Below are 86,973 nucleotides of genomic sequence, written 5' to 3' on the forward strand. Positions count from 1 at the left end.
TCCGGGAGGCCACCAGCAGCCCCAGGGATTCACCGAGTGTGACAACGCTCATCGTTTGACCCCCAGGTCGGTCTCGGCCTGGAGCGCGGCTGCTTCCCGGGCGGCCTGGGCGACAGCCTCGACCCCCGCGGTGACACGGGCGGGTGCTGCAATCCACGAGCCGCTGGCCGCGAACACCGCTGGGTGCGCCAGATACTCTCCCAGATTCGCGGCGCTTACCCCTCCGCTGGGCATGAAGCTCACACCGGGGAAGACCGGTGCCAGCGCGCTGATCAGTCCAAGCCCGCCCGCGACGCCGGCGGGGAAGAGCTTGAGGTGGTCAAGGCCGAGGCGGATGCCACGTTGAATGTCGCTCGGCGTCATCACCCCCGGCAGAACCGGAACACCCGCGGCCAGGGCGGCTTCGACAATCTCCTCGTCGAGTCCGGGCGCGACGATGAACGTGGCACCGAGGTCGATCGCCCGCCGCAGTTGCTCGCGGTCGAGCACAGTTCCGGCACCGACAAGCACGTCGCCACGTGCGGCGATGCGCTCGATCGCGGCCATTCCGTACCGGTTACGCAACGCGACCTCGAGCACCGGCAGGCCGCCGGCGACAAGGCCGTCGGCGAGCACATCGGCAGCCCGGGCGTCGTCGATGGTCGCTAGCGGGACAACCCCGCTCAACTCGAGCGTCATCGTGCCATCCATCCGCCGTCAACCGGCAGGGTAACGCCCGTGACGTAGGCGGCCGACGGGCTCGCAAGGAACACCGTTGCGCCCTTCAGGTCCTCGGCGCTGCCCCAACGGCCTGTCGGGATGCGGTCGAGGATGGCCTGCGAGCGCTCCTCGTCCGCGCGCAGCGCCGCGGTGTTATCGGTGGCAATGTAGCCGGGTGCGATCGCGTTCACCGTGACACCGCGTGCTGACCACTCGTTGCTCAGCGCCTTCACGAGGCCGGCAATGCCCGACTTCGCTGCGGTGTACCCCGGCACGTTGATGCCGCCCTGGAAGCTGAGCAGGCTTGCCGTGAAGACGATGCGGCCGTAGCCGCGCTCAAGCATGCCGGCTGCTACGGCCTGCGTGAGTACGAACTGGTTGCGCAGATTCACATCCAGTACTTCATCCCACCACTCAAGGGGATGCTCGGCCGCCGGCGATCGGCGGATGGTCCCTGCGTTGTTAACCAGGATGTCGGCGCGATCCCGTACGGCCGCCCCGAACGCGGTGATGGCATCGCGGTCACGGAAATCAACCGCGTGACCTTCGAAGGATCGTCCCAGCTCGCGAACGCGGGCTCCGATTGCGCCCCCGTCCGCCTCCTGGCTGGCGGACACTGCGATGATGTCAGCCCCCGCCTGTGCGAGTCCCTCTGCCATCGCGAAGCCGATACCGCGGCGGGCGCCGGTGACGACGGCCGTGGTGCCTGTGAGATCGAATGAGACGCTCATGCCTTGACCCCCTGAACGTCTACCAGAATCTTCATGGCGGACGCTGCGAGCAGTGCATCGAACGCTTCCGCGGTGCTCTCGAGGGGCACGATGCGGGTGATCAGGGCGTCTGCCGGAACGGTTCCGGAGGCGATGAGATCGATGGCGCGCTCGAAATCCTCGCGCTCGTAGACGCGGGCGCCAAGCACCTCGAGCTCGCGCCAAAAGATGCGGTGGAGATCCACGGGCACCGGCTCGGGGTGGATCGCGACGAATACCACGCGGCCGCGGGTGCGGGCGTGCCGAGTGGCGTCGAGCGCGGTACCGCGAGTGCCGGCGACTTCAAAGACGACGTCGGCTCCGGCGCCGCCGGTGTGCTCATCGACGACGGCGGCGAGATCGCCCTCGATGGGATCCACGACGATCGCGCCCTGCTTTGCGGCGAAGGCGCGGCGGTCGCCGTCGGGCTCCGCCAGAATGACCTCGGCGCCTGCAGCGCGGGCCACGATCGCAATGAGCTGGCCGATAGGCCCGCCGCCAATGACGACGGCGGTCTCGCCCTGCACGAGTCGCGAGCGCCGCACATCGTGCACTGCGACGGCCAGTGGCTCGACGAGCGCGGCGTGTTCGAGCGAGACGCCAACAGGTAGCGGAACCACGAGGGATGCGGGCACCGTCCACTGCTCCTGGAGGGCGCCCGGCGAGTCGATGCCCACGAAGTCGAGGTGCTGGCAGATGTGCTGGTGGCCGGCGAGGCAGGACGCGCACTTCCCGCACCAGCGCAGCGGCATGACCGTGATCGGCTGCTCCAGCTCCAGCGTGTCCACGTCCGGGCCGACCGCACTGATGACCCCGCTCATCTCGTGGCCGATCACCGCCGGCATGGCCACCCGGGCATCCATATGGCCCAGCACGATGTGCAGGTCTGTGCCGCATATTCCGTTGTACGCCACTCGGATGGTTACTTCGCCGGCCGCAGGGGGCTTGGCCTCAACGCCGGCCACCTCGATCTTTTGACCGCCAATGTATCTAGCTGCTCGCACTTGCGTCTCCTTCGTCGCGCCGAATAAATGATTATGGAACCATGTTCCACTTAAAGTTCCATCTGGTGCAACTAAGTTCTATTTGGTTATAGTAGTCTTCGATCACCCCGGTGGTGCAAGTCACACACCACTCACATTTACTCAACGAGGAGAAAACCATGCAGGGAAGAAGGATGCTCGCCGTTCTGGGCGCAGCCGCAATGACGGCATTGTCACTGGCTTCATGCTCGAGTGCCTCAGGACAAGGCGGCGGAACCGTCCTCCGTGTTGCCTTCAACCAGGACGCCAACCACCCTCAGGCGAAGGCGCTGCAGGAGATGTCGGATGAACTCAAGGCCCAGACCGACGGCCGGTATTCGCTCCAGCTGTACACGGACGCGACCCTTGGCGACCAGGCCGCCACGATCGAACAGGTCCAGTCCGGCACCATCGACTTCGCCGTCGTCGCCGGCAGCCTACTTGAAAACTTCGAATCAGACTTCTCCGTAGTCAACCTGCCGTACCTGTATGAATCGCCTGAGCACCAGATGAAGGTCCTTAACGACCCCGGGGTCACAGCACCGCTCTACGACACGCTGAAGGACGACAACCTGAAGGTGCTGACCGCGTACCACGGCGGCGTCCGCAACGTTTATTCAACCGTCGGCCCGGTCAACAAGCCGGCCGACCTCAACGGCCAGAAAGTCCGCGTCATTGGTTCGGACACCAACGTCCGCATGATGGAGCGGATGGGCGGCGTCGGAACGCCGATGGCGCAGGGCGAGGTTTACACCGCAATCCAGTCCGGCGTGCTTGACGGGGCGGAGAACAACGAGCTCATCTACTCGTCGCTCTCGCATGACGAAATCGCACCCTTTTACTCCCGCACTGAACACCTGATGATGCCCGACTACCTGGTGACAAGCCCGTCCGTGTGGGACCGCATTTCTGAAGAGGACCGCAAGACCTTCGAGAAGCTGTTCTCCACCTCGGTTGACACCGAACTCAAGCTGTTCGGCACCGCCGTCGATGAAGCGGTCACCGCCGCCGAGAAGGCCGGCGCAAAGTTCAGCGACGCCGACGTCACGGCTTTCCGTGAAGCCGCGCTTCCGCTGCATAAAGACCTGGTCAAGTCCGATCTCGCACAGAAGGTTTACGACGCGATCGAGGCGGCTCGCGGCTGATGACCCGAATGAACATGACTACGGCCCGGGCGCGGCTTGACGGCACGCTCCGCGCGGTCTGCGTCGCCCTGTCTGCACTGCTCGTGCTGCTGGTTACCTGGCAGGTCTTTACCCGCCTGGTCCTCGGGGCGCCCAGTGCCTGGTCCGAGGAGGCCGCCCGGCAAACCTTCGTGTGGGTAAGCCTGATCGGAATCGCCATTGCCGTCGGCGAGAAGGCCGACGTCATCATGGACTTCCTGGTCGCCAAGCTGCCCGTGCCGGCTCAGCGCATCACCGACATCATCGCGTACCTCGCGACGCTCGCGTTCGTGCTGTACGTCATGGTGTTCGGCGGGATCCAGCAGTCCATGCTCGCGTGGGGGCAGCGGAATCCGCTGCTGCCCCTCACGCAGGGTCAGCTCTACCTGGCCCTGCCCATTTCGGGTGCGCTGCTGACCATCTACTTGATCATCCACATCGTCGGTACCTTCTCGAGCCGCTATGCCGGCCACGTGGAAAACGACGAGGACCTTGAGGCGGCAGCACTGTGATCGATCCCGGCACCATCAGCTTTATCCTCATCGGTGGCCTCGCGCTGCTGCTCGCGGTCGGCGCTCCCGTTTCCATCGCCATCGGGCTTCCGTCCGCCCTGTGCATGCTGCTCATCGTGGACTTCCAGCGCGGCGCCATCACCGCCGCACAGCAGATGATCGGCGGCACCAACTCGTTCGCCCTGCTGGCCATCCCGTTCTTCGTTCTCGCCGGCGTCATCATGAACAACGGCGGCATCGCCGAGCGGCTGATCAACCTCGCACGGGTGCTCGTGGGCCGCACGCCGGCGCCACTGGTGCAAACCAACGTGATAGCGAACGCGATCTTCGGCTCTGTGTCCGGTTCCGCCGTCGCCAGCGCCGCCGCGGTGGGTTCCACCATGGCTCCGATGCAGCGCCGGGCGGGCTATGACCGCGCCTTCAGCGCTGCGGCGAACATCGCCTCGGCCCCGGCAGGCATGCTGATCCCCCCGAGCAATACGCTCATCGTCTACTCGCTCGCTGCCGGCGGCACGTCGCTTGGCGCGTTGTTCGTCGCCGGGTACGTCCCGGGCATTCTGTGGGCCCTGGCCTGTGCCGCGGTCGGTTTCGGCTACGCCCGGCGGCACCCCGAACTGCGGGGCGAGCCCTGGCCGAAGTTCTCGGTCTTCCTGGTCACACTTGGCCGAGCGGTACCGTCGCTGGGCCTGATCATCGTGGCGATCGGCGGTATTGTCGCCGGTTTCTTCACGCCGACCGAGGGTTCCGCCGTCGCCGTCATCTACTCGCTGCTTCTCTCTTTCTTCTACCGCACCATTTCGTTCAAAGACCTGCCGAAGGTCCTGTTCGACGCCACACGCACCAGCGCGATCGTCATCTTCCTGATCGCGGTGTCGACCATCATGTCCTACGTCATGACCTATGCACGCCTGCCGCAGTTGATCGCCGATTCGCTGTTCGGGTGGACCGATTCGAAGATTGTTGTGCTGCTGATCATGATGCTGGTGCTGCTGTTGATCGGCATCCCGCTCGACCCCACGCCGGCGATCCTGATCTTCACGCCGATCTTCCTGCCCATCGCCGTCTCCTACGGCATCGACCCGGTCCACTTCGGCATCGTGATGGTCTTCAACCTCTCGATTGCGGTGATCTCCCCGCCCTCCGCGCCCGTATTGTTCGTCGGAACCCAGGTCGCGAAGGTCAAACTGGAACCCGTGATCGTCAAACTGGTGCCGTTCCTTGTGGTGCTCATCGCGCTGCTGTTCGTCATCGTCTTCGTCCCCCAGCTTTCCCTGTGGCTCCCCGGCCTCATGGGTCTGCTCTAACCACTTCCGAAGGAACACCATGACCGCCGTCTACGGCCCAACATCCCCCGAGCAGATCCCCGGCGCCACCCAGCAGCAGCTGCGCGACCGATACCTCATCGAAGATCTGTTCGTTCCCGGCAGCGTACGAACCGTTGTCACCCACTACGATCGCGTGGTGGCGGTCGGCGCCGTGCCGACCGATTCTCCCCTCGGGCTCGAGGCCGTGCCGGAAATCCGCAGCGAGCAGTTCCTCGATCATCGCGAGATCGGGATCGTCAACATCGGGGCGGCGGGTGCCGTGCACGCCGACGGTGAGCGTCACGTTATGCCCACCGGCGCGTGCCTGTACCTGGGCCGCGGGGTGAAGGACGTGGTGTTCGAGTCGGACGACGCCGGGACCCCCGCCCGCTTCTACGGCTTCTCAGCCCCGGCGCACGCCACCTACCCCACGGCACTGGTCGAACCCGGGCAGGGCACCGTCCGCGAGCTCGGGGATCCGCTGACTTCCAATCGCAGGACCATTAACCAGTACATTCACGAAGACGGCGTGCGCAGCTGCCAGGTGGTCATGGGCGTCACGCAATTGCACCCCGGCAGCATGTGGAACACCATGCCGGCGCACACCCACGACCGCCGCACAGAGTTCTACGTCTACTTCGATGTACCCGAGGAAGCTCGAGTCGTTCACCTCATGGGGGAACCGTCCGAGACCCGACATATGCTTGTTGCCGACGGGGGTCTGGTGCTTTCACCGTCCTGGTCGATCCATTCGGGCGTGGGAACGTCGAACTACTCATTCGTGTGGGCGATGGCCGGGGAGAACCAGGCCTTCGACGATATGGATGGCGTCGCGATTGCTGAAGTGAGATGAGATGATGCGGGTCATGACCAGGGAACCCACGGAGCTCGATACGAGCCCGGCGCCGTCTATGGGCGCGAGTGAGAAGACGTTGCGGGTGCTGGAAGCCGCAATCCTCTACGACCGCTTCACTGACATCGTCGAGGAGACCCGGCTGCCCAAGGCGACCGTGCACCGCATTCTCGCGACGCTGGCAGAGTTGAAGTTCCTCGCCGGCGACAGCGACCGCGGGTACCACCCCGGCTCCCGCCTCCTCGGCATTGCCGGCCGGGCCATCTCCCGGCTCGACATCTCCTTCATTGCCGAACCGATCGTCGAGAAGCTGGTACGGGACGTTGACTGCACGGTTCACGTCGGCGTAGCCAACGATTTCGAGATGGTGTACGTCATCCGCAAAGACTCGTCAAAGCCCTACCGGATGGCTTCGCGCGTAGGGCTGGCCATGCCGATGCACTGCTCGGGTATGGGGAAGGCGGTCATCGCGAGCTGGACGCCCGAGCAGGTGGACCGGTTGATAGCCGAGGTCGGCCTGCCGGCCCGCACCGATAAGACCATCACTGATCCCGAGCAGCTGCGCACGGAGCTCGCCGCCGTGCGTCAGCGCGGTTATGCGCTCGATCTCGGTGAGAATGAGCGCGGTACGGTGTGCGTCTCGACTCCGATCCGGGACCACCTCGGCCGGGTGATGTATGGCTTGTCCATCTCCTCGCTTGAGCTTGAGTATCCCGGTTCCAGCATTGAGCAGTTTGCGCCGCAGGCAATCGCCGCCGCGGAGGAGATCTCTCGGGCCCTGGGGTCCCCGGTGGGCCGCGCCGGCGCCTAGTGCCGTAGGGGCGAATACCTTGACTTTGACTCAGATCCGCACCGCCGCCACGAAGACAGGCGTCGGCCAACGGGGCTCAATGGCTTTTGTTATGGAGAGCAGCGGATGGTCCATAGCCACGCTCGGTGCGGCTATGGACCATCTGGTTGGGGTTGGTGCTCTTATTGGCCGATGCCGGTGACACCAACCATGATCGGTACAAGGCTGATGATCAGAATGGCGCCGAGAATATCGAACGTGAAACCGGTGCGGACCATGCGGGTGATTGGGACTGCTCCGGAGCCGTAGACGATCGCGTTCTGCGGTGTCGACACGGGCAGCATGAACCCGAACGATGCTGCGAAGGTCGCTGCCAGCGCGGGCACGATGGGGTCCACGCCCATGGCTACACAAAGTGGAATAACAATCGGAACAACGACGGCGGCAGAGGCAGTATTGCTCGTAGTTTCCGAGATAAGGATGGCCAGGATTGCCGAGAATGCGGTGATGGCAACAACGCTCGTGACACCCAAGTTCGCTGCGGCAGCCTTGCCGATTGATTCCGCCAGACCGGTTGACGCCAACAGGGCTCCGAAGATGATGCCTGTACCGAAGAGGATGATCGTTCCCCAGTCGATCTTCGCGGCATCGGACCAGGTCAGGGTCGCGCGGCGTTCTTTCCAGTTGGTCGGCAGGATGAACAGCAGGGAGGCGCCTATGACCGCAACAATGCCTTCGTCCAGGCGATCATCGAGGAAGGCATAAAGTTCCGAGTCGGTGCCGGTCATAAGGCTGGCAATCGCCGGGAGGAGCCACAGCGTAACGGTCAGTCCGAAGGCGATCAGGGTGTTGATCTCCGCCCGGGACATCCTGCCTTGCTGGGCCTTCTGCTCGGCGATGAACTCCTCCACCCCTTCAATGCGGCGGATTTCCGGCTTGTTGAGCAGGAACATGATGAGTGCAAGCACACCGAACATAGCCGCACAGACAGGAGCGACCGTGGCGGTCCATTGGACGAATGAAATCTCAACGCCGGTTGCTTCCTCTATGAGGCCGCGGCCAATCAGGTTTGGGGGCGCTCCCACCGGTGTCAGGAGGCCGCCCACGCTGGCGCTGTAGGCAAGCATCAGCATCAGTGCTGCACCCACGCGGAGTCGGAGGGGGTCAAAATCTGCTTTGACGATTCCGCGGTCCTGCATCAGTTTTGCGATCACAGCCAGGATGCCGAGAGCCGTGGGCATGAGCATCGCGACGGTGGCGGTGTTCGAGACGAACGCCGACAGGACGCATGTGATGACGCCGAAGGCGATAACTATGCGGTAGGTGGATTTCGCAACGCCGGGGACGGACAGAACCGCGAAGGCAAGCCGTTGGGCTATGCCGTGTTTGAGCATGGCCGCGGCAAGGATGAACGCACCAATAAAGGTGAAGATGGTGGTCGAACCGAAGGGCCTCAGCACCTCGTTGGCCGGTGCCACGCCGAGCAGGACGATGGCGGCCACCCCGATCAGGCCGCCGACCGGGATAGGCACCGGTTCGCAGATCCACAGGATGATGACACCCAGCAAGACCGCCGCCAGCAGTTGCTGGGTGTGATCCATCCCGGTCGGAAGCAGCGCAAAGACTATTGCGACCGCCGGCGCAAGGAAGAATCCAAGTGTCTGGCGCGCCCGTTCGAAGTTCTCTTCCCGGGGAGAGAGCTTCTGCTCGCTCAGACTCCTGAACGTTTTGCCGCCCAATAAGGCGGCGCGAACATCCGTCCGCTGAGGTGATTCGGTGATTACAGAGGATGCCGTTAGCTTGCTGGACATCTTCGTCCTTTCGTCATACGTCATGAGGATTGAACCCACTGTGCCCTCGTGACGAGCATCACGTCCAAGACCGGTTTCCTACTGGCCTGATAGGAAAATCCGATCGTGTGCATGATGTGGCTACCTTCACTGATTCCAAGTCTTGACCTTTACCAGAGATCCGTTCCGGGCCGATACTGCTCTATCGTCGTTCCCATGAAAGCTCCGCTTCAGGGGCGTCCAAGACCTAGAGGCAATACCTCTGATAGGCATAACCTATCGGCATCTGGCCGCTCGTAGTGGCAGCACGACTGCTGTCCTTAAGCTACTAATCAGGTAAGGAAAGCTAAGTGGATACGCGTAAGTTGAAGTATTTTTTGGCCGTGGTCGATCACGAGGGGTTCAACCGCGCCGCTGAGCACCTGCTGATCGCGCAGCCCTCCCTGTCACAGACCATCGCCAGCCTCGAGAAGGACCTCGGCGTGCCCTTGTTCCACCGCATCGGCCGCCGAGCCGTCCTCAGCGAGGCGGGCAAGGAGCTGGTCGGTCCGGCCAGGCTGGTGATGCGTGATCTGGATGCGGCGCAGTCGGCAGTTCAATCGTTGCGCGGAATCCGCAGCGGACGTCTGGACATCATCACCATGCCCTCCCCCGGCATTGAACCGCTGACCTCGATGATCGCCGGTTTTACCCGCCTGCACCCTTCTGTCCGGCTGAACGTCAGCGCCGCTTTCACCCCGGAGGAAGTGATCGACTCCGTACGGTCGGGCAGCACGGAAATCGGCCTGGCCGGCTCCCCCACACCTGTTCGCGTGCCTGGTATTCAAGTCCTCGACCTGGAACGTCAGCCCTTGATCCTCATCGTCAACCCCTACGCGGACACCTTCGACGCCGGGACAGCAATACAACGCGAAGACCTTGGCGGCCACCGTCTGATCGCTAGCCAGCGCGGATCCTTGATGCGCTGGCTCGTCGATGACGCGTTGGCCCATGGAGTCAACACGGAGATCGTTGCCGAAGTCGCCCACCGGACATCCATCCTGCCGCTCGTGCTGGCGGGCGTGGGACACGCCGTCATGCCCTCGTCCTGGGCGCCCACGGCACATAAAGCCGGCCTCCGCACCCTGCTGATCGAGCCGGTCTCACATCTGGACGTGGCAATACTGAGCCGAAAACAGGACTTGACCCCAGCCGCCCGCGCCTTCCTGAAAGTCGCGGAACTCCACGTCGCCGCGGGGGCTGCACCTGACCAATAGGCCATGCCTATCTAGCGAATTGGATCTTGGTCTTGGACGCGTTCCGCGGCTGTGGCCTCTACTTGAAGAGGAAGAACAGTGTGACCCCGCCAACAGGCTCACTGCTAACAAACTCAATGAGGAGGATGGCACATGAGCGCCACCAAGAAATTCAGCATCGCATCCATCCCCGCCGACGGCGTGGGTAAGGAAGTTGTCGCCGCGGGCCGTCGCGTTCTAGATGCCCTGGCAGAGAACTCCAACGGCAAGTTCGCTTTCGAATGGACCGAGTTCCCCTGGGGCTCGGAGTACTACGCTCGGACCGGCCAGATGATGGACCCCAAGGGCCTGGACGCCCTCAAAGACTTCGATGCCATCTACTTCGGCGCTGTCGGCTGGGAAAACGTCCCCGACCACATCAGCCTCTGGGGCCTGCGCCTGAACATCACCCAGAACTTCGACCAGTGGGCTAATATCCGTCCCGTGAAGTTCCTCCCCGGCGTGCAGTCCCCGTTGCGCAAGGCCGACAACACCGAGCTGGACTGGGTGGTTGTCCGCGAAAACAGTGAGGGCGAATACGCCGGTCTGGGCGGACGCAACCTCAGCGGCCGCGGCCCCGGCAACGAGGTCGCCCTGCAGACCGCGCTGTTCACGGAAAAGGGCTGCGAACGGATCATGCGCTTTGCCTTCGACCTGGCCCGCACCCGCACGGTCAAGAAGGTGTCCTCGGTGACGAAGTCCAATGCTCAGCAGTACGGCATGGTCCTCTGGGACGAGGTCTTCAACCGCGTGGCGCTTGACTACCCCGACGTTCAGACCGAAAGCGTTCTGGTCGACGCAATGAGCGCTAAGTTCATTCTCAAGCCAGAGGACCTCTCTGTTGTGGTGGCCTCCAACCTGAACGCGGACATCCTCTCCGACCTCGGCTCCGCCCTCGCAGGCAGCCTCGGCCTCGCCGCCAGCGCAAACCTGAACCCGGAGCGCCGCTTCCCGTCGATGTTCGAACCGGTCCACGGCTCCGCACCGGACATTGCCGGCAAGGGCATCAGCAACCCCATCGGCGCCATCGCCAGTGCCGCGCTGATGCTGGACCACTTTGGCCTGCACGACGAGGCCCGCAAGGTTGAAGCCGCCATCGAACAGACCACCGGTGCCGGCTTCCTCACCCGCGATATCGGGGGCGACGCCAACACCGAGGACGTCACCGAGGCCCTCATCAACGCCCTGACCAACAAGCTCGCGGCCGTCTAACCGTTCCGCCTGCACCACAACAGTTACGACGGCGGCCCGCCGGCCGCCGTCGTACTCATGTCCACCGTTTATCAGTACTCCAGCGGCATTCCAACAATGAGGTAGGAATTATGGAACACATCACAACCGGCCACGCGTCGCCGGCCACCAAGACGCGCTGGTACCGGCAGCTCTATTTCTGGGTCCTGACCGCGATCGTTGCCGGCATCCTCGTAGGCTGGCTGGCGCCGAACGTGGGCATCGCGATGGAACCCATCGGCACCACTTTCGTTGACGCGATGAAAATGCTCATCGGCCCCATCGTCTTCCTGACCATCGTCGGTGGCATCGCCAGCGTCGCGGACCTGAAGAAGGTGGGCATGACGGGCCTGAAGGCCCTTACCTACTTCCAGGTCGGCACGATCTGCGCGATGGTCTTCGGCCTGGTGGCCATCAACCTCTTCCGCCTCGGCGACGGCGTCAACGCCGATGCCAGCAAGATCGAAACCTCCGAATCCGCTGCAAAGCTGATCGACGCCGGCCAGCACCAGGAGTGGTGGCAGTTCCTGACCCACATCATCCCGGAAAGCATGGCGGCCCCCTTCGTTGAGGGCAACATCCTGCAGATCATTTTCATTGCAGTGGTGTTCGGCATCGCACTGAACGCCATGGGTAAGGTCGGCGCTCCCGTGCTCGAGGGCGTGCAGCGCCTCACCGGGGTGATGTTCAAGATCCTGAGCTTCATCATGAAGGCCGCACCGGTGGGTGCCTTCGGCGCCATGGCCTACGCGGTGGGCAAGTTCGGCGTGTCGTCGCTGACCAGCATGGGCGGCCTGATCGCGCTGTTCTACATCACCTCCATCCTTTTCGTCGTGGTGGTCCTCGGCTCCGTCATGGCCTTCCTGAAGCTGAACATCTTCAAGATGATCCGCCACCTTAAAGAGGAATACATGCTCATCCTGGGCACCTCCACCGCCGAACCGGCCCTACCGGGCCTGATGCGCAAGCTGGAGCACGCCGGAGTGAAGAAGGAAACCGTGGGCCTCGTGGTCCCCACCGGCTACAGCTTCAATCTCGACGGTGCGGCGATCTATCTCTCCCTGGCCGCCCTCTACATCGCCCAGGCCACCAACACCGACCTGAGCATCGGCCAGCAGCTCGGACTGCTCGCAGTCATGCTCCTGACCTCCAAGGGCGCAGCGGGCGTCGCCGGCGGCGGCTTCATCGCCCTCACGGCCACGCTCACCACCCTGGGCACCATCCCGGCCGCCGGCATCATGCTCATCTTCGGCATCGACAAGTTCATGTCGGAATGTCGCGCCATCGTGAACTTCACCGGCAACGCCGTGGCCACTCTCTTCATCGCCTGGTGGGACCGCACCCTCGACGCCGACCGTGTCCGCCGGGTCTTCAATGGCGAATCCGTGGAGCCGCTGCCCATCGAGACCCCCAGTGACCTGGACGAGGTCACCGGCACCGACAATCACCTGATTGACTACGGCTACGACCGCCCGGTGCACCCGGCTCCGGTGGAACCGGCATCTAGGCATGCCTCCGACGTCGAACCAGCCCAACCTTCTGATCGCCGCCCCGCCTACTCGGAAATCGTCTGACATGCCAAGCGCCATCGCCCCGAAAACCGTCCGGACCTTGATCGCGCCCGACAAGTTCAAAGGCAGCCTCACCGCCGCCGAAGTTGCCGACGCTTTGGCCGCCGGGCTTCGTTCAACAGCAAATGCCGGGACGGTGCACTGCGAGCTACTTCCACTCGCGGACGGAGGTGACGGCAGCGTCGACGCCGCCGTCGCCTCCGGCTTCAGCCGCCACAGCTGCACCGTTGCCGGACCCACCGCCGAGCCCGTCGAGGCCGACATCGCGTTCGACGGCACCACTGCAGTTATAGAGGTCGCCAACACCTGCGGACTGGCACTCCTGCCCGGCGCCAAACTCGAACCGATGAAGGCGTCCAGCCGCGGCTTCGGTGAAGCCATCCTCTTCGCACTCGGCCTCAAACCGACAAGAATCGTCCTGGCATTGGGCGGCAGCGCCAGCACCGATGGGGGCATGGGAATGCTCACCGTCCTCGGATACCGCTTTCTCGATGCTTCAGGCCGCGAGCTCCACGGCAACGGACTGACCCTGGCGCAGGTTCACTCGGTCCGCGGCAGCGCCCTTCCCACTCTGAAGAGCACGGAGATCATTGTTGCCAGCGACGTACACAACCCGCTGCTTGGAGAGAACGGCGCCCCCGCAGTCTTCGGACCTCAAAAGGGTACGGGACCCGGTGAGGTAACAGCCCTCGAACAAGGCCTGAGCAACCTCGTGACAAAAATGGAAGAAGCCGGATTTACCAACTCCGCGGCGCTGGCCGAGCACGAAGGTGCCGGAAGCGCCGGCGGCATCGGCTATGCGTGCCTGCTCCTCGGCGCAAAGCAGGTCTCCGGGGCCGACTTCTTCCTTGACCTGCTGGACTTCAACAGCCGCAAAGACACGTGCGACGTCGTCATCACCGGCGAAGGCAGCATTGACGAGCAAACCCTCGCCGGAAAACTGCCCGCAGCCGTCGCAAGGCGGTCCGGCGCGCGGCCCATCATCGCCGTCGCCGGCCGGTCCCTCCTCCCCAAAGAGCGTTGGACCGAAATGGCACTGACCCGGGTCTACGCCCTGGCCGACTACACCGAGCAGGACTCCTCCAAAGACCCCGACCTTTCCGCCTCACTGCTGCGGCAGATCGGTCAAGATATCGCAACGAGCCTTCTCTAGGCCCCCTCCACAAACAGCATCGCCCGTCCGGGAGCCCTCGGTTTTCATTGGGCCGAAAGCTCAGCACAGCGACACCGCTCGCTGGCTTGCCGATCAGCAGGACAACCACGTCGTCACCCGCCAGAAGCTGCGTCAATCGCGGTTGGAGTTCGCGAGGGCGGGGGTGGGCGTCGAGAACCCAATGTTGAAATCATGAAGCCTGTGGGCAACGACGGCGGCGGCCGTCGTCGCCCGCCGGGGCGCCTGGCCGCCTGCCGCATCGTCGGAAGCCAAAACTTCATCACGGGCAGAGGACGGAACCGCGTCCACCTTTGAGTCCGACGACGCGTCGACGATCCGACCGACAACCTGTCGGGCGCACCAAGTGACCTAACGTCACACAACGCGACGGCCGCCGGATCCGGGCAGGCCGCGTCCTACCCTTGACTGGTGACTTTGACTCAGATCCGCACCGCCGCCGCGGGCTCCCTCGCCGCCGGTCTCCTGTTTGCCCTCGCCGGCTGTTCCACGCCCGCCGCCACCCAGCCCACAACCTCCGCGCCGGGTTCATCCCCGGCAGCTTCATCCAGTGCCGCCGCCGAATCCAGCGCCGCCGCCGGGCCCTGTGCCGGGGTAAAGGTCATCGTCGACTCGGGCGCCCTGCAGCAGGCTGCCGCCGACACCTCCGTCTGCGTGGACGTGGACGGGCCGACCCCCGCCGCCAAGGTGCTGGACGAGGCCAAGGTGAAGACCGAGGGCACGGCCGAGTACCCCACCGAACTGGTGTGCCGGGTGAACGGTGTGCCCGCCGCGGACCTCGACATCACCCACCAGGGCGGCACCTACCGGGAGGACTGCAGCAAGATGCCAGCCGCCTTCGCTTACTGGTCGCTCTGGGTCAAGCCGGCCGCCGGCGACTGGGCGTACGCGCAGGAGGGCCTCGCCACCCTGCAGGTGGGCCCGGGCGAAAGCCTGGAACTGCTCTACACCGTCGACGGCGCACCGGCCGGGCCCGCAGCGTGACCTTCCGGCCCGCGCCGTTACGCGCCGCGGCGGTCCTCGCCGCCGTGTTCATCGCGGCGCGGGTCATGTACCGCATCCTCTTCAACGGGGCGGCCACCGGCGCGCCGGTTCTGCTCGACCTGCCGGCGTTCCGGCTGCCTGCCCCGTACGCCCATGTGGTCCTCCTCGGCCCGGTCACGGCGCCCGGGCTATGGGCGGCGGTCCTGTCCGCCCTGCCCATCGCCGGGATGTTCCTCGCGTTCGGGCTGCTTAACGCCTGGGTGGATGTATCCCGCGGCTTTGCGCATCTGGCCCGCCGCGGCCCCGCGCAGGGCATCGCCCGGATGCTGGTGGTGGCCTGGGCCGCGCTTCCCGCCCTGTCCGACGCCGTCACCTCCGTCCGCCTGGCGTTCCGGCTGCGCGGCGAACGTTTCGGACCCCGCGCCCTGGTGCCCGTGCTGGAACGCACCCTGGAGCACGCCGGCCGGGTGGCCGCGGCCCTCGAGCTGCGCGGCTTCGGCAGCCGGGCAACGCACCGGCCAACTGCCGGCGCCGCTGCCCCGGTCGTCATCCGCGACGCCCAGTTCCGCATCGGCGGCACCCGGATCCGCGTCCCCGGGTTCACTCCGCCCCGCGGGTCCCTTACGGTCATCACCGGGCCGACCGGTTCCGGCAAGTCCACCATCCTGCGGGGCATCGCCGGGCTCCTCTCGCACGTGGACGGCGGCGACGTCTCCGGCACGGTGCTCATCGCCGGGACGGACCGCGCCGCCACACCGCCGCGCGACACCGCCGGCTTCATCGGCGTCGTCCTGCAAAACCCCCGCGCCGCCTTCGCCACCACCCGGGTCCGGGACGAAATCGGACTCGCCCTCGAGCTGCGCGGCACGGCGCCCGCTGCTGCGAGGGCCCGGGTGCTGGACGTCGCGGAGCGGATCGGGGTGGCGGCCCTGCTGGACCGGAACATCAGCACCCTCTCCGCGGGCGAGGCAACGCTCGTGGCCATCGCCGCCGCGGTGGTGGAGAGCCCGGCCCTGCTCCTGGTGGACGAGCCCTTGGCCGATCTGGACACCGCAGCACGCGGGCGCGTCATTGGGGTGCTCACCGCCCTCGCCCGCGACGCGGACGTCTGCGTCGTCGTGGCGGAGCACCGGGCGGAACCGCTGGTCCCCGTCGCCGATGCCTGGTGGACGCTCGACGGCGGCGCCCTGGTTCCGGGGGCCGCACCGTCCGCGCCGGTCCCGGCTGCGCACTCGACGCCCACTCCGAAGCCGGAACAAGCACCCGTGCTGGCGGCGACTAACCTCGCGGTGCACCGCAAGGGCCGGCCGCTGGTGCGCGACGCCTCCCTGACCCTGCACCGCGGTGAGGTGGTGGCCCTGGTGGGGCCGAACGGCGCCGGGAAGTCCTCCCTCCTGGTGGCGCTCGCCCTCGGTGAAGGAACCCGCGGTAAAGGAAGCCGCGGTAAAGGAACGGAGAACAGCGGGACGGTCGACGGCGGCCGGGTCGCCCTCGTGCCGGACGCGTCGGACGATCTCTTCACCCGGGACACCGTCGCCGCGGAGCTCCGTGCGGCAGACCGGCGTCGGGCTCGGGGTAAAAACGGCGGGCAGCCCGGGCCCGGGTCAGCAGCCGCACGCCTGGCCCGGCTGCGCGGGGACGCCCGGATGCCCGGTGGGCACGAGCATCCCCGGGACCTCTCGGCCGGGGAGCGCCGGATCCTTGCTATGGCACTGCAGACCGCGGATGACCCGCAGGTGCTCCTGATCGATGAGCCCACCCGCGGGCTCGATCCTGGGGCGCGTTCAGCGGTCGCGGCGGCGCTGCGGGCCGCAGCGGAGGACGGCGCGGCGGTGCTGATCGCCACCCACGACCTCGATTTTGCCCGCAGCTTGGGCGCCCGGATCCTTCCAATGCGCGACGGCGTCGCCCCCTCGGCCGGTTCGGACGCCGCCCCGGAGGCTTCCGCTGCTGTCCCCGCGGCACCGCCGTTCACACCACTTTCAGTTCGAGCCCCGTCCGTCACAGCCCCTGTGTTCGCCGAGCGCCACCCGGAGCTTCCGGCCGCCACAAAAATACCCCGGCTCCGGATGCCGCGGGGCGCCGAGCTCGCGGTTCTCGCAGCCGCCAACCTCCTGGCCCTCGCCGCATTCTGCTGGCCGCTGCTCGCTGCGGCGTTCCCGACGGATGCCGCGGCGGCGCTCCCCTACGCGGCGCTGGCCATGGCACCGGTGGCCGCGGTCGCCGTCGTGCTGTCCATGGACGGTTCGGTGCGTTCGGCGCACACGGTGGCGCTGCTTGGCGTGCTGGCCGCCGTCGGGTCGGCGGTGCGGGTGGCGAGCACCGGCGTCGGGGGTGTGGAGGCGGTCTTTATCCTGCTGATCCTGGCTGGCCGCGCCTTCGGTGCCCGCTTCGGCCTGCTCCTCGGCGCCGCCACGATTGCCCTGTCCAGCGCTGTGTGGGGCGGCGTCGGGCCGTGGACGCCGTTCCAGATTTTCGCCTGCGCGTGGGTGGGTGCCGGGGCCGGGCTGCTCCCCCGCAGGGTGCGGGGCAAGGCCGAGCTGTGGATGCTGTGCGGCTACGGCGCCGTGGCGTCCTACGCGTTCGGCCTGCTGACCAACCTGTGGTTCTGGCCGTTCGCGGTGGGCACGGGCACCGGCATCTCCTACGTGCCCGGCGCGCCGCTGGCCACCAACCTGAGCAGCTTCCTGCTCTACTCGCTCCTGACGTCGACGGCGGGCTGGGACACCCTGCGTGCCGTCACCACCATCATCGGCATCGCCGTCGTGGGCCGGGCCATTCTCGCCGCCCTCCGGCGGGTAAAGCCGGTCTCCGCCGCCGGAAGCTCCGGCGGGCAGGCCGCGGAGGCCAGGCCCGCCCCGGATAGGGACCGGCTGGAACTCGGCGTCTGACGACACCGCTGGAACACTTCTTTAACGATGTCCCCGACCTATTCGGCCACCCCCTAAGGCGCTACTCGCGGACCTCGACGTCGGGGTGGTTCTCTATGACCCACTTGGCCATACGCTGCCCCCGTTTCGCGATGAAGTCGAGCACGTTCTCCCGATACTCCACGTACTCCTCCGTCGTGGCTGGTGTCCCGCGACGCTGGAAGTTGTCGAAGGGCAGGAAAAACCGTACGACGTCGTAATCGGGCGTCACCAGGTCCTGATAGTGGAAGAAGTCCACAAACTCTGTGAAACCGTCGAAGAGCGCGAAAAAGTCCGCGTAGGCGTTGATGACATCGGCCAGCGGGCTCTCCGGTTCTCCCGCGTAGTGGCGCCGGATGCACTCAAGGGTCAGGTCAATCCGGTCAGAGATCCGCGGCCGGGTCCCTCGCGCCTGGTTTATGGTGGGACGGTCCTTCGACCTGACGGGCCAAATCATCGCACTGCCGATCGTGTACGGCGGGTCGAGGTAGCGCGCCCGCTGCCCGTAGCTAAGCCCAGCGATGGCATCGACCAGTGGCCTCGGACGTAGCCAACTCGTGTAGGAGGCGGTGATGGCATCGCTGCCGTACCAATGCCTCCCCCCGGAGGCGTCGGTGAAGATGAGGTATCCATCCCCTCGCCTCGGCGGCCCAGCCGGAGCGAACAGAACGCCGGAATTCAGCTTTTTGGTCCACAGCAGCTCATGGTCCAACCGGAGCCTAGGGCTGTCCCGATCAGCGTCGGGTTTGGTCTTCCGGGGCCTGTCAATCTTGTAGTCGAATGAGGTATCAAAGATGCGCATGGTGGCAGTGTATGCGCAGGTCAAGCCATTTTGGCCGTTTCGAATCGCGACTCACACCTTGAAGTACTTCGCCTCCGGGTGGTGGAACACGAATGCGTCCGTGGACTGCTCGGGGTGGAGCATCAGCTCGTCGCTGAGGACCACGCCCATCCGCTCGGGCTTCAGCAGTTCCGTCACCTTGCGGCGGTCCTCCATGTCCGGGCACGCGGGGTAGCCCAGCGAGAACCGGGCACCGCGGTAGTCCAGCTTGAAATACCCGGCCGTGTCCTTCGGCTCCTCGGCCCCGAAACCCAGTTCCTTGCGGATCCGCGCATGCCAGAACTCCGCGAGCGCCTCCGTCAGCTGCATCACCAGACCGTTGAGCTCGTAGTAGTCGCGGTACTGGTTGGCGGCGAACATCTTGGACGTGAACTCCTCGATCTTCGATCCGGCGGTGACCAGCTGCACCGGCAGGACGTCCACCTGCCCCGACTCGCGGGACTTCACGAAGTCGGCCAGGCACAGGTGCCGGTCGCGGCGCTGGCGCGGGAAGTCGAACCGCAGCCGGTCGGTGCCGACCGGGCCGCCCGATCCGCCGTCGGGGGCCAGCAGGCCCGCGGCGCCCAGGACGCCGTCGGGATCCTCCCCGTGGTGCAGCACCACCACCTGTTCCCCTTCGGAGACCACCGGGAAGTAGCCGTACGCCACGGAGGCATCCAGCATGCCCTCGGCCAGGATGCGGTCCAGCCAGTACCGCAGCCGCGGCCGGCCCTCGCTCTCCACCAGCTCCTCGTAGGAGGCGCCGTCCTCGCCGCGGCCGGGCTTGAGCCCCCATTGGCCCATGAACGTGGCGCGCTCGTCGAGGAACGCGGCGTAGTCGTGGAGCGAGACGCCGCGCACAATGCGCGTGCCCCAGAACGGCGGGGCTGGCACGGGATTGTCCGCGGCGACGTCGGACCGGCCGGGCATTGCCTCCGGCTCGGTCACCGTGAACTTCGCACCGCCCTTGTGGAGGCGCTTCTTCAGCGGCGGCAGGCCGACGTCGTCCGGGGACGCGCCGCGGGCCACGCGGACCAGCGGTTCCATGAGGGCGAGGCCCTCGAAGGCGTCCTTGGCGTACCGGACCACGCCGTCAAACTGCTCGGCCAGGTCCTGTTCCACGTAGGCGCGGGTAAGGGCTGCGCCGCCCAGGATGACGGGCCACTTCTTTGCCAGGCCGCGGGACTGCAGCTCGGCCAGGTTTTCCTTCATCACTACCGTGGATTTCACCAGCAGCCCGGACATGCCGATCACGTCCGCGTTGTGTTCCTCCGCTGCGGCCATGATCTCGGCGATGCCCTGCTTGATGCCGATGTTGACCACTTTGTAGCCGTTGTTGGTGAGGATGATGTCCACCAGGTTTTTGCCGATGTCGTGCACGTCCCCGCGCACGGTGGCGATCACCATGGTGCCCTTGCCGGAGGAGTCGGATTTCTCCATGTGCGGCTCCAGCAGGGCGACGGCGTTCTTCATCACCTCGGCGGACTGCAGCACGAACGGCAGCTGCATCTCGCCGGCGCCGAAGCGCTCGCCCACCACCTTCATGCCCTCGAGCAGGTGGTCGTTGATGATGCCGAGCGGGGTCATGCCCTCGCTGCGCGCCAGGTCCAGGTCCTCTTCCAGGCCCTTGCCCTCGCCGTCGATGATCCGCCGCTCCAGGCGTGCGCCCGTGGGCAGCGCGGCGAGTTCCGCGGCGCGCTGGTCCTTGAGCGCGGCGGTGTCGACGCCGGCGAACATGTCCAGCATGATGGCCAGCGGATCGTACGTGGTGTTGCCGTCGGTGTCGTACTCGCGGCGGTCCCAGACGAGGTCCAGGGCCACCTTGCGCTGCTCCTCCGGCAGGGACGCGAGCGGCACGATCTTGGCGGCGTCGATGATGCCGCTGGAGAGCCCCGCCTCCACGGCCTCGTGCAGGAACACCGAGTTCAGGACGATGCGCGCCGCCGGGTTCAGGCCGAAGGACACGTTGGAGACGCCGAGGGTGGTGTGGATGCCGGGGTATTTCGCGGTGATCTGGCGGATGGCCTCGATGGTTTCGATGCCGTCCCGCCGGGTTTCCTCCTGGCCGGTGGCGATGGGGAAGGTGAGGGCGTCCACAATGATGTCCTCGACGCGCATGCCCCATTCGCCCACCAGGGCGTCGATGAGGCGGGAGGCGATGGCCACCTTGCCCTCGGTGGTGCGGGCCTGGCCCTGTTCGTCGATAGTCAGGGCGATCACGGCGGTGCCATGCTCCTTCACCAGCGGCATGATGCGCGCGAAGCGGCTGTCCGGGCCGTCGCCGTCCTCGTAATTGACGGAGTTGATCACCGGGCGGCCGCCGATGAGCTCGAGGCCGGCCTGCAGCACAGGAGGTTCGGTGGAGTCGATCACCAGCGGGAGGGTGGAGGCCGACGCGAACCGCGAGACCACCTCCTTGATGTCCGCGACGCCGTCACGCCCCACGTAGTCGATGCAGACGTCCAGCAGGTGCGCGCCGACGCGGATCTGCTCGCGGGCGATGTCCACGCAGTCGTCCCAGCGTTCCTCGAGCATGGCCTGGCGGAACGCCTTGGACCCGTTCGCGTTGGTGCGCTCACCGATGGCCAGGTACGCGGACTCCTGGTCGAAATTCACGTGCTGGTAGAGGGAGGCGATGCCGGCTTCGCGTTCGGTGGGGACGCGGGCGGGCGTTGTCTCTTTTGCGCTGCTGGTGACCACAGCTTTGGTGCGGAAGGGGGCAAGACGTTCGACGACGGCGGCCAGGTGCGCCGGCGTCGTGCCGCAGCAGCCGCCCACCAGGCCGAGGCCGAACTCGCGGACGAACTGTTCGTGCGCGGTGGCGAGCTCGGTGGGCGAGAGCGGGTAGTGCGCGCCGTTGGCGCCGAGGATGGGCAGGCCGGCGTTCGGCATGCAGGCGATGGCGACCGAGGACTGTTTGGAGAGGTGGCGGAGGTGCTCGCTCATCTCGTCCGGGCCGGTGGCGCAGTTCAGGCCGATGGCGTCGACGCCGAGCGGTTCCAGCGCGGTGAGTGCGGCGCCGATTTCGGAGCCCATGAGCATGGTGCCGGTGGTCTCGACCGTCACCTCGACGAAGATGGGGAGCCGGACGCCGCGGGCCACGATGGCCTGCTTGCAGCCGTTGACGGCGGCTTTGGTCTGCAGGAGGTCCTGGCTGGTCTCGATGAGGAAGGCGTCCGCTCCCCCGTCGATGAGGCCGGCGGCCTGCAGGGCGAAGGTCTGCTTGAGGTAGTCGTAGCTGGTGTGGCCCAGGCTGGGGAGCTTGGTGCCCGGGCCCATGGAGCCGAGGACCCAGCGCATGCGGCCGTCTGTTGTTTCTGCCGCTTCGGCGCGGTCGCGGGCGATCCGTGCGCCCTTGCGGGCGAGCTCTTCGATCCGGTCGTCGATGCCGTAGTCGGAGAGGTTGGACCAGTTCGCGCCGAAGGTGTTGGTTTCGACAGCGTCGATCCCCACGGCGAAGTACGCGTCGTGGATGTCCCCGATGACGTCGGGGCGGGTGTCGTTGAGGATCTCGTTGCAGCCCTCCAGGTTCTGGAAGTCGACCTCGAGCGACAGTTCCCGGTCCTGCAGCATGGTGCCCATGGCCCCGTCCGCAATGACCACCCGCTGGTTCACCGCATCCAGCAGGGCCTGGGCGCGGGCGGGGCGGGGGACGGAGTCGATATCAAGCGCAAAACGAGGCATCTGACCAGCCTACGGGCGGGGGCCTCCGCGGTGCGCTGTGTTTCGTCTGTACTACGACGGCGGAGATGACTTCCAAGATCCTCCATGCTCTCATTGGCGGATGACGACCCTGCAGAATCGGCCGAGGCTTCCGCAACTTCACCAACTAAAGACTCAGATGCCTACTTGCTGCCAGCGGCCACCACCCCTATCGATTCAAAAGACCAACCAGGCCCAAAAGTGTAGGGCCGGGAAGACGGCGGCTGGCGGTCCAGCCGCCGCCTTTCCGGTCCATACGAGCAATTTATGCAGCCTTTCGACCTTTCTTTTTCGGAGGTCTGATACCACTCATCAGAGCGACGTCGCCTTCCACCCATCGCAGTACCAAGGACAGAGCGTCGGGGTGACCGGCGAAAACCGCATTCAGGTCGCTACGAAGTGTCACTTCTTCTGCGTTATCGAACCTTGCTGCAACCAGAGCACTTAAGCTACCGAACGGGGTCCGCGCGCGGGCGCGGGTTCGGAGTTCCAGCAGCGGTAGCGCCAACAACATACGAACGCTAACCCACTTCTTAGATTCTCGGCCGCTCTTTTCCAATGCGAGCGACGCAACGTCGTAGTCCACCCTCCATCTCAGCCAAGGAGTAGTTTGCTTTGGCAATTCCCTGAGCAAATCATTGGAGATAGCGTCCATTCGCGACCTGCTGACCATACCAACCAGTCCCCGGTAGCCTCCGTCCCCGGTCATACGAATAAATCTGTAAACAAAGGGAGGGCTGTCGTCATGCCCGTCAATGCGGAAGTCATAGAGACTACTCACCCCATGCAGTTTGAACAACTCGTTCAGGGAAATAACACCGGATTCATATTCCAGGAGCGCAACCCAATAAAAACGACCGCGATTGGCCGCAAGCACCTCCTTATAGATTTGCACATTCGCTTCTGCCCACTCGGTCCATCGGATGCGCCTACTAAGGAGGCCTTCTTGCATAAAGGCTAGACTTAGCAATCGTTCGGGGACAATATCAGCGGCGAATTCCGATGTGAGTGACTCGCGCAGTGCGGCCTCCACCCTGGACCGATTTTCTGTCGAGCATGCAAAGAGACTCTCAATCGCATCAAATGCATCGCGGTCTCCGGGTGTAGTCTGCTGCAGATAAAAGCGTACAGCTTGAGTACAGATATCTTTGAGGACTTGAGGCCTTGGTACAACGAAACTCAATGCCCTTGCGGCGAATGACAGTCCGTTGCCATCTTGATCGGTCTGGCCTTGCGAGTCCTTGGTCACCAAGTCAAGGAAGTCATCCGCGCCATCCTCGGCGCTTCTACCCAGTATTTGGACTGCCAACTGAGCTACGACATCTGACTTACCAGCCCGAATATCATCTCGCAATCGACCGTACAGTCGGTCGGCCGACGTATGAAGTCGAGCCAGCTGGCTGGCAGCGAAGTATTCCAAAAATGTTCGATGGGTAAAACCGTAGGTCTCAGCACCAATGTCGGTCAAAACCCAAGCCCTACCCTTGCAGAAATCGAGAAACTCCACCGCCGCGCTTTCTGCGTCCTCATCTGAGTCAAAGCGCTTATCTCTGAGATACTTTGTGAAGAAACCAATCAGGTCTTGTCGACCTATTCCCTCCGTTAGCGGTTTGGTGGACTCTTCGAGTTCTTCTGGCCTCGAGGATTCAATTTCAAACACATGCAGTGCTAGGGCGCGCAGTGCAGACTGAACATGAGCATCAAATGAGAGATCGGGTACGATGCCTCTTTGCTTATCCCATCGTTCAAATAAAAGAAGAGCACACTTTTCATAAACATCTGGTCGGTTGCGGGGTATATAGTTCTCGCTGGCATATATTCCGCACATCAATGAAAGCATCAAAGGGTTGACACGCAAGTCGGCAACAAACTGGCTATCAACCATAAAAGACGCCGCAAGTTGGACTTGGCGCGATTCTTCCACGCTCTCGTCCAAAGTGAACCACTTTGTTACGTATGATTCTACTTGTCGCGACGAGAATTCACCCAGGGTTGCGCGCGTGAATAGACTGTCATTGAGAGCCGCTTCAAAATATCCGACTCTACGTGAAGTGACTAGCATGGGGCACGTTGGAAATAGCAAGGCAAAGCCCTCTACAGCCTGGACTACGTCACGTCGGAGGGAGACATCGAGCAATTCATCCAGTCCGTCGAGGATGACGACGGCCCGGTTGTTGAGAAGCAGATATTCGATCGCCCCCTCAGGCGCCTCCAGATTATAGGGCGCCCGGCATAATCCCTCCAGATACTCGATCAGCGTCTGCTTGGAGCGCCCACGAACTGATGTGGCGTAGTCACGTAGCTCCACGTAAAATGGCACCCTGCCTAAGAGACTCTCTTGACGATCGGCAGCTATGTCAAAGGTTAGTTTCCTAGAAAGCGTCGATTTTCCGCCGCCAGGATCTCCTAGAAGGATTGTCCGGACCGTGACCCCAAGCAACTTTTCAATTGGGATCCGAGAGGGCGGCTCGTCGAGGACCTCATCGACGCTAACGAGAACTCGCGGTTCCACAAAGAGATGATCATAAGGGACCTGTCGGGTCGTTCCGGCGTGTGGGAGCCTCATTGTGCCGTGAATTCCGGCCGCCAGAGTTTTGAGTTCCGACTCAAACTCCTTAATCTCCCGCAAATCCTCAATCCTCTTAAGCAGGGCGGCATTTCGTGTGCTGGCTGCTGAAAGACTCCCCGCTGTCGCGACGAGTTGAGCTTCAACGGTGGACGGAAGTGCGCCACGACCCAGCAAGGGTGATACCTGCTGCACAACGCATTCAAGGATCGAGTCATACACTGCATCGACAATAAGTTCATTGAATGGCTCGCCCATCCATAGGATAAGGGAGGCTCTGAGCTCTTCTTTGATAGTGGTAAAGAACTTATCTGCGGCCCTGCCTGATCCTTCAATGAGGTGCGCACTGCAAAGCGAAGTCGCTATTTTTTCCAGCTCTAGCGATTCACAGAATGTTGTCAACAGAGACAAGTCAATCTCGCTAAGACCTTCCAAAGCCTCTATCTGCGGAGCTCTAGCTTTACTATGCACCAGTGCACGAATTTTCCGGCGCCGTTTACCTGCTACGAGAGACTTGACCCCCCAACCCGCGACTCGTGCGGCTCCAGTTCCTGCCGCCTTAGCGATCGCCGGACCTACAAGTGCCTCAATACCCGTCATTTCTTACCGCACCTTTCCCCCTGGTTTCTTGCCATGGTAACGGGGAGGCCGTAGAAAACCTTTCTGCAAAGTCGCGTGCCGCCGACTGCTTTGGCCTACAGGGTTGTCTTGTCCATGGGGAGCATTGAGTGGAGCCGTTGATTTTGCATTACGATGTGCCCGAGCGTGGGTCGTCGCCCGGTTTGGTGTGATGTGAGGCGAGTCTGTAAACGCCCGTAGACGAGTTCAAATCTCAACCCCCAAAGCAGAGGCTTCAACCGTGAAAAATTCCTTAACCTCGGGCATCAGCATGTCAACTGCAATAGCGGACTGCTCGAAAACCAAATTTGGGCGCTACTACACCTCCGCCACCGGGCGGCGAACTGGGCCTCGCACAGCGCTGCATACGCCTCGCCAGCCTCCAGCAGCGACGCGTGCGTGCCCTGCTCCACAATCTGGCCTGCTTCCATCACCAGGATGAGGTCGGCGTCGCGGATCGTGGTGAGCCGGTGCGCGATGACAAACGACGTCCGGTTGGACCGCAGCGCGCTCATCGCCCTCTGCACCAGCACCTCGGTCCGGGTGTCCACACCCGTCCACGTACGTCGCCTTCGCCGCCTCCAGGATCTCCGCCTCCGACGCGTCGGGTCGGCCGTACGCGATGTTGTCCCGGATGGTCCCGCCGAACAGCCAGGTGTCCTGCAGCACCACCCCCATCCGCGAGCGCAGCTCGTGCCGGGACATCAGCGCCACGTCCACCCCGTCCAGCGTGATCCGCCCGGCGTCGAGTTCGTAGAAGCGCATCATCAGGTTCACCAGCGTGGTCTTGCCCGCGCCCGCGGGTCCCACGATCGCCACCGTCTGCCCCGGCTCCCGCCACCAAAAGGAGGACCCCGCCGGCGCGACGGGGTCCTCCGGTAGTGCACACTCAGGGCCCGTCAGGCCGATACATGCCCTAGGGGATTTTGCTTTGAGCGTTTTCCTTGAGGAGCTGTCGCGCGTCGTAGCCGGTCAGGAATGCCTGGTCCTCAAGTTCCCGCACGCTGCCCTTCACTGCTTTCACGTAGTCCCCGTGGTCCCCGTACAGGCCGTCGATCACGGCCTGCGGGAGGGGCCGCTCGTATCCGGCGATGAAGCAGAAGGATGCGCCGGTCGCGGTGCCGTACCAGGTGCTCGTGGGGGCGTCGAGGAAGGGTGAGCGCAGGCCGCCCTGGACGTTGCCGAACTCGTCCAGCACCGGCGCGCCGTCACGGACGAGGATCGGCTCCGCCCGCGGCGGGGCGATGCCTTCCCGGACCCAGAGGTCGAGGTTCCGCAGCGCGGCATTGAAGAAGATGGAGCTGGGGAACCTGCTGCGCGGCCCCTCATTGCAGGACGCGGGCGGCACGGCCCGGCCGGCGGCGATGATGTCCCCCGACGAGGCCGAGAAGATGAGCTCATCCGGTGTGGCGTGGCCGGCTCCGGCCATTTCGTAGTGGCGGTACTGGTCTCCGGGGGCGTCACTGTCGGCGCGGCGGGATCCGATGCCCAGTAGGTAGTCGGACTGCGACATGATCCGCATGATGGGGACACCGACGTCCTTGAACTGGCGGCGCACGTCGGTGGCGGGCGGGGAGGGCTCGCACTGGTTCATAGGGTAGGCGCCGGCGAACGCACCGCCGGCCACGGCGACGATGTACGCGTCATAGATGGGTTCGCCGTCGGACTCGACGACGAGCGGGTGCACACCGTTGATGTAGTTGACCAGGAAGCCGCCAGTCTGGGAGTAGCCGAAGCCGTAGGCGTGCTCCACGCGGGTGGCCGGTGATCCATAGCGCAGCGGGTTGGTCGGATCATCGCTCTTGAGCCAGGCACCGACCTGGGAGTAGATGTCCCAGATCAGGCCGTTCTCCGTGGTCCGGGATGAGTCGGCGGCCACCGTTGCGCAGTTGCGCGGGTCGGTGAGGGCCAGCGGATTCGCGAAGGACAGGGACGCGTACCGCTCCGCATCGAAATTCTTCAGCGCCTGCACGGCGATCGGTTTGGCGGTGATACCCACCCAGGCGTCCCCGTTGGCGGTGATCTGCTCGTGGGCCATTGCCCAGCCGATGTTGAGGTCGAACAGGTTGCTGGGGTTGAGCATCTCGACGACGACGTTGCCGCTGAACTTCTGGCCCTTGGCGGGCTTACGGACCAGGACGCGGGTGGTGTACGGTGCGTCGGGGGTGCGGATCTGGGCTGGGCCAGCGGCAGGCCACGTGTAGACGTTCGAGGTGCCGCTGACCAGGTACTCCTCCTCAACGTAGCCAAGCTTCGAGAGATCCTGCGGGACCTCCTGATGGTTGGCCGCACCGAACGGGTACGACTCGGCCGTCGAGGCGAGGGGGCCCTGCACGGTGGGGATCGGCGTCGTCCCGTCGGGTGTTGCAGCCTGCGCGGGCGAGGGCTTGGCCACGGCGGCGGCCGGCACGGCGGACAAGCTGAGTCCAGTGAGGGCGAGGGACAGCGTCAGCAGGATGGATGTTCGGGAACAGGGTCTCATGAATGCTCCTTCTCGGGACCGGGCTGCGCTGCCCGGCAGGCTCCGCGGCACAGGCCTCGGTGCCGTGTGCCTTGCCGCGGGACCGGTGCCTGTTCAGACGTGACGACCGCCAAGCTGCGAAGCACCTTGACAGTAGGTAGGGCGGATCGCAGGGGTCAAGGGTGAGGCGTGAAAGTGCACTAATGTGCAGCCCAACGAGGCATCTGACCGGCTACGGTTCGCCGAGTTTGGGGTTTGCCCTTCTTCCGATCCGGTAGCCGGCCCAGAACGCCAGGACGAGCAGCCCGGCGGTGGCTACTGCCAGGCCCATCTGCGTCCCCTGACTTACAAAGGCGGTGCCGTTCCCGGTAAAGACCTCATTGCTCAGCGGCGCGTAGGCAAACCAGCCCATCGTCTCCGTATTCGCGTTGCTCCACGCGATGAAGCACCCTCCAAGCACCGCGACCACTCCCGCCACGGGCAGGACGGCAGCAGAGAGTCGTGCCCGCTTCGGCCGTTTTTGTTCCCCGGATGTGTTGTCTTCCCCCATGCCGGGGAGTCTAGCCGGGGTTTTCCGACCCCGGGCGCCCGCGGTGCCGGAAAGGTTTTACATTCCGGAAACGCAGAAGTCTTCCCGCAAGCAAAATTGCAGAGTATGTTTAACGCAATCCCACTTGCAGAGTGATCTGCGTTACAGAACGGTCCCCTGTGAACAGCAATACCGCCCCCAACGATGTCCGTACCGAAGACATCAGCGAGCGCCCGGTCGGATCCTACGCCTGGGTCGGAGACGCCCTGCCGGACCTTCCGCTGACCAAAGCCCAGAGCCGGGTGGTGGAGGTCATCACCCGCAATCCGCAGCTTTCTTCCTACGCGGACATCGCCGAGATCGCCCAGCGCGCTGACGTAAACAGTTCCTCCGTGGTTCGTACAGCGCAGCACCTCGGGTACAGAGGCTGGCCGGATCTGCAGCGCGAACTGCGTTCCCGGTACCTGGTGATGATCTCCACCGAGGACACCCTCACCGTGCACGGCGAAACCCGCAGCCCGCTTCACGAGGCCATCACCCACGACATCGACAACCTCCGCCTGACACTGGACTCCAACACCCCGGAGGAAGCCGAAGCGGCGATCGCCGCGCTGGCAGCAGCCAAGTCCATCACCGTCGTCGGCATCGGCTCCTTCGCCGGTCCCGCCGGCGTCATGGCCCACCTGGGCTCCACCATGGGCTATCCCATCACCCTGGAAAACCGCGCCGGCCCGCACCTTGCTTCGAGCACCAACAGCCTGGGACCCGGCGACGTCATGGTGGTCATCAACATGTGGCGCTCGGTGAAGCAGATCATCGTCGCGGCCGAGGCCGCCAAGCAAGCGGGCGCCACCGTGATCGCCATCAGCGACCTGCGGCGCGGCCGCCTGGCCACCGCAGCGGACCACCTGTTGGTGGTGGCGTCCGAAGGCATTTCCTTTTTCCAGTCCGTCACCGCCGCGAACTCCCTCGTCTACGGTCTGCTGGCCGGCATGGAAGCCGCACACCCGGAGCGAAGCCGGGCCACCATCCGCCGCACCCAGCAGCTCTGGAAAGACCTCGACATCTACCTCGACTGATTGCCGCAGAACTCCCAACACACCCACGCAGCACCACCACCAAGGCCCCAGGAGTACAACTATGAACGAGCCAAAAAGCCGCCGCGTTGCCGTGATCGGCCTCGGCGCCATGGGCGGCGCCATGGCCGCCACCCTGCACAGGGCGGGCTGGAGCGTCACCGGTTTCGACCCGTCCGAAGCCGCGAGAAAAGCTGCCGAGGGAACCGGCATCACCACCACCGACAGCCTGGCCGCCGTCGCCGGCACCCCCTATGCGGTCCTGTCCCTGCCCGCGGCCAGCATCGTCGAAACCACAGTGCCGCAGCTGCTGGCGGACCCCGGAACCGTGGCCATCATTGACACCACCACCTCCGAACCGGCCACCAGCCAGCACATGGCCCGGCTCGCGGAAAGCAGCGGCGCCGCCTTCGTCGATGCCCCCGTCTCCGGCGGCCGCGACGGCGCCGCCACGGGAACCCTCAGCGCCTTCGTCGGCGCCACGGAGGCCGCCCTGAAAGCCGCCGAACCGGTGCTGCTGGCGCTCACCGCCGGGAACTACAGCCACATCGGCGGTCCGGGCAGCGGCAACGTGGTCAAGCTCCTCAACAACGTCCTGGCCGCGGCCAACCTCGCTTCCGTGGGCGAGGCCCTGGGCGTAGCGAAGGCGTACGGCATCGATCCCGCCACCGCAGCGGCGAGCATCAGCGGCGCTTCCGGCGGCAGCAAGGTCTCAGCCAACATGTACCCCAACTGGGTGTTGAGCGGCACCCACGATTCCGGCTTCTCCATGGGCCTGATGGCCCGCGACGCCGCCCTCGCCGTGGACGTCGCAGAACAGATCGGCGAAAAGCCGGAACTCCTGGCCGCCGTCGCCAGCCAGTGGCAGGATGCCTTGGCAGCGCTCGGGCCGACCGCCGATTTCACCGAGATCGCCCGCACCGTGGCCCCCGCCATCACCCCCGCCGGCGCCCCCGCCTCCAATCCCGCAGCCTGAACGCCCGGCAGCCTGACGCCCCCAAAGGAACCACCATCTTGAGTATCACCACAGCACCAACATCGTCCTCCGCAGCCACCGCCAAGTCAGTCCTGGACGCCGCCTTCCCGGCCGGTCTCGGCGCCTTCGTCGACGGCCGCGTCGCCACCGGCGGCGGGGACAGCATCACCCTCACTGCCGCCGCAACCGGCGAACCTTTCGCCACCTACGCGGACCCCGGCGCTGAGGGCGCCGACGCCATCCTGCAAAGCGCGACGGCGGGAGCCGCCGCCTGGGGACGGCTGAACGGCTTCGAGCGGGCCGCCATCCTCCGCAACGTCAGCCGCGCCGTCGAGCGGCACGCCGAGGAACTCGCCATCCTCGAATCCGCCACCACCGGAAAGCCCATCCGGGATGCGCGGGCGGAAGCCGCCAAGGTAGCGGAAATGTTCGGCTACTACGCCGGCTGGGCGGACAAGCTCACCGGCCAGACCATCCCCGTCCCCGGCAACTGGCATACCTACACCGAACGCGTGCCGTGGGGCGTCGTCGTCGCCATCACCCCGTGGAATGCTCCCCTGTTCACCGCCGGCTGGAACTCCGCCGCCCCGCTTGCCGCGGGCAACGCCGTGATCATCAAGCCGAGCGAGTTCACGCCGGCCTCCTCGGTCCGGCTTGCGCAGATCGCCCACGAGGCGGGCCTGCCGGCAGGGGTGTTCAATGTGGCCGCAGGTCTGGGCCAGACGGTGGGTGCGGCGCTGACCACGGACCCCCGCGTCGGGAAAGTCAGCTTCATCGGCTCCGTCCCCACCGGCCGCCGCGTCGCGGTCGCTGCGGCCCAGGCCGGCATCCCGGCCCTGCTGGAGCTCGGCGGCAAGAGCGCCAACATCGTGTTCGCCGACGCGGACCTGGAGCGTGCCGCAGAAGGCGCCATCTCCGCCATCTTCTCCGGGGCAGGGCAGTCCTGCGTGGCCGGCTCCAGGCTCCTGGTGGAGCGCAGCGTGCACGCGGAATTCGTGCAGATGGTGGCCGCCAAGGCGGCCCGGCTGCGGGTGGGCGATCCCCTGGACGCAGACACCGAGGTGGGCCCGATCATCACGCCGCAGCAGTTCGCCACCGTCAGCGGCCTGATCGAAGCAGGCATGTCCGACGGCGGCCGCCGCCTCACGGAAGCCGCGTTGCCGGAAACACTGAGCGGCTCAGCCTTGAAAGGCGGCCATTGGGTGATGCCCACCCTCCTGGACGGCGTCAGCCCGGACAACCGCCTGGAAACCACAGAAGTTTTCGGCCCGGTGGTGGGTGCGGACGCGTTCGATACCGAAGCGGAGGCGATCGCCCGCGCCAACAACACCAGCTTCGGCCTGGCCGGGGCAGTGTGGACCTCGGATGTGTCCCGCGCCCATCACGTGGCCCGCGAGGTCAAGGCCGGCACGTTCTGGATCAATGCGTACAAAACCATCCACGTGGCGGTCCCTTTCGGCGGCTTCGGGGACTCCGGCCACGGCCGCTCTTCCGGCCCCGGCGTCCTGGACGAGTACACACAAACCAAGGCCGTGTGGGTGCCCACCCGCGCCGCCGGCTCCCCCTTCCCCTCGCTGTCCTACTAGGAGATTCATGCATACGACTGACACAACCACAGCGGCAGATGAGCTGCGCGCTGCCCTGGCGGACGGCGTCGAACGCTGGAAGCCGCGGGTGGAGGCGCTGGCCAAGGACATCCACGGGTTCAAGGAGGTCTCCTTCGAGGAGGTCCTGTCCGCGGAGGCCATCACCGCCCTCCTGGCGGAGGCCGGCTTCGAAGTGGAGCGCGGCACCGGCGGCCTGCCCACCGCCTTCACCGCCTCGGCAGGAAGCGGCGATCTGACGGTCGCACTGTGCGTGGAGTACGACGCGCTGCCGGGGATCGGGCACGCCTGCGGGCACAACCTGATTGCCGGCGCGTCCGTCGCCGCCGCCCTGGCCCTGCAGCCGTACGTGGACCAGCTGGGCATCACCCTCAAGGCCATCGGCACCCCCGCGGAGGAGCACGGCGGCGGCAAGGCCCTGATGCTGGAGCGGGGGGCGTTCGACGGCGTGGGGCTGGCTTTGATGGTGCACCCGGTGCAGGACGGCGTCACCTACAACCCGGCCGGCACCAGCGCCCAGGCCGTGGGCCGGTACAAGGCCACCTTCACCGGGAAGGCAGCCCACGCCGCGGCGGCGCCGCACCTGGGCGTGAATGCTGCGGACGCCGCGGTGCTCAGCCAGGTGGCGATCGGCCTGTTGCGCCAGCAGATCCCGTCCGACCACCGGATCGCCTGCTATGTGGCCGAGGCCGGGCACGTCACCAACATCATCCCGGAGAAGGCCGTGGTTGAGTTCGAATGCCGGGCCTTCACAATGCCTGAGTTCGAGGCACTGCTGGAGCGGGTGCGGCGCTGCTTCGAAGGTGCGGCGACCGCCACCGGAACCACGCTGGCGTTCGAGGACACCGAGCCGCTGTACGAGCCGCTGATCCAGGACGACGACCTGGCCGCGCACTGGACCGCGGCCATGGACGCGTTTGGCAAGGACACGTCGCCGGCGGCCGGCCTCAGCGGCGGTTCCACGGACATGGGCAATATTTCCCAGGTCATCCCGTCGCTGCATCCGTGGCTGAGCATCCCCGGCGCGGACGTGCCCATCCATTCGCACGCGTTCGCTGTCCTGGCGGACACTCCCCCGGCGTACGGGGTGATGTTCGAGGCAGGCACCGCGCTGGCCTGGACCGTCGCCGCGGCCGCCACAACCCCCACCCAACGTCAACGCTTCACCCACGCGGCGTACCGCCGTCGTACTCTCACCCAGGAAGGCGCGTCATGAGCACTGTCACCACAGCCCGGACCGACACGGCCGGCACCCGGCTGACCATCCCCATTGCCGCTTTGGCGTTCGTGATCGCCCTCGCCGTGCAGTTCATTGGCCAGGCCAAAATTGACCTGGGCATCGGCGCCATCATCATCTTCCCCATGGTGTGGGGCCTGATCCTGGGCCTGCTGGTGTCAGTCCAGAAGTTCAAGCCGCTGGGCATCGACCTGCAGCGTGTTGCCGCCGCCCTGGTGGGAGTGGCCGTGCTGCTGCTGGTGGCGCGGCTGGCGTTCAACATCGGCCCCAGCCTCCCCACACTGCTGAAGGCCGGCCCCGCGCTGCTGCTGCAGGAGGTGGGCCACCTGCTGGGCACCATCATGCTGGCGCTGCCCCTGGCCGTTCTCCTGCGGATGGGCAAGGCCACCGTGGGCGCCACATTCTCGCTGGACCGTGAACCGTCCTTCGCCATGGTGTCCGAGAAGTACGGGCCGGACTCGGACCAGTACCGCGGCGTGCTGGCCATGTACGTGTTCGGCACGCTCTTCGGCGCTGTGTTCATCACGCTGCTGACCTCGCTGGTGGCCAACTGGAAGATTTTCGATCCGCTGGCGCTGGCCATGGGCGCCGGCGTGGGGTCAGGGTCCATGATGGCCGCGTCCGCCGCGAGCATCATCGCCGCCTACCCGGAGGATCAGGAAGCGATCCTGGGCATGGCCGCCGTATCCAACCTGATCACCACTGTTTTGGGCGTCTACGTCGGCATCTACCTGGCGCTGCCGCTGGCAGACAAGTTCTACAAGTTCCTGACCCGTAAGCAGGAGAGCCGCGAGCTGGTTGCAGCCGGGGCCGCCGGGTCAACCCGCAGTGCGGCCGACGTGGAGCGCGAGGCGGCGCAGGAGGAGGAAAACCGGCGGTTCCGTGAGCGGGTGGCCGAGTCCTCCGCCGAGATCAAGCTGCCGCTGTGGCTGTCCCTGTCCGTCCTCACCGTCCTGGGGATCGGCACCGCCGCGGTGGCGGCGAAGGGGCTCAGCCTGTCCATCGTGGTGGGGTACGTCATCCTGCTGGCCCTGGTCCTGGTCAGCATCGGCCTGGCCAAGGTCACCAGGAAGATCTCCGCCATCGTGTTCATCACCACCATCGGCGCGTACATCTCCAGCCCGTGGTTCTTCGGCGCGGGTGCTCTGACTGCCGCGGTCAAGACCGTGGACTTCCTCTCGATCGCCACGGTGATGCTGACCCTGGCCGGCCTGTCGCTGGGCAAGGATATCCCGCTGCTGAAGAACATCGGCTGGAAGATCATCCCGGTAGGGCTGGTGGCCATCACGGCCTCGTTCCTGCTCTCCACGGTGATCGCGGAGTTCGCGCTGGGGTTCTGGAACTGAGTTAGGTTGCGGGCCGCCTTGCTGGCGGTCTGGGCGGAGCGGACGACGGCGGGTGGGTTCCTGCCGTCGTCCGCTTTCGTTCTGTGGAAAAAGCGCGACGAGGTATGCAATGCCAAGCCACGCAAGTGAATGCCCCATACGAAGTCGGTGTGTATGGCCAGGTCCACGTTCCTACGTCCGTTGACCGAATTTGTCGCCATGTCAGCCCCTACTGACAACCAAAAGAGAATAAAGCCCACAGCTACGGGGCAAGGGGCCCCCGACGCTGCAATGCGAGTCGATGGGTCGGCACGATACAGCAAGAAAGTTCCACCGTCCCAATGGGGAGCATGTCAGTCGCGCGTGGCAGACTATTCTCGCTTGTGCTTGCAATCTGTGCGAGCACTGTCAGAATATGGTCTTAAATTTGGGGGTAACAGGGTCGTGCTTAGTGCTAATTCCATACCATCGACGGGTTCGCCAATTGGGGCTCGTTGGTTTCGGGCCGCCCTGCAGGTGAATCCGTATGAGTACTATGGCAATCCAGCGCCTTCAAGGGCCTACCCTGATGAAGCGTCGTATAACGATGCTCTTCTCGATGAGTGCGAAACTCAAGGCATTAGTTTGATTGCCATAACCGATCACTGGCGGGCTACGTCCGCGGTTGGATTGATCGAGGCAGCTAAACTTCGAGGCATCACGGCACTGCCAGGCTTTGAAGCTAACACCTCTGAGGGCATCCATCTGTTGGTTATATTCGAGACCGGGACCAATATTGAAGACATCACGCTTGCAATCGGTGCGAGTGGGCTGACCCCCGGTGATCCGCATGCTGTGGCGACCAAATCGTTCGCAGAGATCGTCACCGAAATGACGAATCGCGGCGCACTTGTCATTCCGGCCCATGTCAACGTCGCCAATTCCGGCCTGTTGTGCAGAGTAATGGGCAAGCCGCTGGAAGCGCTGATCAAGATGAAGCAAATAAATGCGCTCGGTGTTACCCCTAGTGCAGCCAATGTCGGCGCTCAGGATCAGATTCTCAAAAACAAGGCACCCTTCAAGCGCAGACACGCGCTAGTCCGAATTCATGCCGACGACATTAGCGCTCCCGCCGCCCTCGCGACCGAAGGCGGGAGCACTTGGTTCAAGATGTGCGAACCAGGGCTGACCGGGCTCAAGCATGCCATCCGCACCCCCGAGACACGTGTCAGCCTCGTTGACCCGGCTAGTAGTTCACGAGTGCTACTCCGTGAGATCTCATGGGTAGGAGGCTTTCTCAATGGTCAGAATCTTCCGCTCACGGAAGATCTGACTGCTCTCATTGGTGGTCGAGGAACAGGCAAGTCCACTGTTATCGAAAGCCTTAGATACGTTCTCGATATTGCGCCGATTGGTGACGCCGCACGAAAGGATCATGACAGCGTCATCAAAAACGTCGTGCGGACCGCCACAACTATTTCGCTGACCGTCGATGTCACTTCACCCGAACCTGCTCGCTACACCGTGGAGCGTACTGTTCCGGATCCTGCCCTAGTGAAGGACTCGAGCGGGACGGTGACGAGTCTTCATCCCCGCGACATCGTTGGAAATCTCGAGATTTTCGGTCAGCATGAGCTGGCCGAGCTCGCGCAGGACAAAACGCTAATGGCCCAAATGGTTAGCAGAGTGGCGGGAAAGCCGGTGGCGGCAAAGGAACGGCCCGGAATTCTGCAGTCGCTCGCCGAGAACCGAGAAGGTCTCAGGAAGGTTGAACAAGACGACGACAACCTTGAAGCCGAGCTTGCCGATATCCCTCGACTCACGGAGCGTGCAAAGAAGTTCAGTGAAAGCAACCTTGGAACAAAACTTGAACAACAAACCATTTTGAAGTCCGAGGAAGGAATTTTCAGCGAAGTCCATGAGCGACTGCGAGCTGTCCAGGATGAGCTCACTGACACGGATCTCGACGTTCTCGCCAAACAGCTCCGCGCGCCGCTGCAGGGGATCGACAGCAGCCCCAGAGTCGTCCATCTCAAGCCAGCGCACAATGCTCTCGAGCTAGCAGCGAGGGCCGTAGAATCAGCTCAAGAAGCCCTTACAAAGGCCTTCGAAGAGGCTCGTACCGCGACGGACACGGCAAAGGCTGCGTGGGGCGCGACAGTCAAGCCGATCAAGGAAACAAACGCAAAGGTGTTTCGTCAGCTTATCGAGGATGGGTATAACCCGGACGAGTACATCCAGACGAAGGCGCAATTGGACAGGCTCACAAAGCGTGCGGAGCAGCGTGAGGTACACGCATCACGGAAGAGGAAGCTACTCGGCGAGCGAGCTAGCTTGCTAGAACAGCTGGAGACCAACGACACAGCGATTGCGAAGGAACTCAACGACGCTATCGCTCAGGCCAACAGTGCAACGACTAGCGCGGTAGTAGTAAAGCCGGTACCTGATCCTGATCGCAGCCTGCTCAAAGCAATTGTGGACAAGCACTTCACGACCCCGCGAACCCAAGTAGTCGCGGCGACTCAGAAGGATGACTTCTCAAGCCGAGCATTTGTGGATGCCGCACGTAGTGGCGCGAAAGCGCTTGAGCCTTACGGAATCACTGGAGCTCAGCTTAAAAACTTCTTGGAGCTCGGCGAGCCTCTATTCCGTGAGCTCGAAGAACAATCTATCGGGCGCGCAGTTGACGTACAACTGAATGTGGCGCAGAAAGGCAACCGCGCTGACTTGCGTCGGCTTGAGGACCTTTCCAAGGGGCAGCGCGCAACTGCGCTATTGCTTCTTCTTCTAGGAGCGTCATCAAGTCCGCTCGTTATTGATCAGCCAGAAGACGATCTCGACAATCGCTTTATCTACGACGGGATCGTGACTCGTCTCCGTGATCTAAAGGGTTCGAGGCAGATCATCGTTAGCACGCACAATGCCAACGTCCCCGTACTAGGCGACGCGGATCTAGTCATTGCCCTCGAGGGGGATGGTCGCAACGGTTGGTTGGCACCCGGCGGCATCGGATCACTCGACGCACACGCCGTTCGGGAGTACGCAGAAGACCTGCTAGAGGGGGGACGTGACGCGTTTAGAGCTCGTCAACATCTCTACGACTTCTAGCTTGTGCCTGCGACCCGTCAGATTGGAAAGCCGCCAAGAAGAATGATTATCGGTGGCGCATCCGTACGAGATGGCCGGGGCCGCACCCCGCGGCGGCCACTATGTTTGGGATTCCCGGGACACAACGGGTCTGAAAAGGAGTTCGGATATATATTCCGCCGTCTTTTACCCGGTGCATCAACTCCACCGACTGACAACACTCAAGCCACAAGATGAATCCGCCCGAGCGCCTTACCAACGGCTCGACTGGGACTTTCAGTCGAGCCGTTGGACCATCCTGCCTAGACCTCCGCCGCCGGAGCCGCGAACTGCGCCGCGTACAGCGCGGCATAGGCCCCGCCGGCCTCCAAGAGTGACGTGTGCGTCCCCTGCTCCACGATCTGCCCGGCCTCCATCACCAGGATGAGGTCGGCGTCGCGGATGGTGGAGAGCCGGTGGGCAATCACAAACGATGTCCGGTCGGACCGCAGCGCGCTCATCGCCTTCTGCACCAGCACCTCGGTCCGGGTGTCCACCGAGCTCGTCGCCTCGTCCAGAATCAGCACCGAGGGCCGGGCCAAGAATGCCCGGGCGATGGTCAGCAACTGTTTCTCCCCCGCCGAGACGTTGCCGCCCTCGTCGTCGAGCACGGTGTCGTAGCCGGCCGGCAGGGACCGGACGAACCGGTCCACGTACGTCGCCTTCGCCGCCTCAAGGATCTCCGCCTCCGACGCGCCGGGCCTGCCGTAGGCGATGTTGTCCCGGATGGTCCCACCAAAGAGCCAGGTGTCCTGCAGTACCATGCCCATCCGCGAGCGCAGCTCGTGCCGGGACATCTGCGCCACATCCACGCCGTCCAGCGTGATCCGCCCGGCGTCGAGTTCGTAGAAGCGCATCATCAGGTTCACCAGCGTGGTCTTCCCCGCCCCGGTGGGCCCCACGATCGCCACCGTCTGCCCCGGCTCCGCCACCAGCGACAGGTCAGTGATCAGCGGCTTGTCCGGCGAGTACGCAAAGGACACATCCTCGAACACCAGCCGCCCCCGCGTGGTCTCGGGCTTCAGCGGAACGTCCGGGTCGGTCAGCTGCTCCTCGGTGTCCAGCAGCTCGAACACCCGCTCCGCCGACGCCACCCCGGACTGCAACAGGTTCGCCATCGAGCCCAGCTGGGCCAGCGGCTGGGTGAACTGCCGCGAGTACTGGATAAACGCCTGCACATCGCCCAGCTGCATCGCCCCGGACGCCACCTGCAGCCCGCCCACCACGGCGATCCCCACGTACACCAGATTCCCGATGAACGTCATGGCCGGCATGATCAGCCCGGAAATGAACTGCGCGCCGAAGCTGGCCCGGTACAGCTCCGCGTTCTTCTGCCGGAACGTCTCCTCCACCTCGGGCTGCCGGCCGAACACCTTCACCAGCGCGTGCCCGGTATAGGTCTCCTCGATCTGGCCGTTCAGCTCGCCGGTGGTCTTCCACTGCGCCACAAACAGCTTCTGCGAGCGCTTGGCGATCACCGCCGTCGTCACCAGGGTCAGCGGAATGGTCACCAGCGCAATGATGGCCAGCGTGGGCGAGAGGATCAGCATCATCACCAGCACCCCGGCCACGGTCAGCACCGAGGTGACCGCCTGGCTGATGGACTGCTGCAGGCTCTGGGAGATGTTGTCGACGTCGTTCGTCACCCGGCTGAGCAGCTCGCCGCGCTGCACAGTGTCGAAGTAGCGCAGCGGCAGCCGGTTGATCTTCGCCTCGATCCGCTCGCGCAGCCGGAACACCGTCCGCTGCACCACGCCGTTGAGGATGTACGCCTGCATCCAGCCGAACGCCGACGCCAGCACATACAGCACCAGCGCCCACAGCAGCACACTGGCCAGCGCGGCGAAGTCGATCCCGGCGCCGGGCGTCAGCGTCATGGCGCTGAGCATGTCCGCCTTCTGGTTCTCCCCCGCGGCGCGCAGCTGCGCGATCAGCTGGTCCTGGCTCGCCCCGGCGGGCAGCTCCTTGGACACGACGCCGGCGAAGATCAGGTTGGTGCCCTCCCCCAGCAGCCGGGGTCCGATCACCGAGAACGTCACGCTCACGACGGCGAGCATCAGTACCAGCGTCAGCCACAGCCGCTCGGGGCGCAGCTCGCCCAGCAGCCGTTTCGCGGACGGGCCGAAGTTCATCGCCTTTTCCGCGGGGATGTTCATCCCGGCGAACGGGCCGCCGTGGCCGGGGCCGCCGCGCGGGCGGGGAATCCGCAGCGGGGCGTCGCTGCCGGTGCCCGCGCCGGCACCGCCCGCGCCCGGACCACCGGCACCGCCGGCACCCGGGGCTCCCCCGCCGCCGCCCGCTGGCCGCTGGGATTCGACCTTGCTCATGCCGCCTCCTCCGCCGCCAGCTGGGAGTTCACGATCTCGTTGTACGTCTCCGAGGTCTCCAGCAGCTCCCGGTGCGTGCCGTGCGCGACGATCCTGCCGTCGTCGAGCACCAGGATCTGGTCCGCGTCCACAATGCTGGAGACCCGCTGGGCGATGATCACCAGGGTGGCGCCGGCGGTGTGCTGCTTCAGCGCCTGCCGCAGCCGGGCGTCCGTGGCGGTGTCCAGCGAGGAGAAGGAGTCGTCAAAGATGTACAGCTCGGGCCGTTTCACCAGCGCCCGGGCGATCGCGATCCGCTGCCGCTGCCCGCCGGAGACGTTGGTGCCGCCCTGCGAGACGGGCGCGTCCAGCCCGCCCTCCATCTCCCGGACAAAATCCTCCGCCTGCGCGATAGACAGCGCGCGCCAGAGCTCGTCCTCGGTGGCGTCGGGTTTGCCGTAGAGCAGGTTGCTGCGGACCGTGCCGGAGAACAGGTAGGGCTTCTGCGGCACCAGGCCGATGTGCCCCCAGAGCAGGTCCGGGTGCAGCTCGCGGACGTCCACGCCGTCGATCCGCACCGAGCCGGAGGTGGCGTCGAAGAGCCGCGGCATGAGGTTCACCAGGGTGGTCTTGCCGGACCCGGTGGCGCCGATGATCGCCGTCGTCTGCCCGGCGCGGGCGGTGAAGCTGACATCGGAGAGGACCGGCGCCTCGGCACCCGGGTAGGCGAATCCGACGTCGCGCATTTCCAGCTCGCCGCGGGCGGCGCCGGAGAGGCTGACCGGCTGCGCGGGCGGCCGGACGCTGGACTCGGTGCCCAGCACCGCGCCGATCCGGTCCGCGGAGACGGCGGCGCGCGGGATCATGATGGCCATAAACGTGGCCATCATGACGGACATGAGGATCTGCATGAGGTAGCTCAGGAACGCGATCATGGTGCCCACCTGCATGGACCCGTCCTCGATCCGGAACGCGCCGAACCAGATCACGGCCACGGAGGAGACGTTGAGCACCAGCATCACGGTGGGGAACGCGAGCGCCATCAGCCGGCCGGCGCGCAGCGCGGTGTCCGTGACGTCCTCGTTGGCGCGGCCGAACCGGGCGGTCTCGATGTCCTCGCGGACGAACGCGCGGACCACGCGGATGCCGGTGAGCTGTTCGCGGAGTACCCGGTTGACCGTGTCGATCCGGGTCTGCATCAGCCGGAACAGCGGCACCATCCGCGAGATGATCAGCCACACCGCCAGCATCAGCACCGGCACGCTGACGGCGATCAGCCAGGACAGCTGCAGGTCCTGCCGGACGGCCATGATGACGCCGCCGATGCTGAGCATGGGCGCGGTGACCATGAGCGTGGCAGACATCAGCACCAGCTGCTGGATCTGCTGGACGTCGTTCGTGGAGCGGGTGATCAGGCTGGGCGCGCCGAACCGGGACACTTCCTGCTCGGAGAACTCCGCCACGCGGCTGAACACCGCCCCGCGCACGTCCCGGCCCATCGCCGTCGCAGCGTTCGCGCCGAAGTACACGGCGGCGATGGTGCAGGCGATCTGCAGCAGCGTGACCAGCAGCATCACCCCGCCGGTGCGCAGGATGTAGTCCGTGTCCCCCTGCGCCACGCCCTGGTCGATGATGTCCGCGTTCAGCGTGGGCAGGTACAGCGAGGCGATGGACGCCGCCAGCTGAAAAACGACGACGGCGAGCAGCAGCCCGCGCTGCGGCCGCAGGTATTCGACGAGCAGTTTCCAGAGCATCCGTACTCCCAGCCACGGGTACCGCCGAGTGGTCCGAAGGTCAGTTTACGTCCGGGGGCCGGGATGGGAACGGGTTCCTCTGAGGGCGGAGGCGGGTGGTTGCTGCCCGGGCTGCTGGTGCCGGGAGCGGGCCCGGAGGCGCGGCAGGTTACTGCCGCCCGCCCTTCCGGGACTCAGGCTTCTGCAGCCCCAGGATGAGAAACGTGATGCCCATGGAGAAGAAAGCGATCCACGCGGTGGTGCCCAGGAACATCATGACGACCGCGACGGCGAGGAAGACGATCCCGATGGGCAGGAAGGCCCCCGCCCCGCTTCCCTTCGACCGGCCGCCTGGCTCTGACCCGGATTTTCCTTCAGCACTCATGCTGCCGAGGCTACGTCTGCGGACGGATCCCGGCAAACGCGCCGCGCAGGGGACCCGCGGTACTTCGCTAGAGGTTGGCCGTTCCGTAGGCAGTCCGGGCCGGTAGTCGTCAACGATAACGCTGCCTATGGCCGGCGTGTGGCCCCACTGCTGACTGCTGATTTCATACAGCTGGTTTCGACGCGGTCGACGTCGGCTGCTGGAGCTAGGCCTCGGCGGTCATCCGAACTTCGTCCACTGCCCTTCGGAGACCACCTCGACGGAGCCGTTAACCACCTTGATGGCTGTCTGCTCGTCGATGGCGTAGGAAGGAACACCAATATCGGCTGCCCACCGCTCTGCTTGGGCCAGCGTGTTGGTTGGAAACGCGTCCAGATGCGGGAAGATCGAGAAGTCCACCACCCCCAGGGTGCGGTCGTCCGGTGCGGCCGGCCACGCGACGAAGTTCTGCCCGATCCTGGGCGTCATCACCATGCTTCCGGCACTCACTCCCACCCACACCGTGTCGGACAGCGACGGCAAAAAGTCGGCCAGCCCGGACTCCCGCATCCAGTGAGACAGGTACGTCGCGTCGCCGCCGTCGACCAGGAGCACGTCGGCCTCCTGCACCCAGGGGACCCACCGCTCCGCGCCGATGGTGGGCAGCGCGGTGAGCTCGAGGACGCCGAGTGAGGCCCAGCCCAGGCCGGACAGGTGGCGGGAGTCTGGCCCGCCGGCAAGGAGGCCCCGCACCGATGCCGGTCCGCACATCGGGTGGCCCCACTGGGCTGTCGGAATGACCAGTGCGCGGCACTGGTCGATCGGCTTGTCGAGAAGCTGGACCAGCGCGGAACGGATGCTCGGGTTCGTCACGCCGCCTGATGTCAGCAAGAGCTTCACAGGTACCCCCAAAGGTTCGTGGACGGATGGTCGATGTAGCTGAAGACGCGGAGCCGGAAGTCGCCGGCCGATCCAAGGAGCTAAGGCGTCCCTGACGCGGTGGGTTGCACTGCTGTCGGGTGGGCGGCTGCCATCAGCGCGAAGTAGCCCGGCACCCGCTGGGGGTGACCGGCGGGGCCCATGGGGACCACCTCGATGTTGACCGGCCCGTCGGCGATGACGCGCCAGTCCGTTTCGGGGAAGACTCCCAGCCGTTCCCGGGCGCCGAAGCGTCCCGGGCGGGGCAGGTTTTCCAGCGCCCGCTGAAGCTGGCCGGGCACGTGGTTGCTGGTCGCACCAAGTTTCGCGAGGTACTCCAGGCTGTTTCCGGGGAAATTTGTTTCTGCCAGAAACACGCGGCCCGTCTTTCCGGCTACCGTCTTGAGGTTTTCCACCATCGCGGCCTGTTTGTTTGGCTTCAGGACGTGAAACACTCCGCGGACGAAGACGTTCGCGGGTCCCCACTCATCCAGCAGGAGGTCCCCGGCGCCCTCCTGCGTGGCGTCCAGCACCGTGAAGGAGCAATTGGGGGTGTGGCGGGCTTCCCGCGTGGCCCTGGCAATGGCGCCGGCGGAGACGTCGACGCCGATCACCTTCGGGAAGAGAGTGGCAAGCCACCGGGTGTAGGTGCCGTTGCCGCAGCCGACGTCGATGACGGGCAGGGCCGGATCAAAGTGCGCAAGGACCAGGTCTGTGTACTGTTGGCGCTCGGCCGGGGAATCTGAGTCCCAGAGGACGTCCCCGTTGAGACCGGTGGTTTGTATGCCGGTCCAGTATTGTTCCCAGGCGGTATGCGGGTTCCGCGGGGCGCGGGAGGCCAGGCGTACAACCGTAGGGACGAGCAGCATCCGGTCCCAGAGTTTCGACATGAAACCACCTTACATTTGAGGCTACGAAGGGCTGATTCGAGGAAGTATCTCCGCGGCGGGAACGGGGCGTCCGTAGTAGTAGCCCTGCCCGTACAGGCAGCCCATTGCCTGCAGCGCGGCGGCTTGTCCGGCGGTTTCGATGCCTTCGACGATTGCTTCGAGTTCCGCTGCCGATATGAGCTGGAGAATGGCAGCGACGAATTTCTGTTGGCGGAGGTCGGTTTCGAGGTTTTTGATCAGGGACCGGTCGACTTTGACAGTGTCCGCGGGGAGTTCACGAAGATAGCTGATGGATGAGTAGCCGGTGCCGAAGTCGTCGATCTGCAGTCCGACGCCGAGGGCGCGGAGCTTCTCCAGCACCTGTTGTTCCACCGATTTTCGGGACATCAGGACACTCTCGGTAATTTCCAGGACCAGCCGGGAGGGTTCAATCTCGTTGGTGGTCAGGCTTTCCGTGACGTCGGCGACCAGATCGCTGCGAAGCAGTTCGGCTGCCGAGAGGTTGATGTGCAGGCGGAAATCCGTCAACTGCGGGGCCTGCTGCTTCCACCGGCACAGTTGGGCTACCCCCTCGTGCAGCACCCACCGTCCCAGTTCCAGGATCAGGCCGGTCTCTTCCGCGATGCTGATGAAGTTGTCCGGCATGATGGTCCCGTGGACCGGGTGGTGCCACCGGATGAGGGCTTCGACGCCGGTGACCCGTCCTGAGGCCAGCTCAATGACGGGTTGATAGAGCAACGCCAGTTGGCCGCTGGCGGCTGCCGTTCGCAATTCGGTGGTGATGCGGGATCGCTCCTGAACGGCGTCAAGCATGTCCGGGTGGAAAAGTTGGACCTTGTTCCTGCCCTGGGCTTTGGCCTGGTACATGGCAATATCGGCATCCCGCATGAGTTCCTCTGCCGAGTAGCTACCGTCGCTGAGGGAAATTCCGATGCTGGCTGTGGGCCACACCGATTCCGTTCCGATACCGATGCGTTCCTGAATGGCTTCCCACGCGCGGTGAGCAATAAGCAGAACTTCGTCCGCGTTCGCTCCGGTGATGAGCGCCGCGAATTCATCACCTCCAAGCCGGGCTACAGTGTCCGAGGCCCGGACGACGGAGCGGAGGCGGCGGGAGATTTCGATGAGAACGGCATCGCCGGCGCTGTGGCCCAGTGTGTCGTTGATGGCTTTGAAGGAATCAAGATCCAAGACAAGCACGGCCGGTGCGCCACCGCTGTCAGTGCCGGTCCGGATGGCCTCCTGAATCCGCTCATTGAGCAGGGTCCTGTTGGCCAGGCCGGTTAAAGCGTCGGTCTTCGCCATTTGCTCCAGCTCCACCTGCGTCCGGCGCAGCATGGCCGTCCGGGCGGCCACGCGCTCCTCCAGCTCCGTGTAGATATGCCCGAGCTCCTCTGCCAGGAGGTTGACCCCGGTAATGACCGCGTCAATGGCGTCGCCCTTTTCCGAGGGCTCGATGCGCGCATCCAGCTCCCCGGCGGCAAGCCGGACAATGCCGTCAACCAGGTGCTCCAGGCGGGGGTCCTCAGCGCCGTCTGCCGGATTCATGCGTCCCGCAACGCGGGCTGGCGCGGAAGGAATCGGCGTGGATTATCGCGTTTACCGGACGGCATTGAGCCAGTCCGTTGCCTCGCTGCGGGAAGTGAAGAACCGGGTGGGGCAGGGAGGTATGTGGACGCCGAGAAAGAAGTTCGCCAGCACCCGGTCTACGGGGGATCGCCCCAGCAGGGCGATGCGGGAGGCATCGCAGGGAATGGACCAGATGCTCCTGGCTTCCCGGCTGACGGAAGCGACGGACGCCATATCGACCAGCATCGGATGTGGCACGCCCTGGCATACCTCGTTGACTTTCGCCATTGCAGCCCTGGCGTCCTCAACCTCAATGTTGATCCCGGACAACCACCGCAAGTGGACGAAGCCGTCGTCGCGCAGTTCGACGCTGCCTTTGCCGCCGTCCACGGTCTCCGGTGCTACGGCCATGTCGCCTCCTGAATGGGCTGCCGACCTGTTCGGCAACGTCTCAACGGTACCCCCGGATTCCGCGCGGACTGTTGAACCGGAAGACCGCGAGGGGTGTCATGCGGCAGACGGATATCCTGTGCGGGCTTTACGATGCGGAAGGCATCCGGGAGCAGCGGTCGTAACAGCGGTTGTCAGCTGCCCTGATTCTCAGTTGAGCCTCGGTGCACCTCTGGCAGGGTCGCCACGAGGACGTCGGCAGCGTCGGTCTCATCCAGCGCTTCTTTTCGCGTCGCATCGAGGTAGCCGACGTGTCGCTGGAAGGCCGCCTGCGCGCCCTGCGCATCGCCTGCGGCGATTGCCAGGTAAATGGCCTCGTGCTGGTCGGTCACGGCTTTGCGGTCCAGGAACGAGACGAACACCGAATTCGTCGCAGGCCGGGCCAGGTGCACGGCGGTCATGGCGAGCTCCAGGATCTTATTCTTCGCGGCTTTCGTGATGGCCGTGTGGAACAACAGATCGAGGTCCAGCCAGCTGGCCATGTCGATACTGAGGTCCCTCGATGCCTCCACCGGGCGGCGGATAGCTTCAAGGTCATCTTCGGTTCGGCGCCGGGCCGCCAGGTCCACGCAGTGCATTTCAAGAACCCAGCGGGCTTCATCGACGTCCTGGACCGTCACGTTTCCGGCGCGGTACCAGAGTTGGATCGCGTCACTGAGCTGTTCGGCCACCTCTTCGGCGTCCGGCACAGCGACGAAAGTTCCGCCGTTGCTGCCCCGCGCCGACACCACGAGGCCTGTCGCAGACAGGAGCTTCAGCCCTTCGCGCGCCGTTGCGCGGGCAACGTCGAAGGTGTCGGCAAGTTCCTGTTCGGTCGGCAGGCGTTCGCCGGGCTGCCAGACCCCCTGCGAAATCGCGTTCCTCAGCTGCCGGGCGATTTGCCCGGACGCATCCTTACGCCCGAGTTGCACGGGCTCGAATCCGGACATGTCGCCCCCTTCTTCCCATCAATGGAAACACAGCCTTTACATCGGACAAACCCGAAGGTAATAATTCGTATGTTGAATGTTAGACAATGAAATTCGTCACCGGAGATCAATGACCACAAAGGGCGCTGGAGACCCGCTGAACCACGGCTGACACCCCGCCCCTTCCCTGCACACCGCTAGAAAAGGAACAGTGAACCCATGGCCATCGAACGCCCCATCGAAGAGCTGACCGTCGCCCAAGCCCACGCGGCCTTCCTCAGTGGTGAATTCACCGCCGAGGATCTGGTGACGGCCTATCTGGACCGCATCGAACGAATCGACCGGTCCGGACCGGAACTCAACTCCCTGATTTCCGTCTCGCAAACAGCAGTGGACGAAGCCCGCCGGCTCGACAAGGAACTCGCCGAAAGCGGCCGGCTCGCGGGACCGCTTCACGGTGTCCCGGTCGTGGTCAAAGACCAGATCGAAACCGCCGGCCTGCCCACGACGTTCGGCAGCATAGCCTCCGGCGACTACCAGCCGGAGCAGGACGCAACCGCCATCGCCAAGCTCCGTGACGCCGGTGCCATCATTCTGGGAAAGACCACGCTCCCGGACTTCGCGACGTCCTGGTTCTCGACCTCCTCGCGCAGTGGGGTAACGAAGAACCCCTACGACCTCTCCCGTGATCCGGGAGGATCCTCCTCCGGAACCGCCGCTGCCGTCGCTGCGAATCTCTCCCTCGTGGGAATCGGTGAGGACACCGGAGGCTCGATCCGCCTGCCCGCGTCCTTCTGCGGCCTCGTGGGGCTCCGCGTCACCCCCGGCCTGATCAGCCGCGCCGGAATGTCCTCTCTGGTCAAGCCCCAAGACACTGCGGGGCCGATGACCCGGACCGTCGAAGACGCTGCCCGGATCCTCGACGTTATGGTCGGCTTCGACGAAGCCGATGATTACACCGCCGCCGCTGTCATTGCGGGTCAAGGCGGGCCCTACGCGGACGCGCTCCGCGACGCGACCCTGACCGGAAAACGGATTGGGGTCCTTCGCCAGGCATTCGGGGACAACTCCGACCCCGACGGGGCCGCCGTCAACAGCGCTATCGAACACGCGCTGTCGTCCCTGCGCGCCGCCGGCGCCGAACTCGTCGACATCACAATCGACAACCTCGAGGACCAGGTGGGCTTCACTTCGCTCTACACCACGCGGTCGCAGTCCGACATGAACGACTTCGTGAGCGCCCGCCCCTCGGTGGGGATTCCCTCCATGCGGCACCTGATCGAGACAAAGCAGTATCACGAGAAGCTGGATCTCCTGGAGGCAATCGTGGCTGGCACGGAGCAGCCCACCGACGATCCCCACTACGTGGAGCGCCTCCTCGCCCAGACCGCGTTCCAGCGACAGGTCATCGGCATCATGGCAACGAGCAAGTTGGACGCCATTGCCTTCCCGGACGCCAAACTTCCGGCACCCACACGCGAGGACATATTTGCGGACCGCTGGACCTGCCTGACGTACCCCACCAACACCGTGATCGCATCCCAGCTTCTCTTCCCCGCGATCACCATCCCGGCCGGGCAGACAGCTGAGGGGCTGCCCGTCGGCCTGGAGTTCATGGCCGTCCCGTTCGGGGAGCGGGCGCTTCTGGCACTCGCCGCGGCCTCCGAGGCGGCCCTGCAGGGCCGCAAGGCGCCGGCGGTCTAGGACATGACTAGCACCATCACCATCAACTCAGATCTCGGTGAAGACGTCGGGATCCACTCGTTCGGCAACGATGAGGAGATTCTTAGAATCGTCGACACCGTCAACGTCGCCTGTGGCATGCACGCCGGGGATCCGGGCACCATGGACCGCACTGTCCAGGCGGCAGCGGCCGCCGGCGTCACGGTCGGCGCCCACCCCGGGTTGCCGGACATCACCGGCTTCGGCCGCAGGAAGATGGCGATCACCCCCGACGAAGCCCGCGATCTGGTGCGCTACCAGGTCGGCGCGCTTGTGGGCTTCCTCGCGGCCCACGGCACGCCTCTGGATCACATCAAACCCCACGGGGCACTCTTCGGTATGGCTGCCACCGACGAAGACCTGATGCGGTCAATCTGTGAGGTCGCCGGACAGTACGGTGTCCCCGTCTACGGGCTGGCAGGAACAGCACACGAGGCGGCCGCCGCCGCCTGCGGGGTCGCGTTCGTGCCCGAGTTCTACGTCGACCTCGACTACGGCAACGACGGAAACCTCATCGTCCAACGGAGACCCAAGGAACGCACCCTGGAGTCTGTGCGCTCCCGGACACTCCAGGCCCTGCTGGAAGGGACCGTCACGACGGTGGATGGCACACTCCTGCCCGTCTCAGTCCAGTCCATCTGCGTGCACTCCGACCTCGCGCAGGCACCGGCCGTGGCCAGGACCGTCCGGGAAGCCCTCGAGGTCGCAGGACTCGGCAGCGTCTAACGGGGTGAGGCCAGCCCCTCTTTGGGGCTGGCCTCGTTTGGATCGAAGCTCCCACGTCCGGCGGGGCTAGTCCGGCCTGGGACCGTCGGCAAGGTGCCGGCCCCGCGCCTCGATCAGGCTTTTCAGGTAACGGGCCAGCACAAGCTTTTCGGCCAGACGTCCTATCGGGCCGAACGGTGCCGTGAACTCAATCCTGTCAATCATCGTGGAGCCCGCCGCATTGTCATTAAATTCGTGCCGGTGCCGGAACCGCCGAAATGGTCCTTTGACCTGCTCATCCACGAAGTAGTCGGGTGATTGCATTTCCGTGATGCGGCTGGTCATGTGCAGCGGAAGGCCAAAATGCCAGGCCCTCCACGTGACTTCCTCGCCCAAGGAGATAAGGCCAGCTGTCACGCCGGCAACCGCTTGCTCATGCGATTTCGCCATGGAGTCTTTATGGGCGTCGATGCTGCGGGCGAGGTCGAACAACTCTGATTTGGGGAGACTTGTGTGCGTTGTGCACTCAAAGGAGACGGCCATCGTCTGAGTATTGCAGGTCCGGCTGGTGAACCCAGGACCTCGGCGCTGGCTCCCCCGACTCACGTGCATGTCCGCCGCTCCGTCGGCGCTTCAACACCCGGGCAGGTTCCGGCGAAACGAAGAACATTCCGCCGGAACCTGAATACCGCGGGCTCACCGTGCATTATCGGCACGGCGAGAGTCGCACGCCGATGCTGCCCGCTGGCCCTAACCCGGCCTGCAAGTTCTTATTGCGCGACGGACCACATCTGTTCGAAGTTGTCCCGGTACTGCAGGTAGACGTCCCGGTCTGAGGTTTCGACGATGGCCTCGTCGTTGCGGTGCAGCGAGGTTGCGTTGTAGTTGTGGCTGCCTGTCATGACCAGGTTGCGGCCGGAATTCGTTCCGGTCGCGTCTTCCACGATCAGGTACTTCGAGTGGATTCGGCCCGGCAGTGTGCTGGAGTCGAGCTCGCGGAGGTCGATTCCGGGCTGGGCGCTGAGCCGCTGGAGGATGGAGTCGTCCATGGGGCCGTGGACGATCTGTACCGTGCAGCCGGCCTGGGCCATTTCCACGAGTCGGTCTGCGATGCCGCCCCTGGTGTCGTCCCATTCGGACATGCCGATCCGGATCTCGGTGTTTCCGGTGTTTTTGCAGCCGAGCTGGGAGAGCCGTTCGACGATAGGGTCCACGGTGGCGCTGGGGAAGAAGTGGGCGGTCACCTTTCCGCCGCGCATCCCGGCGGTGACGGTCCGGTAGTAGTCCGGCTGCTGGATCTCGGCGACGAGGTCGTCGAAGTACCCGGCGTAGCCCTCGTACAGTTTGTGGTTGTCGGTGATGGTCAGGGCGTTGTTCCAGTAGGTTTTGGAGTTGACGTCGGTGAAGTTTGCTGAGGACTGCACGACGACGTCCTGCTCGCCTCCTGTTTCGGAGAACAGGTAGAACTTGTTGTGCTGACCTTTAGTGCCGATGCAGGACGAGGTGTTGCCTTCGGGAGATTTGTTGCTGCAGACGTGGACCCACGAAGAGGCGGTTTCATCGACTCCGAGTTCGTTGATGAGTTTGGCTGCGGCGGGCTTGTCGATCTGCCATCCGTCGATCACTATCTGCACGTCCACGCCGCGGCTGTGGGCGGCGAGCAGGGTATCGGCGAAATCCATGCCGGCCGTGCCGGAGATGACAAAATTGGCGATCTGGATCTTAGAACCGGGCGCGGCTTGGTTCACGAGGTTGCAGATCTGTTCCACTACCCCGGTTGCCCTGCCGGCTGCCGGGTTGTTGAAGGCCGCACCCGTGGTCACAGGCGTAGTTGGTGCGTTGAGACACGGTGCAGCCTCGTTCAGGGCGCCGGGCGCCTGGGCGTGGGCTGAGGTTCCTGCCGAGACGGCCAGCACTCCTGCCATCAGGACCGCGGCCAGTGTTTTTTGAGTTGTTTTGGGCATGCTCTTTTCCTTTGCTGGTTGCGTGCTGTTCAATGCATAACGGGTTTCGGTGCCGGGTTTTGGGGTTGGCAGGGGTACAGAACCTCGCCGGTAACGTTCATGTGCTGGGCCGGAGCCGCCCTCAGCGATTCTTGGTGCTCCGGGTTAACGGAAGTGGTTTCGTTGTTGGCCGTGGGCGGGCCGGTCAGGAAACTCGAGTTGCTGCGTTTGCGGGGTTGGCGCAGTGCTGTAGTGGCTCTCCCCTGAGGTATCTGCCGACTTCGGCGGCGCCGATTTCCGCCGCCTTGTGTGCCGTCGGCTTGCTGGCTCCGGCCAGGTGGGGTGTCAGTACCGCGTTGGGCAGCGCACGGAGCCGTGAACCTGCCGGCAGGGGTTCGCTGGGGTAGACGTCGAGACCAGCACCGTAGAGGTGCCCCGCTTCCAGCACATCGCATAGCGCGTCGTAGTCGAGAAGGGCTCCTCTGGCTGCGTTGATCAGGATGGCCCCGGGCTTCATGAGGGACAGTTCGCGGACTCCGACGAGCCCGGTCGTTTCGGGGGTGACGCGGGAATGCAGTGTGACGATGTCTGAGCCGGCCAGGACTTCCTCGAGCGTGTTCACCTGGGTCGCCGTCGGGGGCAGTGTTCCCGGCTGAATGTAGGGGTCGAAGACGAGGATGTGCGCGCCGAATCCGTGAAGGATGGCGGCGACCCGTGACCCTATGGCGCCGTAGCCGATCAGTCCTATGGTGGCCCCGCTGATTTCTGGTCCGACGTCACTGTAACGGTAATAGTCACTCCTCCAGGCGCCGGCGAGGAGCTCGGCGTTCCGCTGCGGAATTTGTCGCACGGCGGCCAGCATCAGCGCGACGGTGTGTTCGGCCGTCGCGGTCGCGTTCCTTCCCGGAGCGAAGGTGACGGCCACTCCGTGCTCGGTTGCGGCGTCGAGATTGGCGTTGACGGGGCCCCCGCGCGTCACGGCGAAAAGGCGAAGATCCGGGCAGGCCCGAAGGACCCGCTCAGTCAGTGGGGCCATTTGCGTCAGGCAGATTTCAACACCCTGAAGAGCTTCAATGAGGCTGTCTTCGCTTCCGGAGGCCTCATCGACCTCTCCGATGCGGTGAAAAGGTTCCACCGGCCAGGGGAGGGTGAGCTCTGTAATGTCCGGGTGGTCCGGCGCGTGCCGCGAGAGCGCTTCCTGCAGGAGAGAGTTCAGGACGAAGTGGTCGCCGGCGGTCAGTATTCGGGACACGGGATACCCCAGTTCAGGTCGTGGTTGGTTTCAGGACGACAGTGGTGAGTTGAAGTGCAGCAGAGAGGCCCGGCCGTCGGACAGCTGGATTTCCGTCAGAGCGCAGTTGCCCATTTTGGGGAATGTCCGGCGATAGTCCCGGAGGGGCACCCCCAGAAGGCTGCAAAGGAGGAGCCGGATGAGGGTCGAGTGTGCGACGACAAGGACCCGCCCGTCCGGATAGTCGTCACAGATCCCGGCGAGAGCCTCGAAGCCTCGGGCGGCCGCCGCCCAGGGATGTTCCCCGCCGGGAAGCGGATTCAGTGCAGGGTCCGCGACGAACGCTCCATAGTCTGTTGGGTATGCCAGGTAAATTTCGGCGGCGGTCAGTCCTTCTGCGTGGCCAAAGTGAAGCTCCCGCAGCCTGGGGTCCTGGATGAGCTCCAACCCGGATGCCGCGGCAGACAGCTGTGCCGTCTCCACGGCCCGGCTCAGGTTAGAGGCGACAATAGCGTCGAAGTTCTGGGCCGCTGCCCACCCGGCGAGTTCGCGTGCTTGGGCTGCGCCGTGGGGTGTCAGAGGGACGTCGGTCGATCCGGCGTAGCGGTTTTCGGCGTGCCAGATAGTTTCGCCGTGCCTGGTCAGGACTATGCGTGTCATCCGGCGGCTGCTTTCTGGGCGTTGTCTGTCGCGTGGGCGGCCAGTGTGTTTCCGAGCCAGCACCGGGCCCGGAGCTCGCTGACGAGCCGGAGGTACGGCTCCATGTATTTCCGGGTGGCTCCCGGTTGGGGATCGATGACCTCCCGTACGTTGACCATTGCTGTGGCGGTGTCGGCAACCGAGCCGCCGGCGGATGCGGCGAGGATTGCCATGCCGAGCGCGGGTTCTGAGTTGTCCACGAGCGTCACGGGCCTGCCCAGAATGTCGGCGCGCAACTGCGACCAGTGCCGGCTGCGGCTGGCGCCTCCGGTCAGGACAAGCGGCCCGTCGGTGGGCGCTCCAAGGCTGTGCAGATGGTCGAACGCCAATCGTTCAACAAAGGCAATTCCTTGGACGAGGGCTGCATAGAGTTCCGCGTCATTGGAAGGCAATCCCAGCCTAAAGGCGGATGCGTCCGGGGCGACGAAGGGAAATCTCTCGCCTTTGGAAGAGGCCAGCGGGTAGACAACGGTGTCGCTGGGTGTGTGCCGGGGTGTTTCGTCGGAGAGTGCATCAAGATCTCTGCCCGGCAGTTCGCGGGTGATGTACCCGGCACCCGTGCCCGAGGCCCCTCCCGGAAGCCATCCCCCGTCGGGGGAACGGTGGGAGTAAACGACGCCCGAGGGATCGTGCAGGAGATCCGGGGTGGAGCCCTTCAGGACCAGCGTGGTGCCGATCACGGAGTTCCAGGCCCCGGCTGTGAGGGCGCCGGATCCGAGTTGTGCTGCGCATCCGTCCGTCATTCCGGCAATGACTTCGGTGCCTGCTGGAATGCCGGTCGCATCCGCCGCGCTGGGGCTGACGTGTCCGAGGACTGTTCCGGAAAGCGTCAGTTCCGGCAGGGACTCTTCTTGGATGCCCAGTGATGTCATCAGATCCTGCGGCCACGTACCGGTCAGCAGATCGCATCCTGTTTTGAGGGAGTTGCTGATGTCGCTGGCGACTGTGCCGCCGGTAAGCATTTGATTGATGAAGTCGCTTTGGTGGAGAACCCGGGCCGGGGTTTTCAGCGGTGTGTTTTCGAGCAGCCACAGGGCCTTGGGCAGCCCCCAGGAGCTCTGCATTTTTTGATACCCAAGTCTTTTCCAGAGGTCTCGGCCGAGGTCATTGACGCGTTCGGTCTCAGCGGCCGCGCGGGTATCGTCGTACATCAGACCAGGGGTGAAAGGGTGTCCGTTCCGGCCGGCGAGCAGAATGGTCCCGGATGTGGCATCGACGGCGACGCCCCTGATGGTGCCGCGAAGGTCCGCAGTCGCCTGCGAACAGGCTGCGGCGACCGCGCTCCACCATTGACGGGGGTCCTGCTCATGCCGGGCGCCGTCCCGGACGCTGTCCAGAGGATGCCTTCCGGAGCCGAGCACCCGGCCCGTCGTTGTGACTGCCAGGGCGCGGACGCTTTGGGTACCCAGGTCGATGCCGATCCAGCAGTCTTCGCCGGCCGAGGTGTCAGTTTGCATAGGTCCGGTTACCGTGTGGGACCGCGCGGATCTGAGCCAACTGGGGCCAGACCGCGCCGGCGGTGCTGCGCAGGGCGAGGAAGCCGTCGAAATGTTCCTGGTATGCCGGGCTGGATGGTCCAGGGCTGAAGACGTCACGTTCGTGGCAGTAGCGTTTCGCGCCGGTATCGAGGTCGGGATCTGCACCCAGAGCGACCATCGCCGCTATAAAAGCGCCTTTAGCGCCGACCTCGGTGTCCGCTGAGCGGACGGTAGGCACACCCGTGACGTCGGCGATGATCTGCGCCCAGGCTGCGCTGTTTGCGCCCCCGCCGCAGATCCGAAGTTCCGTGGGCGAGGTGGCGGACGCGTCGAGGCAGTCGCGGATGACAAAGCTCAGGCCCTCGAGCACCGCCCTTGCCACATGTACCGGCGAGTGGTCGAAGGACAGTCCCAGCAGCATTCCGCGGGCCTGGTGGTCCAGGAACGGGGCGCGCTCCCCCGCCGGTGATAGGTACGGCATGAACATGAGCCCGGCCGCGCCGGCCGGTGCGTTTGCGGCCATCTCGCAGACGGCCGCGGCGCTGTCCACGCCCAGGAGGTCTGCCGCCCAGGTCAGCACCTCGGTGCCGGCGAGGGTGGGAAAAGCCCGCAGGTACTGTCCGGGCGGTCCGATGGGTATCGTCGCGCCGGCCTTCGACAGCCCCGGATCGTGACCGACGGTGACGGACTGGGTGCAGAGGGTGGTGCCCAGGATGGTGCAGGCGCTGCCGGCCGAAACTGTCCCTGCGCCGACGGCGGTGGCGACAATGTCGTACGGGGCCAGCACCACAGGGGTGCCGGCTGCCAGGTCCAGGGTTTTGGCCGCTTCAGGACTGAGATGCCCGACCCGGGCGTCGTCACTAAGCAGGGGAGGCAGGAACCCCTCCATCCAGGCAATCCCCAGCAGGTCGAGGAGCCGCGGACTGTATGTGCGGAGTCGGATGTCGAGGAAGGGGGCGGCTGCGTCGGATTCGTCCATGGCAGCGGTCCCGGTGAGGCAGGAAAACACCCAGCCGTCGCAGCTCAGGGACATCGCCGAACGGTCCAGCCGGGCCGGGTCGTTGACTTTGAGCCATGCCATGATCGCATGAGGCAAGCCGGCAAAGGTTCTGGTTCCGTTGATGGCGAAGGACTCCGGTTCCAGGCCGGCGGAGGCCCACTCGTTGACGATCCCGCTGGCGCGGGCGTCGTTCCAGAGAATGGCGTTCCCGGTAGGGTGCAGGTCAGCATCGACGAGCCAGCATCCGTCGCCTTGTCCGGTGAGCGTGATTGCTTCGACCTGCCGCCCGGCCTGTCGCGCCGCTGAACGGATCGTCTCGGCGACGGCGGCCCAGACTTCATTCATGTCCTGTTCGGCCCATCCCGGTCTGGGCCGAAGAACGGTGCTGTGCTGGCGGGCGAGAGCTAGTTCTGAGCCGTCCCGGTCGTAGGCGACGGCCTTAATCATGGATGTTCCGACATCAACGCTGATGATCGCCATGGAGTGTCCTTCCCTTGGCCGGTGGAGTTAGTCGAGCGGATAGTGGCAGGCGACGGCGTCGTCACCTGATCGCAGGTCCAAGGCCGGGGCCTCGGTGGCGCAGTGTTCCTGTGCCTTCCAGCATCTGGTGCGGAAACGGCAGCCGGTGGGTGGGGCCAGGGGCGAGGGGACGTCACCTTTGAGGACGATTTCGGTGTCTTCTGTTTTCATCCAGTCGTCCATGCTGGGCGCAGCGGAGAGCAGGGCGCGCGTGTAGGGGTGGCGGGGGTTGTTGAAGACCCGGTCCGCGTCACCGGTTTCGACGATGGTTCCCAGATACATGACCGCGACCCTGTCGGCGATATGCCGAACAACGCCGAGGTCGTGGGAAATGAAGATGTACGAGATGCCGGATTCCTTCTGGAGGTCCTCCAGAAGGTTAAGGATTTGGGCCTGGATGGAGACGTCCAGGGCCGAGACTGCCTCGTCGCAGACGATGACCTGAGGCTTCAGCGCAAGGGCGCGGGCGATGCAGAGCCGCTGGCGCTGGCCCCCGGAGAACTGGTGCGGGTATCGGCTCGCGTGTTCAGGGCGAAGGCCTACACGTTCGAGGCAGCGGCTGATTTCAGCAGCCCATTCGTCCTTATCGACGATTCCAGGGTGGATTTCCCAGCCCTCGGAGATCAGCTCGCCGGCGCGCATGCGGGGATTCAGTGAGGAGAAGGGGTCCTGGAAGACCATTTGGATGTGCCGACGGGCCGGCCGGGCCTCCTTGGCCGTCAGGGTGCCAATGTCGCGGCCGTCGAAATGGATGGTGCCGGCCAGGGGCTTGAGCAGCCCGACGAGAGTTCGCGCCAGGGTGGACTTTCCGCACCCGGATTCCCCCACAATGCCGAGGGTTTCCCCCCGGGCGAGTGTCAGGTCAATACCCGAGACGGCGTGGACCGACCTTTTCTTGCCCAGCCAGGACGCCGACTTGACCTGGTACCCGGCGACGAGTCCTTCGACGTCCAGCAGGGCGGTGTTCTCAGACATGTGTGGCTCCCGTGGCGGTGTGGGACTGGACGCGTTCTGCATGGTGGCAGGCACAGCTGCGCCCTGCCCCCATCCCCCGCAATGGAGGAACGGACACGAGGCACTCCTCGGTGGCGAAAGGGCACCTCGGGTTGAAATCGCACCCCTGGGGCCTGCTCCTGGGATCCGGGGGGTGCCCCGGGATGGGCACGGCCCGCCGCTGCCCCGACCGTTCCGGAGTGGCCGCCATGAGCCCTTTGGTGTAGGGGTGGGCGGGCCGGGTGAAGACCTGTTCCACTGAGCCGAATTCGACGATGCGGCCCGAATACATGACTGCGACGGCGTCCGCAGACCGGGCGACAACGCCCAGGTCATGGCTGACGATAATCATCGACATGCCCCGGGCCTCGCACCGTTGGCGCAGCAGCCGAAGAACCTGCGCCTGGACGGTGACGTCCAACGCCGTGGTCGGTTCATCGGCGATGATGAGGCTGGGCTGCAATGCCAGGGCGATGGCGATGACGACTCGTTGTCGCATTCCTCCGGAGAACTGATGGGGGTAGTTGTTATAACGGTTTGTTTCGTCCGGTATGCCAACCTCCTTCATCAGAGCCAGGGCAGCATCCCGGGCCTCCGTTCCGCTCATCTTGCGGGTCTTGATGAACATTTCCGCGATCTGCTTGCCGACGGTGATTACCGGGTTTAGCGCGGACATCGGGTCCTGAAAGACCATGGAGATCTGCTGGCCTCTGATGGTGCGCCAGTCGTTCTCGGGCAGACCCACGAGTTCGGCACCCCGGAACTTGATACTCCCCGCGGAGATTTCTGCCCCCGGGGGGAGCAAGCCAAGCGTCGCCAAGGAGGTGAGGGTCTTACCGCTTCCGGACTCACCGACGATTGCCAGGGTTTGCCCTTCCTCGACGGTGAAGCTTGCGTCGCAAACTGTCTGCACGGCCTGCCCGTCAGCGCTGAAATCGATGGACAGGCCAGCCACCTCCAGCAGCGGCACCGACGCGGTTGAACGTTCCGAGGTCATGGTCTTATCCGTTCTTCAAGAGGTCGGAGTGGTCACGGAAGGCATCGCCCAGGATTCCGACGCAGACGACGACGAGGGCGAGGGCGAGTCCCGGAAGGGTGGCGATCCACCAGGCGCTGGCCAGATGGTCCCGGCCGTTAGCGATTGTCGCTCCCCAAGAGGCGTCGGAGAGCGGAACGCCCAGCCCTAGAAAGCTGAGGGAAGCTTCCGCGACCATCGTGAGGCCAACCTGGACGGTGGCGGCGACAATCAGCGGCTGCCAGCAGGAGGGAATGATGTATTTCAGTAGGATCCGACTGTTGGAGGCTCCAAGAACACGGGCTGAGTCGACAAAATCGAGGTGTCGGGTCGAGAGCGCCGAGGCCCGGACGACACGGGCGAAGATCACCCACCGGGTGATGGCCAGGGCCAGGATGACGTTGACGAGGCTGGGACCGAGGACGCCGGCCAGGAGGATGGCCAGCAGGATGGAAGGGAAGGCCAGCTGGATGTCACCCAGCCGGGATATTAGGGCGTCCCATTTGCCGCCAAAGAATCCCGAGGTGACGCCGAGGACGAGTCCGACTGCGCCGGCAATGGCAATCGTGGCGAACGCAACGGTCAGCGATACCCGGCTTCCGGCGACAATCTGGGCCAGCATGTCCCGACCCAGTTGGTCGGTTCCGAGGAGGGCCACCCCTCCCCCGCTGAGCTGTCCGCCCGGGGGCAGCAGCCGGTCGGAGAGGCTGGTGTTCACTCCGTCGTAGGGGATTAGGATGCTGCCGAAGACCCCTGCGATGACAAATAGGATCAGGATGATCCCGGCACCAAGCACCATTGGACGGCGGAGGGTTCTGGGGCGACGCTTGGTCCGGGGCTTTGCGGCTGGGACGCGGTTGCTGAGTGTGTCGGTCATGAGGCAGTCTCCGGTGAGATGCGGGGGTCCACCGCGAAGTAGAGGAGGTCCACGACGAAATTGATGATGACGTAGGCCACCGTGATGGTGATGACAGTGGCTTCGGCGATCGAGTAGTCCCGGTTGGTGATGGAGTCCACCATCAATGACCCGATGCCGGGCCAGGAGAAGACATTCTCGATGATGACGGCATCCGCGATGAAGTGCCCGATAATGAAGCCCAGGGCCGTCACGATGGGCACCAATGTGTTCCTCATGACGTGGACGTAGAAGATGGTCCCCTGGGCCAGCCCTTTCGCCTTAGCCGTCCGGACGTAGTCTTTACCGATTTCCTCCAGCGCCCCGTTGCGGACCAGCCGTGCCAGCCACCCGATGAAGGGAAGCGCCAGCGTGAAGGCGGGGAGGATAGCCGTCCGGAACGTTCCGTCGGGGACGGCCGGGAGCCAGTTCAGCCATCGCGAGAAGACCAAAATGAGCATGATGCCGATCCAGAAGGCTGGCAGCGCCTGACCGGTCAGAGACATGACCGAGATGATTTTGTCCGGGAGCGTCCCGGGGCGCCGGGAACAGTAAATTCCGAGCGGAACACCGAGAGCCACCGTGAGTATGAAGGCGTAAAAGGCCAGCAGCAGCGTGGCAGGAAGCCGGGACAGGGTAATGCCCAACGCATCCCCGCCAAGTCTCCATGACTCACCAAAATTGCCCTGCAGCACGTCCCACATGTGCTGGATGTACTGGATCCATAGCGGCTCTGTGAGCCCCATTTCGATACGGACCTGAGCAACTTCCGCCGGTGTTGCGTTTGCTCCGACCATGAGCAGGGCCGGGTCGCCCGGGATCGCCCGCAGCACGATGAAGACAACGGTTATCGCACCAAAGATGAGGATCAGGGTCTGCCAGATGCGCTTGACGATGAAAAGTCTCATCAGACCACCCCTGCGGAGGCAGTGGCGTTGTGGCGCGGGCGGGTTGATTCTCGGACGATCATCTCCGCAGCCTTGACGATATGGGTGGCGTCATCCGTCGCCGCAGTGTGGTCGATCCGCTGGATCAGGAGTGTCACGGCGGCGGAACCGATCGCTTCGGCCGGCAGAGCCATGGTCGACAGCGGTGGCTGCATGTAGGCCGAGAACGGGTGGTTGCCGTAGCCGAAAACTTCAATGTCTTCCGGTATGCGGAGGCCTGCCTCGGTCAGTGCCTTGTAGAGGCCCAAGGCGAAGTAGTCGTTGCCCACGAGGACAGCCGACCCCGGGGTGAACTTGTCCATGAGCTCATTGGCTGCGCGGTAGGCAGCGTCAGGGTCCCAGGGCAGCGTGCTTGAATCCAGCCGCGTGGTGGGAACTCTCTCGACGAAATGGCGTTCTGCCGTCTGGCCCGCCTCGGTCATAGCCCGGACATAGCCGCTGATCCTGGATCGGACGGTGGATATTTCCAGGTCTTCTTCCAGAAGGTAGACGCTGCGTTGCCTATCGGATTGCAGCAAGGCCTTTGTCGCTTCGTAGGCGCCCTGTTCGTAGTCGACGCCCACGAAGTCGCAGTCGAAACCGTCCAGGTAGCGGTTGATGAGAACCATCGGGATGTCGTATCTCTTCAAGAGTTCCCAGGACTCCACCGACTGCTGGGACGGTACGACGATCGCGCCGTCGACGCCCCAACGGTAGAGCGTCTGTACCGCGGAGCGCTCATTATCGGGATTTTCTTCGGTGGCGAAGAGCAGCAGAGAGTACCCGTGGTTCCGGCATTGTTCCTCGACAGCGCTGATCAGCCGGGCGTAGAAGGGGTTGGACGGGTTCGTGATGACCAGCCCGATCGTCATCGCTTTGCCCAGAACCAGCGACCTGGCCATGGAATTGGGGACATAGCCCATGTCGGCCGCGGTTTTCTCGATGAGCTGGCGGGTGCTTTCCTTCACCGCGTCCTTGCCCGCGAGGGCCCGGGAAACCGTGTTCACGGAAAGGCCAAGGGCGTCGGCCACCTTCTTCAGCGTTGCTCTGTTGCTACTCAACGGATACCTTCTTCAGTCTCCCGGTCCATGAACCGGCGTTATTTGGTGCTCAGGGATATGCGGGACAGATCCGGCTGGTTGCTGGCCACTGGAACGAAACCTTCAAGAGTCTTGCGGCGCCCGTAGGCGGTCACAATACTGGCCGGGAAGATGCCGGCAGCTTCCTCCCAGATAGTTTTGCAGGCCTCGGCGTACAGCTTCTCCCGTTCCGGCTGGTCTCCAATGGAGTGCGCCTTGTCCAGCACCGTGTCCAGTTCCTTGTTCGAGTACCCCAGCCGGTTCGCCGCGGTCGTGTACAACCGGCCGAGGGTGAAATCCGCATCCCCGGTCGTGACCGTGTTGGTCTGCAGGTCCATGTCCCAGTCCAAAGAGTTGAGACGCTGCAGCCACTGGGCCTTCTCGATGCTCTGCGCCTCGACTTTCACGCCGATCTTCGCCCAGTCCGAGATCATCGCCTGGGCCAGTTCGGTGGCGGACGGTCCCGTACCGGCGAACCACATCAGAGAGGTCGAAAAACCGTCGGGCATTCCCGCTTCGCTCAGGAGTTTCCGGGCCAGGTCGGGGTTGTATTCGTATGGCTCCTGCTTGGCGTAGCCGAACACCGTGGAGGGGATGGGCGCCGTCATCACTTCAGCGCCGGCGCCGTAGAGCGTGGAGACGATCTTGTTGATATCAACGGCATGCCACATGGCCCGGCGCACCTTCACGTCCGTAAACGGGGGCCGGCTGCAGTTGAACCAGTTGAAGTAATACACGTAGCTGGGGATCCGCTCCACCGTGGCATCCCCGATTGCCTCGACCTCCTTGACCTGGTCGGCCGGGATCGGCCACAGGAGGTCCACTTCCCCTGTACTCAAGGACGTGATCGAGCTGGACGTCTCAGCGATGTACGGCATCTCAATGTCCGGCTGCTTGCCCGCATCACCCCAGTACGACTCAGCACGCTTGAGCTTCAAAGTGGAGGAGGGAACAAAGGACGCCACGGTGTAGGGCCCGGACCCAACGGGCTTGGTGAAGAAACCCGGCGTCGAGGCGGACTTCGCCGGCACGATAAAGAGCAGGGTCAGGTTGACCGGCAGGGTCCCCAGGGGGCCATCCGTTTTGAACGTGACGGTCGCGGGTCCGGTCGCCTCGACCGACACCACAGGCTTCCACAAGGGCGACTGCGCCGACGTCACTGACTGGATCCGCTTGACCGACTCGACAACGTCTTGGGCGGTCAGGGGGGTGCCGTCGTGGAACATAACGCCTTCACGCAGGGTGAAGACCCAGGTGGTAGGTTCGGTCTGCTCCCACTCCGTGGCCAAGGACGGCTCGATGGAGGTGCCGTTCCGGCGGACCAGCGTGTCGAAGATCAGGTATTTCGCGATCAGCGACGCCTCATCGACGGCCGTGTTCGCCGCGTGGGGGTCAAGATCGGTGATGGGCTGACCAAACACGGCCTTGAGGGCCCTGTCCGCCCCCGCTGTGGTTCCTCCCCCAACCCCGCAGGATGCGAGGAACGTTGCCGCCGCTCCTGCGCCCGTGAGGAACATGAAATTACGTCGATTTACCTCAAGCCCACCGGGCGTCCTTTTGAACATCTTTGTTCCCTCGTTCAGTAGCTGCAGTTGGTCGTTTTAGCCTTTGAGAGCCAGGTAGATCTGAACCTTCGCCCTCCCGTTGGATGCCGCGCCCTCATTGCGCACGTCCCCCTTGAGCCGAAGCCACCCTCCGAATTCCGAGGTTGTCCAGCTGACGGTGCCCGTTTCCGAGACTGTCTGAGGCGCGTCTTCGATGTCGCACCAATTCAGCCCGTCGGGTGAGACCTGGACCTGAGCCTTGACGGCCGTTCCGGCGTCAATCGCCAGGGTGTTGATGAACCAGCGGGCCTCGCTGGCCCAGGCCACCTCGTAGGGTTCGGTCTTGAAAGTCCCCTCAAGAGACGTATTTCTTTCCAGTACGGCAGTGAATGACTGTTTCATAATTTGGTTTACCAATCTACGGAGATAAGAACTGAGTCGAGGTACACGAAGTTGCGGACATTTGCGTGGGTACGGACGGAAACGTAGAAATTCAGGAGGTTCCCCAGCGATCCGTATTCTTCGTCATATGCCGGAACGGGGACATCCCTCATGTCGAAAATTTCATCGTTGACCTGCAACTCCACGTTGGAACGCGTCTCGGTATCGATCACCCAGCGGACATAATGCCAATTGACCTTCGTGGGGACTTCGTTGAAGCACAATTCCTGCCTGGGGGTGAACGAGTGCCAGTCCTCCGGGTTCGGGGCGGTGAAGTCCGCGGTCCGGGGCAGCTTGAGCTTGCCTTCAAAATGCTCCCGGGGAGTCGGCTCCGGCACCGACGGGTACACCCATTCCTGGACCATTTTGTTGTCCAGGCTGGTGTTCAGATAGCGGGCCACGCAGTGGTAGCGGACGCCGTCGCAAATGTCCGTCGCGATAGTAAGTGCGCCGAACTGGCGCTCAGAGGGGTGGAAGTTCGCATCCCAATCCCCGCTCCCTGCCTCATAGGCAGCACCATTTTCCTCTGAGTGGGCCTCGGCTTTGTAGGCGAGATAGGTTTCGAACTGCACCTTGCCCTTGCCCGCCATGGTGAGGCGGCGGATGGCCACCCCCGTGTGGCCGGCTTCCGGGCGGGTGGAGATCTTCAGCGCGTAGGTTCCCGACATCGCACCGTGAGTTCCCACGTCGAAGAAGTTGCAGGAGCTGAGCTGCGGCGGACGGAAATCACGCATGTGATCGTCAACCGTGTCCAGGTTGCCGTGCTCGTCGTGATTGCCGATGAGTTCGATCCAGCCGTGCGTGCCGGTGTTGAAATCGTCATGAACAAGAATTCGCGGCAACGGATTGAACTTTGACAATGCCGGGTCGGCGGCGACAGCGGACTTCCGCAGGGCGTCGACCAGTTCGTTTGTAACGTCAATACTCACTTTTGGCTCCGTTCAGGAACATTTCGTAGATCTACATTAACGTTCACGATAACGTTAATTTTTTTAGATCCGATGGGATGGTGTTGGAATAATAACGTTCACGATAACGTTCATGTTTTTGCTGTGTCAAGGGTTTTTTAATGCGAATCCGGTGCAACGGAGGACAGCCGCCGCGACGATGGACAGTCCCCGCCGCCGCAGCCCCCCTCCGAGGCTTCCCTTCGGAGGAGCGCCGGGGGCGGCAGAGGATACGAGTCTTAGCTCGCCGCCCTGCAGATGACTGGAGGTCTACAGCAGGGCGGCTGCATCCCGGTCGAGGAACACCGTCACGTTGGGATGATGCTGGATCAGTGACGCCGGAAAATCCTCCGTCACGGGTCCGGTGAGTGCACGTCTGATCGCCTGCGCCTTACCCGCCCCATGGGCAATCAGGAGCAGTTGGCGTGCCTCGAAGATTGTCGCCAGACCTTGGGTGACGGCGCGAGTGGGGACTGCGTCGGGAGTGTCGAAGAACCGGGCGTTATCCCGGCGGGTGCGCTCAGCGAGGGTCACCGCGCGTGTCCGTGATGAGAACGGTGCGCCCGGTTCATTGAAGCCAATGTGGCCGTTGGATCCGATACCCAGGATCTGCAGGTCGACCCCGCCCGCCCCCACGATCGCTTCCTCGTACGCTTCGCCGGCGAGTTCCTCATCATCCGGATTGCCATCGGGAATGTGGACCCTGGCAGGCGTCATGCCCAGTGGCTCGATCACGTGGGTTCGAATGACGGCGGCGTAGCTTTGCTCGTGGCCTGCCGGCAATCCGATGTATTCGTCCAGGGCAAAGGCCGCTACCGATGCCAGGTCGATGTCCTTCTTCGCCAGGGCCTCATAAAGGGGCAGCGGCGATGAGCCCGTCGCGAGACCCAGGACTGCCGCGGAATTGCGGCGCACCAGATCGGCCACCTGCTCGGCGGCAGCTTCTCCGGCTTCTCCTGGGGACGCGTGGATGCTCAGGGTCACAGTCTGACCCTCGACGGTGCTCACCGTTTCGTCCTGCCGTCGTGGCTGCAGGCAGACGCGGCACCGGCAGCCGCGGGCCTCCAGTGATCGAGTTTCAGGAGACGCGCTGCATTTCCGCCGAAGATCTGTTGGAGTTCGCGCGTCGGCATTCCCATCTCCCAACAGATCCTGAGCTGGTCCGCCAGGTATCTTCTGGCAAAGCCCCTCGGAAACCACGACGAATCGGAGCCGAAAACGATCCGGTCCGGGCCCATTGTTTCGTAGAACCGCCGGAAGAGGTCCTCCAGCGTAAGCCGCTGCGCCATGTATCTCACCCACTGATTGGAGCCTGAGGTGTCCACCAGCACGTTGGGGCACGCCCACATCAGGAAAAGCACCTCCTGCACATGTTGAATCCCGAAGTGCGGGATTACGAAGGTGACCTCGGGGTACATCTTCGCCGCCCGTTCAAGGGTCGCCGGATTGCTGTATGCGTTCTGGGCAATACCGCCAGCCGAGCCGCAGTGTCCGAAATGAATCAGGACGGGAACTTTGTGCCGGGAGGCTACCTCCCAAACAGGGTCTGCTGCAGGATCGTCCAGCCGGAATGAGGCCAGCGGGGCGAACATTTTCAGTCCGCGAAGGCCGCCGTCGGTGACGGCTGTTTCGAAGTCCCGCGCAGCCCCGGGAGCGAAGGGGTCTGCCATGGCAGCCATTCCGAGGAACCGTCCGGCTCCGCGTTCCACCAGTGCGGTCATGTTGTCGTTCCCGCAGGCAGTAACAAAAGCGGCGTGCTCGATGCCGTGATGGTCCAGTTCAAGGGTCCAGCGATCTGCTTCCTCTTCCCACCCGGCGTCTGCCGATATAGGTTCCGGGTCCGCGAAGTCCCAACTCTTCCGCCATTGCTCCGAGGTGGAGGCGACGGCGGCTGAACGGGCTGTTTGGCCGGCTTCGAACTCCTCACAACCGCTGCGGACGCCGGTGTCGCCTGATCCGAACTGGCCGCCGGCTAAAGAACGCGTCAGGCGGTCATGCGGCATCCGGAAATGGAGGTGGAAATCGATGATGGACAGTCCCTGAACGGTGGGCCGTCCGTTGATGATGTCGTTACGCAATCCCGATCACCTGTGTCTGCGCCGATGCCTTTGGTTCGGGGTGCAGGTCCACTCCGGCACGGAGCTCAGGAGCGGTGGCGACCATTTCCGTGGCGTAGCCCACGGCAGTCGACAGGGCTTCGGGCCATGCGGAACCGCGGGCCGCCGACACCAGAAATGCAGCGTTGAAGCCGTCCCCCGCGCCGGTTGAATCTATGACGCCGACGGCGGCCGCTTCCTGCACGGTCCACGAGCCGTCCGGAGTGGCCAGGCCGGCGCCCCCGGCCCCCATTTTGACGGTCACCAAGGTGTTTGTGCGGATCGCCAAGTCGCGGGCTGCCCGTTCCGTGTCGTCGTTCGCCATGAGGCCATGGAGCTCGTCATTGTTGGGCAGGAAGATGTCCACCGATTCGAGTACTTCCAAGACTTCCTGACGAACTGACTCAGTCCACCCTTCCGGCGGCCAGCCGGTGTCGAGCACGGTTTGTGCCCCTGCCCGGTGGGCTCGGTCAAAAAGCTTGGCAAGGGCGGGACCGCGCAGTTCGGGCAGCAGGAAGTATCCGGCCAAGGCGACGTATCCCGTTGCGAGCACCGCTTCGTCGATATCCTCCTGTCGCATATGGGCCATGGCGCCGAGGGAAGACAGGAAGGCGCGGTCCCGGCCTGGGGCCTCGATGGCGACGGTGATGCCGCTGGGTACACTGTCCGTCCTAAGCAGTCGGGCGTCCAGGGACGGAAGCCGCAGTTCCGCTTCCAGAATTTGAACCGAAGTGTCATTTCCAACTCTGCTGACCAGCGTCGTCGGAAATTTCAACCCTGCGCACCGGACCGCCAGGTTTCCGGCCGAGCCGCCCAGCCTGATGGAAACCGAAGGCACCACCCGCTCCGTACCGGGCGGGGGAAGCTCGTACGTATCGCTGACCATGACGTCCAGGTTGGTGTTCCCGACAATGGTAATTCCGCTGGTCACCAACGTCCCCTTTCGCCGGCGTCCGCGGCCGTCTCCAGCAGGCTTTCCCTGGCAGCGTCGATCATGTTCATCCGGCGCTGGACTTCGAGTCCCAACGCGCCGGCACGGTTCTGCGACGCGGCCGCATTGTGCCGAACGGCGTCGGTGCCCGGACTTCCAGTCTGGGTGCGGGTGAGGACGAGTGCGGGTTGCTGCCCGGCGTTTAGGGTGGTGGTAACCAACTCTTCTGTAGCTTCGAGTCCGGCGTCAGCGAAAGCCTTTTCGACGCGGTCGACGGTCCAATCCGCCGGGGCGTCGGCGCGGACGAGCCGCCCGACGACGTCGTGGGCTCCGCGCCAGGGGACGCCCAACGCAGCCAGCGACTCCGCGACGGCCGTCGTGGTGGCACCGGAGGCCACGATTTCAGCGTGATCCGGCAATTGGAGAACACGGAGGTCGAGCAGGAGCCCGTCCATCATCCGCATGAAGCGGACTACGCGTTCCCCGGCGCGCCAGAGGTGCTTCTGCACGTCGGTGGTCGCGTTGTTCGAATCCTCGTACCAAGCGGAACCAATGTTGGCGTAGGTGGCGGCCATGTCCGCTGCGGTCACGCCGGCCATGGAAACCATATGTTCCAGGACCACCGGGTTCTTCTTCTGCGGCATGATCGATGAGCCCTGGGTGTAGGCGGTGGGCGTCTCCACCCATTTGAATGTCATCCATTCCAGCAGCACGCGGGAGAACCGGGCGCCGGTTGCCGTGATCCTGGCTTGGACCGCGGCGAGCCGCATGAAGTGCTCAGCGCCGGCCACTGCTTCGTAGCTGGATGTGAAACTGGAATCGAAGCCGGTAAGGCGGCCGACCATTGCGGAGTCGATCGGGAGGTCTGTCCCGGTGAAGGCGGCCGATCCGAGCGGAGATATATTCAGCTCTTCGTAGATGCTGAGCATTTCCTTGGCTTGGCTCAAGAACGCTTCGGCGAGCCCGGCCAGGACGTGCCCGATTGTGGTTGGCTGCGCAGGACGGCGGTGGGTGAATCCGATAATGAGGCTGTCCGCGTTGGCTGCCGCCTGGGCGGCCGCGTCTTTGGCCGCCTGGACCACGAGGGCCGTCTGCTCCAGCAGCTGGCGCCGCAACACCATCCTGAAAACCCCGGCGTCCAGGTCGTTCCGGCTTCGGGCCAGCTGAACGTCCAACTCGGAGGTCTGGATACCGCACTCGATGGCCAATTGCTGCTCAAGGAAGTAGTAGGGGTCCTCGACGCTGCCGTCGAAAATGTAGCGCTGCTCGCCTGATTGTGTTCTGGCCCAGAGCGTCAGCAGTCCTTTCAGCAGGAGCTCACCCCTGGTGCGCGGGAGTATGCCTTGACGGGTCAGCATCAGGACGTGCGCCAGGCTGGCTTCGACCATGGCCGGGTAGATGTGCGGTGCCGCTTCGTCGAAAGCGTCCCGCAAGTGGTTGTCCCAGTAGATGGACAGATTCGCATGGTCCTTAAGCGCGGGGCGCGGCAGCGACTGGTTCGTTGACGTGTTCATCGTTTTCACCGGTTTCATGGATCGGGTTGAGCGTTGGGGCAAGCGCGGGGGCCAGCGCGGCACTGCGACCGAGGCCCCGGAAGGGTGCACGCGACTTTTTGCCTCGGCGTGGGGCCTCGAGCCGCTGCGACATAGCCAGCACAAGCAGGATGAGCACCATTTGGAGTGTGCCGTAGGCTGCCGCCGTGCCAAATTCGTTGGAGTAGATGCGGTTGTAGATTTCCACCGACAGAGGTGCATAGCGGGGCGGGTAGACCACCACGGACGCCACATATTCTCCGAAGCCCTGGATGAAGGCCATAAGCGCTCCAGCCATGATGCCGCGGGACATCAGAGGCACTGATACCGTCCTCAGCGCCCGCCATGAGCCTGCCCCCAGGCTTCGGGCAGCTTCCTCCACACTGGGATCGATCTGCGCCAGTGACGCGTTGGCGGAACGGAAGACCAAGGGGAGAAACCGGACGAAGTAGGCCACAGGGAGGATCCAGAGCGACCCGATGAGCACTTGTCCGAGATTGAAGGGAGCCGGGCTGGCAAACGCGGTGACAATGTTGACGCCGATGACGGTCCCTGGCAGGGCCCACGGCAGCATGACCATCACATCGAGGAGTCCTTTCCCGGGGCCTTTCCACCTGGTGACCACCCATGCGGCGAGGACACCGACCAGAACGCAGCCGATCATGGCCACAAACGCCATTTGTGCGCTGACCAAAATGGGGCGGAGGGAGGCCGGATCCGTGAAGATCCGGGTGAAGTTCTCAAGGGTGTACTCCGGTGGCAGGATCTGGGTGGTCCAGGAGCCGTCGACTGTGAAGGACAGCAGGGCGATTGTGGCTGGTGGTGCCATGAGGAACACAACCATCAAGAGTGAGCCGAGTCCGGCGGCTGCGCGGGGAAAAGTCCCGTGCAGTACCTTGACGGACTGGGGAGTGCCTTTCGAGGATCCCCGATGGATGCGCCGGTTTTCGTACCAGCGCATGGCCAAAAGAAAGAATATGGAGACGACGGACAGAACAACGGCTTGGGCCGCGGCCACGTCGTAGGCCCCGCTTGTCCGCGAGGCCACGATCTGCATGGTGAGCGTCTGGACGTTGTAGAACTGCGGGGCAGTGAAGGACGCCATGGACACCATGAACGTCAGGAGCGTCCCCGAGACCAGCGCCGGCGTCAGCATCGGCAGCAGTACCGTGCGCCACATCCGGAACCGGCTGGCACCCAGATTGAGCGCGGCCTCTTCCATGGAAGCGTCTGAACCGGCGAGGGCGGAGGTGACGGCCAGGTAGAAGTATGGGTACATCGTCATGGTGTGGACCAGAAGAACGCCCCAGACACCGTTTGCAGATACTGCCGCGGCGTCGGCGCCAAAGTACTGGGCCAGGAACCGCGGAATGATGCCGCTCTCCGCGTAGAGGAAGTAGAAGGAGACCGCGCCGATAAGGGGCGGCAGCGCCATGGGCAGCAGGGCAAAAAGCCGGAGGACTTTCCTGCCCGGGAAGTCGAAGCGGGACAACAGCACGGCGAGGAGAGTGCCCAACACACCGGTGGTCAGGACCGAGGCGATCGATATTCCGACCGAGAGACCCAGAGCCGTCCCGGAACTGCCGCTGACGAAACCCCGGTATGCGTTGCCGTCGCCCTGGACGCTGGTTGTGGCCGTCGCCAGCATGGGTACGACAATGTAGACCAGCAAGACAAGCACCAGCGGGGCCGCTAACAGGTAGACGAAGCGGTCCGAGGACGTGAGTTCGGATCGCTTACGGATCCTGGGGGCGGTGAGACTCACGGTTCCACCATCCACACCCGGTCCTGGTGGGGTGTCATTCCCACCAGATCGCCCGGTTCCGCCCGGTCGAAACTGTCCGGAGCGGACACTACGATTTTCTGTCCCTGCCAGTCGACCTCATAGATGTTGACGGCCCCGGTGAACTCCGCTGTGAGCACGCGTCCTTTCAGGTTTCCGGCGCTCTCGACTCCCGGGTTGACGGTCAGGACGATTGATTCAGGACGCAGCGAAATTGCCGCCTGGTCCCCAACCGAGACGCGGGCCGAGATTGTGCCTTCAACGCGCGGGGCCTTGAAAACAGATCCGTCGGCCACGCGGACACTAACAAAGCCGCCATCAGCGCCGAGGACCGTGCATGGCAGCACGTTGGAGCGGCCGATGAATCTGGCCACAAACGCAGTGGCCGGTCTGTTGTACACCTCGCGGGGCGAGGCCACTTGATGCAGCTCGCCGGCATTGAGCACTGCGACCCTGTCACTCATGGCCATGGCCTCGGCCTGATCGTGGGTGACGTAAAGGCAGGTGGTCCCCGCAGCCTTCTGCGTCGACCTGATCTCGGTGCGGGTTTGCTCTCGCAGCTTGGCATCAAGGTTGGACAGTGGCTCGTCCAACAAGAGTGCGGCCGGCCTGATGACCAGGGCGCGTGCCAGTGCCACCCGTTGCTGCTGTCCGCCCGAGAGCATATCGATGCGCCGGTCACCGAGTTCCTCGAGTCCGACTTGGACTAACGCCTCGTCGATCCGCTTGTTTTTGTCCTGCTTGGCGACGCCCCGGGCGTTTAGGCCGTAGGCCACGTTTCCGCGAACGCTCATGTGCGGAAACAAAGCGTAGTTCTGGAACACCATGCCGGTGTCACGCTTGTTGGGTGCCGTATTGGTGACGTCCCTGTCGCCGAAGTGGATGCTTCCACTGGTGGGCTGGATGAACCCGGCCACCATGCGCAGCGTGGTCGACTTGCCGCAGCCCGAAGGTCCCAGCAGGGTGAAGAACTCCCCGTCATCGATGGTGAGGGTGAGGTTTGAAACCGAAGGCTTGGCCCCCGAGTACTGTTTGCTGATCCCGTTGAGGAAGACGCTTGTCATGGTTGCTCCACAGAGGTGTCTAGGTACTGACCGGTATGTTGCGATGGCCAGCGGGGCGGGCCGGGCCCGGCCCCGCTGGTTGGGTCACTAGCTTTTGTTCTGGCCCTTGATGTTTTCGGCCCAGTACTTGCTCCACTCAGGCTCGCTCTTGTTGACGCGCTCCCAGTTGACGTCCATTTCCTTCAGGTCCAGATCTGCCAGCCAGGCCGGTTCGGTGGGAAGAGTAACCGTGGGGATCTGGAAGTACTTCTCGGACAGCTTGGTCTGTTCCTCCTGACCCAGAAGGAAGGAAAGGAACGCGTCGGCACCGGCAGAGGACGGCCCGTTCTTGATCTTCGCGACCCCGTCAATCAGCATGGGGGCCCCGGAGGCGGGTACTACCGGCGTGTAGGGCGCCTTCTGGTTTTGGATCTGCAGCATGACATCCTGCAGGTTCCAGGCGGTAACGGCGGCTTCCTGGCGCGTGATCCGCAGGTACAGATCCGTGGGATTTGCAGCGTAGACCTTGGTATTGGAGTCGAGCGCCCTCAGCCAGTCGTAGCCGGCCTCTGGGCTGCCTGCCGCGTCATACTTGCGATCGATCATGGAAGCGAAGATGCTCCGCATGGTGCCGGAGGCCAGAACATCCCGGATGGCGATCTTGTCTTTCATCTCCGGTGCGATCAGGTCGTCCCAGTCCTTGGGAGCCTCGTCGGCAGAGAGCATGTCCTTGTTGTAGAAGATGACTTCCGCCAGCTTCATCTCACCCACCCAGAGGCCCTCGGGATCACGTTGAGCTGCCGGTACAGCATCGATTACGGATTTTGGCGCTGCCGAAAGCACCTCCTCGGACGCGGCCTGCTCCATCTGCTGCTGTGTACCGCCCCACCAGATATCGCCCTGAGGGTTGGCCTTTTCCGCCTTGATGCGTTCAAGCGCTTCCTGTGCGCCGAGCGTCAGCAGCTGAACTTTTCCGGCGTACTCCGGGTTGGCCTTTTCGAAATCCGCAACTACGTCCGCCGCCAGGCCCTTGTCCCGTGCCGTGTAGATGGTCAGGGTTCCCGACCCGGCGGCGCCGGCAGACGAGCCTGAATCCTTGGGCGCATCCAGCCCACAGGCCGTCATTCCAAGGGTGAGCGCGAGACCGCCGGCAAGAAGTGCGAATCTCAAGGGTCGTGACGTCATTGATTTTCTCCTATTGATTTTGTTGGCTGATTGGTTCGAATAAGTCATATGTCCGGTCATCCGACTGCCCCGGCGAAGAGAACGGCAGGTGCCTTGACCACTCTCGCGATGGCGCCGTGCAGGATGGCCGCATTTCCGAGTTCGGCAAAAACAACTTCCGTCGGAGACGGCGCGGCACTTTGTACCCGGTCGCGGAGCTGCTGGCGTGCCTGTTCGCCCAGGGCCACGGCATCGCCGGAGAAGATCACTCTTGCCGGGTTCACCACGCAAACGCACACGATGGCGGCAAATGCCCAAGCCCTCACCACGTCGTCGAGAAGTTGGCGGGCCACAGTCGAGTCGGTGGCGCAGAGCATTTCAATGGCCGTCTCGTGGGGTAGCACCAACCCGAGTCGGGCGGCCTCCTCCTGGATCCCGGCCGCCGTCCAGCGCTTCTCGAAGTCTCCCCGGTCTCCATGCGGGCCGGCTTCCAGTCCCTGCGGGAGGAACCCGATTTCACCCGCGGACCGGGACGCACCGTCCAGAACCTCTCCGCTGGAGATGATCGTGGCACCGATACCTTCCGCGATATGAATCAGCACGAGATCGTCCACACCATTACCCGCACCATCCACCCGCTCCCCCAGCGCGATGAGATTGACGTCATTTTCCACCGTGGTCCGGAGTTTCGTCGCCGCTTCCAACTCGTCTGCCAGGCGGAGGTGTGCCACCGGGCCAAAAGCCGGAGACAGGGCAAGCGAACCGTCAGAGGCGACCACGCCAGGCAATGCCACCACAACGTGCACGGGGGGAATACCTGCCCGGCGATGCAGCGTCATGACCACACTCGCGGTGCTTCCAACGGGATCCTGCGGGTCGAATTCCTGTTCTGCCGAGTCAAGCCGCGTGCCCTCAAGGTCAATCACGGCACACCAGATCCGGGCGCCACGGAGGCCGACAACGGCTATGGTCACTGCCGATCTATTGAGTTCAATCAGCGTCCGCCGCCGCCCGCCGGTAGATTCCTGCTGCCCCACAACGCGCAGATATCCCGCCTCGCTGAGCTCCTGCACAATGCCCGTAACGGTGGATGGACTATATCCAGTCCTGTGCGCCAGATCAGTCCGGGCCAACGGTCCCGCCGCCAGTAACGTTCCGAAGATTGCACCTGAGCGGATTCTGCGCAGCGCATCCCGCCCAGTGGGGGCCGCAGGCTGTGACTCGGATAACATTCTTACTTTATACGGTGAATAAAGTAAGAATGCAAGGGTAAGGGACCTCTTCTCGGATGAAACAAACGGGGCGACGGGCCGCGTGCAGACGCACCGGGCACAATCGTCCTCTGGTGCTGCTTGCAGACATTGGGACAGAGCGGCAGCACCCGGAGGCGTGGTCCAAAGGCTCGCGGGCCCTGGGCTGCGGTCACTTCAGAGTCCAGTTCCCTGCACCGTTCTGAGCCAGTAGCTGTAACGGCGACAAACCCGCCATCACTCGCGCTAGTGGAGCCGAGCACACCCGCCTCGGTAGCCTGTTGCCCATGAGCATCAAACTGGAGAACGTCGGCATCGCCGTGCGCGACCTCGAAGCCGCCATCGCCTTCTTCACCGATCTCGGCCTCACGGTCATCGGCCGGGACACGGTCATCGGCGACTGGACCGACACCGCCGTCGGCCTGGACGGCAACCACGCCAAGATCGCCATGCTGCAGACGCCGGACGGGCACGGACGGCTGGAACTCTTTGAGTACCTCCATCCGGACCCGATCGAGACGGAGCCAACCCTTCCCAACGAGATCGGCATGCACCGGGTCGCGTTCTCCGTCGACAACCTCGACAAGGCCCTGGAAACAGCCGCGAAGCACGGCTGCCATCCGCTCCGCGGCGTGGCGACCTACAAGGACATCTACAAACTCACCTACGTGCGCGGCCCCAGCGGCATCATCGTGATGCTTGCCGAGGAGCTTAGGAAGACCTGACGCCGGGCACTCGCCCGGACGTCCCTAGCTGGCCGGGTCGTACTGGAACGCGCGGACCTCCTGTGCGCAGCGGCACGCGGCCGCGATCTTGGCGGCCCACTCCAGCGCCGCCTCGTACGAGGGCAGCTCCAGCACCGAGTAGCCGCCCTCGATCTGTGACGTCTGCGGGTAGGTGCCCTCGCGCGCGGTCCCGTCGGCGTCGACCATCACGGGCGGGACGCTCTCATTGATGCCGCCGCCGAACACCCAGACGCCGGCGTCCTTCGCTGCCTGGACGACGGCGTGTGCCGCGTCCGCAACGGCCGGCAGCTCCGCCTCGGGGACCTCCATGGCGGCACTCGGGAACGAAATCAGGTACTTGGTCATCGCGGCACTCCTTCGTCGCAGCACGGGGATCGCGTTCATCCTCGCCGACGCCCCCGCGCCGCGCAAGGTCCCGCGGGCCCGGAGCGCTGCAGCAGCTCAGGGACGTCGTGAGTCAGCATCCTCCGGGGCGCGCCTGGGGCGCCTGCTCGATTCCCGCGGAATGAGGGTGGGCATGAATTTCCGGACCCGGGGCTCCTTGTCCGGTTCGGTGATGAGGCTGATGGCGGCCCTGGCGATCTGGTCCAGAGGGACCCGGACGGACGTGAGGGGCGTCGGCAACATCGCCGAGAGCGGGGTGTCGTTGTAGCCGACCAGTGCCAGATCAGTACCGACCGTGAGTCCGTGCCGGTGCGCCGCTGCGATGATGCCCAGGGCGATGTTGTCGTTGGCGGCGAATATTGCCTGCGGCCGGCGGCTCGCGCCGAGCAGGCGTTCCCCGGTCAGGAGACCGTTTTCGATGCCGTAGCCGCCGGCCTGCACCCATTCCTCCGGCAGCCCGAGACCTGCCTCGTCCAGCGCCCGCCGGGCTCCGGCCAGGCGGCCGACGGCTGTGGAGGTGAAGGACGGTCCCGTCACGACTGCGATGTCCCGATGACCCAGGTCGATCAGATGCCGGACGGCCAGATAGCCGCCCACCTCGTCGTCCCCCAGGGCGGACGGGCTGACCCCGTCGGTGCGCAGAACGAGCGCGTGCGTGACGCGGCGTTCCCGCAGGAGGCGGGGAAGCTCGTCGTCCAGGCGGGCTGTCGCCAGGATGAGTCCGTCAACATTCCGGTCAAGGAGCGTCTCGGCCGCGCGGCGTTCATCGTCCGGCTCGTCCCCGCTGGTAGCGACCATCGCAAAATAGCCGCGGTCGGCGGCTGCCCGTTCGAGTTCTTCGAACATCAGGGCCATCACGGTATCGCTGAGCCGCGGCACAAGGACTCCGAGGGTCCGGGTTTCACCCCGGCGGAGGCTGGAAGCGAAGGAGTTTCTCCGGTAGCCGAGCTCTTCGGCGATCTTCCGGACATGCGCAGCGGCCGCCGAACGCGAGGTGGTGCGTTCGTCCAGGGCGCGGCTGGCAGTGGAGATGCTCACGCCGCTGGCCGCTGCGACGTCCTTGAGCGTGACGATGACGCCGGGGGCTGCCGGGTCCATGGCGGGTCTCCTTCCAAGCAGGGGCGTTACAGACACTCTATTCCTCCTTCTTGCAAACGTTCTCTTGACAGTGAGCTGCGACACGTGTCATATTGAAAACGTTCCCGCAAACGTTCTCACGGAAGCGGGACTACCGACCATCAAAGAAGACAAGAAGGTAGCTGTTATGACACTCGATCTCCGCGGCCTCAGCCCCGCACCTGTCACCCCGTTCACCGAAGATGGCGCTGTCGACTACGCTGCAATCCAGCGTCTGGGTTCATGGCTCGGATCGATTGAGGGCGTGAAGAGCCTCGTCGTCCTGGGGCACGCCGGCGAAGGCACGTTCCTCACCGAGGAGGAGCAGCTGGACGTTATCCGCGCGTTCGTGGCGTCGACCGACGGCCGTGTACCGGTCGTGGCCGGCATCACCAAGGAGGGCAACAAGACCGCCGCCCTCGAGGCCAAAAAGGCCGTCGAAGCCGGCGCGGCAGCCGGTCTCGTCTACCCCTCACACGGGTGGCTGCGCTTCGGATACCAGGACGGCGCACCCCAGTCGCGCTACAAGGAGATCTACGAAGAGTCCGGCCTGCCGCTGATCCTCTTCCAGTACCCCGACAACACCAAGGCGAGCTACAACCTCGACACTCAGCTGGAGATCGCCGGCCAGGAGGGCGTCTTCGCCACAAAGAACGGTGTCCGGAACATGCGCCGGTGGTACACGGAGATCCCTGCGCTGCGCGCCGCGTACCCCGAGCTGCAGATCCTGTCCTGCCACGACGAGTACCTGCTGCCGACGATGTTCGATGTCGACGGTCTCCTCGTCGGCTACGGCAACATCGCCCCCGAACTGCTCGTCGAACTCATCGAAGCCGGCAAAGCCCAGGACTACCCCCGCGCCCACGCAATCCATGAGCGCCTGCTCCCGGTCACCAAGAACGTGTACCACCGCGGCTCCCACATGGAAGGCACCGTCGCTCTGAAGTGGGGTCTCGTGAACCGGGGCATCCTGGACCACGCCACAGTGCGCACCCCGCTCCTGCCCCTGACCGAGGGCGCCGATACCGAAATCGCGGAAGCCTTCGCCGCCGCAAACATCGGCAAGGTCACCACCACCGCTGCCGTCTGACCCCCACCCATCACGGGTCCTCACGGGCGGCGGGCCCCCTGGCCCGCCGCCCGTGCCCCAGCTTTTTACTCTCCACCCCGGGCCAACGACACCCCCAGCAATGTCGCTGTAGAAGGAGGACTCGCCGATGCGCGAGCAGAATAAGACCATCAGCCGCTCAGGTCACAGGGAAGAACAGATGGCAACCCAGCAAGGACACCAGGCCGAAGACGCCACGAAAAAACAACGCACTTTCCTGGGCTACCTGGCCCTGATGGGCCCGGCCTTCGTCGTGGGCGCCTGGCAGTTCGGCCCCGGCAACCTCACCACCGCCGTGCAGGCCGGCAGCCGCTTCGACTACACCCTGGTGTGGGTCATTGCAGTCTCCACCATCCTCATGATCTTCTTCACCGACATGAGCGTCCGGCTCGGCATCGCCACACCCACGTCCCTGATCACTTCCATCAAGGAACACCTCGGCAGGCCGTTTGGCGTCCTGGCCGGCTTCGGCGTCTTTGGCATCACCTTGATGTTCTCCGTCGGCAACGCCGTCGGTTCCGGCCTCGGCCTGTCCTTGGTATTCGGGGGATCCCCTGTCCTGTGGACCGTCGTCTGCACAGCAGCGGTCGCCCTCGTCCTTGCCTTCCGCAACGTTTACGGAATCGTCGAAAAAGCCCTGCTGGTCATCGTCGCCCTCATGGCCGTTGCGTTCGTGGCCAGTGCCGTCGTCGCCCAGCCCGACTGGTACCGGGCCCTTGAAGGCGCCATTCCCTCACTGCCCGCCGGCAGCGAGATCCTGGTGGTCGCACTGGTCGGAACAAACTTCTCGATCAACGCCGCGTTTTACGCCTCCTACGGCATCAAAGAACACAAGCGCACCCGCACCGACTACCGTGACATCACCCTTGTCGACACCATCCCCGGGATCGTCGCCCCCGGCATCATGACCGCCCTGGTCATCCTTGTTTCGGCCTCAGTCCTGGGCCAGACCGGCGGCGAAGCGACATCAATCGGCGCACTGGCATCCATCTTCGAACCCCTCGCCGGGCCCGGGGGCTCGATGCTCTTCGCGCTGGGCCTTTCCGGCGCCGCGTTCTCCTCGATGATCGCCAACGCCACAGCAGGCGGCACCATGCTCTCCGATGCCATGGGCCGTGGAGCAAAGGCGGGCTCACCCGCTGCCCGGATCGTCACAGGTGTGATTCTCAGCTTCGGGCTGATCATCACCCTCTCATTCCAGTCCTCACCTGTGGGCCTGATCGTCATCGCCCAGTCCCTCACCGTGCTCATCGCCCCGCTGCTCGGCGTCCTGTTGATCATCATGAGCAACAAGACGGCGGTCATGGGCGAACTCCGCAACAAGTGGTGGCACAACCTCTTCGCCGTCGTCGGGCTGGTCACCATCGTGGCTTCGTCCGTGCGCCTTATCACCCTCCTCCTCGGGTAACGGCCAAGGCAAACGGCAGAACAGGCGGCGCCCTCCCGGGGCACCGCCTGTTCTGGGTTATCGGCGCGCAGCCGGCTCAGCCCATCCCGCGCCGGGCCCGCTACCCGCCCAGCACCACGTTCACCGGCGGCTCCCCCGCCAGCATCAGGTCGATCTGCCGCTGCAACAGCTTCCCCATCCGCGGGCGCATGGCCGAACTGGCCCCGCCCACGTGCGGGCTGATGATGACGCCGGGGGTCCGCCACAGCGGGTGGTCCTGCGGCAGCGGTTCGGGGTCGGTGACGTCCAGAGCGGCGCGGATCCGGCCCGCTCCCGTGTGCTTCACCAGGGCGTCGGTGTTCGCCACCGGTCCGCGCGCCACGTTGACCAGCAGCGCGCCGTCGGGCATGGCCGCGAGGAAGGCGTCGTCGATCAGGTGGCGGGTGGCGTCGCTGAGCGGCACGCCCACCACCACGATGTCGTGTTCCGGGAGCAGGCTGTGCAGCTCGCCGATGCCGTGGACGTGCCCGCGGGCATCCTCCCGTGCGCGGCTGGCCACCCGGGTCACTGTGGTTTCGAACGGCAGGAGCCGGTCCTCGATCGCCTTGCCCACCCCGCCGTAGCCGACAATCAGCACCCGCCGGTCCGCGAGGCTGGCGGTGGGCCGGGTCTCCCAGCGGCCCTCCCGCTGGTTGGCCAGCAGCCGCGGGAACTCGCGCTGGCTGGCCAGAATGAGGGCCAGGGTCAGCTCGGCGGTGGAGGTCTCGTGCACGCCGGCCGCATTGGCGAACACCCGCCCCTCCGGCAACTGCTCTGCGACGCCGTCGTAACCGATCGACTGGCTCTGCACCAGCCCGGTGTCAACCTGTTCCAGCCCGCGCAGCACCTCCGTGCCGCCCATGTAGGGCTGGACCACGATGTCGATCCGCGCCGCGGGCGGTTCCCCGGAAAGGTCCCATTCGACGACGGCGACGTCCGGGTGCGGCGCCAGGTACTCGCGCAGGGTGGGATCCGGCAGGCTCACGGTTATCTTCTTCGGCATAGCTGCCAGCCTAACGGTGCAGGCGGGGGTGGGTGCGGCGGCCCCCATCATCCACTGCTCCGCTACCGCCCTATTGGAGCCCCATAAGGGCGGTAGCGGAGCAATCGACGGGGGCGGCGCGCCCGACGGCGGCGCAAGCCCAGCTGGGAGTTTGCCCTCACCTTCGCGGCGCACCGCGCGGCTTTTGGACATGTCCCCCGGGCGGGCATAAATTGCAGGAAACCCCGCCCTTGATTGATCCGGAAGGCCCTGCGTCATGAACACCTCGGGACCCTCCCGCCCTGCCGCCAAGCCCCTCACTGCGCAGGGGAAACTGCTCCTGGTCTGGGCGTCCGCCGTCCTTGTGGTGCTGGGCATGGTCACCGCCGCCGTGGTCCGCACGGGGCCGGAACCCCGGACCGGATTCCTGGCCGCCGTCGAAAGCCAATGGGAGGAACCGCCCGCGGAGGCGGCCCCGGCGGCGGAAGCCCCGCGGCCCGCCGTCGACCTTGACACCGTTGACGCCGGGATTTCCCGGATCCTTGCCGAAAACGCCGGCTACCGGATCGGCGTCGTCCTCGCCGACACCCACGGCGGCGAGCCGCGCAGCTACGGCGACGGCACTGAATTCGTCGCGGCCAGCACCGCCAAAATCATCACGGCGGCCGCCTACTACCACCTCGTGGAGACCGGCGAGAAGAAGCTGGACGTGCCGCTGGGCAGCTACGACGCGCAGTTCCAGCTCCAGGCGATGGTCAACGCGAGCAGCAACGACGCCTGGCTGCTGCTGATGCAGGACATCGGCTACCCGGAGCTGATTGAGTACGCCGCATCGATCGGGATCAGCTACGACCCGGAAGAGAACCTGCTGACCGCAGCCGAGATGGCGTCAGTGCTCACGCAACTGTCCGCGGGCACGCTGCTCAACGCGGAGCACACGCAGGAACTGCTCGGCTACATGCAGAAGACCAACAACGAGCGGCTCATTCCGGCGGCCGTCGGGCCGGACATCACCGTGCAGCACAAGTACGGCGAGCTGGAGGGCTACGTGCACGACGCCGCCCTCCTGACCCGCGGCGAGCACTCGTTCGCGCTCACCATCTACACGTGGGGTGAGGACGGCGAGAGCGAGGAACGCCTGGCGGCCATCCACCAGCTGACTGACGTGGTGGCCACGGCGCTGCGGGGGTAGGTGGCCCGACGGCGGGCGGCCTGCCGCCGTCGACCGCTGTTAACGGCGGGAGCCCCCGCTGCACCTGGGTGCAACGGGGGCTCCGCCTTGGAAAACCGGGGTTAGCGGCCGAACAGTTTCGCGAAGAAGCCGGTCTTGGTGCTGGCTTCACCCTCGTGGCCCTTGCAGCGGTCGGCGCTCCTGACGCCGGCCATGACCTGGTCAACGTGCTGGCCGCAGCCGGCCCAAGTGGTCTTACCGCACTTCTTGCATGCAACCTGTCGGCACATCTGGTTCTCCTTGTTGGTAGGTCCGTTGTCACAACTATACCCCCTGGGGTATGTGGCGCCAAATGGCGGGAACACCCTGTTCCCTGCCGGCGTTGGTTCCGTACAGTGGCACCAGCGCCGCGCACGCACTGACTTCGCACCGTACCGAGAGGACCGCTGACATGGCTTACATCAAGGTTGGAACCGAGAACAGCACCGACGTCGAGCTCTACTACGAAGACCACGGCACCGGGCAGCCGGTGGTCCTCATCCACGGCTACCCGCTGGACGGATCCTCCTGGGAGAAGCAGACCACGGCCCTGCTGGGCGCCGGCTACCGCGTCATCACGTACGACCGCCGCGGGTTCGGCAAGTCCAGCAAGCCCACCGACGGCTACGACTACGACACCTTCGCCGCGGACCTCAACACCCTCATGACCACCCTGGACCTGAACGACGCCGTCCTGGTGGGCTTCTCGATGGGAACCGGCGAGGTGGGCCGCTACCTGGGCACCTACGGCTCGGCCCGGGTGGCGAAGGCGGCGTTCCTCGGCTCGCTGGAGCCCTACGTCCTGCAGACCGAGGACAACCCCGACGGCGTCCCGCAGTCCGTGTTCGACGGCCTGCTGGAAGCTGTCACCGCGGACCGCTACGCCTTCTTCACCGAGTTCTTCAAGAACTTCTACAACAGCGACACCTTCCTGGGCACGCCGCGGCTGTCCGAGGAAGTGATGCGCGCCGGCTGGAACCTCGCCACCTCCGGCGGCCCCACCGCGTCCGTGGCCGCGCAGCCCACCTGGCTCACCGACTTCCGCGCCGACATCCCCAAGATCGACGTCCCCGCGCTGATTGTCCACGGCACCGCGGACAACATCCTGCCGATCGACGTCACGGGCCGGCAGTTCGCGAAGGCCCTGCCCAGCGCCGAGTACGTGGAGATCGACGGCGCCCCGCACGGCATGCTCTGGACCCACGCCGCCGAGGTCAACGAGGCGCTGCTGGCGTTCCTGGGGAAGTAGGGGCGGGGCTCTGCCGCTTCGCGGCGTCCGGGGGCACCGTTCGCGGCGACTTCCGGCCGTCCGGGGGCACTCTTCGCGGCACCCTCCAGCCATCCGGGGGCACTTTGACAAGGGACACGCGGCCGCCGTCGTAAATTACGACGGCGGCGGGCACCAAAGTGCCCCCGGACCGCCGGGCTGTCGACACGGGCCGGCACCCAAAGCGCCTCGGACCGCGTGCCCAACAGCGTAAATCAGCCGGGGGCCGGTTGCCCGGCAGATCAGAGACCTGGTGCTGGCTCGGGCTCCAGGCACCGCCGCCGCGTCGAGTCCGTCGCCGCGCGGCCGCGACCTCCGGCCGCCCGGGGGCACTTCGACACGGGCCACGCGGCCGCGGGCGTGGGTTCGACGCCGGGAGGCGGCAAAGTGCCCCCGCACCGCCTGGCGCGAGGAGGTTTGCCTAGAACAACGAGCCCTCCACGGCGACCTCCGGCCGTCCGGGGGGCACCCTTCGCGGCCACCTCCGGCCGTCCGGGGGCACTTCGACACAGGACACGCGGCCGCCGTCGTGGATTTCGACGTCGGAGGGCACCAAAGTGCCCCCGGACCGCCGGGCCGCGAGGAGGTTTGCCTAGAACAACGAGCCCTCCACGGCGACCTCCGGCCGTCCGGGGAGCACCCTCCACGGCCACCTCCGGCCGTCCGGGGGCACTTTGACACGGAACACGCGGCCGCCGTCGTGGATTTCGACGTCGGAGGGCACCAAAGTGCCCCCGGACCGCCGGGCCGCGAGGAGGTTTGCCTAGAACAACGAGCCCTCCACGGCGACCTCCGGCCGTCCGGGGGCACTTTGACACGGGACACGCGGCCGCCGTCGTGGATTTCGACGTCGGCGGGCACCAAAGTGCCCCCGGACCGCCGGTGCGCACCCTGACTGCAGGCGGCGAGGGGCCCTGCCTAGAACAACGAGCCCGTCTGCCCGCCATCCGCGGCGGCCGTCAGGTCGTGGATGGCCTCTGTCCGTGCGGGGACACTGTCCAGGCCGGCGCCCTTGGTGAAGATCACCACGGCCTAGGCCTTGGCGTCCTTGGCGAGGAGCACGAAGCAGTTCCCCCATAAGAAGAGGCGGACCAGGGACGAGCCATCACGAGCGCAGAGCCCCCGCACCGCCCGGCGCGGTCCCCGGGCAGAATGCTCATCCGCGGGCCCGTCCCAAAGCGCCTCCGTACCGTCCGACGCGGACCCCTTGCCGAGCGGATGCGACGTCCTAGGCTGAGGGATCCCCTGATCTGGACCGGTTCGCGCGGTGCGCAGCCTGGTCTGTCCCCAGCTCGGACCGCCGATCCGCGTGCAGGCGGTAAAACTCGAGCACCTCGGCTTCCAACGCCGCATCGAAGCACACCACGGATTCGATCACGGGTGCTGCCGAAGGTGCGCGGGCCGCGCCTACGAGAAAGTCTTTCGCCGGAGCTCTCAGCTCCACGCTGAGGACTTTCCGGCGGCGCCTCTTGACCCTGGTGACGCGAAATGAAGCAATTGCCTCCCAAGGCACCCGGTAGGACGGCCCAAGGGTATGGACGTTCACGCCGTCGGAGTCCAAGGAGAGGATCGGCTGCAGCTTGCCCCAGCTCTTCTGCTCCTGGGCGCTAATCAGCCACGGCGCGGCCATGAGGAAGAGGCCCAGAAGGAACAGCAGGGGCGTGGGGATACCCCTGGAACGCGACAATCCGGCCATCCATTCGCCGTCGAGCATGTGCCTGACAGCCCCGATGGTCGCGGCCAGCCCCAGGACGATGAGAAACGCGGAGATCAACTTCAGGTAAAGGCTGAGGCGGAAGGGGCCGGGGCCCACCGCAGGATTGCTGTTCATCAGAGTCAGGCTGCGGCCACCGCCGACCCACCACCCTTCCGGGCGGCTGGTTCGGGTCTTTGACGTTTGTAGTTCAGACACGATTGCCCCCTCCCCCGGGACGCCTAGACCTCGTCGTCCCAGGTGCCAGCGTCCGCGGCGTCCTCGGGCTTATCCTCTGCGTCCGGATCCCCGGACCCTACGTAGGCCGCCGGCACCGTTCCCGCGGCCTGGGTCAGCTGTTCCTCGCGGATGTTACCCGCCTCGTGCGGTTCGGCGTGCGGCTGGCGGGCCTCGACGGCGTCCGGGTCGCCGGGACCGCGCAGTCCGGCCGGGTCGACGGCCGGTTCGTTCGGATCACTCATGACACTGCCTTTCATCCGTGGACGGGGAGGCTTCCCACACTAACGTGGTGCACGGAGCGCCGCTCCGCCACCGGGCCCGCGGGCACGTCATCGACCGGCTCAGGGAGTTGACACCGGCAGGCCGGTACGGTTCACTTTTTGCATATGCTGAAATAACAGTTCCATGATGCGGAATGTATTGTCCGCATAGCCCTACACCGTGGATGCCAGCATCAAACACGAGGATCCGCCTCATGCACCTTAACGAGTTCAACGCGGCCGGCCGGGACGAGGCCGACGCCACACTCCGGCCCTGCCTGGACATCCAGCGCTGGGTCGACGGGCTGGCCGACGCCCGCCCCTACCCCAGCCTCGACTCGCTCCTGGACGCGGGACGCCTCACGGCCAACCCGTTCACCCCTGCCGAGATCGACGCCGCACTGGCGCACCACCCGCGGATCGGCGAGCGGGCGCAGGGAAACAGCACGGAAGCCAAGCTGTCCCAGGCGGAACAGGCCGGACTCGGCGAGGCCGATGCCGCCGTCGCGCGGGCCCTGGCGGATGGCAACCGGGCCTACGAGGAGAAGTTCGGGCAGGTGTTCCTGATCCGCGCCGCCGGACGCAGCCGCGAGGAGATCCTGGCGGCCCTGAACACCAGGCTCACCCACACTCCGGAGGAAGAACAGGAAATCATCGGCCAGCAGCTGCGGGAGATCGCGGTGCTCCGACTCGAAGGGCTGATTGAACAATGAGCATGTCCCACGTCACCACCCACATCCTCGACACCGGCTCCGGCAGGCCCGCGGCGGACGTCCCGGTCACCCTGCACATGCTCGACGGCGAGCGCTGGGTCCAGATCGCGGAAGGCACCACGGACGGGGACGGCCGCGTCAAGCAGCTGGGCCCGGACCGGCTGCCCACCGGCACCTACCGCCTGGCGTTCGACACCGGCAAGTACTTCGCCGCCAGCGGGACCGAAACATTCTTCCCGGAGGTCATCCTCACCTTCGGCGTGCTGGAATCCGAGGACCATTACCACGTGCCGCTCCTGCTGAGCCCATTCGCGTACTCCACGTACCGGGGCAGCTGACCCTACGCACGACGCACCACGAGACGAAGGGCCCGGGGCACCGCCGCGGGCCCTTTTGCACGCCTCACAACCCCAACGCGGGGTCAGATATCCCGTGCTGGACTCCGTGGCGGTCACGCTGTGGCACTGCCTCGCCCTGGCGGGTGCGCCGCTGCTGGACCCGCACTGGGGCCGGCTCCTGGCCTGAGCCGGGGGGGGGAACCCGATCGGTCCTTGAAGGACCGGTCCTCAAGAGAAGGACATCACCGCATGAAATTTGCACGCCTCGGCGCCGCCGGCGCCGAAACCCCCGCCATCATGGACGGCGGCACCTACTATTCCCTGGCCGGACTCACCCCGGACCTGAACGCGGACTTCTGGTCCTCCGGCGGTCCTGCCCGCGCAGCAGCCGCCCTGGCGGCCGGGGAACTGCCGGAAATGGATGCCGCGGGACTCCGCATCGGCGCCCCCATCACCCGGCCCTCATCCGTGTTCGGCATCGGACTGAACTACGCCGCGCACGCCGCCGAGTCGGGTTCCGAACCACCCACGGCGCCGGTCCTGTTCCAGAAGGCTCCCAACACCGTGGTGGGACCCTACGACCCCGTCGCCATCCCCCGCGGTTCCACCAGGACGGACTGGGAAGTCGAACTCGGCGTGGTCATCGCCACCCGCGCCTCCTACCTCGAGTCACCAGCGGATGCGCTCAGCCATATTGCCGGCTTCGTCACGGTCAACGACCTGTCCGAGCGGGCCTTCCAGCTGGAAGGTCCCGGCGGCCAGTGGTCCAAGGGCAAGAGCTGCGCCGGGTTCTGCCCCACCGGCCCGTACCTGGTCACCCCGGAGGACGTGGACCCGGGCAACCTGCGGCTGCGCAGCTGGGTGAATGGGGAGCCGCGCCAGGACTCCACCACGCAGGACCTGATCTTTGACGTGGCCACCCTCATCCACGACCTCAGCCAGTACCTGGTCCTGGAACCCGGCGACCTGATCTGCACCGGAACCCCTGAGGGCGTGGCCCTGTCCGGACGCTTCCCTTATCTCAAAGCCGGGGACGTCGTGGAGATAGAAGTATCCGGGCTTGGACGCCAGCGCCAGGAGTTCATCCGCGCCTGACCGCTGTCACAATCCGCCCACAGGCTGCCGGCACGCTGTGGGCGGCGGCCGGCAGACCGCCTGTTTTGACTGCCCGCAATCGGCTCAGTATTCTCGAAATGCAAGAAAGTTTTCTCACAGAATGAAAACTTGAGCCGACCATTCAATGACGAAAAGAGGTTGGACGTGGCTGCAGGAGAAGAGACCTCCCATATCCTCAGCGGGTTGACTAACCAGCTGCCTGATCGTGATCCGGAAGAGACCGCCGAGTGGCTGGAGTCCCTGGATGCTTTGATTCAGGA

73 protein-coding genes and 2 pseudogenes (1 of these 75 cut by a window edge) are annotated in these 86,973 nt (G+C 64.8%); 27 read left to right on the plus strand and 48 right to left on the minus strand.

Annotated elements, in window-relative coordinates; all coding sequences use genetic code 11:
* The 4 genes in view from ACTWQD_RS14865 to ACTWQD_RS14880 are tightly spaced (each overlapping or abutting the next) and all read right to left on the minus strand, a layout consistent with a single transcriptional unit that may run on beyond the window.
* Nucleotides 1-52, minus strand: the 5' end (the start) of a protein-coding gene (locus tag ACTWQD_RS14865) for a sugar kinase (RefSeq protein ID WP_443196892.1). It extends 890 nt beyond the left edge of the window; only the first 52 of its 942 coding nucleotides appear in the window; it begins with the start codon at nt 50-52; its stop codon lies beyond the left edge, outside the window.
* The gene (locus ACTWQD_RS14870; RefSeq protein ID WP_443196893.1) at nt 49-678 is read right to left on the minus strand and encodes a bifunctional 4-hydroxy-2-oxoglutarate aldolase/2-dehydro-3-deoxy-phosphogluconate aldolase; all 630 of its coding nucleotides are present in this window, start codon (nt 676-678) and stop codon (nt 49-51) included. The genes ACTWQD_RS14865 and ACTWQD_RS14870 overlap by 4 nt, the downstream gene beginning before the upstream one ends.
* Nucleotides 675-1,430 (minus strand): SDR family oxidoreductase, encoded by a 756-nt coding sequence (locus ACTWQD_RS14875; RefSeq protein WP_443196894.1) that lies wholly within the window; start codon nt 1,428-1,430, stop codon nt 675-677. The genes ACTWQD_RS14870 and ACTWQD_RS14875 overlap by 4 nt, the downstream gene beginning before the upstream one ends.
* Nucleotides 1,427-2,452, minus strand: coding sequence for a zinc-dependent alcohol dehydrogenase (locus tag ACTWQD_RS14880; RefSeq protein WP_443196895.1), 1,026 nt, complete (start codon nt 2,450-2,452; stop codon nt 1,427-1,429). Before ACTWQD_RS14880 ends, ACTWQD_RS14875 begins: the two co-directional genes overlap by 4 nt.
* A 158-nt stretch (nt 2,453-2,610) precedes the next feature.
* Between ACTWQD_RS14880 and ACTWQD_RS14885 the strand changes: the two genes are divergently transcribed.
* The 5 genes from ACTWQD_RS14885 to ACTWQD_RS14905 are packed head-to-tail and all read left to right on the plus strand — an operon-like array spanning nt 2,611 to nt 7,113.
* Complete coding sequence (locus ACTWQD_RS14885) at nt 2,611-3,615, plus strand: TRAP transporter substrate-binding protein (RefSeq protein WP_443196896.1); 1,005 nt, start codon at nt 2,611-2,613, stop codon at nt 3,613-3,615.
* Nucleotides 3,615-4,145: a TRAP transporter small permease gene (locus ACTWQD_RS14890; protein WP_443196897.1), complete on the plus strand. Its 531-nt coding sequence runs from the start codon at nt 3,615-3,617 to the stop codon at nt 4,143-4,145. Before ACTWQD_RS14885 ends, ACTWQD_RS14890 begins: the two co-directional genes overlap by 1 nt.
* Nucleotides 4,142-5,449: a TRAP transporter large permease gene (locus ACTWQD_RS14895; protein WP_443196898.1), complete on the plus strand. Its 1,308-nt coding sequence runs from the start codon at nt 4,142-4,144 to the stop codon at nt 5,447-5,449. Before ACTWQD_RS14890 ends, ACTWQD_RS14895 begins: the two co-directional genes overlap by 4 nt.
* A gap of 19 nt (nt 5,450-5,468) precedes the next feature.
* Nucleotides 5,469-6,302: a 5-dehydro-4-deoxy-D-glucuronate isomerase gene (gene kduI / locus ACTWQD_RS14900; protein ID WP_443196899.1), complete on the plus strand. Its 834-nt coding sequence runs from the start codon at nt 5,469-5,471 to the stop codon at nt 6,300-6,302.
* Nucleotides 6,303-6,315: 13 nt separating this feature from the next.
* Nucleotides 6,316-7,113 (plus strand): IclR family transcriptional regulator, encoded by a 798-nt coding sequence (locus ACTWQD_RS14905; RefSeq protein WP_443196900.1) that lies wholly within the window; start codon nt 6,316-6,318, stop codon nt 7,111-7,113.
* Nucleotides 7,114-7,274: 161 nt separating this feature from the next.
* On the opposite strand, the gene ACTWQD_RS14910 is transcribed toward ACTWQD_RS14905, so the two are convergent.
* A complete protein-coding gene (locus ACTWQD_RS14910) occupies nt 7,275-8,903 on the minus strand; it encodes an SLC13 family permease (protein WP_443196901.1) in 1,629 nt (542 codons plus the stop codon).
* Between the two features lie 329 nt (nt 8,904-9,232).
* Between ACTWQD_RS14910 and ACTWQD_RS14915 the strand changes: the two genes are divergently transcribed.
* The 4 genes from ACTWQD_RS14915 (at nt 9,233) to ACTWQD_RS14930 (ending at nt 14,110) form a co-directional block, all read left to right on the plus strand.
* Nucleotides 9,233-10,138, plus strand: coding sequence for a LysR family transcriptional regulator (locus ACTWQD_RS14915; protein WP_443196902.1), 906 nt, complete (start codon nt 9,233-9,235; stop codon nt 10,136-10,138).
* A gap of 132 nt (nt 10,139-10,270) precedes the next feature.
* Nucleotides 10,271-11,368 (plus strand): tartrate dehydrogenase, encoded by a 1,098-nt coding sequence (locus tag ACTWQD_RS14920; RefSeq protein WP_443196903.1) that lies wholly within the window; start codon nt 10,271-10,273, stop codon nt 11,366-11,368.
* Nucleotides 11,369-11,478: 110 nt separating this feature from the next.
* Nucleotides 11,479-12,960 (plus strand): C4-dicarboxylate transporter DctA, encoded by a 1,482-nt coding sequence (gene dctA / locus ACTWQD_RS14925; RefSeq protein ID WP_443196904.1) that lies wholly within the window; start codon nt 11,479-11,481, stop codon nt 12,958-12,960.
* 1 nt (nt 12,961) lies between these two features.
* On the plus strand, nt 12,962-14,110 hold the full coding sequence (locus tag ACTWQD_RS14930) for a glycerate kinase (RefSeq protein ID WP_443196905.1): 1,149 nt from the start codon (nt 12,962-12,964) through the stop codon (nt 14,108-14,110).
* A 132-nt stretch (nt 14,111-14,242) separates the two neighbouring features.
* On the opposite strand, the gene ACTWQD_RS14935 is transcribed toward ACTWQD_RS14930, so the two are convergent.
* Nucleotides 14,243-14,383: a hypothetical protein gene (locus ACTWQD_RS14935; protein ID WP_443196906.1), complete on the minus strand. Its 141-nt coding sequence runs from the start codon at nt 14,381-14,383 to the stop codon at nt 14,243-14,245.
* A 156-nt stretch (nt 14,384-14,539) separates the two neighbouring features.
* Between ACTWQD_RS14935 and ACTWQD_RS14940 the strand changes: the two genes are divergently transcribed.
* Both ACTWQD_RS14940 and ACTWQD_RS14945 read left to right on the plus strand, forming a co-directional pair.
* A complete protein-coding gene (locus ACTWQD_RS14940) occupies nt 14,540-15,112 on the plus strand; it encodes a hypothetical protein (protein ID WP_443196907.1) in 573 nt (190 codons plus the stop codon).
* Nucleotides 15,109-18,003 (plus strand): ATP-binding cassette domain-containing protein, encoded by a 2,895-nt coding sequence (locus tag ACTWQD_RS14945; protein ID WP_443196908.1) that lies wholly within the window; start codon nt 15,109-15,111, stop codon nt 18,001-18,003. The genes ACTWQD_RS14940 and ACTWQD_RS14945 overlap by 4 nt, the downstream gene beginning before the upstream one ends.
* Nucleotides 18,004-18,064: 61 nt before the next feature.
* Here ACTWQD_RS14945 and ACTWQD_RS14950 read toward each other — a convergent pair whose 3' ends face one another.
* The 6 genes and pseudogenes from ACTWQD_RS14950 to ACTWQD_RS14975 all read right to left on the minus strand — a co-directional run bounded on the left by ACTWQD_RS14950 (nt 18,065) and on the right by ACTWQD_RS14975 (nt 28,738).
* Nucleotides 18,065-18,823, minus strand: a complete 759-nt coding sequence (locus tag ACTWQD_RS14950; protein WP_443196909.1) for a DUF6994 family protein — start codon at nt 18,821-18,823, stop codon at nt 18,065-18,067.
* Between the two features lie 51 nt (nt 18,824-18,874).
* The gene (metH, locus tag ACTWQD_RS14955; RefSeq protein WP_443196910.1) at nt 18,875-22,525 is read right to left on the minus strand and encodes a methionine synthase; all 3,651 of its coding nucleotides are present in this window, start codon (nt 22,523-22,525) and stop codon (nt 18,875-18,877) included.
* A gap of 283 nt (nt 22,526-22,808) precedes the next feature.
* Nucleotides 22,809-25,709 carry an NACHT domain-containing protein gene (locus ACTWQD_RS14960; protein WP_443196911.1) on the minus strand — a complete coding sequence of 967 codons (2,901 nt, stop codon included), beginning with the start codon at nt 25,707-25,709 and terminating at the stop codon, nt 22,809-22,811.
* 284 nt (nt 25,710-25,993) lie between these two features.
* A pseudogene (locus ACTWQD_RS14965) lies at nt 25,994-26,561 on the minus strand (ATP-binding cassette domain-containing protein); the annotation flags it as partial.
* Between the two features lie 82 nt (nt 26,562-26,643).
* Nucleotides 26,644-28,209 (minus strand): alpha/beta hydrolase domain-containing protein, encoded by a 1,566-nt coding sequence (locus tag ACTWQD_RS14970; RefSeq protein WP_443196912.1) that lies wholly within the window; start codon nt 28,207-28,209, stop codon nt 26,644-26,646.
* A gap of 211 nt (nt 28,210-28,420) precedes the next feature.
* Nucleotides 28,421-28,738, minus strand: coding sequence for a hypothetical protein (locus tag ACTWQD_RS14975; RefSeq protein WP_443196913.1), 318 nt, complete (start codon nt 28,736-28,738; stop codon nt 28,421-28,423).
* 200 nt (nt 28,739-28,938) lie between these two features.
* On the opposite strand from ACTWQD_RS14975, the gene ACTWQD_RS14980 reads away from it, so the two are divergent.
* The 6 genes and pseudogenes from ACTWQD_RS14980 to ACTWQD_RS15005 all read left to right on the plus strand — a co-directional run bounded on the left by ACTWQD_RS14980 (nt 28,939) and on the right by ACTWQD_RS15005 (nt 38,022).
* On the plus strand, nt 28,939-29,796 hold the full coding sequence (locus ACTWQD_RS14980) for a MurR/RpiR family transcriptional regulator (RefSeq protein ID WP_443196969.1): 858 nt from the start codon (nt 28,939-28,941) through the stop codon (nt 29,794-29,796).
* Nucleotides 29,797-29,848: 52 nt separating this feature from the next.
* Nucleotides 29,849-30,769, plus strand: a pseudogene (locus ACTWQD_RS14985) (NAD(P)-dependent oxidoreductase); the annotation flags it as partial.
* 38 nt (nt 30,770-30,807) lie between these two features.
* On the plus strand, nt 30,808-32,355 hold the full coding sequence (locus ACTWQD_RS14990) for an aldehyde dehydrogenase family protein (RefSeq protein WP_443196914.1): 1,548 nt from the start codon (nt 30,808-30,810) through the stop codon (nt 32,353-32,355).
* Nucleotides 32,356-32,362: 7 nt separating this feature from the next.
* Nucleotides 32,363-33,589 (plus strand): amidohydrolase, encoded by a 1,227-nt coding sequence (locus tag ACTWQD_RS14995; RefSeq protein WP_443196915.1) that lies wholly within the window; start codon nt 32,363-32,365, stop codon nt 33,587-33,589.
* A complete protein-coding gene (locus tag ACTWQD_RS15000; protein WP_443196916.1) occupies nt 33,586-34,956 on the plus strand; it encodes a DUF3100 domain-containing protein in 1,371 nt (456 codons plus the stop codon). The genes ACTWQD_RS14995 and ACTWQD_RS15000 overlap by 4 nt, the downstream gene beginning before the upstream one ends.
* A 423-nt stretch (nt 34,957-35,379) precedes the next feature.
* A complete protein-coding gene (locus tag ACTWQD_RS15005) occupies nt 35,380-38,022 on the plus strand; it encodes a TrlF family AAA-like ATPase (RefSeq protein ID WP_443196917.1) in 2,643 nt (880 codons plus the stop codon).
* 281 nt (nt 38,023-38,303) lie between these two features.
* Here ACTWQD_RS15005 and ACTWQD_RS15010 read toward each other — a convergent pair whose 3' ends face one another.
* The 8 genes from ACTWQD_RS15010 to ACTWQD_RS15045 form a co-directional block, all read right to left on the minus strand.
* The gene (locus ACTWQD_RS15010; RefSeq protein WP_443196970.1) at nt 38,304-40,196 is read right to left on the minus strand and encodes an ABC transporter ATP-binding protein; all 1,893 of its coding nucleotides are present in this window, start codon (nt 40,194-40,196) and stop codon (nt 38,304-38,306) included.
* 167 nt (nt 40,197-40,363) lie between these two features.
* Nucleotides 40,364-42,100, minus strand: coding sequence for an ABC transporter ATP-binding protein (locus tag ACTWQD_RS15015; protein WP_443196918.1), 1,737 nt, complete (start codon nt 42,098-42,100; stop codon nt 40,364-40,366).
* A gap of 148 nt (nt 42,101-42,248) precedes the next feature.
* Nucleotides 42,249-42,464 (minus strand): hypothetical protein, encoded by a 216-nt coding sequence (locus tag ACTWQD_RS15020; RefSeq protein WP_443196919.1) that lies wholly within the window; start codon nt 42,462-42,464, stop codon nt 42,249-42,251.
* A 219-nt stretch (nt 42,465-42,683) separates the two neighbouring features.
* Complete coding sequence (locus tag ACTWQD_RS15025) at nt 42,684-43,343, minus strand: Type 1 glutamine amidotransferase-like domain-containing protein (RefSeq protein ID WP_443196920.1); 660 nt, start codon at nt 43,341-43,343, stop codon at nt 42,684-42,686.
* An 80-nt stretch (nt 43,344-43,423) separates the two neighbouring features.
* The gene (locus ACTWQD_RS15030; RefSeq protein ID WP_443196921.1) at nt 43,424-44,251 is read right to left on the minus strand and encodes a class I SAM-dependent methyltransferase; all 828 of its coding nucleotides are present in this window, start codon (nt 44,249-44,251) and stop codon (nt 43,424-43,426) included.
* Between the two features lie 21 nt (nt 44,252-44,272).
* A complete protein-coding gene (locus ACTWQD_RS15035) occupies nt 44,273-45,799 on the minus strand; it encodes a putative bifunctional diguanylate cyclase/phosphodiesterase (protein ID WP_443196922.1) in 1,527 nt (508 codons plus the stop codon).
* A 51-nt stretch (nt 45,800-45,850) separates the two neighbouring features.
* Complete coding sequence (locus ACTWQD_RS15040; RefSeq protein ID WP_443196923.1) at nt 45,851-46,231, minus strand: DUF7793 family protein; 381 nt, start codon at nt 46,229-46,231, stop codon at nt 45,851-45,853.
* A gap of 173 nt (nt 46,232-46,404) precedes the next feature.
* Nucleotides 46,405-47,199, minus strand: coding sequence for a FadR/GntR family transcriptional regulator (locus ACTWQD_RS15045; RefSeq protein WP_443196924.1), 795 nt, complete (start codon nt 47,197-47,199; stop codon nt 46,405-46,407).
* 198 nt (nt 47,200-47,397) lie between these two features.
* On the opposite strand from ACTWQD_RS15045, the gene ACTWQD_RS15050 reads away from it, so the two are divergent.
* Both ACTWQD_RS15050 and pxpA read left to right on the plus strand, forming a co-directional pair.
* A complete protein-coding gene (locus ACTWQD_RS15050; protein WP_443196925.1) occupies nt 47,398-48,882 on the plus strand; it encodes an amidase in 1,485 nt (494 codons plus the stop codon).
* Nucleotides 48,883-48,885: 3 nt separating this feature from the next.
* Complete coding sequence (gene pxpA / locus ACTWQD_RS15055) at nt 48,886-49,626, plus strand: 5-oxoprolinase subunit PxpA (RefSeq protein ID WP_443196926.1); 741 nt, start codon at nt 48,886-48,888, stop codon at nt 49,624-49,626.
* Nucleotides 49,627-49,692: 66 nt separating this feature from the next.
* Here the strand turns inward: pxpA and ACTWQD_RS15060 are convergent, their stop codons facing one another.
* From ACTWQD_RS15060 to ACTWQD_RS15165, 22 genes are all read right to left on the minus strand, one after another.
* Nucleotides 49,693-50,148, minus strand: coding sequence for an SRPBCC family protein (locus tag ACTWQD_RS15060; RefSeq protein ID WP_443196927.1), 456 nt, complete (start codon nt 50,146-50,148; stop codon nt 49,693-49,695).
* A 227-nt stretch (nt 50,149-50,375) separates the two neighbouring features.
* A complete protein-coding gene (locus ACTWQD_RS15065; RefSeq protein WP_443196928.1) occupies nt 50,376-51,569 on the minus strand; it encodes a phospholipase D-like domain-containing protein in 1,194 nt (397 codons plus the stop codon).
* Between the two features lie 184 nt (nt 51,570-51,753).
* Nucleotides 51,754-52,800, minus strand: a complete 1,047-nt coding sequence (locus tag ACTWQD_RS15070) for a 2-hydroxyacid dehydrogenase (RefSeq protein ID WP_443196929.1) — start codon at nt 52,798-52,800, stop codon at nt 51,754-51,756.
* 30 nt (nt 52,801-52,830) lie between these two features.
* Nucleotides 52,831-53,439, minus strand: a complete 609-nt coding sequence (locus ACTWQD_RS15075; RefSeq protein ID WP_443196930.1) for a histidine phosphatase family protein — start codon at nt 53,437-53,439, stop codon at nt 52,831-52,833.
* Nucleotides 53,436-54,935 (minus strand): FGGY-family carbohydrate kinase, encoded by a 1,500-nt coding sequence (locus ACTWQD_RS15080; protein WP_443196931.1) that lies wholly within the window; start codon nt 54,933-54,935, stop codon nt 53,436-53,438. Before ACTWQD_RS15080 ends, ACTWQD_RS15075 begins: the two co-directional genes overlap by 4 nt.
* Nucleotides 54,925-56,436, minus strand: coding sequence for an FGGY family carbohydrate kinase (locus tag ACTWQD_RS15085; protein WP_443196932.1), 1,512 nt, complete (start codon nt 56,434-56,436; stop codon nt 54,925-54,927). Before ACTWQD_RS15085 ends, ACTWQD_RS15080 begins: the two co-directional genes overlap by 11 nt.
* A gap of 27 nt (nt 56,437-56,463) precedes the next feature.
* Nucleotides 56,464-57,450 carry an ABC transporter ATP-binding protein gene (locus ACTWQD_RS15090; RefSeq protein WP_443196933.1) on the minus strand — a complete coding sequence of 329 codons (987 nt, stop codon included), beginning with the start codon at nt 57,448-57,450 and terminating at the stop codon, nt 56,464-56,466.
* The gene (locus tag ACTWQD_RS15095) at nt 57,443-58,465 is read right to left on the minus strand and encodes an ABC transporter ATP-binding protein (protein WP_443196934.1); all 1,023 of its coding nucleotides are present in this window, start codon (nt 58,463-58,465) and stop codon (nt 57,443-57,445) included. Before ACTWQD_RS15095 ends, ACTWQD_RS15090 begins: the two co-directional genes overlap by 8 nt.
* Nucleotides 58,466-58,469: 4 nt before the next feature.
* Nucleotides 58,470-59,282, minus strand: coding sequence for an ABC transporter permease (locus ACTWQD_RS15100; RefSeq protein ID WP_443196935.1), 813 nt, complete (start codon nt 59,280-59,282; stop codon nt 58,470-58,472).
* Nucleotides 59,283-59,356: 74 nt separating this feature from the next.
* Nucleotides 59,357-60,286, minus strand: coding sequence for an ABC transporter permease (locus ACTWQD_RS15105; RefSeq protein ID WP_443196936.1), 930 nt, complete (start codon nt 60,284-60,286; stop codon nt 59,357-59,359).
* The gene (locus ACTWQD_RS15110; protein WP_443196937.1) at nt 60,286-61,365 is read right to left on the minus strand and encodes a LacI family DNA-binding transcriptional regulator; all 1,080 of its coding nucleotides are present in this window, start codon (nt 61,363-61,365) and stop codon (nt 60,286-60,288) included. Before ACTWQD_RS15110 ends, ACTWQD_RS15105 begins: the two co-directional genes overlap by 1 nt.
* A 38-nt stretch (nt 61,366-61,403) precedes the next feature.
* The gene (locus tag ACTWQD_RS15115) at nt 61,404-62,804 is read right to left on the minus strand and encodes an ABC transporter substrate-binding protein (RefSeq protein ID WP_443196938.1); all 1,401 of its coding nucleotides are present in this window, start codon (nt 62,802-62,804) and stop codon (nt 61,404-61,406) included.
* Between the two features lie 180 nt (nt 62,805-62,984).
* Nucleotides 62,985-63,329 (minus strand): hypothetical protein, encoded by a 345-nt coding sequence (locus ACTWQD_RS15120; protein ID WP_443196939.1) that lies wholly within the window; start codon nt 63,327-63,329, stop codon nt 62,985-62,987.
* An 8-nt stretch (nt 63,330-63,337) separates the two neighbouring features.
* On the minus strand, nt 63,338-64,297 hold the full coding sequence (locus ACTWQD_RS15125) for a DUF6772 family protein (RefSeq protein ID WP_443196940.1): 960 nt from the start codon (nt 64,295-64,297) through the stop codon (nt 63,338-63,340).
* Between the two features lie 288 nt (nt 64,298-64,585).
* The gene (locus ACTWQD_RS15130; RefSeq protein WP_443196941.1) at nt 64,586-65,323 is read right to left on the minus strand and encodes a glucosamine-6-phosphate deaminase; all 738 of its coding nucleotides are present in this window, start codon (nt 65,321-65,323) and stop codon (nt 64,586-64,588) included.
* Nucleotides 65,320-66,393 carry an amidohydrolase family protein gene (locus tag ACTWQD_RS15135; RefSeq protein WP_443196942.1) on the minus strand — a complete coding sequence of 358 codons (1,074 nt, stop codon included), beginning with the start codon at nt 66,391-66,393 and terminating at the stop codon, nt 65,320-65,322. The genes ACTWQD_RS15130 and ACTWQD_RS15135 overlap by 4 nt, the downstream gene beginning before the upstream one ends.
* Entirely contained in the window at nt 66,386-67,342 is a 957-nt protein-coding gene (locus ACTWQD_RS15140) for a carbohydrate kinase family protein (protein WP_443196943.1), read from the minus strand. Before ACTWQD_RS15140 ends, ACTWQD_RS15135 begins: the two co-directional genes overlap by 8 nt.
* Nucleotides 67,339-68,856, minus strand: coding sequence for a lyase family protein (locus ACTWQD_RS15145; protein WP_443196944.1), 1,518 nt, complete (start codon nt 68,854-68,856; stop codon nt 67,339-67,341). Before ACTWQD_RS15145 ends, ACTWQD_RS15140 begins: the two co-directional genes overlap by 4 nt.
* A complete protein-coding gene (locus tag ACTWQD_RS15150; RefSeq protein ID WP_443196945.1) occupies nt 68,813-70,639 on the minus strand; it encodes an ABC transporter permease in 1,827 nt (608 codons plus the stop codon). The genes ACTWQD_RS15145 and ACTWQD_RS15150 overlap by 44 nt, the downstream gene beginning before the upstream one ends.
* Entirely contained in the window at nt 70,636-71,721 is a 1,086-nt protein-coding gene (locus ACTWQD_RS15155) for an ABC transporter ATP-binding protein (protein ID WP_443196946.1), read from the minus strand. Before ACTWQD_RS15155 ends, ACTWQD_RS15150 begins: the two co-directional genes overlap by 4 nt.
* An 87-nt stretch (nt 71,722-71,808) precedes the next feature.
* A complete protein-coding gene (locus tag ACTWQD_RS15160) occupies nt 71,809-72,933 on the minus strand; it encodes an extracellular solute-binding protein (RefSeq protein WP_443196947.1) in 1,125 nt (374 codons plus the stop codon).
* Nucleotides 72,934-72,941: 8 nt separating this feature from the next.
* Nucleotides 72,942-74,096, minus strand: a complete 1,155-nt coding sequence (locus ACTWQD_RS15165) for an ROK family protein (RefSeq protein ID WP_443196948.1) — start codon at nt 74,094-74,096, stop codon at nt 72,942-72,944.
* Between the two features lie 305 nt (nt 74,097-74,401).
* Between ACTWQD_RS15165 and ACTWQD_RS15170 the strand changes: the two genes are divergently transcribed.
* Nucleotides 74,402-74,839 carry a VOC family protein gene (locus tag ACTWQD_RS15170; protein WP_443196949.1) on the plus strand — a complete coding sequence of 146 codons (438 nt, stop codon included), beginning with the start codon at nt 74,402-74,404 and terminating at the stop codon, nt 74,837-74,839.
* 24 nt (nt 74,840-74,863) lie between these two features.
* Here ACTWQD_RS15170 and ACTWQD_RS15175 read toward each other — a convergent pair whose 3' ends face one another.
* Complete coding sequence (locus ACTWQD_RS15175; RefSeq protein WP_443196950.1) at nt 74,864-75,205, minus strand: YciI family protein; 342 nt, start codon at nt 75,203-75,205, stop codon at nt 74,864-74,866.
* Between the two features lie 96 nt (nt 75,206-75,301).
* Nucleotides 75,302-76,342, minus strand: coding sequence for a LacI family DNA-binding transcriptional regulator (locus ACTWQD_RS15180; RefSeq protein ID WP_443196951.1), 1,041 nt, complete (start codon nt 76,340-76,342; stop codon nt 75,302-75,304).
* A gap of 166 nt (nt 76,343-76,508) precedes the next feature.
* Between ACTWQD_RS15180 and ACTWQD_RS15185 the strand changes: the two genes are divergently transcribed.
* Nucleotides 76,509-77,450: a dihydrodipicolinate synthase family protein gene (locus ACTWQD_RS15185; RefSeq protein WP_066439534.1), complete on the plus strand. Its 942-nt coding sequence runs from the start codon at nt 76,509-76,511 to the stop codon at nt 77,448-77,450.
* 178 nt (nt 77,451-77,628) lie between these two features.
* A complete protein-coding gene (locus ACTWQD_RS15190; protein ID WP_443196952.1) occupies nt 77,629-78,876 on the plus strand; it encodes an Nramp family divalent metal transporter in 1,248 nt (415 codons plus the stop codon).
* A 100-nt stretch (nt 78,877-78,976) separates the two neighbouring features.
* Here ACTWQD_RS15190 and ACTWQD_RS15195 read toward each other — a convergent pair whose 3' ends face one another.
* Nucleotides 78,977-79,897: a 2-hydroxyacid dehydrogenase gene (locus tag ACTWQD_RS15195; protein WP_443196953.1), complete on the minus strand. Its 921-nt coding sequence runs from the start codon at nt 79,895-79,897 to the stop codon at nt 78,977-78,979.
* Between the two features lie 256 nt (nt 79,898-80,153).
* Between ACTWQD_RS15195 and ACTWQD_RS15200 the strand changes: the two genes are divergently transcribed.
* Nucleotides 80,154-81,068: a serine hydrolase gene (locus ACTWQD_RS15200; RefSeq protein WP_443196954.1), complete on the plus strand. Its 915-nt coding sequence runs from the start codon at nt 80,154-80,156 to the stop codon at nt 81,066-81,068.
* Nucleotides 81,069-81,169: 101 nt separating this feature from the next.
* On the opposite strand, the gene ACTWQD_RS15205 is transcribed toward ACTWQD_RS15200, so the two are convergent.
* On the minus strand, nt 81,170-81,337 hold the full coding sequence (locus ACTWQD_RS15205; RefSeq protein ID WP_443196955.1) for a hypothetical protein: 168 nt from the start codon (nt 81,335-81,337) through the stop codon (nt 81,170-81,172).
* Between the two features lie 161 nt (nt 81,338-81,498).
* Between ACTWQD_RS15205 and ACTWQD_RS15210 the strand changes: the two genes are divergently transcribed.
* On the plus strand, nt 81,499-82,335 hold the full coding sequence (locus ACTWQD_RS15210) for an alpha/beta fold hydrolase (protein ID WP_443196956.1): 837 nt from the start codon (nt 81,499-81,501) through the stop codon (nt 82,333-82,335).
* A gap of 1,246 nt (nt 82,336-83,581) precedes the next feature.
* On the opposite strand, the gene ACTWQD_RS15215 is transcribed toward ACTWQD_RS15210, so the two are convergent.
* Nucleotides 83,582-84,184 carry a hypothetical protein gene (locus tag ACTWQD_RS15215; RefSeq protein WP_443196957.1) on the minus strand — a complete coding sequence of 201 codons (603 nt, stop codon included), beginning with the start codon at nt 84,182-84,184 and terminating at the stop codon, nt 83,582-83,584.
* Nucleotides 84,185-84,288: 104 nt separating this feature from the next.
* A complete protein-coding gene (locus ACTWQD_RS15220; protein WP_443196958.1) occupies nt 84,289-84,528 on the minus strand; it encodes a hypothetical protein in 240 nt (79 codons plus the stop codon).
* Between the two features lie 233 nt (nt 84,529-84,761).
* Here ACTWQD_RS15220 and uraD point away from each other — a divergent pair, with 233 nt between their 5' ends.
* From uraD to ACTWQD_RS15235, 3 genes are all read left to right on the plus strand, one after another.
* Nucleotides 84,762-85,259 carry a 2-oxo-4-hydroxy-4-carboxy-5-ureidoimidazoline decarboxylase gene (gene uraD / locus ACTWQD_RS15225; protein WP_443196959.1) on the plus strand — a complete coding sequence of 166 codons (498 nt, stop codon included), beginning with the start codon at nt 84,762-84,764 and terminating at the stop codon, nt 85,257-85,259.
* A complete protein-coding gene (gene uraH, locus ACTWQD_RS15230) occupies nt 85,256-85,597 on the plus strand; it encodes a hydroxyisourate hydrolase (protein ID WP_443196960.1) in 342 nt (113 codons plus the stop codon). The genes uraD and uraH overlap by 4 nt, the downstream gene beginning before the upstream one ends.
* A 249-nt stretch (nt 85,598-85,846) precedes the next feature.
* On the plus strand, nt 85,847-86,692 hold the full coding sequence (locus ACTWQD_RS15235; protein WP_443196961.1) for a fumarylacetoacetate hydrolase family protein: 846 nt from the start codon (nt 85,847-85,849) through the stop codon (nt 86,690-86,692).
* Nucleotides 86,693-86,973 lie beyond the last annotated feature (281 nt).

The sequence above is a fragment of the Pseudarthrobacter sp. 1C304 genome (genome assembly GCF_052245515.1).
Taxonomy (GTDB): domain Bacteria; phylum Actinomycetota; class Actinomycetes; order Actinomycetales; family Micrococcaceae; genus Arthrobacter.

Excerpts from the sequence above, each read along its gene's own strand:
- ACTWQD_RS15030 (WP_443196921.1), bottom strand. The coding sequence starts at position 44,251 with ATGTCGAAACTCTGGGACCGGATGCTGCTCGTCCCTACGGTTGTACGC.
- ACTWQD_RS15175 (WP_443196950.1), bottom strand. The coding sequence starts at position 75,205 with ATGACCAAGTACCTGATTTCGTTCCCGAGTGCCGCCATGGAGGTCCCC.
- ACTWQD_RS14950 (WP_443196909.1), bottom strand. The coding sequence starts at position 18,823 with ATGCGCATCTTTGATACCTCATTCGACTACAAGATTGACAGGCCCCGG.
- ACTWQD_RS15050 (WP_443196925.1), top strand. The coding sequence starts at position 47,398 with ATGGCCATCGAACGCCCCATCGAAGAGCTGACCGTCGCCCAAGCCCAC.
- ACTWQD_RS15210 (WP_443196956.1), top strand. The coding sequence starts at position 81,499 with ATGGCTTACATCAAGGTTGGAACCGAGAACAGCACCGACGTCGAGCTC.
- ACTWQD_RS15000 (WP_443196916.1), top strand. The coding sequence starts at position 33,586 with ATGAGCACTGTCACCACAGCCCGGACCGACACGGCCGGCACCCGGCTG.
- ACTWQD_RS15160 (WP_443196947.1), bottom strand. The coding sequence starts at position 72,933 with ATGACTTATTCGAACCAATCAGCCAACAAAATCAATAGGAGAAAATCA.
- ACTWQD_RS15145 (WP_443196944.1), bottom strand. The coding sequence starts at position 68,856 with ATGAACACGTCAACGAACCAGTCGCTGCCGCGCCCCGCGCTTAAGGAC.
- uraH (WP_443196960.1), top strand. The coding sequence starts at position 85,256 with ATGAGCATGTCCCACGTCACCACCCACATCCTCGACACCGGCTCCGGC.
- ACTWQD_RS14870 (WP_443196893.1), bottom strand. The coding sequence starts at position 678 with ATGACGCTCGAGTTGAGCGGGGTTGTCCCGCTAGCGACCATCGACGAC.
- ACTWQD_RS14995 (WP_443196915.1), top strand. The coding sequence starts at position 32,363 with ATGCATACGACTGACACAACCACAGCGGCAGATGAGCTGCGCGCTGCC.
- ACTWQD_RS14920 (WP_443196903.1), top strand. The coding sequence starts at position 10,271 with ATGAGCGCCACCAAGAAATTCAGCATCGCATCCATCCCCGCCGACGGC.
- ACTWQD_RS15170 (WP_443196949.1), top strand. The coding sequence starts at position 74,402 with ATGAGCATCAAACTGGAGAACGTCGGCATCGCCGTGCGCGACCTCGAA.
- ACTWQD_RS15060 (WP_443196927.1), bottom strand. The coding sequence starts at position 50,148 with ATGGCCGTCTCCTTTGAGTGCACAACGCACACAAGTCTCCCCAAATCA.
- ACTWQD_RS14875 (WP_443196894.1), bottom strand. The coding sequence starts at position 1,430 with ATGAGCGTCTCATTCGATCTCACAGGCACCACGGCCGTCGTCACCGGC.
- ACTWQD_RS14890 (WP_443196897.1), top strand. The coding sequence starts at position 3,615 with ATGACCCGAATGAACATGACTACGGCCCGGGCGCGGCTTGACGGCACG.
- ACTWQD_RS15075 (WP_443196930.1), bottom strand. The coding sequence starts at position 53,439 with ATGACACGCATAGTCCTGACCAGGCACGGCGAAACTATCTGGCACGCC.
- dctA (WP_443196904.1), top strand. The coding sequence starts at position 11,479 with ATGGAACACATCACAACCGGCCACGCGTCGCCGGCCACCAAGACGCGC.
- ACTWQD_RS15010 (WP_443196970.1), bottom strand. The coding sequence starts at position 40,196 with ATGAACATCCCCGCGGAAAAGGCGATGAACTTCGGCCCGTCCGCGAAA.
- ACTWQD_RS15180 (WP_443196951.1), bottom strand. The coding sequence starts at position 76,342 with ATGGACCCGGCAGCCCCCGGCGTCATCGTCACGCTCAAGGACGTCGCA.
- ACTWQD_RS14885 (WP_443196896.1), top strand. The coding sequence starts at position 2,611 with ATGCAGGGAAGAAGGATGCTCGCCGTTCTGGGCGCAGCCGCAATGACG.
- ACTWQD_RS15195 (WP_443196953.1), bottom strand. The coding sequence starts at position 79,897 with ATGCCGAAGAAGATAACCGTGAGCCTGCCGGATCCCACCCTGCGCGAG.
- ACTWQD_RS15100 (WP_443196935.1), bottom strand. The coding sequence starts at position 59,282 with ATGGTGCTTGGTGCCGGGATCATCCTGATCCTATTTGTCATCGCAGGG.
- ACTWQD_RS14970 (WP_443196912.1), bottom strand. The coding sequence starts at position 28,209 with ATGAGACCCTGTTCCCGAACATCCATCCTGCTGACGCTGTCCCTCGCC.
- ACTWQD_RS15015 (WP_443196918.1), bottom strand. The coding sequence starts at position 42,100 with ATGCTCTGGAAACTGCTCGTCGAATACCTGCGGCCGCAGCGCGGGCTG.
- ACTWQD_RS15085 (WP_443196932.1), bottom strand. The coding sequence starts at position 56,436 with ATGGCGATCATCAGCGTTGATGTCGGAACATCCATGATTAAGGCCGTC.
- ACTWQD_RS14930 (WP_443196905.1), top strand. The coding sequence starts at position 12,962 with ATGCCAAGCGCCATCGCCCCGAAAACCGTCCGGACCTTGATCGCGCCC.
- ACTWQD_RS15045 (WP_443196924.1), bottom strand. The coding sequence starts at position 47,199 with ATGTCCGGATTCGAGCCCGTGCAACTCGGGCGTAAGGATGCGTCCGGG.
- ACTWQD_RS15065 (WP_443196928.1), bottom strand. The coding sequence starts at position 51,569 with ATGCCCAAAACAACTCAAAAAACACTGGCCGCGGTCCTGATGGCAGGA.
- ACTWQD_RS15155 (WP_443196946.1), bottom strand. The coding sequence starts at position 71,721 with ATGACAAGCGTCTTCCTCAACGGGATCAGCAAACAGTACTCGGGGGCC.
- ACTWQD_RS15090 (WP_443196933.1), bottom strand. The coding sequence starts at position 57,450 with ATGTCTGAGAACACCGCCCTGCTGGACGTCGAAGGACTCGTCGCCGGG.
- ACTWQD_RS15040 (WP_443196923.1), bottom strand. The coding sequence starts at position 46,231 with ATGGCCGTAGCACCGGAGACCGTGGACGGCGGCAAAGGCAGCGTCGAA.
- ACTWQD_RS15185 (WP_066439534.1), top strand. The coding sequence starts at position 76,509 with ATGACACTCGATCTCCGCGGCCTCAGCCCCGCACCTGTCACCCCGTTC.
- ACTWQD_RS15080 (WP_443196931.1), bottom strand. The coding sequence starts at position 54,935 with ATGCAAACTGACACCTCGGCCGGCGAAGACTGCTGGATCGGCATCGAC.
- ACTWQD_RS15200 (WP_443196954.1), top strand. The coding sequence starts at position 80,154 with ATGAACACCTCGGGACCCTCCCGCCCTGCCGCCAAGCCCCTCACTGCG.
- ACTWQD_RS15120 (WP_443196939.1), bottom strand. The coding sequence starts at position 63,329 with ATGAAACAGTCATTCACTGCCGTACTGGAAAGAAATACGTCTCTTGAG.
- ACTWQD_RS14960 (WP_443196911.1), bottom strand. The coding sequence starts at position 25,709 with ATGACGGGTATTGAGGCACTTGTAGGTCCGGCGATCGCTAAGGCGGCA.
- kduI (WP_443196899.1), top strand. The coding sequence starts at position 5,469 with ATGACCGCCGTCTACGGCCCAACATCCCCCGAGCAGATCCCCGGCGCC.
- metH (WP_443196910.1), bottom strand. The coding sequence starts at position 22,525 with ATGCCTCGTTTTGCGCTTGATATCGACTCCGTCCCCCGCCCCGCCCGC.
- uraD (WP_443196959.1), top strand. The coding sequence starts at position 84,762 with ATGCACCTTAACGAGTTCAACGCGGCCGGCCGGGACGAGGCCGACGCC.
- ACTWQD_RS15035 (WP_443196922.1), bottom strand. The coding sequence starts at position 45,799 with ATGAATCCGGCAGACGGCGCTGAGGACCCCCGCCTGGAGCACCTGGTT.
- ACTWQD_RS14905 (WP_443196900.1), top strand. The coding sequence starts at position 6,316 with ATGACCAGGGAACCCACGGAGCTCGATACGAGCCCGGCGCCGTCTATG.
- ACTWQD_RS15215 (WP_443196957.1), bottom strand. The coding sequence starts at position 84,184 with ATGAACAGCAATCCTGCGGTGGGCCCCGGCCCCTTCCGCCTCAGCCTT.
- ACTWQD_RS14975 (WP_443196913.1), bottom strand. The coding sequence starts at position 28,738 with ATGGGGGAAGACAACACATCCGGGGAACAAAAACGGCCGAAGCGGGCA.
- ACTWQD_RS15190 (WP_443196952.1), top strand. The coding sequence starts at position 77,629 with ATGGCAACCCAGCAAGGACACCAGGCCGAAGACGCCACGAAAAAACAA.
- ACTWQD_RS15235 (WP_443196961.1), top strand. The coding sequence starts at position 85,847 with ATGAAATTTGCACGCCTCGGCGCCGCCGGCGCCGAAACCCCCGCCATC.
- ACTWQD_RS15105 (WP_443196936.1), bottom strand. The coding sequence starts at position 60,286 with ATGAGACTTTTCATCGTCAAGCGCATCTGGCAGACCCTGATCCTCATC.
- ACTWQD_RS15220 (WP_443196958.1), bottom strand. The coding sequence starts at position 84,528 with ATGAGTGATCCGAACGAACCGGCCGTCGACCCGGCCGGACTGCGCGGT.
- ACTWQD_RS15095 (WP_443196934.1), bottom strand. The coding sequence starts at position 58,465 with ATGACCTCGGAACGTTCAACCGCGTCGGTGCCGCTGCTGGAGGTGGCT.
- ACTWQD_RS15165 (WP_443196948.1), bottom strand. The coding sequence starts at position 74,096 with ATGTTATCCGAGTCACAGCCTGCGGCCCCCACTGGGCGGGATGCGCTG.
- ACTWQD_RS15020 (WP_443196919.1), bottom strand. The coding sequence starts at position 42,464 with ATGAGTGCTGAAGGAAAATCCGGGTCAGAGCCAGGCGGCCGGTCGAAG.
- pxpA (WP_443196926.1), top strand. The coding sequence starts at position 48,886 with ATGACTAGCACCATCACCATCAACTCAGATCTCGGTGAAGACGTCGGG.
- ACTWQD_RS14910 (WP_443196901.1), bottom strand. The coding sequence starts at position 8,903 with ATGTCCAGCAAGCTAACGGCATCCTCTGTAATCACCGAATCACCTCAG.
- ACTWQD_RS15205 (WP_443196955.1), bottom strand. The coding sequence starts at position 81,337 with ATGTGCCGACAGGTTGCATGCAAGAAGTGCGGTAAGACCACTTGGGCC.